We start from the raw sequence: 113995 nt of genomic DNA on the forward strand, positions 1-113995 counted from the left end.
TGCACGCCCACATCACCGCGGGTTCCGCGCTGCGGCTGCGCGGCCCGCTCAACCACTTCGCACTGGTGCCGCCCACGCCCTCGTCGCGCTACCGGTTCATCGCCGGCGGGATCGGGATCACGCCCATCCTGCCGATGATCCGGGCCGCGGAGGCCGCCGGAGCATCCTGGACGCTCGACTACGCGGGGCGTTCCCTCGAGCGGATGCCGTTCGCCGACGAGCTCGTGCGCGAGTACGGCGACCGGGTGTCGGTGCACACTCCGGATGCCGGGCGCCGGCTCGATCTGTCGGTCCTGGACGCCGACGACGCTCTCGTCTACTGCTGCGGGCCGGCGCGGATGCTGATCGCTCTCGAAGCCCGCGCCGCCGAGGCCGGTTGGCCCTCCGGCACGCTGCACCTGGAGCGCTTCGAAGCGCGCGAGGTCACCGAGCCCGTGCGGCACGAGTCGTTCGAGGTGGAGCTCGAGCTCACCGGCGTGACGCTGGAGGTGCCGCCGGACCGCTCGATCCTCGACGTGGTCGAGGAGGCCGGCGTGCTCGTGCTCTCCTCGTGCCGCGAGGGCACCTGCGGCACCTGCGAGACCCCCGTCGTCTCCGGCGAGGTCGACCACCGCGACTCGGTGCTCACCCCCGACGAGCACGAGTCGAACGAGGTCATGATGATCTGCGTGTCGCGTGCGGCCTGCCCGCGGCTGGTGCTGGAGCTGTAGCTGTAGGGGATAGCCGAAGCGGAAGCTCGGCTTGCGAGGCACGTCGGCGGTTGCGCGTCAGGGAGGTCCCGGTTGTGGTTGCGCGTGGGTGTCCTGTCCTGCTGTGCTGGCTGCCGATCGCGCCGGGCTTCGCTCGGCGTGACCGGGCTGCGCCGGTCCTTGCCCGGCGCAGCGCGACATGTGAGCGCGCGGTCGACGGGCGCGGGCTTCGCTCGCACCTGTCGGCCACACGCTCACCTTGGGTCGGCGAGTACGGCCTGTCGCCTTGGGGTCACGGTGGGGGTGATCGGCGTTACGCGCGTCGCGCTGTCAGGAGACTTGTGAGCGCCGCTGCCAGCACGTGCTCGTCGTGGGCGACGAGCCGGTAGTCGCGGACTACGAGCTTTCCCGCTACCACGACGTGCTTGGGGCGGCGGCCGGGGGAGGCCCAGAGGAGGCCGGCGACGGGGTCGGCCACGCCGGCGTCGGCCACGCCCGACACGTCCCAGACGCAGAGGTCGGCGGCGGCGCCGGGGCGCAGGGTGCCCAGCTCGGGGCGGCCGAGGCCGAGCGCCGAGCCCTCGGTGGCCATCGAGAGGATGCGGCGGGCCGGGACGGGAGGACCGACCAGGGGAGCGACCTGCATCGCGAGGCGCGCATCCGCGAGGAGGTGGCCGGCGTCGTTGCTGCCGCCGCCGCTCGTGCCGAGACCCACGGGGATGCCGGCATCCTGGAGCGCCGCGACCGGGGCGATTCCCCAGCCCATCGGCAGGTCGCAGCCGGGCGCGTGGGTGGCCGAGACGCCTCGAGCCGCGAGCAGCGCGATCTCCTCGGGGGTGACGGCGCACAGGTGCGCGAGAGTGACGTCGTCGGCCAGCCAGCCCCACTCCTCGAGCAGCTCGATCGGCCGGCGGCCGTACTTCTCCAGGGCGATTGCCACGTCGACCTGCTCGTTCGCCTGGGTGCGGCGGCGGAGTCCGCGCGCGCGGGCGACCTCGCCCAGCAGCCGGAAGGTCTCTTCGCTGTCGCTGTGCACGCCGGCGGGACCGACGGCGAGCTGCAGCATCCCGTCGGCGGTCACTCCTCCGGCAGCACCGGGTACCAGGGCCTCGGCGATCGCGTCGGCCGACGCAGCAGCCTCCTGGGGATCGTCACGGGCCGAACCGCGCACGAAGACGAGCCGTCCGCCGAGCTCTCGTGCCGCCGACGCGGTGGCCCGGGCGATCCCCACCGAGTCGGCTCCGGCCGGCCAGGTGAGGTGGTGGTCGGCGACCGTCGTGACGCCGTTCAGCAGCCCCTCGGCCACCCCCACGAGGGCTGAGGCACGGGCCAGTTCGGGATCGATGCCGATTGCGGCATATTCGGCCGCCATCCGCGGGAGCCACTCGTGCATCGCCACGCCGCGGGTGCCCGGCAGCGTGCGGAACGCGCTCTGCAGCAGGTGATGGTGGGCGTTAACGAGGCCGGGGGTGACGACGCAGCCCGAGGCGTCGAGGTGCTCGACCTGCTCGCCGGGAGCCGGGAGAGCATCCGTGGGCTCGACCGTCGAGGCCAGCCGCAGCTCGGAACCGTCATCGGATTCGGTCTCGGCGTCGACGAAGATGCGGTGGGCGTCGTGGATGATGAGCATGAGCATTTTCTAACACGCTCATGTGTCAGGCTCATGACGGACCCGACCGCAGAAAGGGGCCCCGGATGCTCGAGCTCGCCGCAGACCTGCTCGCCGCGCGCGACCAGGGCCGTCGTCTTGCCGTGGCCACCGTCATCGCGGTCGACGGAAGTGCCCCCCGTGCCCTCGGCACGTCGATGGCGGTGGACGACACCGGCCGGGTGATCGGCAGCATCTCGGGCGGCTGCGTGGAGGGGGCGGTGTACGACACCTGCAGCCGGGTGCTCGAGACCGGTGAGGCGGAGGTCTGCGAGTTCGGTTTCAGCGACGACGACGCCTTCGCGGTCGGCCTGTCGTGCGGAGGCCGATTGACCGTGTTCGTGCACGAGCTGGAGGCCGGCGTTCTCGAGGAGCTGCGCCGGGCGCGCGACGGGCAGGAGGCGGGGATCGCAGTCCTGCTGCGGCAGACGGGTACGACGCTGACGACTGCTCGCCGGGCATTCGGATCCCGGCTCTCGGATGCCCCGGCCGATCCGCTCGACGATCCGCTCGCGGACCGGATCGCCGACGAGTTGGCCGGTGCGATCCACGCGGGCCGGACCGTGCGCCGCCGGGTCGACTGCGAGGGCGAGGTGCTCGAGGCGGTGCTGATCGTCAGTGCTCCGCCGCCGCGCCTGATCGTCTTCGGTGCGGTCGACTTCTCGGTGGCCCTCTCGAACGCCGCGCAGCTGCTGGGCTTCCGGGTGACGGTGTGCGATGCGCGCCCGGTGTTCGCCACGCCCGACCGGTTCCCCGGTGCGGAGGTGGTCACCCGCTGGCCGGTCGACTACCTGAACGCGACGGTCGTCGACGAGCGCACCGTGATCTGCGTGCTCACGCACGACGACAAGTTCGACGTGCCGCTGATCGAGGCGGCGCTGGCGCTGCCGGTCGCCTACGTGGGGGCGATGGGCTCGCGGATCACGCACGACCGCCGTGTCGCGAAGCTGCGCGAGCGGGGCCTCGGCGATCACGAGCTCGCCGCGTTGCACTCGCCGATCGGCCTCGATCTCGGCGCCTCCTCGCCGGAGGAGACGGCGGTGTCGATCCTGGCCGAGGTGCTGGCGGCGCGCCACGGCGGATCGGGCCGCTCGCTCCGCCGCACCGAGGGCGCCATCCATCTGCGAGCGGCCGCGGAGGCGGCGGTCACAGCCCGATCAGGAGCGACGCCGCGATAGCCACCATCACCACCGCGATGACGCCGTCGAGCACGCGCCACGCGAGCGGTCTCGCGAAGACCGGTCTCAGCAGTCGCGCCCCGAAGCCCAGCGCGGTGAACCAGACGACACTGGCGGTCGCGGCACCGATCCCGAACAGCCACCGCGAATCGCCGTGGGTCGTGGCGACCGAACCGAGCAGCACCACCGTGTCGAGGTACACGTGCGGGTTCAGCCAGGTGAGCGCGAGACAGGTGAGCACGGTCGACAGCAGGCCGGCGGATGCTCGGCTCCGGCCGCCCGCATCCGCCTCCGGGTCGAGCACGGCCGGCCGGAGGGCCCGCCGGGCCGCGAGCAGGCCGTAGACCAGCAGGAACGCGGCCCCGCCGATGCGGGCGACGACCATCAGCACGGGGATCTGCTCGAACACGAGGCCGACGCCGCTGATGCCGAGTGCGATCAGCGCGATGTCGGACAGGGCGCAGACGGCCACGACCGCGAGCACCCAGCGCCGCAACAGACCTTGGCGCAGTACGAAGGCGTTCTGGGCGCCGATCGCGACGATCAGCGAGAGACCGAAGCCGAAGCCGGCGAACAGGGCGAACGGATCGAGGGGTGAGGGCACATCTCCGACGGTAGGCGGCGAGCCAATGTCGGTCCAGCTAATGTTTCTGATGAAGCATTAGAGTGGCTGATGATGGATCTGGACATCTCCCAACTCTCCGCCCTGAAGGCGGCCGTCACCGAGGGCACGTTCGACGCGGCCGCTCGTGCGCTGCGCATCACCCCGTCGGCGGTGAGCCAGCGGATCAAGGCGCTGGAGAACTCGGTCGGGCGGGTGCTGCTGCAGCGCAGCAAGCCGATCGCCCCCACCGAATCCGGACGGGCACTGCTGCGGCTCGCCCGTCAGTTCGAGGCGCTCACCGACGACGTCGCCCGCGAACTGGACGATCCCGCAGGCGACCACGGCGCATCCACCGACGCGGTGCCGGCTCCGATCCGGATGCCGATCGCCGTCAACGCGGACTCGCTCGCGACCTGGATCCTGCCGGCCCTGGCACCCCTGGCCGGCGAGATCGCGTTCGATCTGTGGCGGGAGGACCAGAGCCGCACCACCGGACTCCTTCGCGAGGGAACCGTGATGGCGGCGATCACCTCGGTGGCGGAACCGGTGCAAGGGTGTTCGTCGCGAGCCCTCGGGGTGATGCGGTACCGCGCGGTGGCCGCGCCCTCGTTCGCGGAACGGTGGTTTTCGCACGGCCTCACGGACGGGCTGCGCCGGGCGCCGATCGTGGTGTTCGACCGCTCGGATGTCCTGCAGGACGACTTCCTGCGGGATCGAGACTTGGAGCCCTCCGCCCCGCCGCGGCACTTCGTGCCCGCCTCCGCTGACTTCGCCGAAGCTGTGCGCCTCGGGTACGGCTGGGGGATGCTGCCCGATCTGCAGAGCGCGGGTCTCGGCCTAGTCGAGATCGATCCGGGATCATTCGGTGACGTGCCGCTGCACTGGCAGCAGTGGCACCTGCGCACCGCGGCCCTCGACCGCGTCGCTAGCACGATCGCGACGGCCGCCGCCGCTGCCCTGCGCCCCCTGCGCTGAGGCTGCGCCCCTGCCCCTGCCCCAGCCCCTGCGCCGAAGCTGCGAGCCTGAGCCGACGCCGCGCCCGCGGGCTTAGGCTGCGTCACCACGCCGAGTGCTTCTGTCCAGCGTCGAGGCCGCGCCTTTCGCGCTGCGGGCGCGCGATCAGGGATTGAGCATGCGCCACACCCTGTCCCGCGACATCGGCAGCTCGTAGGGCCGCACACCGGTCGCGTCGACGATCGCATTCGCCAGCGCCGCCGCGACGGCGTTGTACGGCGCCTCGCTCATCGACTTGGCGCCGAACGGACCCACCTCGTCGTCGGTCTCGGCGAAGTACACCTCCGACTCCGGCACGTCGGCCATCTGCGGCAGGTGGTAACTGCGGAAGACCTGCGTCTTCACCAGCCCCTCGTCGAGGATCATCTCCTCGTACAGCGCCGATCCGATGGCCTGGGCGACCCCGCCCTCGATCTGCCCCCGGAGCTGTTCGGGGTTCAGCACGAAACCGGCATCGGCCGCGTGTACCGACTGCAGGATGCGCACCTCGCCGGTGGCCGAGTTCACGCCCACCCGGAAGGCGTGCACGTTGAAGGCGAGAGAACGCAGCGCGCCGTCTTCGCTGCCGGTGGCCCTGAGGGAGCCACCGGCCGCCGCGGCGATGTCGACGAGCGGCACGAAGCGCTCTCCGAGACGCACGCCGTCGGGTTCGAGCACCCCTTCTGATTCGACGACCCCTTCTGACGGGCTACCGGCTTCTGACGGGCTACCGGCGATCTCCGAGGCCGACGCGAGGATGGCGGCCTTCAGCTGCAGCGACGCGGAGTAGAGCGCCTTCCCGGCCACGGTGGTGCCGGCCGAGCCGAACGCGCCCGTGTCGAACTCGGCGGCATCCGTGTCGGACTGGCGGATACGCACCCGGTCGGTGGTGGTACCGAGCACGCTGGAGGCGATCTGCGTGTGCACCGTCGTGGTGCCGTTGCCGAACTCCGAGGTTCCGACGCCCGCCAGGTACGTGCCGTCGGCCTCGAGGGTGACCGACACCGTGGAGAAGTGCCCGCGTGGCGGCATCGTGGCGATCATCGAGGCCGCCATCCCGATTCCCGTCGACCACACCGGTTCGTCGGGGACGGAGACCCCGTTGCCGCGTCGCAGCGCGTCTTGCGTGAGGTCGAGGCACTGGTCGAGCCCGTAGCTGCCGAAGATCAGGTCATCGCCCTCGACGTGCGCGGCCACGAGCGGTTCGCCCGGGCGCACGACGTTGATCCGTCGCAGCTCGAAGGGGTCGATCCCGAGCTCGATGGCGAGCTGGTCCATCGCCGCCTCGACCGCGAACACCACCTGCCCGAGACCGTAGCCGCGGAAGGCGCCCGAGGGGATGTTGTTCGTGTAGACGACCTCGGCATCCACCTTCTTGTTGGGCGCGGAGTAGAGGCTGACGGTCTCGCCGACGCTGTGGAACATCACGCCCGGCCCGTGGTTGCCGTAGGCGCCGGTGTCGCTCAGCACGTCGACCGCGAGCGAGGTGAGCGTGCCATCGGCCCGGGCGGCGACGTCGACCGACACCCTCATGGGGTGGCGGCAGGGCGCGATGGTGAAATCGTCCACTCGGGTGAATTCGAACTGCACGGGCCGCCCGGTGCGCAGCACACCGAGCGCCACCACGTCTTCGGTGAGGATCTCCTGCTTGCCGCCGAACCCTCCCCCGACCCGGGCGGTGAACACGCGGACGTTCTCGGGGTCCAGACCGAAGATGTGACTGATCTCGTCGCGCACGAGGAACGGCACCTGCGTGCTGGTGCGCAGCACGAGCCGGTCGTCGTCGTCGATCCAGCCGATGCTGCCGTGGGTCTCCAGGGCGGCATGCGACACCCGGTGCGTCTGCCAGGTGCCGGAGACCCGGGCGGCGGCCTCGTCGAACCCGGCCTGCACCGAACCGATCTCGCTGTGCACGGAGGCGATGACGTTGCGCTCGGGCTCGGCGATCCGCGACTCGGCAGGCGACTTGTCGGCGTGCAGCAACGGGGCGCCGGGCTGCCGGGCCGCCTCGGGATCGAACACGGCCGGCAGGATCTCGTACTCCACGTCGATCAACCGGCAGGCCGCCTCGGCGATCGCGATGGTCTCGGCCACCACCGCGGCGATCCGCTGGCCTCGATAGCGCACGACCGTGTCGAAGAGGCGGGTGTCGTCGGGATCGTCGGTGCGGAACTGGTGGCGCGCCGTGGAATAGAGGGTGTCGGGCGAATCGGCCGCGGTGAGCACGGCGAGCACGCCGGGCAGCTGCTCGGCCGCTCGGGTGTCCATCGAGAGGATACGCGCGTGGGCGTGCGGGCTCTGCAGCAGTTTCAGGTGCGTGACCCCCGGCACCTCCACGTCGAACGTGTACGCCTCGCGGCCGCTCACGATCCGCGGACCGGCCGGTGCTCCCACCGACCGCCCGACGCTGCGCACCGCCGTGGAGACGGGGGCCGATGGCGTGGCCGCCTCGGCGGTCGCCGACGTCGTCTCGTCGGCCTGGCCGTGCGCGGCGGCGCCGCAGATGCCGGCACAGGCGGGCGCGGCTCGGCCGTCGCCGTCGGTACTGCCAGTGCTGCCGGCGATGCCGGCGGAGGCGCACACGCCCTGCCGGATCGATGCCCGGATGGCCCGGTACCCGGTGCAGCGGCAGAGATTGCCCTTCATCAGGCGGGGAAGGTCGTCGAGCTGCTCGGGCTTCAACGTGGTGGCCGTCACGACCATGCCGGCCGTGCAGAAGCCGCACTGGAACCCGGCGTTGTCGACGAAGCTCTGCTGCACCGCGCTGAGGTCTCCCGGCTCGCCGAGCCCGGCCGCGGTGGTGATGATCGCGTCTTCGGCGCGGTACGCCGGGTAGATGCAGGAGTGCACGGGCGTGCCGTCGACGATCACCGAGCAGGCGCCGCAGTCACCGGCGTCACAGCCCTTCTTGACCTCGAAGTGCCCCTGGTTGCGGATGAAGGTACGCAGGCACTGCCCCGGAGCCGGTTCGGCCTCGAGCTGTTCGCCGTTCATGATGAACTTCACGACCGCACCTCCGGGTTGATCGCCGAGTCGCCGGCGGAGGCGGGGGAGGCCAATTCGTCGCGGATCTCGACCGCGAGCAGCCCTGACACGGCTCTCCGCCAGTCCGCCGCCCCGTGCGGATCGGTGAACCAACTCGGGATGACGGCGACATCGCGCTCGAGGGCTTCGGCCGACGGAAGCGACGCGTATCGAAGCTGCTCCGGATGCAGCGTGGCGCCGGAGACCGTCAGCGTGAACGATTCGTCGGGATCGAGCCGCCCGACCACGACCGTGCCCGACCGGCCGAGCGGCGAGAGTGCGATCTTGCGGTACGCCGTGCGGGCCTGCAGCGACGACAGCGGCACGTGCAGCGACCGCAGCACGTCGCCCGGTCGCAGGACGGTGGTGCCGTTCCCGGTCACGAGTTCCGCCACCGGCATGCGCTCGTCGATCCCGCCCGCCCGCCAGATCAGCGCTTCGGCGTCGAGCGAGGAGAACAGCGAGGTCATCGGCCCGGCCGGCAGGGCCGCGCAGATGTTGCCGCCGACCGTGGCCACGTTCCACACCTTGAACGAGCCGAGCAGGGCGGTGCAGCACTGGTAGAACAACGGATGCACCGGCCAGCCGTGTTCATCCGGCATCGCGGCCAGCTCGGCGAGCGTGCAGGTCGACGCGACCTCGAGCCCGTCGTCGGTGACGGTGAGGGACGGCCAGCCGAACGCCATGAGATCGACGAGCGAGGTGAGGTGGTCTTGCGGCTCGGAGAACAGCCACGAACCCCCGGCGAGCGGCGCGACCTGCTCGTTCAGCGCGCTCAGATCGTCTCGATGGCGGGCCGGGACGATCCCGGTGATGGTGTTCAGATCCACGGTGACTCCGTTCGTGAGCAGGTGCACGACTCAGTAGACCGTAGCAATGTGTCTGCGGTGTAACGCAGACCCCTTCTGGGGACAAATCGCCCCGAGGGCCGGCCTGTGGAGAACTCGTCGCCGCCGGGACGTCAGCCGATCGAGGCGACCCACTCGCTCGTGCCGTCCACGAAGGCCTGCTCCTTCCAGATCGGCACCGTCGCCTTCACCTCGTCGACGAGGGCGGCGCACGCCGCGAACGCCTCCGCGCGATGGGCCGAGGCCACCGCGCAGGCCAGGGCCACGTCGCCGATGCCCAGGTCGCCGATCCGGTGGGCGACCGCGACGGTGACGGCCGGGTAGGCCGCAGCAATGCTCTCGGCGGCCGCGCGGATGCGGTCGGCCGCCGTCGGGTGCGCGGTGTACGACAACCCGGTCACGCCTTTGCCGTCGTCGTGGTCGCGCACCACGCCCTCGAAGGTCACGACCGCGCCGTCGGCCGCTCCGGCGACGGCCGCGGAGCACTCCGCAACGGTGATCGATGCCGCCGCGACGCGGGCGAAACGCACGCGCCCCTTGTCGTCGGACGGGCTCGCCGGAGCGCTCGACGACCCGATGTCAGTCGGTCCTGGCATGGTCTCCTCCATGGATCTGATCGACCAGATGGTCAAGCACCGAGCCGAGCACGGCGAGTCCGTCGCGCACGCCGCCCGTCGAGCCCGGGAGGTTCACCACGAGGGTGCCGCCGGCCACTCCGGCGAGCCCCCGGGAGAGCAGGGCCGTCGGTGTGTGAGCGGTGCCCGCTCGGCGGATCTCCTCCGCGACGCCCGGGATCTCGAAGTCGAGCACGGCGCGGGTGTGCTCGGGAGTGCGATCCGTCGGCGAGACCCCGGTGCCGCCGGTGGTCACCGCCAGCTGTGCGCGGTCGGCGACGGCACGGCGCAGCGCCTCGCCCACGGGCTCGCCATCCGGAACGACCTCGACCTCGACCGACCACCCCCGGTCTTGGAGCCAGTCGCGGATCAGTGGCCCGGTGGTGTCGTCGTACACCCCGGCGGAGGCGCGGTTGGAGGCCACCACCACGCGCGCCGTGCGAACGGCCGGGCCCGTCACGAGCGGCTCCACTCGCCGCTGGCGCCGCCGCTCTTGCTCAGCACCTCGATGTCGGTCACGCGCGCGGCACGGTCCACCGCCTTGATCATGTCGTACACCGTCAGCGCGGCGACGGATGCCGCTGTCAGCGCCTCCATCTCGACCCCGGTGACCCCGGTGGTCGACACCGTGGCGATCACCCGCACGCTGTCGTCCGCGGTCTCGAAGTCGACGGTCACGCCGGTGATCGGGAGCGGATGGCAGAGCGGGATGAGGGTCGACGTCTGCTTGGCGGCCATGATGCCCGCCACCCGGGCCACGGCGAGGGCTTCGCCCTTCGGCAGCTCGCCCGCCACGAGCAGGGCCAGCACGTCGGCCCGGGTGTGCAGCACAGCCTGGGCCGACGCGATCCGTTTGGTCACGGCCTTGTCCGAGACGTCCACCATGTGCGCGGCGCCGCCGGGTGTGACGTGGGTGAGCGCGGTTCCCTCAGCCATCGATCCTCCAGAAGTCGAGTTCGTCGCCCGCGGCGACGTCGGTGACGCCGACCGGCACGTGCACGAGCACGGTGGAGGCGGCGTAGGAGTGCAGCAGGTGGCTCGAAGGCCCGCCGACGAGTTCGAGGGCGCCGTCCGGGCGCAAGATGCCCCGGCGCAGCTGATGGTGAGCCGGCGGCGAGTCGAAGCCGTGCGCCACAGGTGCCCGGCGCCGTTCGGGCAGGGCCGGGTCGGCAGCCGAGTCGGGGCCTGCGCGCAGAATGCCGCGCAGCGCAGGTCCCACGAACGCCTCGAACGACACCAGGGCGCTCACGGGGTTGCCGGGAAGGCAGACGACGGCCAGCGGATGCTCGCCCGTCCCGATCGCGATCCGGCCCAGTCCCTGGGGTCCGCCGGGCTGCATCGCGACCTTCACGAACTCCACCCCGAGCGGCCCGAGAGCGTCGCGCACGACCTCCCGGGCCCCGGCGCTGACGCCGCCCACGGTCACGACGAGATCCGCGTCGGCTGCCGCGCCCTCGAGCAGCGCGAGGAGGTCGTCGGCGTCGTCGGAGCGGCACGGGCGGGCGGTCACGGTGCACCCGGCCTGCTGCAGCGCCACCGTGAGTGCGATCGAGTTGGAGTCGAAGATCTGGCCGGGCTCGAGCGCGGTCCCGGCGTCCCGGATCTCGTGCCCGGTCGACACGAGCAGCACGCGTGGTCGCCGGCGCACCGGCACCTCGGTGAGCCCGGTGCCGGCGATCACGCCGTAGTGGGCCGCGCCGAGCGGGGTGCCGGCGGCGAGCAGCACGTCGCCGCGCGCCACATCGCTGCCGGCGGCGCGCACGAACGTCCCCACGGTCACCGGAGCGGAGAACATCACGGTGGCGTCGCGGAGGGTGTCGGCGGGGAAGACCGGCGGATCGGCGCGTTCGATCTGCACCACGGCATCCGCGCCCGCCGGGATCGGCGCGCCGGTCATCACCGGGGTGGCCGTGCCGGGGCGGTGTTCCCGGAAGGGATCGCCCGCGGCGACCCGCTCGGCCACGGGGAGCCTCACCGGCTGACCGGGGGCGGCTTCTGCGAGATCGGCGGCGCGCACGGCGTACCCGTCCATCTGCGAGTTGTCGAAGGAGGGGAGGCTGCTCGGCGCGATCAGGTCGACGGCGAGCACGCGGTGGGCGTACCGGGCCGGATCCGCGGTGACGTGATCGGCCGACACGGGGAGCGTCTCGCTCCCGAGCGCTCGAGCGACCGGGGCGAGGAGAGCGAGCACGGCGTGGCGGTGATCCTCGATCGTTCGCATCGCTCCAGTCTGCCGCATCCGCTCGTAGACCCGGGCTTCCGCGCCGCCGGCCGAGCGTCCACGCTCCCGATCGGACTGTCGCGTCGACTGCCGGCCCGCCGACCGGACTGCCAGGGCGAGCGCGTAGGCTTTCGGCATGAGCGTCGTCCTCGGCATGCCCCGGCCGCGCCCCGGTTCCGACCGCGGTGCCGCATCCGGTGCGGGCGGCCGTCGCCCCGTCGTGTCTCTGCCGGGCGAACGCCCGCAGGTCTCCGGGCTGATCGACCGCTTCGCCCGCCAGGCGACCGACCTGCGCATCTCGCTCACTGATCGCTGCAACCTGCGCTGCACCTACTGCATGCCGGCCGAGGGACTGCCCTTCCTGCCCCCGCCCGCTCTGATGTCGAAGGAGGAGATCACCCGGCTGGCCCGGATCGCGGTCACCGAATTCGGCGTCCGGCAGGTGCGGTTCACCGGCGGAGAGCCGTTGCTGCGCAAAGACCTGGTGGAGATCGTCCGGTCGGTCGCGCAGCTCGATCCCCGCCCGGAGATCTCGCTCACCACCAACGCGATCGGGCTCTCCAGCCGAGCGCAGGCGCTCGCCGAGGCAGGGCTCGACCGCATCAACGTCTCGCTCGACTCGATCCACCCCGAGACGTTCGCGGCCATCACCCGGCGCCCTTTCCTCGACCGCGTTCTGGCTGGGATCGACGCGGTCGGCGCCGCCGGTCTGGTGCACACGAAGATCAACGCGGTGTTGATGCCCGGCATCAACGACCACCAGGCGGTCGAGCTGCTCGAATGGGCACTGGCGGGCGGTCACGAGCTGCGCTTCATCGAGCAGATGGCGCTGGACGCCGACCACAGCTGGGATCGCGCCACCATGATCACGGCCGACGGCATCCGGGCCCTGCTAGCCGAGCGCTACCTCCTGACGCCGGACGACGCTCCGCGCGACGGTGCCCCGGCCGAGCTCTACCAGGTGCGCGAGCGCCCGGGTGCCGCGGGCGCCGCGGCCATCACGGGCACCGGAGACCCGGCAGGCGTGCCGGGTGAGGCGAGCGGCCCGGTGCTGGGTCTCGTCGGCATCATCGCCTCGGTCAGCGAGCCCTTCTGCAGCGACTGCCGGCGCACCCGCCTCACGGCCGAGGGCGCCGTGCGCAGCTGCCTGTTCTCGCACGCCGAGACCGATCTGCTCGGTCCGATGCGCGCGGGCGCCGGCGACGCCGACGTGGCCGATCTCTGGCGGGGAGCGATGTGGGCCAAGCCCGCCGGTCACCTCATGAACGAAGCGGGTTTCGAGCAGCCCGACCGCCCGATGAGTGCGATCGGGGGCTGAGACCGGCATGGCAGTGACACTGCGCTATTTCGCGGCCGCGAAAGCCGCGCTCGGTCGGGGTGGCGAGACCCGCGAGGCCGCCGGCATCCGGATCGGCGAACTCCTGCGCACCCTGGCGTCGGAGACGCCCGATCCGTCGGCCGTGTCGACCGTGCTCGAGCGCTGCTCGTTCCTGCTCAACGCCGAGGCGACGACCGACCTTCGAGCCGTGCTCGCCGAAGGCGACACCCTCGACGTCCTCCCACCCTTCGCCGGCGGCTGACCCGTCCCAGCCGCGCACCCTCCCCGCGGCACCGCCGAGCCCCACACACCTCCGCCGCGCCAAACCGCCCTGCCCCGCGCGGTGCCCAGTCACGCCAGACGCCGTGCCGAGGCGCGTCGACTTGCCACAAGTTGTGCCAAGTGGCGCCGAAAAGCGGCGACTTGCGCCAAGTCGCGCCGAGTGGGGGCGGACCGGCTCAGTAGCGCGGCAGGTCGGTCTCGATCTCGGCGGCCCAGGCGTCGACGCCGCCGCGCACGAACTGCACGTCGTCCCAGCCGTTGGCCCGCAGCTGGGCGGCGGCGTGCGCCGACCGCGGTTCGTGGTGGCAGTAGAGCACGATCTTCTCCTGCGGCGGAAGGATCTCGCGGGCGGCATCGCTCAGGATGCGACCCAGCGGCACGAGTTCCGAGCCCTCGATCGACACGATCTCGTACTCGTACGGCTCCCGCACGTCGACGAGCACGAAATCCGCTTCGTCGCGCGAGCGGGCCGCCAGCAGCTCGGCCAGTTCCGACACGGAGATCGATTCCGGCTGGGCGGCGGGCTGGGAAGAGGATGCGTCGGTCACGACAGGCCTTTCGAAGAGTCTGGTGGCGGGGCCGGTGGAGTCCGACCCCTGTCGGGTGATGCTGTACGGCTCGCCGATGTTGGCGGCGCCGGACCGGGAGCGGGAGGCGCCTGGCTGCCCGCGCTTCGGGGCGGGCCCGAACGCGACCTCCCGCCAGCTGGCGTCGAGCGCGTCGTGCACGAGCAGACGGCCGAGCAGGGGTTCCCCGTAGCCGCCGAGCAGTTTGAGCGTCTCGGTGGCCATGACCGCACCGACGGCCGCGCAGACGGGGCCCAGGACGCCCGCGACCGCGCAGGACTCGCCAGGATCCGCGCCCGGCTGCTCGGGGTAGAGATCGTCGAGCGTGCGGTCCAGCCCCGACGGCGCCGTGGCCCAGAACACCGTCACCTGGCCGTCGAAGCGCAGCACCGATCCCCACACGAGCGGCTTGCCCACCAGCGCGCAGGCGGCGTCGACCACGTACTGCACCTCGAAGTTGTCGGTGCCGTCGACCACCACGTCGTACTCGGAGACGAGCTCCAGAACGTTCGAAGGCGTGACCTCCGCGTCGTGCTCGACGACCTCGACCAGCGGGTTCATCGCCCGGATCGCCGCGGCCGCGGAGGCCGTCTTGCGCTGCCCGACGGCGGCATCCGGATGGATGGTCTGCCGCTGCAGGTTCGACACCTCGACCGTGTCGTGGTCGGCGATGCCGATGGTGCCCACCCCGGCGGCGGCGAGGTACTGCAGCACCGGCGACCCGAGGCCTCCCGCGCCCAGGACGAGCACGCGTGAGTTCGTGAGGCGCCGCTGCCCCTCCACTCCCACGTGCGGCAGCGCGATCTGCCGGGCGTAGCGCAGCAGCTCGGCGCGGCTCAGCTCGGCGCCGGGGGAGACGAGGGCCTGAAGCGGCATCCGGAGGTCCTTTCGTGCTCGTTCGGCCTGTCGGGCTCTGTCGGCCATTCGTGCCCTTCCAGCGTAGGCCGCCCGGGCATAGGGTCGTCGCATGTCACTGCGCTGGGAGCAAGTCGTCGTCGATTCTCAGGATCCTGCCCGCCTCGCGAGGTGGTGGAGCGATGCCCTGGACTGGCCGATCGTCTATCAGGGCGACGAGGAGGACGATCCGGAGATCGAGGTGGGCCCCGCAGACGGCGCGCACCCCACCCTCCTGTTCCTGCGCGTGCCCGAGTCGAAGACGGTCAAGAACCGCCTGCACTTCGACTTCGTGCCCGACGATCAGGATGCCGAGGTCGAGCGCCTGCTCGCCCTCGGGGCCACGCGGGCCGACATCGGGCAGGACGAGGTGACCTGGGTGGTGCTCGCCGACCCGGAGGGGAACGAGTTCTGCGTGCTCAGCGCGCGCTGATCCGCCTGATCACGCCGGATTGGGTACCGTAGGGGCACACCGACACGAGAGGTCACCCCTGTGTATCTGAAGAGCTTGACCCTCAAGGGATTCAAGTCCTTCGCCAATCCCACCACCTTCGCCTTCGAGACCGGCGTCACCTGCGTCGTCGGCCCGAACGGATCGGGCAAGTCGAACGTGGTCGACGCCCTCGCCTGGGTGATGGGGGAGCAGGGAGCCAAGACGTTGCGCGGCGGCAAGATGGAAGACGTCATCTTCGCCGGCACCTCCACCAAGGGGCCGCTCGGCCGGGCCGAGGTCACGCTCACCATCGACAACGCGGATGGCGCGCTGCCGATCGAGTACTCCGAGGTGACGATCAGCCGCACGCTGTTCCGGAACGGCGGCAGCGAGTACGCCATCAACGGCGAGAGCTGCCGGCTGCTCGACGTGCAGGAACTGCTCTCCGACTCCGGTCTCGGCCGCGAGATGCACGTCATCGTGGGCCAGGGGCAGCTGGATGCGGTGCTGCACGCCACCCCCGAGGGCCGTCGCGGCTTCATCGAAGAGGCGGCGGGCATCCTGAAGCACCGTCGCCGCAAAGAGAAGACGCAGCGCAAGCTCGAGGCCATGCAGGCCAACCTCACCCGGCTGAGCGATCTGGCCGGGGAGATCCGGCGTCAGCTCAAGCCCTTGGGGCGTCAGGCCGAGGTCGCCAAGGAGGCCCAGTCGATCGCCGCCGTGGTGCGCGACGCCAAGGCGCGCCTGCTGGCGGACGAGATCGTGGGCCTGCGCACCGCGCTCGACCAGCACTCCCGCAGCGAGAGCGAGCGGCACACCGAACGGCTCGTGCTGCAGGAACGCCTCGAGCAGAACCGGCTGCGCATCGCCCGGCTGGAACAGGCGCAGGTCGGCGACGCCGTCGATCTCGCCCGCCGCACCAGCTTCGGCCTCGAATCGGTGCAGGAGCGCCTGCGCAACCTGTTCAACCTCGCCAACCAGCGGCTCGCCCTGCTGGGCGGCGAGGAGGGGATCCCGGATGCGGCGCCGAGCGTGAGCCCCGCGATGGTGGACGAGTCCCGGGTCGAGGCGGAGCGCCTGGCCGGCCAGGTCGGAGCGGCGCAGGGTGCGTGGGAGGCGGCGCAGGTGGTGACCGTCAAGGCGCGCGGATCGCTCGACGCGCTCGACGAGCAGATCGCCTACCAGAGCTCCCTCGTCTCCAAGCACGACCTCGAACTGTCCAAGCTCACCGGCCAGCTCGAGTCGGCGAACGCCCGGCTGGCCGCGGTGCGGGGCGAGGTGCTGCGGCAGCAGAACGCTCTCGACGCCGCGACGGGCCGCCGCGAGAGCGCCCAGGCCGACTTCGCGCGGGCCGAGGCCGAGGCCGGCGACGTGGTGGTCGATCAGACCGACCTCGACGAGGGCTACGAGTTCGCCCAATCCCAGGTGTTCGAGGCCGAGGCCGAGATCGAGCGACTGCGCGAAGAACTGCACACGCACGAGCGGGAACGCGACGGCCTCGCGGCCCGCACGAGCGCGCTCACCATGGCCCTGGACCAGAAAGACGGATCGGCCGACCTCGTGGCGGCTCGCCTGGCGGGCATCCGGGGCCTCGTCGCCGAGCACGTGAAGGTGAAGCCGGGGTTCGAGGCGGCCGTGGCGGCCGCGCTCGGTACGCTCGCGGATGCGGTGCTGGCCGACGACGCCGACGCGGCGATCGAGGCGGCGGAAGCGGCGTCGGCGGGGGACATGGGGCGTGTGGAGCTGGTGATCGCCGACGCGGATGCCGGTGCGGATGCGGGCTCGCCCGACGGCGACTCCGGCGGTCCGCGTGCGAACACCGCATGGTCGGCGCGATCCCTGGCGGAGACCCTGGTGGCCGGCATCGACGGCCTGGTGCCGGCGGTCTCGGTGGTCGAGGCCCCCGACGGTGTGCTCGGCATCCTCGGCTCGGTCGCCATCGCCGACGACCTCGGCTCCGCCCGGCGGGCCTGGGTGGCGGTGGAGTCGGGCGAAGGCGATTCGCGGGCGGCGGCCTCCGCGCTCACCGTCGTCACGCGGCAGGGCGAGGTGCTCACGCGCTACGTGTTGCGCGGCGGGTCGGGCGCGACCCGCTCGCGGATCGAGCTCGTCGCCGAACGCGACTCGGCCGCGGTCTCGCTCGACGAGCTCGATTCGGTGATCGAGCGCGCCCGCTTCGCACTCGCCGAGCAGCGCGGGATCGTGCAGGTGGCCAAGGAGCAGTCGCAGGCCGCCCTCTCCGCCCTGCGCGAGTACGACGCCAAGCTCGCGGCCCGCACCGAGCTGCTGAGCCGTCTGCGGGCGCAGGTCGACGCCAGTGCCGGGGAGCTCGATCGCCTGGGCACGGGCTTGAAGCTGGCTCAGGATGCCGTGGTGCAGGCCGAACAGGCGGCCGAGAAGGCGAGGGGCGAGCTCGACGTCGTGCGGGAGCGGCCGCGGCCGATCCTCGACGTGAGCTCGCGGGATGCCCTGCTCGGCGAGCTCGAGGCGGCGCGCGACCGCGAGGTCGAGGCACGGCTCGGGGTCGAGACCGCTCGCGAGCGGGTGCGGGCCGAGCAGGCGCGCACCGCGGCTCTGGAGCGGCAGCTCGAGGCCGATCGGGCCGCCGCGGAGGCGGCTGCCCGGCGCGCCGTCATCCGTCGCCGGCAGATCCGCTCGGCCACCGAGGTCGCGGAGGCCCTGCCACCGGTTCTGGCGTCGATCGACCGCTCCGTCGGCGAGGCGCGGCTGGAACTGGCTCAGCGTGAGGCCGAGCGCGCGGAGCAGAACGAGGAACTCGTCGCCCTGCGGCGGGACGAGTCGGCGCTGCGCGAACGGCTGCAGGCGATCACCGAGAACGTGCACGGGCTCGAACTGCAGATCTACGAGAAGAAGCTGCACCTCTCGGGGCTGCTCGAGCGCGCGGCGTCGGAGCTCGGGCTGATCGAGGAGGTGCTGGTGGCCGAGTACGGGCCCGACCAGCTGATCCCCGACGACAGCGAGGTCGTGCTGATCGACACCAGCGCCGAGGCGATCGAGGCCGCCGCCGCACAGCTCGCCGAGGCCGCGGAAGCAGAGGCGGCGGACGAGAGCGACGAAACAAATGATCTCGACGATCTCGACGATCTCGACGACCTCGCCGACCCGGCCGCCTCCGCCTCCGCATCCGTCCCCACCGGGCGCCCCTTCGTGCGCGCCGAGCAGCAGCAGCGCCTGGCGCGCGCCGAGCGCAAGCTGGGCGAACTCGGCCGGGTGAACCCGCTCGCCCTGGAGGAGTTCGACGCGCTCGAGCAGCGGCACACCTTCCTCACCGAGCAGCTCACCGACCTCACCAACACCCGCAAAGATCTGCTCACGATCATCGAGGAGATCGACGAGCGGATGCAGGTCATCTTCGAGAGCGCGTTCGCCGACACCGAGGAGGCGTTCGCGCAGGTGTTCCCGGTGCTCTTCCCGGGGGGTACCGGCTCCATCCGGCTCACCGATCCCGAGAACCTGCTCACCACCGGCATCGAGGTCTCGGTCAAGCCGGCCGGCAAGAAGATCGAGCGCCTCTCGCTGCTCTCCGGAGGTGAGCGCTCGCTCGCGGCCGTGGCTCTGCTGATCGCAATCTTCAAGGCCCGCCCCAGCCCGTTCTACATCATGGACGAGGTGGAGGCGGCGCTCGACGACGCCAACCTCGGCCGCCTGCTGACCATCTTCGAAGACCTCCGCCAGACCTCGCAGCTGATCGTCATCACCCACCAGAAGCGCACCATGGAGATCGCCGACGCCCTCTACGGCGTCTCGATGCGCCAGGACGGCGTCTCCGCCGTCGTCGGCCAGCGCGTGAAGCAGGAGTCGGCCGAATCCGCGGAGTCCGCCGCCTCCTGAGCCTGCGCTCACCGACGATCCGGTTAGCGGATGCCGAAATGTTGCCGACCGGGTCCCTATATCGGGTCGGTCGGCGAAATTTCGGCATCCGCTGACAAGACCCTGACGTGGAACGGACGTGAGTGGTGGCTGTGCGAGAGGGTCGTGGCGGCCCCAGTTGATGACGGTGGCCCGAGCGGCCGGGTGGCGTCAGCGCGAGCGGGCGGGTGGCGTCGGCGCGGGTGGGTGGCGGCGTGAGCGGGTGGGTGGCGGCGCGGGCGGGCGGGTGGCGTCGGCGCAGGCGGGCGGGTGGCGTCAGCGCGGGCGGACGGGCGGGTGGCGTCGGCGCGGGCGGGCGGGTGGCGTCAGCGCGGGTGGGTGGCGGCGCGAGCGGGCGGATGGCGTCGGCGCGGGTGGGTGGCGGCGCGGGCGGGCGGGCGGGCGGCGTCGGCGCGCATGGGTGGCGGCGCGCTCGGGTTGGTGTGGCGCGCGGGGGTGGTGCTGAGGTGGCCGAGGGCGCACAGTGTTCGCATGACGGAATTCGACGAGGTCTGGCGTTCGCTCGAGCAGACGGTGGCCAGCGGCTACGCGCCGGGCGTGGTGGCCGGCATCCGGCATCGAGGCCGTACCGAGTTCTTCGCGACCGGCCGCTACGCCTTCGACCCGGATGCGCCGCCGATGCGCGCCGACACCCCGTTCCGCGTCGCCTCGCTCGGCAAGCTCGTCGCCGGCGCGCTGTCCACCCTTCTGCTCCACGAGGGCGCGTTCGCGCTCGATGACCCCATCGAGCGCTGGCTCCCCGAGTTCGCCGACCCGAGGGTGCTGGTAGCTCCGGATGCGCCGCTCACCGAGACGGTCGCCGCCGATCGCTCCGTCACCGTCCGCGACCTGCTCACGATGACCGCCGGCTTCGCCTTCCCGTTCCCGGAGACGCCGCTCACCCGAGCCATGACCGAGCACGGCGTCGCCACCGGGGTGGTGCCCGCGCAGGTCACCGCCGACGAGTTCGCGCAGTGCCTCGGCGCGCTGCCGCTCGCCCGTCAGCCCGGCGGCCGTTTCGCCTACGACACGGCCGCCGACGTGCTGTCGATCCTCCTCGCCCGAGCCACCGGCGGAACCCTCGGCGACCTCGTCGAGGCGCGGATCGCCCGGCCCCTCGGCCTGGAGACGATGGGTTTCGCCGCCAAGGAGCCCCTGCCCACCCCTTACCGCCTGCGCGAGGGCGCCGACTCCGCCGACGGGGAGGCGGGCCTCGAGATCGCGCTCGACGTCGTCACGGCCTTCGAGCATCCGCCCCGGTTGGAATCCCTCCGAGGCGGCCTCGTCTGTTCGCTGCCCGACTTCCTGCGCTTCCTCACCGCGGTCGCCGACGACGACCTGCTCACCTTCGAACAGCGACTCAGCATGACCGGCGACCACCTCAGCGACGCCCAGCGCCTGGGCCTCGACGACCTGGGCGGCCCCGGCTACGGCTGGGGCTGGCAGACCGGCGTAGACCTCCTCCCGCCGAGAGGCGCGAGCCCCGAGGGCGAAGCCTTCCGAGCGGTAGCCCTCGCCTCCGAACCCTGGCGTTCCCCGGGCCGCTGGGGCTGGGCCGGAGGCACCGGCACGAGCGCCTACGTCGACCCCGCCCGCGACCTCACCGCCGCAGTCTTCACCCAGCACGAACTAGGAGCCCCCACCGACGACTTCGCCTTCTTCTGGGGCCCGCTGACGAACAGCATGCGCTAACAACCACCGAGCAAGACCCGAAGTCTCAGGCCGTACTCGACGACCCAAGGTGAGCGTGTGGCCGACGGGAGCGAGCGAAGCCCGCGCCCGTCGACCGCGCGCTCACATGTCGCGCGGCGCCGGGCAAGGACCGGCGCCGCCTGAGGCGGCCGAGCGACGCCCGGCCGCCTCAGCAGCTAACAGCGAAGCCCGGCGCGACCGGCAACAAGTCAGTGCGTAGAGGGTTCGCTCTCGATCTCGCTCCGGTCGCCCGACCACAGCGTGTGGAACGTCCCCTCGCGATCCACCCGCTTGTACGTGTGCGCCCCGAAGAAGTCGCGCTGACCCTGCACGAGCGCAGCCGGCAGCCGCACCGAGGCGAGCGAGTCGTAGTACGACAGCGCCGCACCGAAGCCGGGAACTGGCACGCCGGAGAGAGCGGCGGTCGACACCACGCGGCGCCAGGCGGCCTCGCCGTCGGCGACGGCCTTGGCGAAGTACGGGTCTTCCAAAAGCGTGGCGAGCGAGGGGTTGTTCTCGTACGCCTCGACGATGCGGTTCAGGAACTGCGCACGGATGATGCATCCGGCCCGCCAGATCTTCGCCACCGCACCCTTGTCGATCTCCCAGCCGTACTGCTCGGCGCCGGCGATGATCTCGTCGAAGCCCTGGGCGTAGGCGACCACCTTCGAGGCGTAGAGGGCGGCGCGGATGTCGTCGGCGAACGAGTCCACATCCACCTCCACGACGTCGGGTCGCGAGGTGATCGTCGACTGCACCGCAGCGCGCTGGGCGGGCTTGGACGACAGCGAGCGGGCGAACACGGCCTCCGCGATGCCGCCGACCGGCACCCCGAGGTCGAGGGCGTTCTGCACGGTCCACGAACCGGTGCCCTTCGCGCCGGCCTGGTCGAGCACGACGTCGACGAAGGGCTTGCCGGTCGCCGCATCCACCTGCTTCAGGATCTCGGCCGTGATCTCGATCAGGTACGACTCGAGGTCGCCCGAGTTCCACGCGGTGAACACCTCGGCCAGCTCGGCCGGCTCGCGCTTGGTCACGGTGCGCAGCAGGTCGTAGGCCTCGGCGATCAGCTGCATGTCCGCGTACTCGATGCCGTTGTGCACCATCTTCACGAAGTGCCCGGCGCCGTCGGTGCCGATGTGGGTCACGCAGGGCTCGCCCTCGGCCACGGCGGCGATCGAGGAGAGGATCGGGCCGAGGGTCTTGTACGCTTCGACGGTGCCGCCGGGCATGATCGAGGGGCCGTTCAGCGCGCCCTCCTCCCCGCCGGAGATGCCGGTGCCGACGAAGTGGATGCCGGTGGCCGACACGTCCTTCTCGCGGCGGATGGTGTCGTGGAAGTTCGCGTTACCGCCGTCGACGATGATGTCGCCCGGCTCGAAGCGGGCCGCGAGCTCGGAGATGACCGCATCCGTGCCGGCGCCGGCCTGCACCATGATGATCGCCGTGCGGGGCTTACTGAGCGAGGCCACGAAGTCGTCGACCGACTCGGAGGCCACGAAACCGGCTTCCGGATGCTCGGACACGAGCTTGCGGGTGCGCTCGGGCGAGCGGTTGTAGACGGCGACGGTGTTGCCCTCACGGCTGGCCAGGTTGCGGGCGAGGTTGGAGCCCATCACCGCCATCCCGACGACTCCGATGTTGGCGGTTCCTTCTGGCGTAGACATGCGTGCTGCTCCTCGTAGATGGCGAACCCTTCCAGCGTAGTAGAGCGGGTATGCGCACGAGCGGATGCGCTAGGCTTGGTGACTGAACTTCGGCGAGGGATGCACACGCAACCGCGAGCATCCGTTATCGACGCGGTGGACTGGGCCTTAACACGTCTTTCCTCTCGCTTCACGCGGTCGAGTTGAAAACCACACATCAGGCGGGCCCAGCGCTCGTCGACTACAGCGGGCCCAGCGGCTCGCACGAGGAGTAGAACCATGAGCGACGACACCAAGATCACCGCGGAGACCCGCACCCAGTTCGGCAAGGGCTTCGCCCGTCGCACGCGCGCCGCCGGCAAGATCCCCGCCGTCATCTACGGCCACGGCACCGAGCCGCAGCACATCAGCCTGCCCGGCCACCAGACCGCGCTCATCCTGCGCAAGTCGAACCAGGTGCTCGAGCTCACCATCGACGGCGTCGAGTCGCTCGCCCTGGTGAAGGACGTGCAGAAAGACCCCGTGCTCCAGATCATCGAGCACATCGACCTCGTCGTCATCCGCAAGGGTGAGAAGGTGCAGGTCGAGGTCAACGTGCACCTCGAGGGCGAGTCGGCTCCCGGCACCATCGCCACGCAGGACGCCAACACCGTGCTCCTCGAGGTCGAGGCCACCCACATCCCCGAGAGCGTCACGGTCTCGATCGAGGGACTGGAAGACGGCTCGCTGGTGCACGCCTCCGACATCACGCTGCCCGCCGGCGCGACCCTCATCAGCGACGAGGAGACCGTCATCGTCGGTATCTCCATCCCCGCCGAGGAGACCGACGAAGAGCCCGCCGAGGGCGAGGGTGCGGCCGAGTCGGTCAGCCCGGCCCCCGACGCCGAGTAAGCGCGCTGCGCCTTCTCGCACTGCTGCGACGAACCTCTTCGAACGTGAGCGACACCGACGCGTGGCTCGTGGTCGGCCTCGGCAACCCCGGGCCCGGCTACGCGGCCAACCGGCACAACGTGGGCCAGATGGTCACCGCCGAGCTGGCCGAGCGGATGCGCGCCGCGTTCAAGTCGCACAAGACGAACGCGCGGGTCGCCGAGGGACGCACCGTCCCCGGCGGCCCGCGTCTCGTCGTGGCGAACCCGAACACGTACATGAACGTCTCCGGGGGCCCGGTCAACGGCCTCCTGAAGTTCTACGGCATCCCGCCCGAGCGCCTGATCGTGGTGCACGACGAGCTCGACATCCCGTTCGACACCCTCAAGCTCAAGCAGGGTGGCGGGCACGGCGGCCACAACGGCCTCCGCGACATCATCCAGGCCACCGGATCGGCCGACTTCATCCGGGTGCGCGTCGGCATCGGCCGCCCGCCCGGCCGCATGCAGGCCGCCGACTTCGTGCTGCAGAACTTCTCGTCGGTGGAGCGCGACACCCTGCCGAACCTCGTCGTCGACGCGGCCGACGCGGTCGAGCTGATCGCCGCTTCGGGCCTCACGGCCGCCCAGCTGAAGGTGCACACGGCCTGAGCCGCATCCGTCCGCCCGGGAATCGCACGCGCGACCGGATGTCGGAGGGTCCGCGTAAACTCAGGGGGTGACTCTCCAAGGGATTATCGACGTACTCGCGCGCGCCTCCACGTTCGATAAGGCCCTGGCGAACGCCGGTCGCGACAGCGACTTCTCGCTGCCGGAGGGCATCCGCGCGCCGTTCCTCGCGGCGCTGCTCGCGCGGCGGGCCGAGCGCGACCTGCCCGCGGTGATGATGGTCGTCACGGCCACCGGGCGCGAGTCGGAGAAGCTGCGCGAGGCCCTCGGATGCTTCGCCCCTGACACCGACATCGTCGAGTTCCCGGCGTGGGAGACCCTGCCGCACGAGCGCCTGAGCCCGAGCGCCGAGATCGTCGGCAAGCGCATCGAGGCGCTGCGCCGGCTCGTGCTGTGGCAGCGCGCCCGCGATGCCGGCGAGAACCCGGCGCCGATGGTGGTCGTGGCCTCGGTGCGCGCGGCCCTGCAGCCGCTGGCCGCGAACCTCGCCGATCTCGAGCCGATCGTGCTGCAGAAGGGCGCCCGCGGCTTCGACCTCTCGGCGCTGTCGCTGCAGCTGGTCGAACTCGCGTACTCGCGCGTCGACATGGTCACCCGGCGAGGCGAGTACGCCGTGCGCGGCGGCATCCTCGACGTGTTCCCGCCCGTCGCCGAGCATCCGTACCGCGTCGACTTCTTCGGCGACGAGGTCGACGAGATCCGCGCGTTCTCGGTGGCCGACCAGCGCTCGCTGCCGGATGCGGTGGGCAGCGTGAGCCTGCCGCCGAGCCGCGAGCTGCTGCTCGACGATGCGGTGCGCCAGCGCGCCCGCGAGATGCAGCACGAGTTCCCGAGCCTCTCGGGGATGCTCGAGAAGATCGCGGAGGGCATTCCGGTCGAGGGTATGGAGTCGCTGGCACCCGCCCTGCTCGACGAGCTCGTGACCGTGGCGCACTACCTGCCGAAGGGCGCGGCGGTCGCCGTCGTCGGCCCCGAGCGCGTCGCCACCCGGGCGCTGAACCTCTCCGAGACGAACCGCGAGTTCCTCGCCGCCGCCTGGACGGCCGCCACCGCCGGGGCCGAGGCGCCGATCGACCTGGCCTCGGGCGAGTTCATCACGCTCAACGCGCTCCGCGACGCCGCCGGCACCGGTCGGGCGTGGTGGACGCTGAGCGAGTTCCAGCAGGGTCCCTCCGAGGAGGAGATCCTGCCGGAGCACCGCGAGCTCGAAGAGCACCTCACGCTGCGCATCGCCGCCGACGCGGTGCCGAGCTTCCAGGGCAACGCCGAGGGCGCCATCCAGCACGTCGCCGCGCGCCTCGCCGACGGCTGGGTCGTCGCCGTGGCCGCCAAGGGCCAGGGCCTGGTCGAGCGCGCCGCCGACGTGCTCGCCGAGCGGAACGTGCCGGGCCGGATGGTCGACGACTTCCCTGAGTCTCCCGACACCGGCGTCGCCTACCTGCTGAAGGCCGCGGTCGAGCACGGCTTCGAGCTGCCCGAGCTGAAGCTCGCGCTGATCGGTGAGACCGAGTTCTACGGCCGCACCGTCGGCTACGACACCCGCCAGGTGAAGAAGCTGGCGAGCCGTCGCAAGAACGTGGTCGACCCGCTTCAGCTGAAGACCGGCGACTTCGTGGTGCATCAGACCCACGGCATCGGCAAGTTCCTCGAGCTGACGCAGCGGGAGGTGTCGTCCGGCGGCCGCAACGCGGTGAAGACCACCCGTGAGTACCTCGTCATCGAGTACGCGCCGAGCAAGCGCGGCTACCCGGGCGACAAGCTCTACGTGCCCACCGACCAGCTCGACCTGCTCAGCCGCTACGTCGGCGGCGAGGCTCCGGGCCTCAGCAAGATGGGCGGCAGCGACTGGGCCGGCGCCAAGAGCAAGGCGCGCAAGGCCGTTCGCGACATCGCGGTCGAGCTCGTGAAGCTCTACTCGGCGCGGATGGCGTCGAAGGGGCACGCCTTCGGCCCCGACACCCCGTGGCAGCACGAGCTGGAGGAGTCGTTCCCGTTCCAGGAGACGCCCGACCAGCTCACCGTCATCGACGAGGTGAAGGCCGACATGGAGCGGCCGATCCCGATGGACCGCCTGCTCTCGGGCGACGTGGGCTTCGGCAAGACCGAGATCGCCATCCGGGCCGCGTTCAAGGCGGTTCAAGACGGCAAACAGGTCGCGATGCTCGTTCCCACCACGCTTCTGGTGCGTCAGCACATGGAGACCTTCGCCGAGCGCTTCGCCGGCTTCCCGGTGCACCTCAAGGCGCTCAGCCGCTTCCAGACCGACAAAGAGATGAAGGAGACCATCGCGGGGCTGGCCGACGGCACGGTCGACATCGTGATCGCGACCCATCGCATCCTGAGCGACAACATCGCCTTCAAAGACCTGGGCCTGCTCATCATCGACGAGGAGCAGCGCTTCGGGGTGGAGCACAAAGACCAGCTGAAGAAGCTCAAGACCAACGTCGACATCCTCGCCATGAGTGCGACGCCGATCCCGCGCACGCTGGAGATGGCGGTCACCGGCATCCGCGAGATGTCGACGCTCGCGACGCCGCCGGAAGACCGGCATCCGATCCTCACCTTCGTCGGGCCCTATTCCGACAAGCAGGTCTCGGCCGCCATCCGGCGCGAGCTGCTGCGCGAGGGCCAGGTGTTCTTCGTGCACAACCGGGTGTCGTCGATCAACAAGATCGCGGCGCAGCTGGCCGAGCTGGTGCCCGAGGCGCGGATCGCGGTGGCGCACGGTCAGATGAACGAGCACGTGCTCGAACAGGTGATCGTCGACTTCTGGGAGCGCAAGTTCGACGTGCTCGTGTCGACCACGATCATCGAGACCGGCATCGACATCGCGAACGCGAACACGCTGATCGTCGACCGGGCCGACAAGTACGGCCTGTCGCAGCTGCACCAGCTGCGTGGGCGGGTGGGCCGTGGGCGCGAGCGGGCGTATGCGTACCTGCTGTTCGACGAGCACAAGCCGCTGTCCGAGACGGCGAACGACCGCCTGTCGACGCTGGCGGCCAACAACGAGCTCGGCTCGGGCATCCAGGTGGCGCTGAAAGACCTCGAGATCCGCGGTGCCGGCAATCTGCTCGGCGGCGAGCAGGCCGGCCACATCGCAGGTGTCGGCTTCGACCTCTACCTGCGGATGATCGGCGAGGCCGTCTCCACCTTCCGCGGCGACGTGGCGGAGGGCCAGACCGAGCTGCGGCTCGAGCTGCCGGTGGACGCGCACATCCCCGAGGACTACGTCGACAGCGAGCGCCTGCGCCTCGAGGCCTACCAGAAGCTCTCGACCGCGTCGGCGCCCACGGCCTCCGACGACTCGATCGACCGCGTGATCGAAGAGCTGACCGACCGCTACGGCGAGCCGCCGGCCGAGGTGTCGAACCTGATCGCGGTGTCGCGCCTGCGCCGTCAGGCCCAGAAGGCCTCGCTGAGCGAGGTCGTCACGATGGGATCGAACCTCCGTGTCGCGCCGGCCGACCTGGCCGACTCGATCCAGGTGCGCCTGCAGCGCATGTACCCCGGCTCGAAGTACTTCGCCCAGACGAACGCAGTCTCCATCCCGCTCCCCGTGGTCGACGGCGCCCCGCTCGCCGATGCCGCCCTCATCAACTGGACCTCGGCCCTCCTCGACGCGATCTTCGCCCCGGCGAAGACCCCCGCCACCACCTGATGGTGGCCGGGTAGCGGGGGGGGGNTTCGCCCAGACGAACGCAGTCTCCATCCCGCTCCCCGTGGTCGACGGCGCCCCGCTCGCCGATGCCGCCCTCATCAACTGGACCTCGGCCCTCCTCGACGCGATCTTCGCCCCGGCGAAGACCCCCGCCACCACCTGATGGTGGCCGGGTAGCGCGATCACGTCCAAACCCCGCGGGTTGGACGTGATCGCGCGACCAGAGTGCGGCGTGGGAGGCTGGGCACATGGCTGAGATCCCGGATGCCCCGACCGAACTCGAGCGGCTCGTGAAGGTGACCGCGCTGCTGCGGGCGCCCGGCGGATGCCCGTGGGACGCCGAGCAGACGCACGCGTCGCTCGTGCAGTACCTCACCGAGGAGACACACGAGCTGATCGACGCGATCGAGACGGGGTCGCGTGAGGAGATGATCGAGGAGCTCGGCGACGTGCTCTACCAGGTGGTGTTCCACACCGACATCGCGGCGAACACCCCGGGCGAGGACTTCACGATCGAGGACGTGGCCGCGCACATGACCGCGAAGATGGTGGGCCGGCATCCGCACGTCTTCGGCGACCTCGACCTCGAGACCGCAGGCGACGTCGAGAACGCCTGGGACTCGTTCAAGGCGCGCGAGAAGCCCAGCCGCACCAGCGTGCTCGACGGCATCCCGCTCGGCATGCCCTCGCTCGCCCTCGCCGACAAGCTCATCGGCAAAGCCCACAAGGTGGGCGTGCTCGAGAAGGATGCGCCGGCGATCGTGCCGGTCGCCTCCGAAGACGAGCTCGGCCCCCTGCTGCTGGCGATCGTGGCCTCGGCGAAAGCGCAGGGTCTCGACGCCGAGCGAGCCCTCCGCAGCACGCTCCGCGGCCTCCGCGAGGAGATCGCCGCCGCGGAGTCCACCCCCGCTACTTGACCACCCCCGAAGACGCTACGATCGTGCAACTGGTGTCGATCTACGGGGGAGTGACGGATGCGCTGGAGCCTGCGAGCGGGTGTGGCGGTGGCGGTCGCGTCGCTGCTGGTGGGCGGGCTCGTCTCGCCGGCGAATGCGGTGGTCGAGACCACCGCACCCGCAGCGGAGGCCTCGACCACCGAGGTGGCCGTGGCGTCGGCGCCGTACCTGAGGAATCTCAGCGCCTCCTATGACCTGTCGGCGACGCCCTTCTCCGTTTCTGCCACGACGTTCACGATCACCCTGCCGCCGGAGCTGGCCGATTTCGACCTCACGGAGCTCTCGTCGCGCATCCGCGGCTCTCATGCGCCCATGAGTGCGACCGTGACGGTCGACCCGTCGACGAATTCGGTCACCATTCCCATCAAGGAGGGATTCTTCACGTCCCCGGACACCCCTCCCACGCCGGACGGCTTCTACAACCTCAGCCTCACACTCGCTGCGTCGGCCTCGATGGCCACGGAGTCCTATCCGCCATCGCTCTACGAAGGTGAGACGGGGTCGTACGGCCTTTACAGCGGAATCTCGATCAGTGTGAAGCTGGCACCGGCCCCCGCCGCCGAGCCCGCGGATTATCGAGTCGACCTGTCCGCCGCGACGCCGAGTGACTTCGCGTACCGCACGATGTACTGGGCTGCTCCGGCCGACGCGTCCGCTCCTCCGGCGTTGTCGGAGACCCGGACGATCGACCTGACGGGTATGCCCTTCGGTCCGGACGCGACGGGCACCGTGCTCTCGACCACCGACGCGGCGACGACCGCAGAGGCGGAACTCTCCCAGCCGGCCGAGGGAACCACGCGCGTCGCGCTCTCCGACCTGAACGCGGAACCCTTCCTGACGGGTAACGGTCGCACCGTAGTGCGTGTACAGCAGACGATCGGGCGCGAACAGGTGAGCGTCGCGACGTCGGCGACGGTGGTGCATTCCGCGGTATCCCGCGACATCCTCACCACGCGCATCTCAGGGGCCGACCGCTACCTGGGTGCCATCGCTTATTCGCAGGCGCAGTTCCCCGGCGGAACACGGTCTGACTCCTTCCCCGATTTCAGTGTTCCGGTGGTCTACGCCGCCGACGGCGGGGCCTTCGCCGATGCCCTCAGCGCCGCGGCCGATGCCGCTGTGCACCACGGCGCTTTGCTGCTGCTCCCCGCCGGACGTCCGCCGTATCAGGCTCCGATGGAGTCCGTCAGCGAGATCGGGCGGTTGTACCCGGGCGATATCGTGATCTCAGGAGGCGAGGCCACGGTCTCGCGCGAGTGGTCCCTCCTTCTCGCCGACCAGGCGTCCACGAACAACCAGGCCGAGCGAATCCGGGGCGCCGACCGGTATGCGGTGTCGCGCGGACTCGCGCTGAGCGACGCCTACCCGTTCCCCGGCGCGGCCACGACCGTGTTCATCGCGACGGGAACGACCTTCCCCGACGCACTGGCCGCGGTGCCTGCTGCGGCCTCGAAGCAGGCGCCGGTGCTCCTCGTGAACGGCGGCGCCGACTCCCTGGACGCTCCGACCCTCGACGCCCTGAAGCGCCTCGGTGCGGCTTCGGTGGTGATCGTCGGTGGGCCGGCGTCCGTGTCGCCCGGCATCCAGTCGCAGTTGCAGTCGCTGCGCCCGGGAGCTGTGACACGTATCGGAGGAGCCGACCGGTACGAGGTCGCCGCCGCGGTCGCAGACCGCTACTTCCCCGATTCGAGTGAGGTCTTCCTGGCGACCGGCGCGACGTATTCCGACGCCCTGACCGGCGGTGTCCTCGCCGCCTCCCGAGACGCCCCGCTGCTGCTCAGTCGTCCAGACTGCGTGCCTGCTGCCACCCTCGATCTGATCGACTCGCCATCCGTGACCGCGGCGACCCTGCTCGGGGGCCCGGCGAGCCTGGGAAGGCCAGTGCTCGACCTCACGCGGTGCCGCTGACGAACGAGGGGCGCAATTCGACGTGAACGTTGAGGGGGAGAGCGGCATCTTCGTGAGAGCCGAGCTGCTCAGGCCACGGCGAGCCAGGCCGTGACCGCGGCGATTCGGCGCCAGGTGGCGGGGTCTCCGAAGTCGGCCGGGTCGGCGAAGACGGCCAGGCGCACCTGGTCCGTGGCCTCGTAGCGGATGTGCACCTCGTCGTCGGCCGGACCGATGGCGAACGTGGCGGGCTCGCTCGCCGGGAGCGGGACGGCGGAGGCCACCGCGTCGAAGCGCGCGGCCCGCAGCACGTACACGGTGAGCACGGTCGCGGTGGCCGAGGTGGCGTGCGGCATCACCTCTTCGTGCGCGTGCAGGCCGATCTCCAGGCACGGGAACGCCCGGTCGACGGTCGACGACGGCACGTCGGAGGCAGCGAGGGAGCCCGTCGAGCGCAGCCGGATCAGTGTGATGGGCTCGGTGCCGGGCGTGCCAGGCGTGCCAGGCGTGCCAGGCGTGCCAGGTGTGCCGGGCGTGCCGAGCGCCGCCAGCCGGGCGGGCATCTCGTCGCGGCGATCGAACTCGATCGTGAAGCCGTTCGCCGCCGCGAGACGGCTGAGCCTATAGCGCAGACGGATGCGCCGGCGGGCCGCGCGCTGGGTCAGCACCCAGGCGATCACCCACAGCACCGCGATGCCGAGGGTGATCCAGGGCACGAGTTCAAGCTCCCAGCCGCTGAGGGAGAGACCGAGGAACAGGATGATCACCGCGCCGCCGAGAAAGCTCAGCACGCGAGCGAGCGGATGCTTTCGCGGCGGGGCGACCCGACGGCGGAACTCCCGCAGGGCGTGCCCGTCCAGACGCTCGTTCAGGGCAGTCAGGTCGAACTCGTCGGCGCGTTGCTGCTGGACCATGGGGGCACCTCGCGATCTCGTGGGAGACAGTCTGGCATTAAGTGAGCATCGATCACTAGTGCGGACCGGGGATTTGGCCCGCCGCCGCACTCGCTACCCTTGAACCCATGGCTTCTCCCGTCTCACCCCCGCGCGGCATGCGCGATTTCCTGCCGGCCGACAAGGCGAAGAGGGAGCGGGTGCTCGGCCTCATCCGCGCCACCTACGCGGTGCACGGCTTCGACGAGATCGAGACGCCCGTGGTGGAGGACTACGCGCGCCTGCACGCCGGCCTCGGCGGCGACAACGAGAAGCTCGCCTTCAACGTGCTGAAGCGCGGTCTCGATGCCGACGCACTGGCCGCCGCCGCGGCATCCGGTGACGCCGACGAGCTCGCCGACCTCGGCCTCCGTTTCGACCTCACCGTGCCGCTCGCGCGCTTCTACGCCACCCACCGCGCGAACCTGCCGCAGGTGTTCCGCTCGGTGCAGATCGCCCCGGTCTGGCGGGCCGAGCGCCCGCAGAAGGGTCGCTACCGCCAGTTCGTGCAGTGCGACATCGACATCATCGGCGAGGCCGGCATCCTGGCCGAGGTCGAACTGCTCACGGCCACCCTGGCCACGCTCGACGCCCTGGGCCTGAAGGGCTGCCGCATCCGCATCAACGACCGCCGCATCCTGTTCGGGATGCTCGACGCCTTCGGCTTCGCCCCCGCCGAGCACTCCTCGGTGCTGATCACGGTCGACAAGCTCGACAAGGTCGGCACCTCCGGCGTCATCGACGAACTGCGCGGCAAGGGGGCGACGGATGCGGCCGTCGACGCCCTCGAGGCCTACTTCGCCGCCTCGCCACCCGCGGCGGCGGCAGATGGCGCCGGTGCCGGGGCCGGCGACATGGCCGAGGGCGACGTGCTCCCGGTCGAGTCGACTCCGCTGACGGCCGAAGCCGTCGCGTCGGCGCTGCCGGCCGGCGTCGCCCCCGAGGCGGTCACCGCGCTGGCCGAGATCGGCCTTGCGCTGCGCGCCGCCGACGTGGCGGGCGAGCTCGTGTTCGATCCCTTCCTCGTGCGCGGGATGGGCTACTACACCGGCACCATCTTCGAGATCGAGCACCCCGACTTCTCGTTCTCGCTCGGCGGCGGTGGCCGCTACGACGGCATGATCGGCCGCTTCCTCGGCGAAGACGTGCCGGCCTGCGGCTTCTCGATCGGCTTCGAGCGCATCATCGACCTGATCGAGGATCCCGCATCCGGCGACCTCGAGTCGATCGTGCTCGTGCACGACAAGGCCGCCGATCCGGCCCGCCTGCTCTCGCTCAAGACGCAGCTCGTGTCCCGGGGCACCCGCGTGCGCCTCGAGCGCCGCACGAAGAACCTCGCCCCGCTGCTCGACCGCTCCGCATCCGCCGGCTTCGCCTCCTTCGCCCTCGTTGGCCGCGAGACCACGGATGCCGCCACCCTCGACGTGAAGCCTCTCGCCTGACCGAACCCCCGCCGACCCGTCATCTGATGCCGTTATCGCTCCGGGATAACGGGATTATGTGACGGATCGGCGAAAGAGTGACACATAGATAGTTTGGCTATGTAAACTAGTTGACTGTGAACACAGTCATCGAACCCCAACAGGATCTCTCCGAACTGCTCTCCGACCTCGTGTCGGTCACGCACCGCCTCACCCGCATCGCCGCTCAGGCCACGGGCGAGTCCACGTCTCCCGCCACCTGGCGCACCCTCAGCGTGCTCAGCACCTTCGGGCCCATGCGGCTCGGCGAGCTCGCCAAGCAGAGCCGGGTCTCGCAGCCCACCATGACCAAGATCGTGGCGAACCTCAACGAGCTCGAGTGGATCCGCCGGATCGCCGACGTCGACGACGCCCGCGCCTGGCAGATCGCCCTCGCCCCCAAGGGGATGCGCGCCCTCGCCGAGTGGCGCGACCGCCTCGGCCAGGCTCTCGCCCCGATGTTCGACCACCTCGACCACGCCGAGCTCGACACCATCGGCCGCGCCCTCGACCTGCTGCACGAGTGCACGGATGTGCGGGCCGAGTCGACCGTGAAGGCGGCCTGAGCATGAGCGCCCCCGCCGACACCGCGAAGGGCGCCGGAACCCCGACGCCGAACACGCCCGCCACCAGCGGCCACGAGCCCACCGCCCACAAGACCGCCGCCCCCAAGAACTCGATCCTGCATCAGCCCAAGGCCGTCTGGGCCGTGGCCTTCGCCTGCGTCATCGCCTTCATGGGCATCGGCCTGGTCGACCCGATCCTCCCCGCCATCGCCGACAGCCTCGACGCCACGCAGACGCAGACCAGCCTGCTGTTCACCAGCTACCTGCTGATCACCGGCTTCGCGATGCTCTTCACGAGCTGGATCTCGACCCGCATCGGCGCCCGCACCACGCTGCTGATCGGCCTCGCCCTGATCGTGGCCTTCGCCCTCGCAGCAGGCCTCTCCGGCAGCGTCGAGCAGGTCATCGGCTTCCGCGCCGGCTGGGGCCTCGGCAACGCCCTGTTCATCTCCACCGCCCTCGCCACGATCGTGGGCGCGGCCAGCGGGGGAGCGAGCTCGGCGATCATCCTGTACGAGGCCGCACTCGGTCTCGGCATCGCGATCGGCCCGCTGCTCGGCGGACTGCTCGGCTCGATCAGCTGGCGCGGACCGTTCTTCGGCACCAGCGTGCTGATGGCGATCGGCTTCATCGCCATCGCCACCCTGATGAAGAAGTCGCCGCAGAAGCCGGTGCCCACGCCGCTGAGCGCCCCGTTCAAGGCCCTCACCCGCCCGGCACTGGCCATCCTCGCCATCGCGGCGCTGTTCTACAACATCGGCTTCTTCATCCTGCTCGCCTACACGCCGTTCCCGCTGGGGCTGGACGAGATCGGCCTCGGCCTCACCTTCTTCGGCTGGGGTCTGGCGGTGGCCATCACCTCGGTGTGGGTGGCCCCGTGGCTGACCCGCCGCATCCCGCGCACCCGCGTGCTCTGGACGGTGCTCATCCTCCTCGGCCTGGACCTCGTGGCCGCCGGCCTGCTCGTGTCGAGCACGGCGGGCCTGATCACCTGCGTGGTCGTGGGCGGTGCGCTGCTCGGCGTGATGAACACCGTGCTCACCGAATCGGTGATGGCGGCGACGGATCTGCCCCGCCCGGTCGCCTCCTCCGCCTACTCGGCCGTGCGCTTCCTGGGTGGCGCGGTCGCGCCGCCCGCCGCCTCCATCATCGCCGGAGCGTTCACGGCCGCGACCCCGTTCTACGTGGCCGCCGGATCCGTCGTCGTCGCCTCGCTCGTCATCATCCTGGGTCACCATGCCATCGCGCACGTCGACCACGAGGAGGAGGGCGAGCTCGAAGAGGCCGAGGCGATCACCGCGGGGGAGTAGCTCTGACGCGTGCACAACGAGAAATCTTGCACGATCTGCAGTAATTAGTTGATCGGCATCAACGATCTGAGTATTGTTGATGCCGATCAACTTTCTACGTCCTGGAGAACCGTGTCCCTCACCACTTCGAAAGCCGCCGCCGGCACCCCCGCGGCACCCCAGAAGATGCGGCGGGAGGTGCTCGCCCCGCTGTCCGGCCTCCTGCTCGGCATGTTCGTGGCGATGCTCGCCTCGACCGTCGTCTCGAGCTCGCTGCCCAAGATCATCGGTGACCTGGGCGGCACCCAGTCCGGATACACCTGGGTCGTCACCGCGACCCTGCTCGCCACGACGGTGTCGACGCCCATCTGGGGCAAGCTCGCCGACCTCACCAACCGCAAGCTGCTCATCCAGCTCTCCCTGGTGATCTTCGTGGTCGGATCGGGACTCGCCGGGCTCGCGCAGAGCACCGAGATGCTGATCTTCTTCCGGGTGCTGCAGGGTCTCGGCGCCGGCGGCCTCACCGCCCTCGTGCAGGTCGTGATGGCCGACATCATCCCGCCCCGCGAGCGTGGCCGGTACATGGGCCTGCTGGGCGCCGTGATGGCCGTGGCCACGGTCGGCGGCCCGCTGCTCGGCGGCGTGATCACCGACTCGGCCGGCTGGCGCTGGAACTTCTACATCTCGGTGCCCTTCGCGGTGGCCGCCATCATCCTGCTGCAGCGCACGCTGCACATCCCCACGCACAAGCGCACGGTCAAGATCGACTACCTGGGCGCCGCGCTGATCGCCGCGGGCGTCTCCCTGCTGCTGGTGTGGGTCACCCTGGCCGGCAACCAGTTCGAGTGGGGCTCGGCCACGAGCATCCTGATGGTCGCCGGTGCCGTGGTGCTGCTCGGCCTCGCCGTCTTCACCGAGTTCAAGGTCAAAGAGCCCATCATCCCGATGACGCTGTTCAAGAACCGCACCTTCTGGCTGGCCGTCATCGCCAGCATCTCGGTGGGCGTGGCCATGTTCGGCACGAGCGTCTTCCTCAGCCAGTACATGCAGCTCGCCCGGGGCAAGACCCCCACCGAGTCGGGCCTGCTGACCATCCCGATGATCGGCGGCGTGCTCATCTCCTCGATGGTCACCGGCCAGTTGATCAGCCGCTTCGGCAAGTGGAAGCGCTACATGGTCACCGGATCGGTGCTGCTCACCGTCGGCCTCCTGCTGATGGGCACCATCCGCTACGACACCAGCTTCTCCCTCGTGTTCGTCTACATGTTCGTGATGGGCGCCGGCGTCGGCATGGTGATGCAGAACCTCGTGCTGATCGTGCAGAACGCGGTGGATCCGCGCCAGATCGGCACGGCCAGCGCCTCGGTCGCGTTCTTCCGCAGCCTCGGCGGCACCATCGGCGTGAGCGTGATGGGCGCCGTGCTCGGCAGCCGCATCACCACCCTGGTCACCGACGGACTGGTGACGATGGGGGTCGACCCCTCGCAGACCGGTTCGCTCGAGGGCGGCGGCATCCCCGATCTCAGCACCCTGCCCGCACCCATCCGCACCCTGGTCGAATCGGCCTACGGCGAGGCGGTCGCCGACGTGTTCCTGATCGCCGTCCCGCTGGCCGTCATCTCGATCATCGCCATCGCGTTCCTGCCGAACCGCCCGCTCGGCACGAAGACCTCGGTGGAGCAGATCGCCGAGTCCGAGGCCGCCACGCTGGTGGCCGTGTCGGCCGCCGAGATCGCCGGTGACACGCAGAGCGAGGAGCGCATCGAGGCCGACCACCGGCAGGACGAGGCTCCGGATGATGCGGCCACCGCCTCGACGCCGCCGGGGCCGCCGAGCTCCCGGTGATCGGGCCCGACGCCCCCGGGGCCGATACCCTTGGGGCTGTGACCTCAGACGAACGGGCCGATGCCACTCTCGCCGTGGAGGACGAGATGGCTCGGCTCGTCCGGGCGGTGCGGGCCACCATCCACGAGAACGCGGCCCGGTTCTCGCCCGAGCTGCAGCCCTCGGGCTACTCGGTGCTGCGCACGATCGTGGCCCAGCATCCGGTCACCCCGGCCGCCGTCATCGCCGCCGTCGGCATGGACAAGAGCGCCGTGAGCCGGCAGCTGCGCATCCTGAAAGACCTGGGTTTCGTCACGAGCGAGCCCGACCCCGACGACCGTCGGGCGAGCCTGTTCTCGCCCACGGCCGACACGCTCGAACGGATGGCGATCATCCGGCAGCAGAACAAGGCCGCCTACGCCGGCACCTTCGACGACTGGGACACGGCCGACGTGACCACCTTCGCGCGCCTGCTGGGCGCCTTCATCGACAGGATCGAGAGACGATGACGTCTGTTGACACCCCCACCGCACCCTCCTCGGCACCTCCCGCTGCGCTCCCGTTGCGGGAACGCAAGAAGGCCGAGACCCGCACCGCCATCCACGAGGCCGCCCTGCGCCTGGTGGCGGCGAACGGCGTCGAGCACGCCTCCGTCGACGCCATCTGCTCGGAGGCCGGCGTCTCCAGCCGCACCTTCTTCAACTACTTCCCGTCGAAGGTCTCGGCCCTGGTGGGCCTGACCTCGTTCGAGATCACGGATGCCCAGCGCGAGCGCTTCCTCGAACACGAGGGCGAGCGGTGGCTGGTGCGCGATCTCTGCACCCTGATCGGCTCGATCATGGACTCCACCAGCCGCGACGGCCTCGACCGCGAGGCGATCCGCGACGTGCTGATGCGCCATCCGGAGATCGCGCCCGACGTCATCAAGTTCGCGGCCGAGCTGCGCCGCGACGTGCTCGCCCTCGCCGAGCGGCGCACCACGCCCCCACGGGCCCAGCTGGCCGTGGCGATGGTGATGTCGGCGGTGGACTGCGCCCTGCACCGCCCGGCCGACGCCCCCGACGAGGGAGAGTTCACCCGCTGGTTGTTCGCCGCCGTGATGGACATGCAGGCCATCGCGCGCGAATCGTTAGACTAGAGCCGCCCAGATCAGGGCTCTGATGCACAAGGAGAAAACCACCCGTGGCACTTATCGAAGCCGTTGGCGCTCGCGAAATTCTTGACTCCCGAGGAAACCCGACCGTCGAGGTCGAGGTCCTCCTCGAAGACGGCGTCGTCTCGCGCGCCGCCGTTCCCTCCGGCGCCTCCACCGGCGCCTTCGAGGCCTACGAGCTCCGCGACGGCGACAAGGGCCGCTACCTCGGCAAGGGCGTGCAGAAGGCCGTCGACGCCGTGATCGACGAGATCGGCCCCGCACTGGAGGGCTTCGACGCCACCGACCAGCGCCTGGTCGATGCCGCGATGATCGCCCTCGACGGCACCGAGAACAAGAAGCGCCTCGGCGCGAACGCCATCCTCGGCGTCTCGCTCGCCGTGGCCCGCGCGGCGGCCGACTCGGCCGACCTGCCCCTGTTCCGCTACGTCGGCGGCCCGAACGCGCACACCCTCCCCGTGCCGCTGATGAACATCGTCAACGGTGGCGCGCACGCCGACACCGGCGTCGACATCCAGGAGTTCATGGCCGTGCCGCTCGGCGCCGAGTCGTTCTCCGAGGCGCTCCGCTGGGGCGTCGAGACCTACCACTCGCTGAAGTCGCTGCTGAAGTCGAAGGGCCTGTCCACCGGCCTCGGTGACGAGGGCGGCTTCGCCCCGGAGCTGCCGAACAACCGCGAGGCGCTCGACTTCATCCTCGAGGCGATCACCCAGGCCGGCTTCACCCCCGGCAAGGACATCGCTCTCGCGCTGGACTGCGCCGCGAGCGAGTTCTTCGACGGCGGTGTCTACACCTTCGAAGGCCAGAAGCGCTCCGCGCAGGAGATGTCGGCCTACTACGCCGACCTCGTGGCGAACTACCCCCTCGTCTCGATCGAAGACCCGCTGAACGAAGACGACTGGGAGGGCTGGGCCCACCTGACCGCCGAGGTCGGCTCCAAGGTGCAGCTGGTGGGCGACGACCTCTACGTCACGAACCCCGCGCGTCTCGCGCAGGGCATCGCCGAGAAGGCCGGCAACTCGATCCTGGTCAAGGTCAACCAGATCGGCACGCTCACCGAGACGCTCGACGCGGTGGCTCTGGCGCAGCGCTCCGGCATGACGGCGATCCTCTCGCACCGCTCCGGCGAGACCGAGGACACCACCATCGCCGACCTGGCCGTGGCCGTCGACGCCGGCCAGATCAAGACCGGTGCGCCTGCCCGCAGCGAGCGGGTCGCCAAGTACAATCAGTTGCTGAGGATCGAAGAGGAGCTCGCCGAGGCCGCCGTGTACGCCGGCCGCAGCGCGTTCCCCCGCTTCTCCGCCTGACCAGGCGGCCGAGCACCCCGCTCCACGGCCGCCGATCCGGGCCGAGCAGCCCGAACAGAGGTAGTTTCATGCGGCAGCGCACACCGTCATCCCGCCCCGCGCGGGTGCCGGTCGCGCTGCCGCAGAACTCCCAGGCGGCGCCGTCGCAGTGGTTGCGCAGCATCCGCTTCTCCGGCTTCACGGCGCTGATGTTCGTGGTCATCGTGATGTTCGTGGTCATCATCGCGCCCGGGCTGCGGGTCTACGTCGAGCAGCGTGCCCAGCTCGCGGCGCTGCACGCCGACGTCGACGCGAAGACGGATCAGAACGCGCAGCTGACCGACGAGATCGCGCGCTGGAGCGACCCGGCCTACATCAAGGCCGAGGCCCGCGACCGGCTCTACTACGTGATGCCGGGCGAGACCAGCTTCCTCATCATCGACGACGTGCCCGCCGCATCCGAGGGCTCCGGCGCGGTCAGCGACACCATCAGCACCACGAACGTCGACTGGCTCTCGTCGGTGTTCGCCTCGGGCATGACCGCCGGGCTCTCCACGCAGACGCCCGGGCAACTGGAATCGGACGGATCCCTGCAGTGACCACCCCGCCCTTCGAGCCCGCCTCCGAGCGCGACCTCGCGGTCGCCTCCGCCCAGCTCGGCCGCCCGGTGCGCAACGTGCTGGGCATCGCGGCACGCTGCGTGTGCGGCAACCCGACGGTCGTGGCCACCGCTCCGCGGCTGGCCGACGGCACCCCGTTCCCCACCATCTACTACCTCTCGCACCCGGCGGCGACCGCCGCCATGAGCGATCTCGAGGCCGAGCACGTGATGGTCGAGTTCCAGGATGCGCTGGCCGAGGAGTCGCTCGCCGAGTCGTACGCCGCGGCCCACGCCGCCTACCTGGCCGACCGGGCGCAGTTCGGCGAGGTGCCCGAGATTGCCGGCATCTCCGCCGGGGGGATGCCCACGCGCGTGAAGTGCCTGCACGCCCTGGCCGCGCACTCGCTCGCCGCCGGCCCCGGCGTGAACCCGATCGGCGACCTCGCCCTGGCGCGCGGCGACTGGTCGCCCGCCGTGTGCGAGTGCGTCGCCTATCCGATCGAGGTCTGATGGGCTCCCGCCGCCCCGTCGCCGCCGGTCGTGCCGTTCGCACGCTCGTGGTCGTCGCGGTGGCCGGTGCCGTGGTGCTCGCGCCCTCCGCCCTCCCGGCGGCGCAGGCCGACAGCATCCGCTCGATGGAGTACTGGCTCGCCGACTACGGCTTCACCTCGGCGTGGGACACCACGCAGGGCAAGGGGGCGACGGTCGCGGTGATCGACACCGGCGTCGACGGCAGCGTCGCCGAGCTGCGCGGCGCCGTGGTGGACGGCACCGACGTGTCGGGCATCGGCACCCCCGACGGCCAGTTGCCGATCGGCGAGAGCTCGGAGCACGGCACGATGGTGGCCTCCCTCATCGCGGGCCGCGGCACCGGTTACGGCAACGGTGTCATCGGCGTGGCGCCCGAGGCCTCGCTGCTCGCGATCTCGGTGGCGCTGGGTGAGGGCGCCGTGGGCTCGGACGAGCAGATCGCGCACGCGGTGCGCTGGGCCGTCGATCACGGCGCCGACGTGATCAACATGTCGCTCACCCGCAACAGCCTGGACTGGCCCGAGAGCTGGGACGACGCCTTCTCCTACGCCTTCGACCACGACGTGGTGGTGGTCGCGGCCGCGGGCAACCGGGGGAGCGGCACCACCGAGGTGGGGGCTCCCGCCACCATCCCGGGCGTCGTGGCGGTGGCTGGCGTCGACAAGGCGGGGGACGCCAGCTTCGACGCCTCCTCGCAGGGCATCACGATCGCGGTGGCGGCGCCGAGCGAGCAGCTGGTCGGCGTGGTGCCGGGCGGCGGCTACGTGCTGTGGGACGGCACCTCAGGAGCCGCGCCGCTGGTCAGCGGCCTTGCCGCTCTGGTGAAGTCGGCGCATCCGGAGCTCTCGGCGGCCGACGTGATCCACCGCATCATCGCCACCGCGGTGCCGAAGGGCGATCCGGTGCCCGGCCCCATCTACGGCTACGGCTTGATCGACGCCGAGGCGGCGGTCGACGCCGAAGTGGCGCCGCTGCCCCCCGGGTCGGCCAACCCGATCGGCGACCTGGCCGCCTGGATCGCGACCTACCGGCCGAGCTCCGGCACGGTCTCGGTCGACACGCTGGTCATCCCGGCGCCCGCCGATCCCGAGGTCGGGGCCGCCGCCCCTGACCCGACGACCCCCGCACCGGGGGTGTACGATGTACTGCATTGGGCGGTGCCGCTGGGGCTCCTGCTCGGGTTCCTCATCCTGATGGCGACATTCGCCTTAGGAGCGGTCACGCATTTCAAAGGGCTGCGCCGCAAGTAGTAGCCTGTACGCAGGCCCCTGTACTGAGGAGATCGTTTCACTGTGCCCAAGATCCTGATTGTCGGCGGCGGCTACGCCGGTTTCTACACCGCGTGGAAGCTCGAGAAGTGGCTCCGTTCCGGCGAGGCCGAGGTCACGGTGGTCGACCCGCTGCCGTACATGACCTACCAGCCGTTCCTTCCCGAGGTGGCCGCCGGCTCGATCGAGCCCCGTCACGCGGTGGTCGGCATCCGTCGCCATCTCAAGAAGACCCGCGTCATCGCCGCGAAGGTCACCCACATCTCGCACGCCACGAAGACCGCGACCATCACGCCGGTCGAGGGTGCGGGCGAGCCGTGGGAGGAGCAGTACGACATCATCGTCGTCACCGCCGGCGCCGTGTCGCGCACCTTCCCGATCCCGGGCGTGGCCGACGAGGCCATCGGCCTCAAGACCATCGAGGAGGCGACCGCGATCCGCGACCGCATCCTCACCAACTTCGACAAGGCGGCCCAGCTGCCCGCCGGTCCCGAGCGCGCCCGCCTGCTCACCGTCGTGGTGGTCGGTGGCGGCTTCGCCGGCATCGAGGTGTTCGCCGAACTGCGCTCGTTCGTCTCGGCCCTCGTCGAGTCGTACCCCGAGATCGGCTTCGAAGACACCCACTTCCACCTGATCGAGGCCATGGGCCGGATCATGCCGGAGGTCAGCCTGCCCACCTCGCTCTGGGTCATCAAGAACCTGGCCGAGCGCGGTGCGCAGATCCACCTCGACACCCAGCTCAAGTCGGCCGTGGGCGGCGTCATCGAGCTCTCGACCGGTGAGTCGTTCGAGTCGGACACCATCATCTGGACGGCGGGCGTCATGGCCACGCCCGACATCAAGAACTCCGACCTCCCGATCGAGGAGCGCGGGCGCCTGCGCGTGCGCGCCGACCTGCGGGTCGAGGGCGACGACGGCATCGTCGAGGGTGCCTGGGGCGCCGGCGACGTGTCGGCCGTACCCGACCTGACGGGTGCGGGCGTCGGCGGCTTCTGCGTGCCGAACGCGCAGCACGCGGTTCGCCAGGGCAAGCTGCTCGCCAAGAACATCGTCGCCGACCTGCGCGGCGAGGGCGTCAAGGAGTACTACCACAAGAACCTCGGTGCGGTCGCGGGCCTCGGCCTGGGTATCGGCGTGTTCCAGTCGGGCAAGATCGCGCTCAAGGGCCTGCCGGCCTGGTTCGCGCACCGCGGCTACCACGGTCTGGCGATGCCTTCGTGGGAGCGCAAGTTCCGCGTCATCTGGGGCTGGGTGAACAACTTCTTCCTCGGCCGCGACAACGTCTCGCTCGAGGCCCGCGTGCACCCGCGCGCCGCCTTCGAGCAGTTCGCGGCTCGTCCGCGTGTCGCCCCGGCCACCGCCTCGACGCCGGCCCAGGCTCCCGCCGCCCCGGCGCCGGCCGAGAAGAAGACGCTCCAGCCCGCCGGTGCGGCCCCCGCCAACCCCGAGCTGCCCGGTTCGCACAGCTCGGAGCCCGCGGCCACCGCCGAGGTCAACGGGATCGCCGCCACCGACTCCGCTCCCGACGCGCCCAAGGCCAAGGCCACCAAGCCCCGCACGAAGGCCCCCACCGCCAAGGCCGCCACGGCCAAGGCTGCGGAGTAGTCTTCCTCCTCTCGCACCGCATCCGGATCCGCCCCTGAACTTGCGTCAGGGGCGGATCCGCGTTTCGGGCGGGATCGCGCCCACGGCCCCGCGATACCATGAGGCTCCCGCCCCCATAGCCCAATCGGCAGAGGCAGACGACTTAAAATCGTTTCAGTCTGGGTTCGAGTCCCAGTGGGGGTACCGGTTGCCCGCCCGTCAGATCCGCTTAGTTCCGCGGAAGTGAGGCCACTTCAGCCCCACCTGGCCCGCTCTGTGGACGCGGAGTGGACACAACCGACAGCGCGCGAGCGTCGTCGAGGGCCTCTGCAACGGCGTCGAGGTCGTCCTCGAACAGGTCGGCGTAGGTGTCGAGTGTCATCGCTGCGGAGGCGTGACCGAGCATGCGCTGCACGGCCTTCACATTGGCGCCAGCGGACACTGCGAGGCTGGCCGCGGTGTGGCGGAGGTCGTGGATGGTGATGCGGGGGAGTGTCGGGTCGAGCTGCTGAGCGCGGACGATCGCGGCCTCGTACCAGCCGTCACGGTTCGACGGTCGCAGCATGTGGTTGTGGCCGTCTCCGAAGACCAGCTGATCGCGGCGCCGGCCCTCGCACAGTGCCGCGAGTTCGGGCGCCAGGAACGCGGGGAACGGCACGCTGCGCGCCTCGTGGCTCTTCGGGGTGCCGAGGTGGATGCGGCCGCTGACCAGCACGGCGTTCTCACGCACATTCGCGCGGCGGCGCAGCATCTCGAGGTCGCTGACGCGGAGTGCGGTCGCTTCGCCCCACCGGAGGCCCGTGTAGGCCAGGAAGCGGACGAGGGTGCCGTGCTGTCGCGCTGAGGCTGCAAGGCCTTCCACCTGGCCGTGGGTGAGGTACGGGTGCGCTCTGCGGGTCTTCCGGGGCAGGTCGACGCCGCGTGCTGTGTTCGTGGCGATCCTGCGGTCCTTCACGGCGACGTCGAGGATGGCGGCCAGGATGCCGTAGGTGCGGATGACTGTCGACGCCGAGCGGGGCCCGGGCTTCGTGTGCGTGGTGGTCGCGGTGCCGGCCGACAGCTGGGTAACCCACTTCTGCACTTCGGAGTGCCGGATGGACGAGACGGCGCGGGCGCCCCATTGTGGTTCGACGTACAGCCGCCAGTTGATGCGGAGAGGCTCGAGCGCGGACGGCTTGAGGTTCGCCTTCGATGCCAGCCAGTCGACGCCGAGAGCGCCCACCGTGACGCGCGCTGAGGCGGTGTCGATGAACTCGCCGCGAGCCTTCGAGATCTCCTTCTCGGCGAGGTAGAGCTCGGCGTCACGCTTCGTTCTGAAGCCACGCTTCGAGGCCTGCGAGTGATCGGGCTTCCGGTACCGGACCCTGTAGCGGCGGCCGGCCGCGGTGTCGTACGACTCGACGCTACCCACGCCAGTCGATCCCGTGACTCTCGAGGGAGGCCTGCGTGCTCCGCATGTAGTCCAGAATCGCCTCTTCCCGCTCGAGCAGATCTGCGATCTCTCGCTCGTTTCCGTCGAGCTGGCGCGCTTCCCGGATCTGGTCTTTCACACGCTGCAGGTCACGCGTGTGGCGCTCCATCGTTCGGATCGCGAGCATCATCTGGCCAGAGTCGAGGGTTGCCGGCGTCTGATTCATCAACGGGAGGCCTTGATCGATCCAGCCGCTCATCCACTGGATCGCGTATCGCACTTGGCCATCGCCGTCGGAGGTCTGGATCCGCTCGCGTGGCTTGTCCAGAGGGAACAGCAACGCTGTCGGTGAGACGCGCAGAGCCCAAGCTATCGCGAGGAGTTGCTGCACTCCGATGTCTGTCCGGCGGCCGGTCTCGATGTTGGCCACGATCGATCGGGTTAGGCCGGCGCCGGCCCTCTCGGCCAGCTGCTCGGCGGACAGTCCGTTCATCTTGCGGTAGTTGGCGATGCGTCGGCCGATGGCCTCGAAGTCTAGATCGATCACGGAAACTCACATTATCGGAGATTATGTGTTGTCATCACGCAATGGCTGCTAATGTGATGTCACGACACAAGAAGGGAGTGTTTGTGACATGACAGACACCAGTGAGACGGGCTATCTGAAGCCCGAAGAGGTCAGCAAGATGGCACGCGTCTCGGTCGCGCACCTGGCGCAGCTGCGATTCCGCGGCACGGGACCGAAGTTCCTGAAGCCCACCCCGCGCACGGTGCTCTATCGGGAGGCCGATGTTCGCGCATGGCTCGAGGCGAGCGAGCAGACGATGACCGGCGCCGGTGCGGCGTGAACGCGCAGACGACAGAAGCCCCGGCGGCAACCGGGGCTTCGACGGACCAGCACACAGCACTGACCAGGGGGTATGAACTCATGAACACCGTAACACCCAGCGCCACCGAGGACGAGAACTTCACGTTCTCCACCAGCGAGCCGACGCTGCTCGAAATCGACGCCTGCGAGAAGTACCTGCGTGACGGATGCCGTGTGGACACAGAATGGACACACTCGCTCGCAAACTGAGTGATTCAGGCTTCGCGCCGTAATCGAAGATCGCCGGAATCTCGGGGGAGTAGGCACGAAGGCGCGTCGTTTCAGGGGACGGCTTAGCTTTCGAGTCCCAGTGGGGGTACATCTCTCGTCGCGCTTGACCCGCTATGTGACATCCCGGCAAGCAGAGACGTACTTCACTGCGACCAACCCGACGGATCTGCCCATCGATGTCGTCTTCCAGGCGCCACGGTTTCAAGGTGCGGTCGAGCTCTACGGATACGGGTTCGGGGCGTGGGACATCTCGTTGAATGCCACGACGCTCACCTGCACAGCAACGGTGCCCGCGCAGAGTTCCCTGACCACGCCATTCCTCGGCTACTTCACGCGGACACCTCCGACGTCAGCGGTTCTGCAAGGCGTGCTCAGCCCGGCGGCGAATCCGCCCGCCCCGTTTGTGAGTATCACTTTCAGCTAGGCGGAAGACCGGTTGCCGCCGCCGGTGGGGTGGAGGCGGTGTTCGGATGCGCCCGACGAGATGGGGGAGTTAGCTGGGTGACATGACCAGTTCTGCCGACAAGCGCGAAGACCAGCTCACCGCCGCCCCGAAGTCCACCGAGGCGGATGCCGCGCCGCGCATCGACGTGACCGAGACCTCGGACGGCGTCACGCGCATCGACGTGCGCGACGACGCCGAAGTGCGGCCCGGCAAGCCCGACGTCCCCGGAGCCTGATCACGCGGCGCGGGGTGGGGAATCCGCAGGAAGTGGGTACATTCGGTAGTGCGGGCATCTTCCGCGCACCGTAGCGTGAGAGATCCGCCGGCACATCGCCGGAACCGCAGAGCACCAAGGCGATTCCCTGCCGCCGGTCGGGGATCGGCCCGTCCGGGAGACGCCGATGTCGCAGGGGAGCGTGAGGACCGTCGGGCTGTTCGACGCCGATGCCGACGTGCTGGCGGCCAAGGCCGCGACGCTGAACGCGCTGCCCGAGTTCGAGCTGCAGATCGCGGCGGCCTCGCTCGGCCAGATGCTGACCAGCCCGGCCTTCCCCACCGACGTGGTGATCATCCAGCAGCGCGCGGGCGAGCGGGTGTCGATCAACTACAAGATCCGTGTGTGCCGGCTGGCGGATGCCGCCGTGATCGTGATCGCCGACGGGCCCGACAGCGACCTGGCCGACGACGTGGGGCTGCTGATGACGCCGGTGCAGAGCTTCGACGAAGCCGTCGCGCTCATCCGTGGCTGAGCGCCGCTTGAGCCCGGCCTGGGCCCCACCTGGGCTTCACCTTGACCTCGCCCGATCCGACCGCAAATAGACTGGGGTCATCGATATTCCGAGAGACTCGAGGATCACGTGAACGCAGCCCAGCCCATCCGTTTCGGCTACAAGGCCTCGGCCGAGCAGTTCGCCCCGAGCGAGCTGCTCGAGTACGGCGTGCTGGCGGAGAAGAACGGTTTCGACTCGCTCTTCGTCTCCGACCATCTCCAGCCGTGGAACCACGAGGGCGGCCACGCTCCAGCGGCGATGCCGTGGCTCGGCGCCCTCGGCGCCAGCACCGAGCGCATCATCATGGGCACCTCGGTGCTCACCCCCTCGTTCCGCTACCACCCGGGCGTGGTGGCCCAGGCCTTCGGCACGCTCGGGGCGATGTTCCCGGGGCGCGTCATCCTGGGCGTCGGATCGGGTGAAGCGCTGAACGAGGTCGCGCTCGGCTTCGAGTGGCCCGACATGAAGGAGCGGTTCGCCCGCCTCAAGGAGGCCATCCAGCTGATCGAGAAGCTCTGGAGCGAAGACGAGGTCACCTTCGACGGCCAGTTCTTCCGCACCCAGGGCGCCACCATCTACGACCGGCCCGAGACCCCGGTGCCCATCTACATCGGCGCCTCCGGTCCGGCCGCCACGCGCTTGGCGGGACGGATCGCCTCCGGCTTCATCACCACCTCGGGCAAGGCCCGCGAGCTCTACACCGACACGCTGTTGCCGGCGCTGGCGGAGGGGATAGAGAAGGGCGGCCGCGCCGAGGGCGAGGTCGACACCCTGATGGAGATGAAGGTCTCGTTCGACCACGACCACGAACGCGCCCTGCAGGACACCCGGTACTGGGCGCCGCTCGCCCTCACGCCCGAGGAGAAGATGACCGTGCACAGCCCGGTCGAGATGCAGCGCCTCGCCGACGAACTGCCGATCGAGCGGGCGGCCTCGCGCTGGATCGTGTCGACCGACCCCGACGAGCACGTCGCGCGCATCAAGGAGTACCTCGACCTGGGCTTCCGGCACCTGGTGTTCCACGGGCCGGGCGCCGACCAGAAGCGCTTCATCGAGCTCTACGGGAGCGAGATCCTGCCGCGGTTGCGGGCTGAGCTCTAGGGGGATGTGCTAGCTGCCGGGGGCGCCGGGCTTAGCTCGGCGCTCCCGGGGCTCGCCGGTCCCTGCTCGGCGAGCCCCGACATGTGAGCGCGCGGTCGACGGACGCGGCCTGCGGTCGCATCCGTCGGCCACACGCTCACCTTGGGTCGTCGGGTACGGCCCGTCACGCGGTGACTTCGCTGGTGGTTGACCCAGGTATCAGGCCGTTGTCGACGACCGGCAGCTAGCTAATCTTCGAGTGCGCTCCGAGGCGGTGCCAGGTGCGGTTGTGGTACACCAGGGGCTCGGCCTCGACGGCGTCTGCCGCGTGGTCGCCTGCGGCGGGCGCCATCGTCTCGAGGGCCTGCACGGCTACGACGGTGGAGCCGCCGGCCTCCATCTTGTTGACGACCCGGCCGCGGATCCAGGCGTGCGCCGCCGGGAAGTACGGCTCGCCCGTGGGCAGGCGGGCCCAGATCGAGGTGTCGGCGAAGCGGTCGATGCCGCTGGTGGCGCCGAGCTTCGCGATGTCGAGTTGCGCCGCCCCGAGCAGGTGCACGACGACGGTGTCGGCCTTGCGGATGGTGGGGGTGCTGGAGGAGAGCTCCGAGACGGAGAAGACCAGAAGCGGCGGGGCGACGCTCACCGAGAAGACCGAGGTGGCCGTGAGGGCGACGGGGCCGTCGCCGGCATCCGCGGTGATGACGGCCACACCGGCGGGGTGGTTGCGGAACGCCGCCTTGAACTCGTCGGGGGTGACGCCCGGTTCGGCACTCGGATGCGGGATCAGCTGATGGTCGGCCGCCGCCTCGGCCTCGTGCTCGGCCGGGAGCCGCACGATGCCGGTGTTCTGCTCGTCGTCGGATGCGGCCGTGGCCGGGTTCTGTGCGTCATTCACCCTTCGATCCTACGACCGGCCCGGGGAGGGCCTACCGGTCGGACCGAGGCGCACCGGCCTCCACCACCGGTTCGTCGTCGTCGGCGACGAACCGCATCCAGGCCCAGGCCGAGAGGCAGACGGCCGCGAAACCGACGGCCAGCACTATCGGCAGCACGAGGGCACCCGAGGCCGCCACCGTGATGAGCGAGGGCACGAAGAGCATCGCCAGCGCGGTGTACGAGGCGAGGGCGAGCAGCGTCCAGGTGGCCGGCGAGAAGGCCAGGATGCGGCGGCCGGCGGAGCCCGCCACCGGCAGCAGCAGCACACTGGCGCTGCCGAAGGAGGCGAGCGTCACCACGTTGGTGAACTCGGCGATCGCCGTGCTCCAGAGCTCGGGGGAGAGTGTGGCACCGGATGCCCCGGCGGAGGCCGCGGCCGCAGTCGCCGCTGCGCCTCCCGCGAGCCAGGCGAAGGCCCCGAGCACGAGCAGGCCGAGCACCTGCACGGTGGCGAGCGTTCCGCGGGCGACCCGCGCCGTGCTCGCCGTGACCGTCGCGCCGACGCCCGCCACCAGCCCGAACACCAGCACCGGGTCGAGCTCCGCCAGGCGCGACACCAGAGCCAGCGCGGCGGCCAGCAGCAGGTAACCCGCCCGCAGCCGGGGCCGCGCCTCGACACCGAAGACCTTCCGGGCGAGGGCGGCGGGCACCAGTGTGCCGACCACGTTCACCACGAACAGGGCGGCGAGCACCGCCAGGAACAGCCGCAGATAGGCCGGCTGGCCGAGCACGGGGCTGGAGAGCGTCACGATCGCGGCGGCGGCCGTCAGGGTCACCGCGGTGCGCACCACAGGGCCGACCCGCACCTCGGGAGCCCGCTCGTACTCGACCCGGCCGCGATTGCGCCCGAGCACGCGGCCGATCGCGGCCAGCGGGGCACGCACCGCGGACCCGGCACGAGCCGATCCCGGGCGCCCGGAGGCGGCCACGCTCGCGCCGACGGTGGCGCTGAGCAGCCGGCTCGGCAGGGCGATGAGCACGAGCGCGATCACCCCGGCCACCAGGGCGATCCACCAGACGGACTGGGCTTGGGCGCCGAGCGCCGGCTGCAGCGCGGCCGAAAAGCGCGTGGCGTCGGTCCAGGTGCCCGATCCGGGGCCGGAGCCGGGCGGGACGGCTGCGCCGCCGTCGCCGGGAGCAGCGGGCGAGTCGGCGCCGCCCTCCGGAGAGCCGGGCACGGAGCCCGGAGGGGCTGCGGCCGATCCGTCCGTTCCCTCGGGGCTCTGAGGCGAGGCCGGGCTGCTGCCGGGCGCGGTCGGTGAGGCCGCACCGGGGGTGCCGGTGGCCGAGGGCGGCGGTGTCGCCGAGCCTGCGCCCTGGAAGGCGAGCGAGAGCGGGCCGCTCTGCACGCTCACGTTGCCCGCGGCATCCTGCTGCAGCACGGCGAGGCTGTAGGTGCCGGCGGGCACCGGCGAGGCCGCGCACGACCACGCGTTTCCGGCGACCACCGCTTCGCAGAGCACCTGCGGCCCGGCGAACACCGAGACGGTGGCGCCGTCTTCGCCGGTTCCGCTGAAGACGGCACCCGCAAGCGGCAGCACGGTGCCGGCCGTGGGGGAGAGCAGCACGGGAGCGGCCGGAACGGTGGCGTCGATCCGGATGGCGACCGAGGCGGCGGCGGGAGAGGCGGTGCCGTCGCTCCACGATGTCGTCTGGCTGGCCGACACGCGGTAGTCGCCGTCGCGGAGGCCGGACGGGCCGGCGAGCGGGCACGACCAGGCCCCCGATCCGTCGGCCGTTCCGGTGCAGCTCAGGTCGCCCGTGCTGGCCGTGACGGCGGCCCCCGGATACGCCGAGCCCTGCACGACCGCGTTGGTGAGGGCACCGCGCGGCCCGCCGGTCACCACCGGTGCGGTCAGCACGCGCACCGTGACGGCGCTCGACACGTTTCCGGAGTCGGCCAGCTCGATCACGCGGAGGCTCGTCGAGGGTGAGCTCGTGAGCCCGCTCGCCTCGCAGGAGAAGTCGCCCGAGGCGTCTGCGGTCACGATGCACAGCGGTTCGGAGGAGCCGCCGGTCAGGATCTGCACGGTGCTGCCCGCGGTGGCGGACCCGGCGACCAGCACGCTGCCGTCGATCAGGGCGCCGTCGCTCGGGGAGGAGATGACGGGGGGATCGGGCGCGGGCGTGGGGTCGGGCGTCTCGGTCGGCGTCGCGCTCGGCGGAGCAGGGCTCGGTGACTCCTCGATGGGCGCGCCCTCCGGAGGCGGGGCTTCGGTGGGTGCGGCCTCTGTGGGTGCTGCTTCGGTCGGTTCGGCCTCTGTGGGCGCGGCCACCGGAGGGGCGACCTCGGCGGGCGCAGCCGTCTCGGTCGGCTCGGCCCAAGCGCTCGCACCGGCCCCGGCGACCAGGAATCCGCCCGTGAGAACGAGCGCGAGGACCGTCGAGATCAGCACCCGGAATCGCCGGTCCGCGCCGTCACGAGGTCGCGACGACGCCTGCTCCCACTCGTTACGCGAACCCGACACCTCCGTCTATTCAGCCTGACCGCTCGCGATCCGCACCACCCTGCTCCCGGCGTTTCGCATGAAATTCGGAGGTGGGGATGTACAGCCGGGCGCAGCGTGCGGCATACTGACGCAACTGGGTCAACTGACCCACTTCCGTCGGTGCGGGGCCGATGGATCCCCGGCGGGGCGGAGGTGCAGCATGGCGCGGATGCCCGTGACCGAGCGCCGCAGCCGCCTGCTCGCCGCCGCCTTCGACGTGATCGCCGTGCACGGCGTCGCCGGTGCCACCACCCGCGCGGTGGTCGAGGCGGCCGGGATGAAGCTCGCCAGCTTCCACTACGCCTTCGCCTCCCGCGAGGAGCTGCTGGCCGAACTGGTCGCCGAGGTGGTCGACGGTCAGCAGGTGGTGCTCGAGGTGACCAGCGGATCGGGCAGCAGCCTCGAGGCCGTGCTCGAACTCGGCCTCCGCAGCTACTTCGCTCAGGTGCGTGCCGATCCGCTGCGCGAGCGCGCGATGTTCGAACTCACCCAGTACTCCATCCGCACCCCTGGCATGCGCGAGCTCGCGGCCCGGCAGTACGAGCGGTACCGCAGCCTGGCGGAGGAATCGCTCGCCGAGGCCGCCCAGCGCACGGGCGCCGAGTGGCGGAGGCCGCTGCCCGATCTCGCCGCCGACCTCGTCGTGCTCACCGACGGCATCACGCTCGCCTGGCTGGCCGACGGCGACGACGAGCGCGCCGACCGCAGCATCCGCTTCGCCGCCCGCGCGCTCGCCGCGGAGGCCGAACCCCGTGCCGAGGCCGAGACCGAGACCGAGACCGTCCCGGGCATCCGCCCCGCCGGCCACCACGAGCCCCACCGACCACCACGAGAGGGATCGCATGACCGCCGAGCGTGACGAAGCCGCCCCGCAGGCCCTCGCCGAACCGGTGCGCCGGGTCGGCGGCGCCTGGATCGCCCTGTTCGCGGCCGGCTGGCTCGGGGTGTGGATGGCCCAGCTCACGCCGGTGCAGCTTCTGCTGCCCCTGCAGGTGGAGGAGCACGTCACCAGCGGCGAGTGGACCGACAGCGTGGTGGCGTTCGGCGTCGTCTCGGCCATCGCCGGCGTCTTCGCGCTGGTGACCTTCCCCGTGACGGGAGCGCTCTCCGACCGCACGACCTCCCGCTTCGGCCGTCGCCGCCCCTGGATCGCCGCCGGCGCGGGCCTCTTCGCGGTGGCCCTGTTCCTGCTGGGCCTGCAGTCCACGCTGGTGGGCGTCGGCCTCTGGTGGACCGTCGCCATCATCGGCTTCTGCGTGCTCTCGGCCGCCCTCACCGCGGCGATCTCCGACCAGGTGCCGGTCGACCAGCGCGGCCTCGTCTCGAGTTTCATCTCCGCTCCGCAGGCGGTGGGCCTCATCCTCGGCGTGTTGCTGGCCACCACCCTCTTCACCGGCCAGTTCCTCGGCTACACCGCCATGGCCGTGCTGCTGCTCGTGCTGGTGGCGCCGTTCTGCCTCTGGATGCCGGATGCCCGGCTCGCGCGCTCGGATCGCCCCCCGCTCAGCGTGCGGGCGATCGTGGAGGGCATGTGGGTGAGCCCGCGCGCGCATCCGGATTTCGGCTGGACGCTCGCCAGCCGCATCCTCGTCAACATCGGCAACGCCCTCGGCACCACGCTGCTGCTCTACTTCTTGATGTTCGGGCTGCGCGATCCGAACGCCGAAGACGACCTGCTGCTGCTGATCGTCGTGTACACGGTCTTCGTGGTGGTGGCCTCGATCGTGGCCGGCGCCCTCTCCGACCGCCTGCGCCGCCGCCGCATCTTCGTGCTCGTGGCGGCCGTGCTGCAGGGAGTGGCCGCCCTGCTGCTCGCCTTCGTGCCCGAGCTCACCGTCACCCTGGTGGCGGCCGCGCTGCTCGGGCTCGGCTACGGCTCGTTCCTCTCGGTCGATCAGGCGCTCGCCACGCAGGTGCTGCCCGATCCGGCCTCGCGAGGCAAAGACCTCGGCATCATGAACATCGCCACGGCCGTGCCGCAGGCGATCGCCCCGCTGCTCGGCGCCGCCGTGGTCAGCTGGCTGGGCGGTTTTCCCGGCCTGTTCCTCCTCTCGGCCCTGTTCGGCTTCGCCGGCGCGGTCGCCGTCTCCCGCGTCAGGAGCGTTCGATGACCCCTCTGCTCGACCTCACCTCCGACCCCGCGAACCCGCGTGCCTGGCGCGATGAGCAGCGCTACTGGCGCGGCCTCACCGCGGCGACGGCCGAGCTCGACCCGCCGGTCGCCGTGATCGGCCTCGAGGCGCTCGTGCACAACGCGCGCTCGATGCTGCACCGGGCGGGCGGGGTGCCGATCCGGGTGGCCAGCAAGTCGATCCGGGTGCGGGCGGTTCAGGATGCGGTGCTCGCGCTGCCCGGGTACGCCGGCGTGCTCGCCTACACGCTCGCCGAGGCGCTGTGGCTCGCCGAGACCGTCGACGACGTGGTCGTCGGCTACCCGAGCGCCGATCGGGCCGCCATCCGTGCCCTGGCCGCCGACGAGCATCTGGCGTCCCGGGTGACGCTGATGATCGACTCGGTCGAGCACCTCGATCTGGTCGACGCGGTCGTGCCGCCCTCGCGACGGGCGGTCATCCGGGTGGCCCTCGAGCTGGACGCGGCCTACACGGCGCCGGGCCTCGGGCGCCTCGGCGTGTTCCGCTCGCCGATCCACACCGTCGAGGAGGCCACCGCGCTCGCCCGGGCCGTCGTCGCGCGGCCGGGCTTCGCATTGGTCGGGATGATGGCCTACGAGTCGCAGATCGCCGGGGTGGGCAATCGGCCGCGCGGCAACCTCGTCACCGGGTTCGGGCAGGGCCGGGTGATCGACTGGATGCAGTCGCGCTCCGCCGCGGAGTTGCGCGAGCGGCGCGGGGCGGTGGTGGCGGCGGTGCGGAAGATCGCCGATCTCGAGTTCGTGAACGGCGGAGGCACCGGCTCGCTCGAGTCGACCGGCGCCGATCCCTCGGTCACCGAGATCGCCGCCGGCAGCGGCCTGTTCGGCGGACACCTCTTCGACACCTACTCCCGTTTCCACCCCGCACCGGCCGCCGCCTTCGCGCTGCCGGTGGTGCGCAAGCCCCGGCCCGACATGGCGACCCTGCTCGGCGGTGGCTGGATCGCCTCCGGCCCGCCGGCGCCCGACCGGCTGCCGGAGGTGGTGTGGCCGCGGGGCACCCGGATGCAGGCCCGCGAGATGGCCGGCGAGGTGCAGACCCCCCTCTCCGGGCGGGCGGCTGCAGCGCTCGCCGTGGGCGACCGGGTGTGGCTGCGGCACACGAAGTCGGGCGAGCTGGCCGAGCACGTGAACGAGTTCCAGGTCGTCTCCGACGAGCAGGTGGTGGCGGTCGTGCCGAGCTACCGCGGCGAGGGGAAGGCGTTCCTGTGACGGCGATGAACGGCACCTGGCGCAACTGGGCGCGAACCGAGTCGGTGAAGCCGGTGCGGGTCGAGAGGCCCGTGAGCGTGCCCGCGGTTCAGCGAGCCGTGCGCGGGGCCGCGCGCACCGGCCTCCGGGTGAAGGCGGTCGGCGCCGGCCACAGCTTCACCGGCATCGCCGTGGCCACGGGGGTGCTGCTCGAGCTCGACGACCTCACCGGTATCGCCGGCGTCGATCGGGAGCGGGGCCGGGTCACCCTCTTCGCGGGCACGCGCCTGTTCGACCTGCCGCGCCTGCTGCGCCCGCACGGCCTCGCGCTGGCGAACATGGGCGACATCGACCAGCAGTCGATCAGCGGCGCGATCTCCACCGGCACCCACGGCACCGGTCGCGAGCTCGGCGGCATCGCCACGCAGGTCGTGGGCCTCACGCTCGTCACGGCCGACGGCGAGCTGCTGCACATCTCCGAGACCTCGAACCCCGAGCTGCTGCCCGCCGCCGCCGTGGGGCTCGGCGCGCTCGGCATCATCGTGGAGGTCACACTGCAGTGCGTGCCCGCCTTCGTGCTCGCGGCCGTGGAACGCCCGTATCCGCTCGACGAGGTCATCGACGGCCTCGAGGCCCACGTCGGCGCCACCGATCACTTCGAGTTCTACTGGTTCCCGGGCACGCGCACGGCCGTCACCAAGGCGAACACCCGGCAGCCGGCATCCGTCGCCACCCGTCCGCTCTCGCCGTGGAGCTCGTTCGTCGACGACACGCTGCTGGCCAACGGGGTGTTCCGCGTCACCTGCGCGGCCGGCCGGATGGTGCCCGCCATCGTGCCGGGCGTGAACGCGCTCGCCGAACGGCTCTGGGGCGACCGCTCGTTCTCGGACGCCTCGCACCGCGTGTTCGCCACCAAGCGCACGGTACGCTTCCGGGAGATGGAGTACGCGGTGCCCGCCGCCGACGTGCCCGAGGTGCTGCGGGCGATCGACGAGCTGATCCGCTCGCGCGGCTGGAAGATCTCGTTCCCGATCGAGGTGCGGTTCGCCCCGGCCGACGACCTCTGGCTCTCGACCGCCTCCGGGCGCGACAGCGGCTACGTGGCCGTGCACCGGTACTTCCGCGAGAACCACACCGAGTATTTCGAAGCTGTCGAGGAGATCATGATCGAGCACGCCGGCCGGCCGCACTGGGGCAAGCTGCACACCCGCGACGCGGCGGCGCTGGCGGAGCTGTATCCGCAGCACGGATCGTTCGTGCAGCTGCGCGACCGGCTCGACCCCACGCGGATGTTCTCCAACGCCTACCTCGACCGCGTGCTGGGAGCCTGATGGCCGGCCGCCTGTCCACCGCCGGCGCCTCCTCGCCCGAGGAGCGGCGCGAGCGCGCCCGTGACCTGGCCGGCCGGCTGCCCGAGGGCTTCGTGCTGGGGGTGTCGACCAGCGCCTTCCAGATCGAGGGCGGCACGCACGAGGGCGGTCGGGGCGAGTCGGTGTGGGATGCGTTCACCGCGCAACCGGGCCGCATCCTCGACGGATCGACGGCCGATCGCGCCACGGATCACCTGCACCGGATGCCCGACGACGTGGCGCTGATGCGGGAGCTCGGCATCGACTCCTACCGGTTCTCGTTCTCCTGGCCACGCCTCCAGCCGGAGGGCAAGGGATCGCTCCGCACGGCGGGCGTCGACTTCTACGAGCGGCTGCTCGACCAGCTGGAGGCGGCGGGCATCTCGTCGATGGCCACGATCTTCCACTGGGACACGCCCAGCGAGCTCGCCGGTGGCTGGTTCAACCGCGACACCGCGCTGCGCTTCGGCGACCTGGCGTTCCAGCTGGGGGAGCGGTTCGGCCCGCGCATCGACCGCTGGGTCACCGTCAACGAGCCCGCCACCGTCACCCTCGAGGGCTACGCGCTCGGCGTGCACGCCCCCGGATCCGCCCGCTTGTTCAACGCCCTCCCGACCGCCCACCACCAGCTGCTGGGCCACGGACTCGCCGTGCAGGCCCTTCGCGCCGCCGACGTCACCGGCGAGATCGGCATCGTCAACGTGCACACCCCCGTGTTGCCGGCGACGGATGCCGAGCCCGACGTGGTGTTCGCCGAGCTGTTCGACGTGCTGCACAACCGCGTCTTCGCCGACCCGGTGCTGCTCGGGCACTACCCGACGCCGCCGGAGGGCTTCGAGGCGCTCTTCACGGCGCTCGCCGAGGTCGACCCCGCCGACCTCGCGCTCATCGCGGCGCCGCTGGACTTCTACGGCCTCAACTACTACATGCCCACCCGCATCGCGGCCGGTTCCGGCCCGTCCGAGACTCCGGATGGCGCCTCCTCCGCGATGTCGTCGCTCCCGTTCCACCTGGCGCCCTGGCCGGAGTTCCCCACCACCGGCTTCGGCTGGCCGATCGCCCCGGAGTTCCTCGCGGCCGCCCTCGACGAGCTGGCGACCCGCTACGGAACCCTCCTGCCGCCGGTGTACATCACGGAGAACGGTGCGTCGTTCCCGGATGCCGTCGAGCTCGACCCCGAGAACGGCACCCCCCGAATCCACGACGGCTCCCGCATCGACTACCTGGCCGCCCACCTCGATGCGGCGCTGAACGCCACCACCGGCGGGGGCGCCGCATCCGGAATCGACCTCCGCGGCTACTACGTCTGGTCCCTCCTCGACAACTTCGAGTGGGCCGCCGGCTACACCCAGCGCTTCGGCCTCATCCACGTCGACTTCGACGACTTCACCCGAACCCCCAAAGACAGCTACCACTGGCTCCGCCACCTGACCCAGCAGCGCTAGACAAGACACCCCCCACCGGCACCCGAAGTCTCAGGCCGTACTCGCCGACCCAAGGTGAGCGTGCGGCCGAGGGATGCGACCGTCAGGCCGCGTCCCTCGACCGCGCGCTCACATGTCGCGTCGCGCCGGGCTAGGACCGGCGCGACCCGGTGACGCCGAGCGAAGCCCGGCGCCACCGGCAACCAACACAGCCGGACCCATCCGTGACACCACCGACGCGCAACGCCACCTGTGAGACTGCCTCACCACCCCTGACCGCGGCCTGCACCCCCGGTATACTTCCCCCATGGAATGGCTGATCCCGGTAATCATCGTCGTCGTGATCGTTGCGATCATCGGCATCTACCTCTGGGCGACCTACAACTCGCTCGTCTCGCTGAAGGTGCGGGTGGATGAAGCCTGGAGCGACATCACCGTGCAGCTCAAGCGCCGAGCGGATCTGCTGCCCAACCTGATCGAGTCGGTCAAGGGCTATGCGGCGCACGAGAAGGCGGTCTTCGAGAACGTCACCCAGGCCCGTGCCGAGACGCTCTCCGCGCAGGGGCCGGCCGAAGCATCCGTGGCCGAGAACCACATGCAGACCGCTCTGAAGAGCATCTTCGCCGTGGCCGAGGCCTACCCGCAGCTCCAGGCGAGCCAGAACTTCCTGCAGCTGCAGGCCGAGATCGTCGACACCGAAGACAAGGTGCAGGCTTCGCGCCGCTTCTACAACGGCGGTGTGCGCGAGCTGAACACGAAGATCCAGCAGTTCCCGAACAACGTCTTCGCGCGCCGTCTCGGCTTCACCGAGCGCGAGTTCTTCGAGGTCTCCGACCTCGCGGCGATCGCCGAGCCGCCGCGCGTGCAGTTCTAGCCTGACAGCGGTACATGTACTCAGCGATAGCGAAGAACAAGCGCAACACCGTCGTCATCATCCTGCTGTTCCTGCTGATCATCGGCGGGCTCGGCTGGCTGGCGAGCTACATCTACGGCAACCTGTCGATCGTGATCATCACGGTCGTGGTGTCGCTCGGCTACGCCCTGATCCAGTACTTCGCCGCCAGCGGGCAGGCGCTCGCCATGAGCGGGGCCCATGAGATCCAGAAACGCGACAACCCGCGGCTCTGGCGGGTGGTGGAGAACCTGTCGATCACGACGGGCACGCCGATGCCCAAGGTGTACGTCATCGACGACCCGGCGCCGAACGCGTTCGCCACGGGGCGCGATCCGCAGCACGCCGTGGTCGCGGCCACGACCGGCCTGCTCGACATCATGGACGACGCCGAGCTCGAGGGCGTGATGGCCCACGAGATCGGCCACGTGCGCAACTACGACATCCGCGTCTCGATGATCGTCTTCGGTCTCGTGGTGGCGGTGGGCTTCATCGCCGACATGTTCCTGCGCATGGCCTTCTTCGGCCGGAACAACAACAACGGCAACCCGATCGTGATGGTCTTCGGCCTGGTCGCCATCATCATCGCGCCATTGATCGCCACCGTCGTGCAGCTCGCCGTCTCACGCCAGCGTGAATACCTCGCGGATGCGACGGGTGCGCTCACCACGCGGCATCCGGATGCGCTCGCCAGCGCCCTGGAGAAGCTCGCCGCCTACGGCCGCCCCATGCAGCGCCAGTCCACCTCGATGGCGCACATGTGGATCGCCGACCCGTCGAAGCCCGGGGTCATGGCTCGCCTGTTCGCCACCCACCCCCCCATCCCCGACCGTGTGGCCCGCCTCCACCAGATGGGCGGCCAGTTCTAGCGGTGCCGGCTGTTGCTGGCCGGGAAGTGGGTGAGGGGGACCCAGAGGTTGACTCCGATCGTCATAGCTAGATAGTATGTGCGCATACTATCTGATTGGAGTTCGACATGTGGGTACGAGAGATCACCGGTGAATGCGACGCGACGCCGGCGGAGGTGTTCGCGGTTCTGGCCGACCCGGGTAAGTGGTCCGAGTGGAACGACGGCGTTGCGGACGTCCGCATCGACGGCCCGTTCGAGGCTGGGACGACTGCGACGATGGTGTTCCCAGACGGAAGCGAGCTGCCCTTCGAGTTGACGTGGGTCGAGGCTGGGCGCGGATACGAAGACGTCACGCCGGTGCCGGATGCCGGAGTGTCGGTCCGAGTCCGCCACGAGGTCGAAGCCTCGGGAACCGGGAGCCGGGTGACCTACCGGTGCACCGTGGAGGGGCCTGATGAGGTGGCGGCCGAGGTCGGAGCTGGGGTGAGCGAGGACTTCGCCGACGTCATCGCGGCTCTCGGAGCGCGCGCTGAGCAGACGCATGGCTGAATCGCTCGAGCCTGGACAGAGCCCGGGATTGCTGCTGTGGCGTGCGACGTTGAGCTGGCAGCGGAACATCACGGCCACGCTGAAGCCGCTGGGCCTGACGCACGTGCAGTTCGTCCTTCTCGTCAGCGCCTGGTGGCTGACTCGGGTGGCTGGTGAACGGCCGAGTCAGCGACGGATCGCGGAGCACGCGAATACCGACGCCATGATGACGTCCCAGGTGATTCGCGCGCTCGCAGACAAAGGGCTTCTGCTGCGCTCGCCCAACCCGGATGACGCCCGTGCGCACGTCATCGAAGTCACCGGCGAAGGCGTGGAGCTGGCGGTTCGGGCGGTTCGGGTGGTGGAGGACGCCGATCGTCTGTTCTTCGAGGCGGCTGGTGATCAATCTGCGCTGATGGCGGTCCTGCAAGCGCTCAACCGGTGACGCACAAGACCGCTCCGGCCACACCCCCACCTTGGGTCGTGGAGGAGGGCCTGAGACTTCGGTTCCGCCCCTCCGTCGGGGCGCGTCAGCGGATGTGCGCTGTCAGGCGCGGGCCAGCTCGGCTCGGAGGGCCGGGGCGAGGGTGCCCCGGTCGGCGACGATGACGTCGCCGGGGAGGCCTTGCCACGCGGCGGCTCGGCGGATGAGGGCCGCGATGCGGGGGACGTCGTCGGGGACGAGCCCGGGCTCGGCCCAGGCCGACTGCACACGGAGGACTCCGGACTGGCGGTCGCTCTTGAGGTCGATGCGAGCCGGGAGGCGGTCGTCGATGAGCACGGGGAGCACGTAGTAGCCGTAGACGCGCTTCGGAGCGGGGGTGTAGATCTCGATGCGGTAGTGGAAGTCGAACAGCCGCAGGGCCCGCTCGCGCTCCCACACCACGGGGTCGAAGGGCGACAGCAGAGCGGACGCCTCGACGCGGCGGGGGAGCCGGGCGTCGCGGTGCAGCCAGGCCTTCTTCGTCCAGCCCGGGACCGCGACCGGCAGCAGCTCGCCGGCGTCGACCAGCGACCGGATGGCGGGGAGAGCATCCGTCTGCTTCAACCGGAAGTAGTCGGCCAGGTCGCTCGCCGTACCGATGCCGTGGGCGCGCGCCGAGATCGACATCAGCTCGCGCACCGCCTCGGCACGGGGCACCGAGCGCTCGAGCACCGCGGACGGCAGCACCTGCGCGGGCAGCGCGTAGACGCGCTCGAAGCGCACCCGACCGGCCGACACCACGTCGCCCTGCCGGAACAGCGTCTCGAGCCCGCGCTTCACGTCGGACCAGCCCCACCACGGGCCCTGCCGCTTGTTCGACTCGTGCTCGATCTCGCTCGCGCGCATCGGCCCCTTCGCCGCCAGCTCGTCGAGCAGCCAGGCCAGCGTGGTGGCGTTCGAGGCGCCCCAGGAATCCGGATGCGCCGCGTAGTACGCGCGGTAGTCGTCTTTGCGCCACTGCATCAGCGGCAGCGTCTCGATCGGGAGGAAGGATGCCTCGTGCGCCCAGTACTCGGCGACCCCGGAGCCGTAGGTGAGCTTGTCGAGCAGCGCCTTGTCGAAGTGCCCGAGCCGCGCGAACACCGGCTGGTAGTGGCTGCGCTCGTAGACGTTCACCGAGTCGATCTGCAGCAGGCCCAGACGCCGCAGCAGCAGGTTGAACTGCCGGGTGCCGGGCTCGGCACCGGGCCGCGCTCCGAAGCCCTGCGCGGCCAGGGAGATCCGTCGCGCCAGTGCGGGTGAAATCGTGTCGACCATCGGGTTCGACCTTACCGAGGGCCGCCGACATCGGGGACGGCCGGGCCGCGCACCCCGCATCCGGGGGATACGCCGGAGGTTCACCATCCGGTAACCCCGGCGACCCCGACGGGTCGTCTGGCCGACCTACCGTGCGGGGTGTCGGCACCCGCGGCGCCGAACTGCCCGCTCACAGCGCGGGCGGCCGCGAGCCGGCCCACCCTGGAGGAATCACCGTGCTCACCAAGCGCATCGCCGTGGCCGGCATCGCCGTCGCCGCAGCCCTCGCCCTCGGCCTCACCGGCTGCTCGGCCGACGCCACCGCCGCCGGACCATCCGGAACCGACGTCGACGCGGCCACCGCCACCAGCCTCGACGCGTTCGGCGGACTCGCCGGGCTCGAGGAGGCCGCCAAGGCCGAAGGCTCGCTCAACGTCATCGCGCTGCCGCGCGACTGGGCCAACTACGGCGCCGTGCTCGACGCCTTCGCCGAGAAGTACCCCGAGATCAGCATCAACGAGGCCAGCCCCGACGCCTCCAGCGCCGAGGAGATCCAGGCCGCCGACAACCTGGCCGGCCAGGACACCGCCCCCGACGTCTTCGACCTCGGCGCCGCCGTCGCCCTCGCCAACACCGACAAGTTCGCCCCCTACCAGGTGGCCACCTGGGCCGACATCCCGGATGCGCTGAAGGAGCAGAGCGGGCTCTGGGTGGGCGACTACGGCGGCTACATGGCCGTGGGCTACGACCCCGACGCGGTGCCCGAGCCGAAGAGCCTCGACGACCTGCTGGGCGCCGAGTACAAGGGCAAGGTCGCCATCAACGGCGACCCGACCCAGGCCGGTGCGGCCTTCGCCGCCGTGGGCCTCGCCGCGGTGCAGAACGGCGGCGGCGTCGACGACTTCCAGCCCGGCATCGACTTCTTCTCCGAGCTGAACAAGGCCGGGAACTTCGTGAAGATCGACCCGACCCCCGCCACGATCGCGAGCGGCGAGACCCCCGTGGTCTTCGACTGGGACTACCTCAACGTCGGCTACGGCGCCGGGCTCGAGGGTCAGCGCAACTGGGAGGTCACCATCCTCCCCGGCACCGGATACGCCGGCTACTACAACCAGGCCGTGAACGCGGATGCGCCGCACCCGGCCGCCGCGCGCCTGTGGCAGGAGTTCCTCTACAGCGACGACGCCCAGAACCTGTGGCTCGCCGGCGGGGCCCGCCCCGTGCGCGCCGAGGCGATGGCCGAGGCCGGCACCATCGACCAGGAACTGTTCGACGCCCTGCCGACCGTGCCGGGCGAGACCGTCGTTCCCGACGCCGACCAGGCTGCGGCCGCATCCGCTCTGCTGGGTGAGAAGTGGGCGGCGGCGGTCCAGTAGGGCTCGCCGCACCGCATCCGACGATCATGGCCGACACGCTCACGCCGACGACCTCAGCGCGAGCGGTCGCGCCTGCGGCCGGTGCCGCCGCGCCGCCGCGCTCCGGGACAGCGACCCTGTCCCGGAGCGCGCGGCTGCGGGCGGGCATCCGCTCGCTCGGCTCCACCGGCGCACTGGGCCTCGTGCCCTTCGCCGCCTACATCCTGCTCTTCCTCGCCCTGCCCACCGCGATCGCCCTGCTCACCGGCCTCGTGGACGGCGACGGGGCGTTCACCTGGTCGAACCTGGCCGCGCTCGGTGACCCGGTGGTGCTGAACACCTTCGGCAACTCGCTCTGGATCTCGGCGTTGACCGCTGTTATCGGCGCCATCGTCGGCGCCCTGTTCTGCTACGCCCTGATCGGCGCCAAGCCCACGGGCGCCCTGCGCTCGGTGGTGGATGCCGCGAGCGGCGTGCTCGCCCAGTTCGGCGGCGTGATGCTGGCCTTCGCCTTCGTGGCCACCATCGGCATCCAGGGCATGGTCACCGTGTCCCTGCGCGACACGTTCGGCGTCGACATCTTCGCCGACGGCGTGTGGCTCTACGAGGCGCCCGGCCTCATCCTGCCCTACATCTACTTCCAGGTGCCGCTGATGATCATCACCTTCTCGCCCGCGCTGGAGAGCCTCAAGCCGCAGTGGGCCGAGGCCACCGCGATGCTCGGCGGCAGCCGCCTGAGCTACTGGCGGCACGTCGGCCTGCCGGTGCTTGCCCCCTCGTTCGCGGGCTGCCTGCTGCTGCTGTTCGCGAACGCCTTCTCCTCGTTCGCCACGGCCGCCGCGCTCACCAGTCAGGGCTCGCAGATCGTGCCGCTGCAGATCCGCGCCGCGCTCACGAGCGAGACCGTGCTCGGCCGGGAGAACCTCGCCGGAGCACTCGCGCTCGGGATGATCGTGGTGATGTCGCTCGTGATGGCGCTGTACTCGGTGCTCATGCGCCGGGCGGCGAGGTGGCAGCGATGAACAGACGCCTGCACGACATCCACCCCGGCCCCACCCGCACCACCCGCTGGGTGATCGTGGGGGTGATCGGCGCACTCTTCCTCGTCCCGATCGTCGCGATGATCGAGTTCACATTGCGCAAGGGTCTCGACGGCGGCTATGACTTCTCCCGCTGGGCGGCCGTGTTCGGCGGCCAGCTGACGGGGGAGTACAAGCCGATCTTCACCGGCCTCGGCAACTCCCTCATCCTCGCCGTGGCGACCGTGGCCGTCATGCTCGTGCTGCTGGTGCCCACGATGGTGCTCGTGCGCATCCGGTTCCCGCAGCTGCAGCGGGTGCTGGAGTTCGTCTGCCTGCTGCCCATCACCATCCCGGCGATCGTGATCGTGGTGGGGCTCGCGCCGGTCTACTCGGTGATCGCGCGGATGTTCGGCAGCGGCGTCTGGACCCTCGCCTTCGCGTACGGCGTGATCGTGCTGCCGTACGCCTACCGCTCCATCCAGACCAACCTCGCCGCCGTCGACGTCGTGACCCTCAGCGAAGCGGCCCGCTCGCTCGGGGCGGGCTGGCCCACCGTCCTGCTGCGGATCGTGGTGCCCAACATCCGGCGGGGCCTGCTCGCCGCCTCGTTCATCTCGGTGGCCGTGGTGCTCGGCGAGTACACGATCGCCGCGCTGCTGAACCGGGTGAATTTGCAGACCTCGCTGGTGATCGTGAGCAAGGCCGATCCGTTCGTCTCCATCATCTTCGCCCTGCTCGCGCTCGTGTTCGCCTTCGTGCTGCTGCTCGCCATCGGCCGGATCGGCCGCAGCCCCCGACCGCGCAGCCCCCGACAGCGCATCTCCCGACAGCGCATCTCTCAACAGAACGGCTCCGCATGACGACCACCACACTCACCGGGGCCCAGGTCGAACTCCGCGGCATCGTCAAGGAGTTCCCGGGCGGCCACCGCGCGCTCGACGCCATCGACCTCACCATCCGCCCGGGCGAGTTCCTGGCCCTGCTCGGCCCGAGCGGCTGCGGCAAGACCACGGCCCTGCGCGTGCTGGCGGGCCTGGAAGCCGCCACGAGCGGCACGGTGCTGATCGGCGACGCCGACGTGTCGACCACCCCCGCGCGCTCGCGCGACATCGGCATGGTCTTCCAGTCGTACTCGCTCTTCCCGCACATGACCGCCCTCGCCAACGTCGAGTTCGGGCTCCGGATGCGCCGGGTCGGCGCCGACGAGCGGCGGCGGCGGGCGGGTGACGCCCTCGAGATGGTGGGCCTCGGCGGCTTCGGCGGCCGCTACGCCCACGAGCTCTCCGGCGGGCAGCAGCAGCGCGTGGCGCTCGCCCGCGCGCTCGTCACCGAACCGCGGCTGCTGCTGCTGGACGAGCCGCTCTCGGCGCTGGACGCCCGGGTGCGCGTTCAGCTGCGCGAGGAGATCCGGCGCATCCAGCTCGACTTCGGCATCACCACGGTGTTCGTGACGCACGACCAGGAGGAGGCCCTCGCGGTCGCCGACCGGGTGGCCGTGATGCGCGCGGGCCGGATCGAGCAGATCGCCTCGCCCGAAGAGCTCTACTCGCGGGCCGCGACGCCGTTCGTGGCCGAGTTCGTGGGGTCGAGCAACCGCATCCGCGGGGTGGTGCGCGACGGGTTCGCCGAGCTCTGCGGCGCCCGGCTCCCGCTGGTCGACCCCTCGTTCGAGGAGGGCGACGCGATCGTCTTCGTGCGCCCGGAAGACCTGCGGTTCGGCGACACCGGCATCCCGGTGGAGGTCGTCTCGACCAGCTTCCTGGGCTCCTACCGGCGCACCACGGTGGCCCTGGAGGACGGCACCGTCGTGCGGGTGCAGCACGCCGCCACGACCGTGCCGGCACCCGACCAGAGGCTGTTCCTGCAGTTCGCCGGTGCGCCCGTCGCCGTGAGCGCCTGGGAGTCCTGAGCGCATGCGAGCGGATGCATACGTCCGCTCCTAGACTTGGCTCATGTCTGAGACGGAGCCGCCCCGCCGGCGCGGATTCCTGCGCCGTTCGCCCCGCCCCGGCGCGCAGCCCTCGGCGGCCGCGCAGGCCGCGTCCGCCGCCGCGGGTCCCCGATCCGCCACGGGGGAGGACTCCGTCCCGCTCGGCATGAAGATCGCCGGCGCCTGGTCGTGGCGCATCCTCGTGGTGATGGCCGTGCTGGCCGTCATCGGCTTCCTGATCATCCAGTTGCGCCTGCTCATCATCCCGGTGCTGGTCGCGGTCGTGCTCTCGGCGCTGCTGGTGCCGTTCAAGAACTTCCTGGTGCGGCACAAGTGGCCCAAGGGGCTCGCCATCGCGGCCGCCGAGCTCGGCACCATCGTGGTGGTCGCCGCCCTGATCTTCCTCGTCGTCACGCAGGTCACCTCCGGCTTCGACGACCTCAAGCAGCAGTCCATCACCTCCTACAACGACCTCAAGGCGTTCCTGGCCGACTCGCCGTTGCAGGTCTCCGAGTCCGACTTCAACGCGTACGTGTCGCAGTTCTGGACGGCGGTGCAGCAAGACAGCCAGGCGCTCATCACGGGTGCCGCGGCCGTCGGCTCGAGCGTGGGCCACGTGCTCACGGGCGTGCTGCTGACCCTGTTCTCGACGCTGTTCATCCTGATCGACGGCGAGCGGATCTGGGCCTGGCTCGTTCGTCTGTTCCCCCGCAAGGCCCGCGCGGCCACCGACGGGGCCGGCAAGACCGGCTGGCGCACGCTGCAGAACTTCGTGAAGGTGCAGATCCTGGTCGCGTCCATCGACGCGGTCGGCATCGGCGTGGGCGCCGCCATCCTGGGCGTGCCGCTGGCGATCCCGATCGGCGTGCTGGTCTTCCTGGGCTCGTTCATCCCGATCATCGGTGCCGTCGTCACCGGGGCCGTCGCCGTGTTCATCGCCCTCATCTACAACGGCTGGGTGATCGCGCTCATCATGCTCGGCATCGTGCTGCTCGTGCAGCAGATCGAGGGCCACGTACTGCAGCCGCTCGTGATGGGAACCGCGGTGAAGGTGCATCCGCTCGCCGTCGTCCTCGCCGTGGCCGGTGGCTCGATGGTCGCGGGCATCGCCGGAGCCTTCTTCGCGGTGCCGCTCGTGGCCACCCTCAACGTCATGATCAACTACATCGCCGGCGGCACGTGGCGCACACCCGCGCCCGACCCGGCTCTGACCTCCCCGAAGGATGCGCTTCCGCATGACTGACTCCGAGACCACGTTCGCTGGCCCCGCCCTGGCCGACATCGAGCTCGCGCGCCTGCGTGTGGCGAAGGCCGCCAAGGTGACGCCGATGGAGAGCTCGCGCTTCCTCACCGAGATCATCGGCTCGCCCGTGTTCCTCAAGTGCGAGAACGTGCAGCGCACGGGCTCGTACAAGATCCGGGGCGCCTACAACCGCATCTCGGCGCTCAGCGAGGCCGAGAAGGCGGCCGGCGTCGTGGCGGCCTCGGCCGGCAACCACGCGCAGGGCGTCGCCTTCGCGGCCGCCGAGCTCGGCATCAAGGCCACCATCTTCATGCCGATCGGCGTGCCCCTGCCCAAGCTCCAGGCCACCCGGCACTACGGGGCCGACGTCATCCTGCGCGGCCACTCGGTCGAGGAGGCCCTGCGCGCGGCCGCCGAGTTCGCGGCGGCGACCGGCGCCACCGTCATCCCCCCGTTCGACCACATCGACGTGGTGATGGGGCAGGCGACGCTCGGCCTCGAGATCCTCGACCAGGTTCCGGATGCCGACACGGTCGTCGTCCCCATCGGCGGCGGCGGGCTCATCTCCGGCATCGCCAGCGCGGTCAAGCAGCGCGCGGCCCTGGAGGGCCGCACGGTGCGCGTGATCGGCGTGCAGGCCGCGAACGCGGCCGCCTACCCGCCCTCCCTGGCGGCGGGGGAGCCGCTGAACATCACGACCTCGCCCACCATCGCCGACGGCATCCAGGTCTCCAAGCCGGGCATCCTGAACTTCTCGATCATCCGCGACCTGGTCGACGAGGTGGTGACGGTCTCCGAGGCCGACACCGCCCGCGCCTTGCTGCTGCTGCTCGAGCGCGCGAAGCAGGTCGTCGAGCCGGCCGGCGCGGTCGGGGTCGCCGCGATCCTCGCCGGACTGGTCGAAGACGCCGGCAAGACCGTCGTGGTGCTCTCCGGCGGCAACATCGACCCGCTGCTGATGCAGCGCGTGATCAGCCACGGTCTGGCGGCATCCGACCGCTACCTCAAACTGCGCATCATGCTGCCCGACCGTCCCGGCCAGCTCGCGCGCACCGCCGAACTCGTTGCCGAGGCGAACGCCAACGTGGTCGAGGTGCAGCACACCCGCCACGGCAAGGGCCTGCAGATCAGCCAGGTCGAACTCGAGCTGCACATCGAGACCCGGGGCCCCGACCACCGCGACCAGGTCATCGCCAAGCTCCGCGACGCCGGCTACGAGATCCGCATCGAGCAGTAGCCTCGGCGACCTCCTCGGGTGGCCACGAGGGGATCAGCCCTGGAAGGTCTCCACGTTCGTGACCTCGACCGTGATGTCGCGCCCGTTGGGGGCCGTGTAGGTGGTCTTCTCGCCCACCTTGAGGCCGAGGATGGCGGTGCCGAGGGGGCTCTGCTCGCTGTAGACGTCGAGGTCGGCGTTGCCCGCGATCTCACGGCTGCCGAGCAGGAAGCGCTCCTCACCGCCGGCCACCAGGGCGGTCACCACGACGCCGGGCTCCACGACTCCGTGGCTCTCGGGGGTGGCACCGACCTGGGCGGTGCGCAGCAGCTGCGTGAGCTGACGGATGCGCGCCTCGATCTTGCCCTGCTCGTCCTTGGCGGCGTGATAGCCGCCGTTCTCCTTGAGGTCGCCCTCTTCGCGGGCCATCTCGATGCGCTTGGCGATCTCGATCCGCGCGGGGCCGCTGAGCTCCTCGAGCTCGTTCGAGAGGCGGTCAAAGGCCTCCTGCGTGAGCCAGGTGAGCTGGGTGTCGTCAGCCATCGCAAACACTCCTCTAAGCATGCTGACGTCCGAGCCGTGCCGGCCCGGACGATCAGGAAAGACTATGTGAGCCAGCAGTTGTAAATCAAACCCGTCGAGGCGAGTTCGCTGGTGCGCACGGTCTCGCTGAACGAGCGGGTGGCGCTGTCGGAGGCGGGGATGTCGACGACCTTCCAGCCCACCACGGCGAACTTCTCGCTGAGCGCCTGAACGACGCAGCTGGCGGTGTCGCCGCGGGGGATGGTGAGGTCGAAGTCGACCTGCACGCTGCGGGAGTCGACCACCAGGTGCGCGGTGTCCTGCGTCTTCAGGGTGGCGGCGCTGCCGCTCAGTCCGCCCCAGACCACCCAGGCGGTGATGACCACGGCGACGCCGATGCCGCCGAGCCAGGCGATCAGCTTGCCCCGCGCCCGGCTGCCGGGCGTGCGGCCGTAGCGCTGATCGAGCGCAGCGTTCTCGGGTGCACCCGCCGACGTCGCACCGGTCTCCTGTGCGCCTGCCTCGTCCTGGCCCTTCACGCGGCACTCTCCCGGGGTAGATCACTTAGTCTGGTATCGGTCTGTATTCAGGCTAACCGCAATCCCTGAGGAGTTGAGACCGCTGACGCTGCGCCTCCTGGCCGTGCACGCCCACCCCGACGACGAGTCGAGCAAGGGCGCGGCCACGTATGCCTACTACCTCGACCGCGGAGTCGAGGTGATGGTCGTCAGCTGCACCGGCGGTGAGCGCGGCTCGGTGCTGAACGAGGCGCTCGAGCCGAAGGTCTGGGCCGAGCGCGACATGGCCGGTCTCCGCCGGGTCGAGATGGCCGCCGCCCAGGCCGCCGTCGGCTTCCAGCACCGCTGGCTCGGCTACCACGACTCGGGCTGGATCGAGCCCGGATCGGGCGACCCGCTGCCCGCCAACAGCTTCGGCGCCATTCCGGTCGCCATCTCGGCCGCCCCGCTGGTGAAGCTCATCCGCGAGTTCAAGCCGCAGGTGCTCGTCACCTACGACGAGAACGGCGGCTACCCGCATCCGGATCACATCCGCACCCACGAGATCTCGGTCGCCGCGTTCGAGGCGGCCGCCGACCCGGAGGCGTATCCGGATGCCGGCCCCGCCTGGTCGATCGGCAAGCTCTACTACGACCGCACGATGAACCCCGAGATGTTCGACGCCGCCTACACGCTCATCAAGGAGGAAGACCCGGAGAACCCGATCGTCGCCACCTTCGAGGAGATGCGCGAGCGGTGGAAGGATCGGCCGCCCGTGCCCTCGCCCCTCGTGCGCGTGCCCGCCGGCGACTTCTTCGAGGTGCGGTACTCGGCGCTGCGCGCCCATGCCAGCCAGGTGGCTCCGGAGCATCCGTTCTTCTTCTGGCCGAACGGCCTGCAGAAGCGCGCCTGGCCCACCGAGGACTACCAGCTCGTCACCTCGCGGGTGTCGGTTCCGGATGCCGGCACCGACCTCTTCGACGGCATCGAGGACTCCGAATGAGCGTGCTCCTCGCCTCCGCGTCGGCGGTGCTGGCTGCTGTGGTCGCCGAAGACACGACGACGCCCGATCCCGACACCGTCACCCCCGGCATCATCGGCTTCATCGTCACCTTCATGGTGATGGCGGTCACGCTGCTGCTGGTGATCGACATGGTGCGCCGCGTGCGCCGGGTGAACTACCGCGCCCAGGTGCAGGAGGAGCTGCAGGCCGAGCTGGCCGAGCGCGACGCGGCGGCTGCAGCTGCGGCATCCGGAGCACCGGTCAAACCCGCCTCGGCACCCGCCTCGGGCGACGAACCGTCGGTCGGCCCGAGCCGCTAGCTCCGCCGGATCGTCAGCCGTTGAACGGCGGGTCGATCGCGAGCAGCAGGATGGCGGTCCAGTGGCACAGGAAGGCCACGACCGTCAGCGTGTGGAAGATCTCGTGGAAGCCGAAGCGGCCCGGGAACGGGTTCGGGCGCTTGAAGCCATAGGCCACGGCGCCGAGCGTGTAGGCCAGCCCGCCCACGATCACGAGCACCATGGCGGCGGCGTTGGCGGTGAAGATATCCCCGAGGTACAGCACGGCCGCCCAACCGAGCGCCAGGTACAGCACCACGTAGAGCCAGCGCGGGGCGCCGATCCAGAACACCCGGAAGCCGACGCCGAGCAGCGCGCCCGCCCACACGACCGTGAGCAGCAGCGCCCCCTTGTCCCAGGGGAGCGCGAGCACGGCGATCGGCGTGTAGGTGCCGGCGATCAGCAGGAAGATGTTGGCGTGGTCGATGCGCTTGAGCAGCAGCTTCATCTTCGGCTGCCAGTTGAAGCGGTGGTACAACGCGGAGTTGCCGAACAGCACCATCGAGGTGACCATGAACACGGCGCTCGCCCACTTGGCCGGGGCGCCCTGCGCCAGGCAGATCAGCACGATGCCCATGGCGATGGTGAAGGGGAAGGTGGCGGCGTGGATCCAGCCGCGCCAGGTGGGCTTGACCTCCGCGGGCGGGTGGTCGATCGCATCCTCGAGCAGCGGGATGTTGGGGAGCTCGGGTGCCGGCATGTGACCAGACTACGCGCCCCGCACGTTTCGCTCGCTGGGAGCGAGTAGCGTATCGGTGTGCCAGAACACGAGCCGTCAGATCACGAGCCGAAGGTCGGCAAGGGCCTGCTCTACCGTCTCTACCAGAGGCGTATCCGCAAGCACCTGAACGAGGCCGTGCTGCCCAAGCACGTAGCGATGATCCTCGACGGGAACCGCCGCTGGGCCCGTCAGCGCTCGCTCGAGACGGTGGCACACGGGCATCGGGCCGGCGCCGCGAAGTTCCTCGAGTTCCTGGTGTGGTGCGACGATCTGGGCATCGAGGTGGTGACGCTCTACCTGCTCTCCACCGACAACCTCAAGAACCGTTCCTCGGAAGAGCTCGACGAGCTGATCGAGATCATCGCCGAGCTGGCCGACGACATCTCGCACTACCGCGACTGGCGGGTCAAGCACGTCGGCACGAACGTGGGACTGCCCGAGCCGCTCATCGCGGCGCTGGACGGCGCCGAGGCCCGCACGGCCTCGCACAAGGGTCTACACGTCAACCTCGCGATCGGCTACGGAGGCCGCTCGGAGATCGAGGACGCGGTGCGCAGCATCATCCAGAAGCACCGATCCCTGGGTCACGGTCTCGACGAGCTCGAGGCGGCCATCGACCAGGAGCTCATCGCCGAGCACCTGTACACGGGCGGGCAGCCGGACCCGGACCTGGTCATCCGCACCTCGGGCGAGCAGCGCCTCTCCGACTTCATGCTCTGGCAGAGCGCCCACAGCGAGTTCTACTTCATGGAGGCCCTCGGCCCCGACGTGCGCGAGGTCGACTTCCTGCGCGCCCTCCGCGACTACTCCCGGAGGCAGCGCCGCTTCGGGAGCTAGCCGCCGAAGCGAAGGCACGACGCACCGGCAGCAAGTGCAGCTCGAATTACACGCGTGTAACACAGAGTTAATCTTCCGAGTTGCGTGTCGTAACCCACTCATCCGCGAACGGGCGTAGCTTCGTCTGCATCAGGCATGGCGCCTGATCGAGACGGCCACATAAGTACGTTTCGACTGACCTCCACTGTGGCCCGATCGCCTACTGATCCGAGCGCCGAGCGCTCGGGGTTGGAGTGGATGTGGCCGAGCCCATGACTCACAAGACCAGCGGGACGAACAGCGGAGAGGATGCACGAAGCACTACCCACAGCAACGGATCGACGCACACGGCCGAGGTGACCTACGTACTGGACACCTCGGTTTTACTGTCTGACCCGAAGGCGATCTTCCGGTTCGCCGAGCACTCCGTCGTCCTTCCGGTGATCGTGATCACCGAGCTCGAGAGCAAACGCAACGACCCCGAGATCGGCTACTTCGCCCGGCAGGCGCTGCGCAACCTCGACGAGCTGCGGGTGCAGCACGAGCGCCTCGACTTCCCGATCGCGGTGGGCACCGAAGGCGGCTCGCTGCGGGTGGAGCTGAACCATTCCAACACCTCGGTGCTGCCATCCGGTCTCCAGCTGGGCGACAACGACACGCGCATCCTGGCCGTGGCGCAGAACCTCGCCAATGACGGTCTCAACGTGACCGTCGTGTCGAAAGACCTGCCGCTGCGCGTCAAGGCCGCTTCGATCGGCCTGGCCGCCGAGGAGTACCGGGCCGAGCTCGCCGTCGATTCCGGCTGGACCGGGCTGGACGACATCACGCTCGGCTCCGACGCGATGTCGAAGCTCTACGACGACGAGCGCCTGACCACGCCGCTGGTGCGGGACATGCCGCTGAACACCGGGCTCGTCATCCACTCGGATCGCGGATCGGCTCTCGGCCGGGTCACGGGCCGCGACTCCTTCGAGCTGGTGCGCGGGGATCGCGACGTCTTCGGCCTGCACGGGCGGTCGGCCGAGCAACGCATCGCGATCGACATGCTGCTGGACCCCGAGGTCGGGATCGTGTCGCTGGGGGGTCGAGCTGGTACGGGGAAGTCCGCTCTGGCCCTGTGCGCCGGTCTCGAGGCGGTGCTCGAGAAGCAGCAGCACAAGAAGATCATGGTGTTCCGGCCGCTGTACGCGGTCGGCGGGCAGGAGCTCGGCTTCCTGCCGGGCGACGCAGCCGAGAAGATGAACCCGTGGGCACAGGCGGTGTTCGACACGCTCGGATCGCTGGTGTCGCAGAACGTGCTCGACGAGGTGATCGACCGGGGCATCCTCGAGGTGCTGCCGCTGACGCACATCCGGGGCCGTTCGCTGCACGACGCCTTCGTGATCGTGGATGAGGCGCAGTCGCTCGAGCGCAACGTGCTGCTCACCGTGCTCTCGCGCATCGGGCAGAACTCGCGGGTGGTGCTGACGCACGACGTGGCGCAGCGCGACAACCTGCGCGTCGGCCGGCACGACGGCGTGGCCTCGGTGATCGAGACACTCAAGAACCACGCGCTCTTCGGGCACATCACTCTGACCCGCTCCGAGCGCTCGGCGATCGCCGCACTGGTCACCGAGATGCTGGAGTCGAACGAGCTGGCGTAGGCGGCGTCGGCCTCCTTCGTCGGGGCCTTTTCTCCGTCGGGCCTGTTCTCCACAGAACGCCTTCGGGCCGCGGTTGTCCCCATCCCGGGCGGCCGCGGCCCGTCCGCGTCTCTGCACGCCTAGCGTGGCGGCATGCATCTTCTCGACGTGTTCCATCCGTCCCACCCGCCCTGACTGCTCGTGCAGCTGGCGTACCTCGCCGCGGTGACCGTGCCGCTGGTGGCGACGGATGTGCGCACACTGCGCCTGCCCAACGCGCTGGTGCTGCCCGGCCTCGTACTGCTCGCGTGGGGCATCCTCTGGGCGGCGCTGGCGGGCCTGGTGGGTGTGCCGGGTGTGGTGTCCGCGGAGTCGAGCGCGCCGGCCGGCCTGATGGGCGCCTTCCTGGCAGGCGGCCTGCTGCTGGGCGGACGGATGCTCGGAGCAGTCGGCATGGGCGACGTCAAGCTGGGCACGTGGCTGGGTGGCCTGGCAGGGATGACGGGCGTGGCTGAACGGCCTGAGGCTCTCGGCCAGGGCGCGGCCGCAGGGGGAATCGTGGTCGCCGTTCTGTTCGGCGCCGAGCTGGCCGGTCGAGCGCCTCCCGCGCTTCTCCGGATCCCGTTCGGCCCCGCGCTTCTGGCCGCCTTCTGGGCGTCATCGGTGAAGGCGCCGTCGTGACACGCCCGCCTTCGGAACGACGGACTCTCGGCCGGAAGAACGACAACGACGGAGTCTCCGTCCGTCGGAACGGGGAGACTCCGTCGTTGCGGAGGCGAGAAACGGCCGGAGGCTACTTCGCGGCCGGGGGGCGCGTCATCGAGAGCACGTCGAGGGCGGCGTCCAGCTGCTCGAGGGTGACCTCGCCGCGCTCGACGAAGCCGAGGTCGATGACGGCCTCGCGCACCGTGATGCTCTTGGCCACCGAGTGCTTGGCGATCTTCGCCGCGGCCTCGTAGCCGATCACGCGGTTCAGTGGGGTGACGATCGACGGCGACGACTCGGCCAGTGCGCGGGCGCGCTCGAGGTTCGCCTCGAGACCGGCCACGGTCTTGTCGGCCAGCAGCACGGCCGAGTTCGACAGCAGGCGGATCGACTCCAGCAGCGCCGTGCCCATCACCGGGATGGCCACGTTCAGCTCGAAGGCTCCGGATGCTCCGGACCAGGCGATCGACGCGTCGTTGCCGATCACGCGCGAGCACACCATCAGCACGGCTTCGGGGATGACCGGGTTCACCTTGCCGGGCATGATGGAGGAGCCGGGCTGCAGGTCGGGGATGTGCAGTTCGCCGATGCCCGTGTTCGGGCCCGAGCCCATCCAGCGCAGGTCGTTGCAGATCTTGGTGAGCGACACGGCCAGAACGCGCAGCGCTCCGGATGCCTCCACCAGCGAGTCGCGGGCGCCCTGCGCCTCGAAGTGGTCGCGGGCCTCGGTGATCGGCAGGCCGGTCTCCTCGGCGAGCAGCTGGATCACGAGCTGCGGGAAGCCGGCCGGGGTGTTGATACCGGTGCCGACCGCGGTACCGCCGAGCGGAACCTCGGCCACGCGGGGGAGCGCCGACTGGATGCGCTCGATGCCCAGGCGGATCTGCATGGCGTAGCCGCCGAACTCCTGGCCGAGGGTCACCGGGGTGGCGTCCATCAGGTGGGTGCGGCCCGACTTCACGGCCGTGGCCCACAGGGTGGCCTTCTCCTCCAACGCCTGCGCGAGGTGCTCGAGCGACGGGATGAGGTCGTGGATCAGCGCACCGGTCACGGCGACGTGCACCGAGGTGGGGAACACGTCGTTCGAGGACTGCGAGGCGTTCACGTGGTCGTTCGGGTGCACCTTCGAGCCGAGCGCCGTGGAGGCGAGCGAGGCCAGCACCTCGTTCATGTTCATGTTCGAGGAGGTGCCGCTGCCGGTCTGGTACACGTCGATGGGGAAGTCGGCGTCGAGCTCGCCCGTGACCACGCGGTCGGCGGCCGCGGCGATGGCGTCGGCGATGCCGGAATCCAGTACACCCAGCTTTGCGTTCGCCAGGGCGGCGGCCTTCTTGATGCGGGCGAGGGCGGCGATCTGCGCACTCTCGAGCCCGTCACCCGACACCGGGAAGTTCTCGACCGCCCGCTGGGTCTGCGCACCGTAGAGAGCGGATGCGGGCACCCGCACCTCGCCCATGGTGTCGTGCTCGATGCGGTAGTCGGTCTCGGGAGCGTTCTCCACCACTGTGTGGTCGTCCTTTCGTTCTGCCCGCGGCGCACGGCCGCGACGGCGTTCTTCTCGTGAGGGTGTTCGGAAAGTGTTCGGGGTGCGGCTGGTTCGACGCCCGAGGACGGTCAGATCTCGCCGATGACGACATCGGCCACGGCGCGGCCCTCGGCCAGACGGTAGTTCGCGCCGACAACAGCCAATCTACCGTCCGCGACCGCCGCGGTGATGATCTCCGACGTGCGCAGCAGCTCGCCGACCGTGTCGCGCAGGTGGGTGCGACCGACCTCGCCGGCATCCGGAGCGCTCAGCAGGGCACCCGCATCGTCGCGCTCGGCGGGGACCTTGGCGATGGCCGGCACGATCTGCTCCACAAGGGTGCGGATGTGGCCGGGCAGCGGGGCCGCATCCGGCAGCTGCGAGTCGATGGCCGCGCGCACGGCACCGCACTCGTCGTGGCCGAGCACGACGATCAGCGCGACGCCGAGAACCTCGACCGCGTACTCGAGACTGCCGATGACCGAATCGGAGATGACCTGCCCGGCGTTGCGCACCACGAACAGGTCGCCGAGGCCGAGGTCGAAGATGATCTCGGCGGCCAGCCGGGAGTCGCTGCAGCCGAACAGCGCCGCGCGCGGTGTCTGCAGGTGCGCGAGCTCGGCGCGGGTCTCCGCGTCCTGCCGCGGATGCTTGGGGGCTCCGGCGATGAAACGCTCGTTGCCGCGCTGCATGGTGGCCCACACCCGCTCCGGCGTCGTGACCTCGGTGCTCACTGCACTCCTTCTTCCGAATCCGATCCTGATTCCGTACCCATACCCATGTCCGAGCCCGTCTCGTCGGCCGAGGGCTGCGCGAGCACGTCCCGGCTCACCGCGGAGGCCACGGTGCTGATCTCGTCGACGTCGGCGGTGCCGAACACGACGAAGGTGGAGCGGCCCGCCTCGGTCACCAGCGCGTAGGCCACGTTGCCCACGTCGGTGCCGGTGCTGCGGTTGTCGTAGGCGGTCCACTCGACGCCGTCGAGCATCACGGTACCGACGGAGTCGCCGCGGGCGACCTGCTCGGCGAGCCAGGTGGGGTTGGCGTCGACGGCCTGGGTCACGCCCACGTACTGGTTCTTCGGCGAGATCAACCCGATGTACCAGGAGCGGATGTCGTCGGCGCCGCCGGAGCGCAGCTCGGCCGCGTTGGAGGACCACCCCTCGGGCAGCGCGGGCACGGTCAGCGGCACCGGCATCGACGACTGCGCCTGCACGGCGACCTGCTGGTAGTCGACCGGCTGCAGGAGCGAGGTCTGGGTGCGCGGCACCAGGAACACGATCGCGATCACCAGCCCCACCGAGACGAGCACGGCGTAGATGAGGTTGCGCAGCGTCTTGCGGTCGCGGTACAGCCGCGACTGCTCCGCCTTGCGGGCGGCGGTCTCCTCCGGAGTCTCGGGCCGGCCGAGTTCGGCGACGACCGCGGGCTGCGCGTTCTTGGCCATCGGCGCGCTACTCCGCCGCTGCCGTGGACTGGCGGGCCGCGTCGAGGCGCTCCCGGGCGCCGAGAAGCCACTGCTCGCAGCGGGCCGCGAGGGCCTCGCCGCGCTCCCAGAGGCCGAGCGACTGCTCGAGCGTGGCGGAACCCTGCTCGAGCTCGCTCACCACGCGGATCAGTTCGTCGCGCGCCTGTTCGTAGCTCAGCGCCTGGACGTCGGAGGGCCGGACGTCGGCGGGCTGCGCGTCGGATGCGGGCGAGGAGGCCATGGTGTCAATCCTATCGATCATCGCAAGGGGGTTGATCCGGCTGCGCGGCCCGGTCTGCCGTCGGCATGCGGCCCCTCCGACACCGCATCCAGAGCGCCCTCCGCCACGGTGACGGTGAGGCGCACCCCGGCCGGCGCTTCCGTCGCATCCCGCACGATGTGGCCGGCGCCCGGGCCGGAGGCGGCCTGCACGATGGCGTACCCGCGGTCGAGCGTGCGCTGGGGCGACAGTGCGCGGAGGTGCCCGGCGAGCTCGCGCACCGAGTTGCCCTCGCGCTCGATCACCCGGGAGACCAGTTCCGAGCCGCGGGCCACGAAACGGGTCAGCTCCTCCGACCGCGAGTCGATGATCCAGCCCGGCGAGGCCAGTGCCGGGCGGCTCCGGATCTGCCCGAGCCGGTCGATCTCGACCGACACGATCGACCCCATCCGGCCCCGGATGCGCGTGCGCGCCTGGTCGACGCGGGCCAGCTCCTCCGTGACGTCGGGAACGACGCGCTTGGCGGCATCCGTCGGCGTCGAGGCGCGCAGGTCGGCGACCGAATCCAGCAGCGGCCGGTCGGCCTCGTGCCCGATCGCGCTCACCACCGGGGTGCGGGCGGCGGCCACGGCGCGCACGACCGCCTCGTCGCTGAAGCCGAGCAGGTTCTGGAAGTCGCCGCCGCCGCGGGCGATGATGATGACGTCGATCTCGGGATCGGCGTCGAGCGTCTCGAGCGCCGCCACGACCTCGCGCGGTGTGCGGTCGCCCTGAACGGCGGCGTGGACGACCCGGAACCGCACCGAGGGCCAGCGCAGCTGGGCGTTGCGCAGCACGTCTTTCTCGGCGTCGCTGTCTTTGCCGGTGATGAGGCCGACACCGCCCGGCAGGAAGGGCAGCGGCTTCTTGCGCGAGGCGTCGAACAGCCCCTCGGCGGCGAGCTGTGCCCGTAGCCGCTCGAGGCGCTCGAGCAGATCGCCGAGCCCGACGTGCCGCATCTCGTACACCTGCATGGTGAGCGTGCCGCCGCGTACCCAGTAATTGGGCTTGATCAGCGCGATCACCCGGTCGCCCTGCTTGAGGTCGGCCGGGATGCGCGCCTTCACCGACGACCAGATGGTGAAACTGATGGTGGCCTGGCCGTTCAGGTCTTTCAGCTTGCCGTACACGTTGCCGCCCGAGACGCCCCACTGGGTGATCTCGCCCTCCACCCACGCGGTGCCGAGGCGCTCGATGTAGCCGCGGATCTTCTCGGCGAGCTCGCCGACGGGCCACGGATTCTCGGCGGTCGGCGGCCCCGCGGGCGCGGCGGGACCGGTGGAGGCGGGGGAGGGGGATGCGTCGGTCACGCGGTCCACCTTTCCACACGCCGCCGTCACTCAGGCTGGGCGACGTAGAATCTGTGGGTGAGCAACGCGACGACCATCAGCCTGCCGATGCCGAGGATCCCCGGCATCCGCAACCGTCTGAAAGACAACCCGGTGGCCGGGCACAAGCGAGTGCTGCTCGCCGCCCCCCGCGGCTATTGCGCCGGCGTCGACCGTGCGGTCGTGGCCGTCGAGAAGGCGCTCGAGAACTACGGCGCCCCCGTCTACGTGCGCAAGCAGATCGTGCACAACGTGCACGTGGTCTCCACGCTCGAGAAGCGCGGAGCCATCTTCGTCGAGGAGGTCGACGAGGTGCCCGAGGGTTCCCACGTCGTCTTCTCCGCCCACGGTGTCTCGCCGGCGGTCGTGCAGGGCGCGGCTGATCGTGGCCTCCAGGCCATCGACGCCACCTGCCCGCTGGTCACCAAGGTGCACCGCGAGGCCGTGCGCTTCGCGCGCGACGACTTCGAGATCCTGCTGATCGGCCACGAGGGCCACGAAGAGGTCGAGGGCACGGCGGGCGAGGCCCCCGAGCACATCACCCTGGTCGGCAGCCCGGATGCTGTGGACGACATCGAGGTGAAAGACCCCGACAAGGTGGTGTGGCTCTCGCAGACCACGCTCTCCGTCGACGAGACGATGGAGACGGTGCGGCGCCTGCGGGAGAAGTTCCCGAACCTGCAGGATCCGCCGTCGGACGACATCTGCTACGCCACCCAGAACCGCCAGGTGGCCATCAAGAAGGTGGCGCAGGGCGCCGACCTGGTGATCGTCGTCGGTTCGGCGAACTCCTCGAACTCGGTGCGCCTGGTCGAGGTCGCGCTCGAATACGGCGCCAAGGCGGCCTACCGGGTCGACTACGCGCACGAGGTGAAGCAGGAGTGGCTCGACGGTGTCGAGACGGTCGGCGTCACCTCCGGGGCATCCGTTCCCGAGGTGCTCGTGCAGGAGCTGCTCGACGACCTCGCGGGCGCCGGCTACGGCGACATCGAGACCGTGCAGACGGCCGAGGAAGACCTCGTCTTCTCGCTGCCGAAAGAGCTGCGCCGCGACACCTCCGGCAAGAAGGACACCCGCGCCCTCGGCGGCCGCCACCGCTCTTGAGGCGGCCAGCACTCCTCGACTCGCCACGGCTCGTCGCGGCAGCTCAATGCAGCCAGGTCCAGAGGAAGATTGCGGCGACCGCGAGGGTGCAGGCGAGCCCGACGATCTCGGTCGATCTGTTGGAGCGTCCGATCGAGAGGGAGAGTCTGCTCGAGCGCTCCTTCGCTGGAGCGTCAGCCAACCGCCGCACGTCGCCTGATGCGTCCACGCGATTCAGCCGGCGTGCCCGCATGAGACTGTGGGTTCCGATAGAAGATGACAACCGCAGGCATTTCTCCCAGTGCTCCGGGTCGTCGGGATCGAACCGGCCGGGAGTGAGGATCGTGACGTAATTGTCTCCGAACTCCACGCTCGAGTACCCGGCGTCGTCGGCCAGACGTGCCATCAGATCCGGGGTAAGGAGATACAGCGCGTCGAGTCGGTCCTCCTTTCCGCAGTAGACGTCGAAGGACCGCCAAAAGTCTCCCTCCAGCGTGAGTATCTGATTGCGGTCGAGGGCGGCGGGCAGGCTCCGCCCTCGCGGGTCGCGTGAGACGAGGACGACGTGCGGCAGTTCGTCGCCAGGCACCGAGAGGGAGATGTAGCCCCAGTTCTCGGTCACCAGCGTGCTGGCACGCTCGGTCTCGAACGTCAGTGTTCCGATCCGGGTGACCGACCCGGCGGCGGTGCTCCGGAACTCGTCTGAGACCCGGCAGTTCGCCGCGCGTTCGATCAGGGCGCTCGGCGTGCTCCACAAGGCCTGAGAGGTGTAGGAAAGCCCGTTCGATGCGGCGAACCGGCGCAGACGACGGCCTCGGCGACGCTGAGCGAGCTGTCTTGCTACCTCGAGCGCCAGAATGCCTGCGATGCCGACAGCGAGCGCCAGGTACGCCCGTGAGGCTGACGGCGGGAGCGTGGTGGCGAGCATGATCGCCCCCAGGGCGACGACGGCTCGAAGGCACCAGACCGTGAGGGGGCTGCGGAACGCCTGCTCCCAGAGGCGACGGCGATGCCGGAGCTCCGACAGATCGACGATGTTCACCGATGCCACCTCACGACGGCCATGGCTGTGTCACCTCGCGGTACCGCGGAGCGTGCCGGTCGTCTGCGCGCTCGAATCACCGACCATGCACGAGATCAGTCGATCACCCGTTGCCCAGGACGTGGCGGTGGGCTTGTAGCTCGTCACGTCGAGCGACGATTGTTCGTAGGGGAGCCCGATGAAGTCCGCGAACCGTTGCGTGCATCCGTCATCGGCTTCGTTGCCGAGCGCGACCGGATCCCAGCTCGCATCCGTCACGGAGAACTCGTCGAACACCTCGAGGTCGTGGGGTGCGGCGCAGCCGACGATTGGAACCTCAGACACCATCAGGGAGTCGAGATCGTTGAGACAGTCGCCGATCTTCACCTGGAATACGTCCGTCGATGTGGGATCGGCGGCGGGCGTCGTGGCCGGGATTGAATCGGGAACGGGCGTGGCCGTATCCGGCACGCCGGCGGGTGACGAAATGGTCGCGGTCTGGCCGACGGTGCAGGCAGACAGCGAGATGGCCACTGCGACCAGAAGACACGCGGAGTAAAGTCGGGAAGGCATTTACCGAGCATAACTCATTAATGCCGACGCCGACGCCGCTCCGATGTCTGGCTGAACCATGGCCCGCTACGGCTGCATCGCCGCCAGGATGCTTGGGTCGGCCAGCAGGGCGACCACGACGACCACGATGTTGATCAGGAGGCCGAGGACGGCGCCGATGATCGGCACGAAGAACGTGAGTTTGCCAGCGCGCAGACGTTGCACCGACACGAGCGCGGTGAGGGCGTAGACGGCGAGCAGCACGGCCGCTCCCACGGCCCCCGCCGAAGACGCGGTGGCGTCGCCGGAGTAGACGCCCGCGATGCCCTGCAGATCCATGAACTGTTGCATCACCGAGGGCAGGGTGAGGAAGCTGGTCACCATGTTGACGGTGGCCAGCAGGCCCGCGGCGAGCAGGATGAGGGTGGCGATGCGGTCGCCGCGGCGGGCGGGCACCGCGCCCGGGGCGACGTTCGCCGATCCGGGAACGCCGGCATCGACCGGACGCGTGCTCGGAACCACCGGGGCGGCGGGCGGCGTCTGAGCTGCGGGGGCCGCAGGCGTCCCGACCTCGGGAACGGCATCTTTCGGCGGTTGCCAGACCCATCCCTCGGGCGCGAGTTCTCCGTACTTGGGCTTCGGTCGTTCGTCGCTCACGCGGGGTGACGCATCCTCTTCATCGGGTGGCCGCCGGACTCGTGGTGCAATCCGGCGGCCGGTGTTCGGGTGGCCGCGCCCTGCGGATCGAGGGCGCGGCCGGGAGCCTCTCGGCTCGGTGCAGCGTGGTGCGTGCTGCCCGGGACTACTTGCCGGAGTGGCCGGCCGATCCGAGCTGCTGGGTGGCTTCGACCACGCGGGCGGCCATCGCCGTCTCGGCGACCTTGCCCCAGGCGCGGGGGTCGTACTGCTTCTTGTTGCCGACCTCGCCGTCGACCTTCAGCACACCCTCGTAGTTGGTGAACATCGTGCCGGCGATCGAGCGGGTGAACGCGTACTGGGTGTCGGTGTCGATGTTCATCTTGATGACGCCGTTGGCGACCGCCTCGGCGATCTCGGCGTCGGACGAACCCGATCCGCCGTGGAAGACGAGGTCGAGCGGCTTCGGGCCGTGGCCGTACTTGGCGCTCAGGCCGTCCTGGATCTCCTTCAGCAGCTCGGGCTTCAGCTTCACGTTGCCGGGCTTGTAGACGCCGTGCACGTTGCCGAAGGTGAGTGCGGCCATGTAGCGGCCGTTCTCGCCGAGGCCGAGCGCCTCGACGGTCGCGATCGCGTCGTCGAGCGTGGTGTACAGGTGCTCGTTGATGTCGTGGCTGACGCCGTCTTCCTCGCCGCCGACGACGCCGATCTCGACCTCGAGGATGGCGTTGATGGCCTTGGTGCGCTTCAGCATGTCTTCCGCGATGCGCAGGTTGTCGGTGAGCGGGATGGCCGAGCCGTCCCACATGTGCGACTGGAAGATCGGGTTGCGGCCGGCCTTGACCTCGGCCTCGGAGGCCTCGATCAGCGGCATCACGAAGTCGGCGAGAGCCGGCTCGGGGCAGTGGTCGGTGTGCAGCGCGACGGTGATCGGGTAGTTCTTGGCCACCTCGTGGGCGAACGCGGCGAACGCGAGTGCGCCGGTGGCGCGGGCCTTGACGGTCTGGCCGGCGAAATAGTCGGCGCCGCCGGTGGTGACCTGGATGATCCCGTCGGATCCGGCCTCGGCCAGACCCTGCAGCACCGCGTTCAGCGTCTGCGACGACGACACGTTGACGGCGGGGTACGCGAAGCCGCCGGCCTTGGCCTTGTCGAGCATCTCTGCGTACTGATCGGGGGTTGCAATGGGCATGTCATCTCCTTTGGTGGGCGCGATCCTGGCGCGCCGGCCGGTGCCGTTCACGAGAAGTCTAGCCAGCGGCGTCGTCGGGGGAGTGAAGGATGCCCGGCGGCGCCCTGTGCATCCGCCCGATAGGCTGGCAAGCGCAGCGGGAGGCGTCTCCGCCCCCACTCGGGGCAGGACTGTGTCGTCGTGCTCCGGTCGTCCCCGGAAGGAACTCACCTCGCCATGAACGCCGACAGCGCTCACCTGTACGAACACCCCGACCGCAACCTCGCCCTGGAGTTGGTGCGTGCCACCGAGGCGGCGGCCATCCGGGCGCAGCCGTTCATCGGCAAGGGCGACAAGAACGCCGCCGACGGTGCGGCCGTCGACGCGATGCGCGCCTTCCTCGGCACCGTCGACTTCGCCGGCGTGATCGTCATCGGCGAGGGCGAGAAGGATGAGGCGCCCATGCTCTTCAACGGCGAAGAGGTCGGCACGGGCCGCGGCCCCGCCTGCGACATCGCGGTCGACCCGATCGACGGAACCTCGCTCACCGCCGCCGGCCGTCAGAACGCCATCTCCATGCTCGCGGCCTCCGACCGCGGCACGATGCTCGACGCCTCCTCGGTGTTCTACATGAACAAGATCGTGACGGATGCCGACGGCATCGGCGTGATCGACATCGACCGGCCGATCGGCGACAACATCCGGGCCCTCGCCAAGGCCAAGGGCAAGAACGTCGGCGACATTCGCGTGGCCGTGCTCGACCGCCCGCGCCACCAGCAGCTGATCGACGAGATCCGGGCCGCGGGTGCCGGTACCCGCCTGATGCTCGACGGCGACGTGGCCGGCGGCATCAACGCCGCCCGCTACGGCACCCGCATCGACATGTGCGTGGGCATCGGCGGCAGCCCCGAGGGCGTGGCCACGGCCTGCGCCATCAAGGCGCTCGGCGGCTTCATCCAGACCCGCCTCGCCCCGAAGGACGACGATGAGCGCCAGAAGGGCATCGACGCAGGGCTCGACATCGACAAGCTCTACGAGGCCGACGACCTGGTCTCGGGCGACAACACCTTCTTCGTCGCGACCGGCGTGACCGACGGCGGCCTCGTGGCCGGCGTCAAGCGCCTCGGCCCCATCATCCGCACCGAGTCGATCGTGCTGCGCTCGCACTCGGGCACGATCCGTCGCATCGAGGCGGATCACCTGGCGGAGAAGTGGCTGTAGGGGGCTGAAGCGGGCCGGCGGGAGTCGGTTGTCGCTCTCCGCCTAGGGGTTGGGCTGCGCCCAAAGGCGGCGGCGAGCGACAACCGACTCCCGCCGGCCCTTTCTCGGTGGGGGAGGTGGGGTGGAGGTGTTCTCACCCCTTGCCCCAGGCACGCCGAGCCGTCACTTGGTGCCGTTATCGGGATGCCGAAGCGGGACTAGGTGACGGGTCGGCGCCGGTGGCGGGGGGATTGCGGTCAGCGGGGGGTGGTGCCGGTGGGCTCGTCGTCGTCGAGGTTGAGTTCCAATTCGATGGTGCGGGCCTGCTCCGACTCGAGGTAGCGGGCGTCTCGGCGGGCTGCGCCACCCAGCGCGTCGAGTTCGGCTACGGCGCGCTCGACGGCGGCCTCGCGCTCGGCGTCGGTCTCCTCGTCGTCGTCGTGCTCGAGCGGGGGAGCCAACGAGATCAGAATCGGCGCGGATGGCTGCTCGGGCTTCGCTGCGTCTCCCTCGCGACCTGCGGAGGCGGGGGTCTCGCTCTCGGCTCGACCGCGTTCGGCCGTGGCAGCCCTCTGGGCGGCATCGTCGGAGTCGCCCTCGGCAGTGCTCTGCGCGGCATCTTCGGAGTCGGCGGAGGCCGGGGCCGGGGCCGGGGCCGAGTCGGACTCCAGCTGGGCCAGGAGCTCGTGGGCCGCGATCTCGCGCGGGGTCTCCTCCAGGGTGCCGAGTTCGGGGAACAGGCTCTCGCTGGAGAGGGCGCCGAGCTTGCGGGCCGTGGGGAACACCTGGCGCTCGAACGAGCCGATGAAGGAGTTGTAGTCCTTCACCGTGCGGTCGATCGTGCGGCCCAGCTTGTCGATGTGCGTGGCCGTCTTGCCGAGGCGTGTGTACAGCTGTTGGCTCAGGTCGAACAGCTGGCGCGCCTCCTGCGTGAGCACGTCTTGCTGCCAGCTGAACGCCACCGTCTTCAGCACCGACCACAGGGTGACCGGCGAGGCCAGTGCCACGCGCTTGCCGAAGGCGAACTCCATGATCGAGGGATCGGCCTCGAGCGCGCTCGACACCAGCGACTCGCTCGGGATGAACGCGATCACGAGCTCGGGGGAGGCTTCGAGCCCGTTCCAGTAGCCCTTCGTGCCGAGCGCGGTGATGTGGTCGCGCAGCGCCTTCACGTGCTTCTTCATCAGCTGCGTGCGGTGCTCGCCCTCGACGCCGGTGGCCGAGGCCTGGATGGCGGAGGCCTCGAGGTAGGCGTCGAACGGCACCTTCGCGTCGACCGCGATGTTCTTGCCGCCGGGCAGGTGCACCACCATGTCGGGGCGGCCCGCGCCGGAGTCGCTCACGATCGAGGTCTGCACGTCGAAGTCGACGCGCTCGATCAGCCCGGCCGCTTCGACCACACTGCGCAGCTGGGTCTCGCCCCAGACGCCGCGCGTGCTGTTCGAGCGCAGCGCCGAGGCCAGTGACTCCGCCGTGGAGCGCAGTCGCTCCTCCGACTCGGTGGCCGACCTCAGCTGCTCCGAGAGCTCCCCGTACTGCTGCTGGCGCTGCGTCTCGAGCTCGACCACCTTCGCCTGCACCGCCTTGAGGCTCTCCTGCACGGGGCTCAGGGCGACCAGCACCTGGCTGTCTTCGGCCTTCCGCGCCTTCTCGGCCTCGGCGATCGACGTCAGCTGACCCTGCAGGTCGGCGATGCGCTCCTGCAGGGTGGCGATCTGGGCGCGGTAGGTCTCGTCGAGCTGGGCGAGCTGCTCGCGGGACTGCTCCCTGGCCACGGCGAACTGCTTGTCGAACTGCTCGCGCGCCGTGATGCTCTGATCCCGGTGCGACGCCGCGGCGGCCTCGGCCTGCTCCCGGGCCAGGGCGGCCTGCTCGCGGTGCACCACCGCGGCGGCGGCCGCCTGCTCGCGGAGCCCGGCGGCCGTGGCCTCGACGGCGGCGAGCTGCGACTGCAACGAGGCCCGCTCGTCGACCAGGGTTTCGACCCGGGAGCGCACCACGCCGAGATCGGCCGTGCGTTCGGCCAGCGCCGCCTCCAGTGCGGAAGCGGTGGTGCCGGCATCCGCACCGCCTGCCCCGCCGGACGAGCCGTGCCGGGCGCGGACCAGCAGCACACCCCCGGCCACGCCGAGGGCGAGGCCGAGCACGAGACCGATCAGAAGAGGGAGCAGAGCATCCATGCGAACAGTGTGTCATCCGCCACCGACACCGGCTCCAAGTCGCTCGGCGCGCCCGGCCCGGACGATCTAGGCTGGCTGCACAACTGCATCCCGTACGAAGAGGTCAGGAACCATGTCAGAAACCCTTCCCGTCGTGAACCACTGGATCGCCGGAGCCGAATCCGTCAGCACCAGCGGCCGCACCGCCCCCGTGTTCGACCCCGCGCTCGGCACGCAGTCCAAGAGCGTGGCGCTCGCGAACGGCGCCGAGATCGATGCCGCCGTCGCGGCCGCGAAGGCCGCCTTCCCCGCGTGGCGCGACACCAGCATCACGAAGCGGCAGCAGGTGCTGTTCGCCTTCCGCGAGCTGCTGAACTCGCGCAAGGGCGAGCTGGCCGAGATCCTCACCAGCGAGCACGGCAAGGTGCTGTCGGATGCGGCGGGCGAGATCACCCGCGGCCTCGAGGTCGTCGAGCTGGCCACCGGGTTCCCGCACCTGCTGAAGGGCGAGTACTCCGAGAACGTCTCCACCGGTGTCGACGTCTACTCGCTCAAGCAGCCGCTCGGCGTGGTGGGCATCATCAGCCCCTTCAACTTCCCGGCCATGGTGCCGATGTGGTTCTTCCCGATCGCCATCGCCGCGGGCAACACGGTCGTGCTGAAGCCCAGCGAGAAAGACCCGAGCGCCGCCAACTGGCTGGCCGCCCTGTTCAAGGAGGCGGGTCTGCCCGACGGCGTGTTCAACGTGCTGCACGGCGACAAGGAGGCCGTCGACGGCCTGCTGAACCACCGCGACGTGAAGAGCATCTCCTTCGTCGGCTCGACCCCGATCGCCCAGTACATCTACGAGACCGCGGCCCGCAACGGCAAGCGCGTGCAGGCCCTCGGCGGCGCGAAGAACCACATGCTGGTGCTTCCGGATGCCGACCTCGACCTGGCCGCCGACGCCGCCATCAACGCGGGCTTCGGATCGGCCGGCGAACGCTGCATGGCCATCTCGGTGCTCGTGGCGGTGGAGCCGATCGCCGACGAGCTGGTGGCGAAGATCCAGGAGCGGATGGCGGGCCTGAAGACCGGCGACGGCCGCCGCAGCTGCGACATGGGCCCGCTCATCACCGAGGTGCACCGCGACAAGGTGGCGTCGTACATCGACGTCGCCGCATCCGACGGCGCGACCGTGGTGGTCGACGGGCGCGGCATCGAGGTGGATGGTGCGGCCGAGGGCTTCTGGCTCGGCCCGACCCTGCTCGACCAGGTGCCCATCACCTCCAAGGCCTACCTCGACGAGATCTTCGGCCCGGTGCTCTCGGTGGTGCGCGTGCAGTCCTACGAAGAGGGCGTCGACCTCATCAACAACGGCGCCTACGGCAACGGCACGGCGATCTTCACGAACGACGGGGGAGCGGCCCGCCGCTTCCAGAACGAGGTCGAGGTCGGGATGATCGGCATCAACGTGCCCATCCCGGTGCCGGTCGCGTACCACTCGTTCGGTGGCGTGAAGGACTCGATCTTCGGCGACTCGAAGGCGTACGGCCTCGCCGGCTTCCGCTTCTTCACGCAGGAGAAGGCCGTCACCTCGCGCTGGCTCGACCCCTCGCACGGTGGCATCAACCTCGGCTTCCCGCAGAACTGACCGGCACCCCGTGAAGAACGTCACCCTGCACGGCACCGGTCTGTCCGCATCCTCCGTGGTGCTCGGCCTGATGCGCATCACCCCGCTCTCGGACGAGGAGATCCGCACCCTGGTCGGCACGGCCCGGGATGCGGGTGTCACCGTGTTCGACCACGCCGACATCTACGGCGAGGGCCGGCACGGCTGCGAGCAGCGGTTCGGCGACGCGGTGCGGTTCAGCGCGGCCGAGCGGGAGCAGGTGATCATCCAGAGCAAGGTCGGCATCCGCGAGGGCTACTTCGACTTCTCGAAGGAGCACATCCTGCGCACCGTCGACGAATCGCTCGCGGCGCTGCGCTCGGAGTACCTCGACCTGCTCCTCCTGCACCGGCCCGACACCCTCGTCGAGCCCGAGGAGGTGGCCGCGGCCTTCGACCAGCTGCAGGCATCCGGAAAAGTGCGGCACTTCGGGGTGTCGAACCACACGCCGGGCCAGATCGAGCTGCTGAAGAAGAACGTGCAGCAGCCCCTCGTGGTGAACCAGGTGCAGCTGAGCATCACGCACGCGCCGCTGATCGCGCAGGGCGTGGCGGCCAACATGGTGGGGCTCGACCAGTCGATCGACCGCGACAACGGCATCCTCGACCACGCCCGCCTGAACGACATCACGCTGCAGACCTGGTCGCCGTTCCAGAAGGGCTTCTTCGACGGCGTATTCCTGGGCGACCGGGAGCACTACGCCGAGCTGAACGACGCGATCGACGCGCTGGCGGAGCAGTACGGCGTGACCCCGACCGGGATCGCGGTGGCGTGGATCACGCGGCACCCGGCCCGCATGCAGGTCGTGCTGGGCACCACGACGCCCGGCCGGGTCGCCGACGCCGCGGCCGGTTCCGACGTCGAGCTCACGCGCGAGCAGTGGTACCGGCTGTTCACCGCCGCCGGCCACACACTGCCCTGACTCGGGGCGGCGCGGTCGCGGCATCCGGGGCCCGGCGCTCCGGAAGCTAGGATGGACGACCGTGGCTCTTACTATCGCGATCGTCGGACTCCCCAACGTGGGCAAGTCCACCCTGTTCAACGCCCTCACCAAGAACCAGGTTCTGGCGGCGAACTACCCGTTCGCCACCATCGAGCCCAACGTGGGTGTGGTGAACCTGCCCGACCCGCGGCTCACTAAGCTCGCCGAGATCTTCGGCAGTGAGAAGATCCTGGCGGCGCCGGTCTCCTTCGTCGACATCGCGGGCATCGTGCGCGGCGCGAGCGAGGGCGAGGGGCTCGGCAACAAGTTCCTCGCGAACATCCGGGAGGCGGATGCGATCGCGCAGGTCATCCGTGGCTTCACCGACTCGGATGTCGTGCACGTCGACGGCAAGGTCGACGCCGCCAGCGACATGGAGACCATCAACACCGAGCTCGTGCTCGCCGACCTGCAGACCCTCGAGAAGGCGGAAGCCCGCTACGAGAAGGAGGTCAAGGGCAAGAAGCTCGAGCCGATCGTGCTGGCCACCGCCAAGGAGGCCCGCGAGTACCTCGACACCGGCAAGCCGCTGTCGACCTCGTCGATCGACCTCGAGCCCATCCGCGAGCTGGGTCTGCTCACCTCGAAGCCGTTCATCTACGTGTTCAACGTCGACGAGGAGATCCTGAACGACGCCGCCCGCAAGGATGCTCTGGCCGCGTTGGTAGCGCCCGCCCAGGCGATCTTCCTCGACGCCAAGCTCGAGTCGGAACTGATCGACCTCGAGCCCGACGACGCTGCCGAGCTGCTGGCGTCGACCGGCCAGGAGGAGAGCGGTCTCGACCAGCTCGCCCGCATCGGCTTCGACACCCTCGGCCTGCAGACCTACCTCACCGCGGGCCCCAAGGAGTCGCGCGCCTGGACGATCGGCAAGGGCTGGACCGCCCCGCAGGCGGCCGGCGTGATCCACACCGACTTCCAGAAGGGCTTCATCAAGGCCGAGATCATCTCGTTCGACGACCTGGTGGAGACCGGCTCGATCGCCGAGGCCCGCGCCAAGGGCAAGGCCCGCATCGAGGGCAAGGACTACGTCATGCAAGACGGCGACGTGGTCGAGTTCCGCTTCAACAACTAGCCCACCGCCGGGGCGATCACCAGCCCTGTGAGCCGGGTATGCCCTTGAAGGGCCCGACGATGGCCCTCGTGATCCAGCCCCCGTAGAAACCTCCGGGCTGCGGCGTGACGACCTCGCCGTCGACGGTGCACTCGTCCATCTGCTGCGCGTAGACGGCGACGCGGTCTCGGAGCGGTTCGAACCCCGGCGACGGATGCGGGTAGTTCCACGCGCACGCAGACCGTACCTCGCCTCCGCCGCGCACGTCGAGATAGCGTGCGGAGCCCTTGAACTCGCAGAACGACGAACCATCGGCGTCGACCAGCGAGCCGGTCGCGAAGTCGGCTATCGGGAGGTAGTAGACCGGCGGATGGCTGGTCTCGAGCACCCGAACGGCGTCTCGGGTCTCGACGATGAGCTGCCCGCCCAGGCGGATCGTGATCGGCGCGGTGACGCGCTCGACGCGCGGCGGCCTCGGGTAGTCCCACACAGACTCCTGTCCTGGTCCTGGGGTCTCCGGGCGCGGTCGGGGCACCTGTTCACCTTATGTCGGCGGTGCTTCACTGGGGTATGCCCATCTCGCCGATGTTCCCGCTCGGATCGGTTCTGTTCCCCCACGCGCCCATCCCGCTGCGGGTCTTCGAGCCTCGGTATCTCACGATGGTCGGGCGACTGCTCGACGAGGACGAACCGGGGTTCGAGTTCGGCGTCGTCCTCATCGAGCGCGGACCCGAAGCCGGGGGTGGCGACCAGCGCGCCTCGCTCGGGACGATGGCGCGTCTCGTGAGCGCCGCCGCGGGCGCCGAAGACCTGCTGATCGTCGGCGTGGGGACCCGGCGGTTCACGGTCGAACGCTGGGTCGACGAGGACCCGTATCCCCGGGCCGAGATCTCGATACTGCCGGATCTGGAGTGGTCTGAACCGCTCGCACCCCTGCTGGCCGAGGCCGAAGCGGTTGTCCGCCGCTTGATGGCCCGCGGGGCGGAGCCGGACTCGGACGCCGGCATCGAGTTGTCGGAGGATCCCGTCGCAGCCGCGTGGCAACTGGCGGCGATCGCCCCGCTGGGCGAGTACGACAGGTACACACTGTTGAGGTCGACATCGCTGGGGGGTCTCCTGCGCCAGACGATCGATCTGACCCTCGAGGCCGAGGAGCTCTGGTAGCCCAGCCTCGAGTCGTAACGCCTGAGGCTGACGTAATCTGGTCGAGTTCCGCTTCCACAACTGACCCGACCGGGTAGGTCTCCCGCGGGGCCGAAAGGATCTTCCATGTCGACATCATCCAGTGCCTCCGCTCTGCGGACCGTCGGCGGCCTTTCGATCGCCGCGGGGTCGCTGTTCGTGGCCGCGGGGGCCGGGGCGTGGTTCACGGTGACGAAGCAGTTGCAGGCGGAGAAGATCGAGGTTCCCGGGAACGCTCCGGCGTTCGGCGGCAAGACCGTCCAGGGTCCGGCGACCGCGTACGTGGAAGCGCTCGTGATCAAGAGCAACGCGGAGCGCGGCGCGGGCGGGCGCACCTTCGCCGACATCAGCACGGCTCTCCGCGGCGTCGACGCGAAGAGCGACGAGGCGGCCGAGCTGCGCAAGCAGAGCGCCGCCCTCTCGACCGCGGCCTCCCTGCGCACCTCCCTCATGACCTCCGTGCTCGCCTACGGCGTGAGCGCCTTCGCCGCCGGCCTCGGCGCCTTCCTCCTGCTCGTCGGCACCGTGCTGCGCCGCTCCGAAGCCGACTGACCCACACTCGCTGCTGCTCCTGCGGGGCAGTCGCCGACCGCTCGAGATGCGTCACCCGATCGAGTAGTACATGCCCCACCCCCGGTCTGCCACTTCGCGGGTGAACGCGCGGGCGCGGGCGAGCATCTCGTCGAGGTGACGGTCGCCTGAACCCGACTCCGCAGATCCGCCTCCGAGCCCGTGCGGGAAGTCGGCGCTGTCGAGATCGTCGGCGATCGCCCGGACGGTCTCCGGGTCGAGCACTTGGCGGTGCGCCTCCCACCCGCAACAGGCATTCTTCACGTCGCCCTCTACCAGGGAGGCAGCGGGTCGAGGGGGCTGATCCGGTGGCGACCAGAAGAGCGCCTGCAGGTCGCGCCAGCACTTGTCGAGATCGAGGATCGGCGGTCGAGGCTCCTGGTGGCAGACGAACTGATGCGAGCGGTCGCTGCGGAAGTAGGCATCGAGATCTGTTCTGGCGAGCTCGATGTCGTCGGCGTGGATCGGACGTGCGAAGTAACGGATTCCCATGAGGCGATCCTGCGGGTCTCGCCCGACGTCTTCCGCACCGTCTCCGGATCTGTGAAGAAATGGTGGTCGCGCGCGATTGTGCAGAAGTCTCCATCGACGACGCCGACGGTGTTCTCGGCCCCGAAAGGGGTCGAGGCGGTGACGGTGGCCGCCCCTAGGCTGGCGCCATGTCGACACGCCAGAGCGCCCCGCACACCACCAGCCGCCACGACGCGGACTTCGAGGCAGCCGTGCTCGAGGGCGCCTTCAACGCCGTCGACCCCGGGGTGCGACCGGATGCCGTGGTGCGGCCGCGCACCGAGGCCGAGGTCGTCGAGGCGGTGCGGCAGGCCGCCGCGGCCGGACAGCGGATCGCCGTGCGCTCCGGCGGCCACAGCTGGGTGGCCAGCAGCGTGCGCGACGGTGGCATCCTAATCGATCTGGGTGGGCTCGACGGCATCGAGCTGCACCCTGAGAGCATGACCGCGGTGGTCGGCCCGGCCGCTCGCGGCGCGCAGATCTCGCCGCTGCTGGAGGCGGCGGGCTTCGCGTTCCCGGTCGGCCACTGCGGCGATCCGGGCATCGGCGGGTTTCTGCTCGGCGGTGGGCTGGGCGTCGACTGGGGTCACTGGAAGCCCTCCGCCTTCTCCGTCAAGAGCATGCGGATCGTGACCGCCGACGGCGAGGTGTGCACCGCATCCGTCACCGAGAACCCCGACCTGTTCTGGCTCGCACGGGGGAGCGGTCCCGGCTTCCCCGGCATCGTCACGAGCATCGAACTCGAGCTCCGACCGTTGCCGGGTGCCATCCGGGTGACCACGTGGCAATTCCCGCTCGACGACCTCGCCGCGGTCACCCGCTGGATCACCGACGCCTCGCCCGACCTCCCGGCGAACGTCGAAGTGTCGCTGGTGACGGCGGGCTCGCAGCGGCCGGGCGGGCTGGGCGCCGACGACCCGCATCCGCTCGTGGTGGGCGTGGCCGCCACCGTGTTCGCCGCCGACGACGAGGAGGCGCGGGCAGCCCTCGCGCCGCTCGGCGACGGCCCGACGGTGGTGTCGGACGGGGTCGACGGCGCGGTTCCGTCATCCGCAGCCGTCACCGTGCTCGACCACCTCCCGCCCACCCCCGCGCGCCTCAGCGAACTGCACGTGCCCGTCGACGCCACCTACCCCCGCGGCGCCCGCTACCTCGCCGACACCTTCTGGTTCGCCGGCGACCTCGCCGAGGCGACGAAGCCCCTCACCGCCGTGATGCGGTCAGCCCCGTGCGGCCGCAGCTACGTGCTCGCCGGCATGCCCGCCAACGGCGCCGGCGCCCGGCTGCTCACCCCCGGGGAGGCCGCGTACGGCCTGCACGACACCACCCTCTTCATCGTCTACGTCGTCTGGGACGATCCGGCCGACGACGGCGTCAACCGCGCCTGGCTCGACGAGGTCGCGGCCGCGCTGCTGCCCACCGCCACCGGCCACTTCCTCAGCGAGGCCGACATCCGCACGCATCCGGAGCGCATCGAAGGGTGCTTCCGTCCCGACGACTGGGCGCGCATCAGGGAACTCATCCGCCGGTTCGACCCGGCCGGGCTCTTCCACGGCTTCCCTACGACCTGACCGCGGGAACGGTACCCTCGAACCACCGGCCGCCGGGTGGGCGGCCGGCACAGCGAGAACGAGGACCCGCTTTGAACATGATCACGGTCGTCAAGAACGGGCGCCTGAATCCCGACGTGCGTCTCTGGACCGGCGTCTCCGCCATCGCCGTGGGTCTGCTGATGGGGGCGGAGTTCCTGGTGCAGGTGTTCCTCGTCGGCGCCCGCCCGGCCCTGGACGACAGCGAGGCCCTCAAGGAGTTCATGGCGGCCACCGCCAATCAGACGCTGTTCACCATCCTGATCGACACCTTCCTGATGGGCGCGCTGATCGTGTTCATCTCGGGTTTCCGGCAGCTCATCACGCACACCCGCCCCGATCTGCAGTGGGTGGCGAACATCATGTACGGATCGGGCCTGCTGTTCATCGCGGTCACCCTCGTCGGCGACGCCATGGAGGGCGGCACCGCGCTGGACACGATGGGCCTGACCCCGGATGCCTCGTCCCTGCGGGCGCTCACCGTGGGGCACACCCTGATGTTCGGCTCGATCGGCTGCACCTTGAACGCGCTGGTGGCCGGATCGGCCGCGTACCTGACCTTGGCCTCGGATGCTCTGCCGCGCTGGACCGGCTACATCGCCTACGCGGTCGCCGGCTTGAACCTGCTCTCGGTGCCGACCATGTTCGGCGGCACCAGCCCCGACTCGTTCTTCGCCGCCGGGGGAGCGGCCACCGCTATGCTGGCCACGTTCCCGTGGCTGGTCTGGGTGATCTGCGTGGGGTTCGTCGCCATCCGCGACCGCCGCCGGCTCGAGCACCTCCCGAAGGAAGTGCGCGAGCTGGTGGCCTGACTAGGACTTGACGGGCGCCTCGACCTCGGCGTCGGTCTCGGCCGGAGCCGGCTTCGACAGCTCGTCGTCGCTCCACCGGGAGTCGGCCTCGGCGGCCTCCTCCTCGGACGTGACCTCGGGCTTCGGACCACGGCCCGGCAGGTAGATCGAGGGCTCGAGGCCCGGGTGTCGGCGGGACTGCACGAGGAACAGCACGATGCCCAGGGCGATCGCGAGGAACGAGGTCCACACGTTGGCCGGGATGCCGAGGAAGGTGTCGCTCGTGGGGTCGATGCGGATCGCCTCGAGCCAGCTGCGGCCCAGGCCGTACCAGACGAGGTAGAGCGCGAACATCTTGCCCCAGCGCAGCTGGAAACGGCGTTCGATCAGCAGCAGGAGGGCCACGCCCACGAGGTTCCAGATGATCTCGTAGAGGAACAGCGGGTGGAACAGCGTGCCCTCGGCGAGGCCGGCGGGGAACGCCGCGTTGGTCGACTCGATCTCCAGACCCCAGGGGAGCGTGGTCGGCAGGCCGAACAGCTCGTGGTTGAAGTAGTTGCCCAGGCGACCGATGGCCTGGGCCACGAGCATCGCCGGAGCGAGCGCATCCGCGAACGACCAGAGGCGGATGCCGGCGAACCGGCAGCCGATGTAGGCGCCGATCGCGCCGCCGATCAGCGAGCCGTAGAGGGCGTTGCCGCCGTCCCAGATCTGCACGACCCGCCAGAGGTCGGCGCCGGGGTAGAAGTAGTCGCCGACGTGGGTGAGCACGTGGTAGATGCGGGCTCCGACGATGCCGAGCGGCACCGCCCAGAGCACGACGTCGATCACGACGCCCGACTCGCCGCCGCGCTTGGTGAGGCGGTGGTTCACCATGAACATCGCCGCGATGATGCCCGCGAGGATGAACAGGGCGTAGATGTGGATCGTGAGAGGTCCGATCGGGAACGACTGCAAGGCCGGATCGGGGCTCGGAATGCTCAGCGGGGCGATGATCGGCACCTTTCAGGCGACGGGGACAGGATGCTCCGCAGTGCGGACCAGCTTGAATTCTAAAGCTTCCGGCGCGAACTTGTAGCCCTCGGCCGTTCTCCCGGCTAAGCTGGACCCAGTTGTTGTGTTACCCATGAATCTTGAATAGGGCCTGTGCCCATTGATTTCTGCACCAAGCCGGCGCAGAAATCGAGGGGACTGGCTTGTTTTTCTGAGGAGCGGAACAAAGTACACCGCGACGGTAGGCCCCGACAAGCGGGGCCGCTTACCTCGAAAAGAGAAAACAATGCCTCAAGGCACCGTGAAATGGTTCAACTCCGAAAAGGGCTTCGGCTTCATCTCCCCCGATGACGGTGGAGAAGACGTGTTCGCCCACCACTCCGGCATCACCGGCAACGGCTACAAGAACCTCGAAGAGAACCAGCGCGTCGAGTTCGACGTGACCCAGGGCCGCAAGGGCCTGCAGGCCGAGAACATCACGCCCATCGCGTAATTCTCCCCTTCGAAGAACCCGCGTCCGCTTCGGCGGCGCGGGTTTTTTCGTGCCCCGATCACCCCGCTCCCAACCGGATTCACCCTGTCTGTTCATCGTGTCCCGGGGCAATCCGCAGGTTCACCCCGTAGGTTGAAAACATCTGAAAAGGGCAATTGCTCGCACCGCGGCTGTGAAGTCGAACACGACTCCAGTGAGCAGGCCACGTGAGCATCACGAACAGCAGCACCCCTCGCGCCACCTCCCCTCGAAAGACCGGCGCCGCGCATCCGACGGCCGCCTATTCCGAGCTGTTGGCCACCGTGAAAGACATGGGGCTGCTCCGCAAACGTCGCACCTTCTACGTGGTGATGTTCTCGGTGCTCGTGCTCGCCCTTGTGGGCGCCGGAGTCGGCTTCGTGCTGCTGGGCGACACCTGGTACCAGCTGCTGATCGCCGGTGCGCTCGGCATCATCTTCACCCAGTTCGCCTTCTTGGCGCACGAGGCCTCGCACCGTCAGGTGTTCGAGTCCGGCAAGGCCAACGACCGGGCGGGCCGCACGCTCGCCACCGCGTTCGTGGGCATGAGCTACACCTGGTGGATGACCAAGCACACCCGCCACCACGGCAACCCGAACACGGTGGGCAAAGACCCCGACATCGACCCCGACACCGTCGTCTTCCTCGAGGAGGATGCCGCCAAGACCCGTGGAATCGCCGCCTGGCTGGTGCGCCGCCAGGGTTGGGCGCTCTACCCGCTGCTGCTGCTCGAGGGCATCAACCTGCACTACCTGTCCTTCAAGACGCTGCTCGCTCCCGGGCCGGTCCAGGGCCGCAAGTTCGAACTCTGGTTCATCGGTGTGCGCCTGATCGCCTACGTCGGGATCATCTTCTACTTCCTGCCCCTCGGAATGGCCTTCGCCTTCCTCGGCGTGCAGCTGGCCGTGTTCGGGCTCTACATGGGCGCATCCTTCGCCCCCAACCACGTGGGCATGACGATCTTCCCCGCCGGTTCGCGCGTCGACTTCCTCTCGAAGCAGGTGCTCTCCTCCCGCAACATCAAGGGCGGCTGGGGCATGACCATCTTCATGGGCGGCCTCGACCTGCAGACCGAGCACCACCTCTTCCCGTCGATGCCGCGGCCGCACCTGGTGAAGGTGCGCCCGATCGTCGAGGAGTACTGCGCCACCCACAAGATCCCCTACACGCAGACCTCGCTTCTGGAAGCGCACAAGCAGGTCATCGCGTACATGAACAAGGTCGGGCTGGCCGCTCCGGACCCCTTCGACTGCCCGCTGGTGAACCAGTACCGCGTCCGCCGCGGCTGAGCATCCCCTTCGCGACACGGCTCCCGGCTTCCCTGAGGCCGGGAGCCGTTATCGTGGGCAGGGTGAGATTCCCTGACCTCCGCATCGCGCTCGGCACCCTGATCGCCGCGGGAGCGCTGGCCCTCGCGGGCCCGGCCGCCTCCGCCTCGGCGCACGACGGGCTGGAGAGCTCCGATCCGGCCGCGGACTCCTCGATCACCACCGATCCCGGCGCGATCACCCTCGGCTACAGCGACGACCTGCTCGCACTGGGCTCCTCCACCGGCGGCTTCGCCCTCCAGGTGATCGACTCCGAGGGCCTGCACTACGAATCCGGATGCGTGGGCCTCGCGGGTGCGCAACTCTCGGCCCCGATCGCCCTGGGCGACGCCGGCGGCTACGTCGTGCTCTGGCAGGTCGTCTCCTCCGACGGGCATCCGACCTCGGGTCAGTACGATTTCGACTACGAACCGGTCTCGGCCGACGGCGCCGCCGAGGGGCTCACCGACGCCCCGGTGTGCGGTGAGGCCTGGGCCGGCGCCCCCGACGGCACCACGCCGGCGCCCACGCCCGTGGCCAGCCCGTCGGCCTCTGCCGGGCTCCCCACCGCGACGGCCGACGCCTCCGCGGGCGCGGATGCCCCCGTCTCGGCCACCCAGACGGCCGTCCCGGTGACCGACGACGCCTCGTCGCTGCCCTGGCCGGTCGTGGTGCTGATCGTGATCGCCGGGCTCGGTGCCCTCGCCGCGATCGTGCTGCTCGTCATCCGTCGTGGCCGGAGCGGCGGCTACGGTCAGGGCTGAGCCGCGCTACACTCGGTGCGAACAGCTTGACTCCAACTGAATACCACCGGCCACTAGGTCGATGCGGGAGAGCCGAGCGGATGCGCGCATCCGGCCGGCACCGAAGGAGCAATCCTCCCCGATAATCTCTCAGGTCCTCGTACCGCATCGAACTGGCCACTCTGGAAAGCAGCCGCGGCTTCGACAGCGGCTCGCCCATGGTGAAAGCACCGCCCGTCCGGCGGCGCGAAACTCTCAGGCACGATGACAGAGGGGGAGTTCTCTCGAGCGCGACCGCGCTCGGCGACCATCGCAGCGCTTCGGCACCTGCGGCGAACGGAGAACTCATGACCTCTGACCCTCGCTTCTCCCCTCTGCACGACGTCCACGTCGCCGCCGGGGCGAGCTTCACCGACTTCGCCGGCTGGCAGATGCCGGTGCGCTACTCCAGCGATCTCGCCGAGCATCATGCCGTGCGCTCTGCGGCGGGATTGTTCGATCTCTCGCACATGGCCGAGTTCCGCGTGAGCGGATCCGGAGCCGGCGCCTTTCTCGACCACGCCTTCGCCGGCGCGCTGTCGGCCATCGAGCTCGGCCAGGCCAAGTACTCGCTGCTGCTGACGCCCGAGGGCGGGATCATCGACGACGTGGTGGTCTACCGCACCGGCGACGAGGCGTTCCTGGTGGTGGCCAACGCGTCGAACCGCGAGCCCGTCGCCGCGGCCCTCACCGAGCGGGCCTCGGCTGCCCGGGACGCCGACTCGGAGTTCGAGCTGCGCGACGTCAGCGACGAGACCGCACTGGTGGCCGTGCAGGGGCCGCGATCGCGTGCCATCCTCGAGGCGACGGCCGGACTGTCGGCTCCGGAGCTGGCAGAGCTGCGGTACTACCGCTCGATCCCCGCCGAGTTCCGGGGCGCCTCCGTGCTGCTCGCGCGCACGGGCTACACCGGGGAAGACGGCTTCGAGCTCTACATCGACCCCGTGCGGGCGACCGAGCTGTGGGAGGCCCTGGCCGAGGCGGGTGCCGCGCACGAGCTGGTGCCCGCCGGTCTGGCGAGCCGCGACACCCTTCGGCTCGAGGCCGGGATGCCGCTCTACGGCCACGAACTGGGGAGGGACACCCTGCCGCAGCAGGCCGGTCTCGGCCGTGTCCCCGCCCTGACCAAGCCCGCTTTCGTGGGCCGGGACGCCGTCGCCGAGGGTCCGGCGCCGGATGCCCCGGTGCTCGTCGGTCTCGTCGGCGAAGGCCGGCGCGCCGCCCGGGCCGGCTACCCGGTGTTCGCCGAGGCCGCCGACACCGCCGACACGGCCGACACCACGGCCGTGACGGCCGACGACGCCCCCATCGGCGCCATCACCAGTGGTGCCCTCTCGCCCACGCTCGGGCATCCGATCGCCCTCGCCTACGTCGACCCCCGCTTCGCCGAGCCGGGCACCCCGGTGAGCGTCGACATCCGGGGCACCCGCCTCACCTACCGCACCACCCCGCTGCCGTTCTACCGCCGGAAGAAGGACTGACATGACCGAAGAGATCCGCTACACCGCCGAACACGAGTGGGTGCTGGTCGACGGATCGGTGGCCACCATCGGTATCACCGCCTACGCCGCCGCCGCCCTCGGCGACATCGTGTACCTCGACCTGCCGGCCGCCGGCACCGAGATCTCCGGCGGCACCGTCGTCGGCGAGATCGAGTCGACCAAGTCGGTCGGCGAACTGTTCGCCCCCGTCGACGGCACCGTCGTGGAGGCCAACCAGGCCGTTCAGGATGCGCCCGAGCTCGTGAACAGCGATCCGCTGGGCGAGGGCTGGCTGATCAAGGTCGAGTTCAGCGCCCTGCCGGCGCTGCTCACGGCCGACGAGTACCGCGCGCTGACGGGGGAGTGACGCACTCGATGACCGACCTCTTCTCAGCCCGGCACATCGGTACCGATGCCGCGGCGCAGTTCCGCATGCTCGAGGCGGTGGGCTACGGCTCGCTCGACGAGCTCATGAAGGCCGCCGTGCCCGAGGCGATCCAGTTCGACCGTTCGCTCGCCGACTCGCTCGTGCCGCCCGCCGCCACCGAGCGGGAGGCGCTCGACGAGCTGCGCGCGCTCGCCTCGGCCAACCGCGTCTCCACCTCGTACATCGGGCTCGGCTACTACGGCACGCTCACTCCCGCGGTGATCAAGCGGAACGTGCTCGAGAACCCGAGCTGGTACACCGCCTACACCCCGTATCAGCCCGAGATCTCGCAGGGCCGGCTCGAGGCGCTGATCAACTTCCAGACCATGGTGGCCGACCTGACCGGCCTCGCCACGGCGAACGCCTCGATGCTCGACGAGTCGACGGCGGCCGTCGAGGGGATGCTGCTGGCCCGGCGGGCCTCGAAGTCGGCGTCCCCGCGCTTCCTGGTGGATGCGGACGCCTTCCCGCAGACCAAGGCGCTGCTGCGCGACCGCGCCGAGGCGGTCGGGATCGAGATCGTGGAGGTCGTGCTCGACGCGGTCGACCATCCGGCCGCGCACACGCATCCGCTGCTCGGGGCCGACGGGGCCGACGGCGCGTTCGGCGTCTTCGTGCAGTACCCCGGCGCCTCGGGACGGGTCTGGGACCCGTCGTCCGTGATCGACGAGGTGCATGCCGCGGGAGGCATAGCCGTGGTGGCGGCCGACCTGCTGGCGCTCGCGCTGATCACCTCGCCCGGCGAGCTCGGGGCCGACGTGGCCGTGGGAACGTCGCAGCGCTTCGGTGTGCCGATGGGGTTCGGCGGACCGCACGCGGGCTACCTCGCCGTGCGCGCCGGCCTGGAACGGCAGCTTCCCGGCCGTCTCGTCGGCGTGAGCGTGGATGCCGCGGGGCACCCCGCCTACCGACTCAGCCTTCAGGCGCGCGAACAGCACATCCGGCGCGAGAAGGCCACCTCGAACATCTGCACGGCGCAGGTGCTGCTGGCCGTGATGGCCGGCATGTACGCGGTGTACCACGGTCCGGAGGGGCTGCGGCGGATCGCCGGCGAGGTGAACCGCCGCGCCCGCTCGCTCGCGGCCCAGCTGCGCGCCTCGGGTCTCTCGATCGTGCACCCGACCTTCTTCGACACCCTGCAGGTGCGGGTGCCGGGCCGCGCCCGCGGGCTGGTCGAGCACGCGCACGGCCGCGGCATCCTGCTGCACCTGGTCGACGACGACACCGTGGGCATCGCGGTCGACGAGACGACGACGGATGCCGCCCTGCTCGATCTCGCGCGGGTCTTCGGTGCGGAGTCGCGGCCCGAGTCGGCCCCGCAGGAGTCGGGCCCCGACGCCGAGCGCGAGCCCAGCATCCCCGACTCGCTCGTGCGCACGAGCGAGTTCCTCACGCATCCGGTGTTCAACACCCACCGCTCGGAGACGAGCATGATGCGCTACCTCAAGCGCCTCGCCGACGCCGACTACGCGCTGGACCGCGGGATGATCCCGCTCGGGTCGTGCACCATGAAGCTCAACGCGGCCTCGGAGATGGAGGCGGTGACCTGGCGGGAGTTCGCCGGCATCCACCCCTTCGCGCCCAAGGAGGACGTGGGCGGTTACCTCGAGCTGATCGCGCAGCTGGAGCGCTGGCTGGCCGATGTCACCGGGTACGACTCGGTGTCGCTGCAGCCGAACGCGGGCAGTCAGGGGGAGCTCGCGGGGCTGCTCGCCATCCGCGGGTACCACCGGTCCCGTGGGGACGAGGCGCGCACCGTGTGCCTCATCCCCTCGAGCGCGCACGGCACCAACGCGGCATCCGCGGTGCTGGCCGGCATGAAGGTGGTCGTGGTGGCCTGCGACGAGCTGGGCAACGTCGACCTCGACGACCTGCGGGCGAAGATCGCGCAGCACGCCGAGTCGCTCGCGGCGCTGATGATCACCTACCCCTCGACGCACGGCGTGTACGAGCACGAGGTGGCGTCGATCTGCGCGGCCGTCCACGAGGCCGGCGGGCAGGTGTACGTCGACGGCGCCAACCTGAACGCTCTACTGGGCTTCGCCCGCTTCGGCGACTTCGGTGGAGACGTCTCGCACCTCAACCTGCACAAGACGTTCTGCATCCCGCACGGCGGCGGCGGTCCGGGGGTGGGGCCGGTGGCCGCCAAGGCGCACCTGGCTCCATTCCTTCCCAGGCATGCGTTCGCGCAGGAGCCCACGCACCTGCTGCGGGACGGCTCGTCGGTCGTGCACGCCGGGCCTCAGATCTCGGCCGCGCCCTACGGCAGCCCGAGCATCCTGCCCATCAGCTGGGCTTACGTGCGCATGATGGGTCTCGCCGGGCTCGCGGATGCCACGGCGGCGGCCGTGCTCGCGGCGAACTACGTCGCCGCGCGGCTGGCGCCGCACTACCCCGTGCTGTACACCGGTGAGAACGGCCTCGTGGCGCACGAGTGCATCCTCGACCTGCGCGGCATCACGCAGGCCTCGGGCGTGTCGGTCGACGACGTCGCGAAGCGGCTGGTGGACTACGGGTTCCACGCCCCGACGATGAGCTTCCCGGTCGCCGGCACGCTGATGGTCGAACCGACCGAGAGCGAGGACCTCGCCGAGATCGACCGGTTCATCGAGGCGATGATCGGCATCAAGGCCGAGATCGACGCCGTGGCGGCGGGGGAGTGGCCGGCCGGCGACAACCCCCTGCGGAACGCTCCGCACACCGCCCAGGCCGTGGTCTCGGGCGAGTGGTCGCATCCGTACGACCGCGAGCGGGCCGTCTACCCGGTGCCCTCGCTCGTCCGCGGCAAGTACTGGCCGCCGGTGCGCCGCATCGACCAGGCCTACGGCGACCGCAACCTGGTCTGCGCCTGCCCGCCCCCCGAGGCCTTCGAATAGGGCGGGCGGCGCGGGCGCGACAGCGGTTTGGTAGGGTTCGGGGCATGCCCGCTGCCGTCGCCCGCATCCGTGTCCGCCGCTTCCGGATGGGGGCGGGGGTTCTCCTCGGCGCGCTGCTGGCGGTCGTCGTGGCGGCGCCGGCATCCGCGGCCGACCCGGTGTTCGCCGAGGGCGACTGCGTCGTGTACCGCACGACGGATGCCGGCCCCGGCGGCTCGCAGTGCGCGGGTGTCGACCTCAGCGGAACGCGATTCGGGGAGGGCGACTTCCGCGGTGCCAACCTCCAGGGCGCGTCGTTCGTCGACGGGGACGTGCAGGGCGCCGTGTTCGACGGAGCCGATCTCACCGGGGCCGATTTCACCGGCACGCGCATCGTCAGTGCCGACTTCACGAACTCCAGCATCCTGCCCGGGCAGCTGACCGTGGAGGCGGACGCCTCCGGATCGGCCCCGGTCGCCTTCACGCCCGCGCCCCCCACCGGCATCACCGTGGACGGCTGCTCCATCGTCGACACGCCGGTGGAGTCGGGGCAGGTCTTCCCGATCGGCACCTCGAACATGCTCTGCACGCTCTCCACCTCGTTCGACGGAGCCGGCACCAGCACGGCGACCGCACGGGTGACGATCACGGTCGCCGCGTCGGCCACCGCGACCCCCACGGCCGAGGCCCCGCTCTTCACCGACGAGCCCACGATCGCGGCCGACGCCACCTCCCAGACCCCCAACTACCTCATGATCGGCGGCTTCGCCGTCGGCATCCTCGTCGTCGGCGCCGGCATCGCCGCCCTCGTCATCTCGAACCGCCGCTCCCGCAGCTAGCTAGCCGAACAGCGCGGGGAAGGTGGCAAGCGCCCAGGCGTAGCCGACGAAGCTGGCGATGTCGATGATCCAGTGCGCGACCACGAGCGGCATGACCCGGCCCCAGCGCCAGTAGCACCAGCCGAAGACGACGCCCATCACCACGTTGCCGACGAACGGGCCGATGCCCTGGTACAGGTGGTAGCTGCCGCGCAGCACAGCCGCCGAGAGGATGATCTGCCATTTGTGCCAGCCGAGCTGGCGCAACCGGGTGAACAGGTAGCCGATCACGATCAGCTCCTCCTGCAGGGCCGCACGCAGCGCCGAGAGGATGAGGATCGGTGTGGTCCACCAGTAGGTGTCCAGGGGCGCGGGCTGTACGTCCACGGTGATGCCGAGCGCCCGCCCCACGACGTACAGCGCGATGCCGGGCACGCCGATCACGAGCACCAGCAGCCAGCCGCGCCCGACGTCCGAGGCGGGGCGTCGCAGGTCGAATCCCATCCGGCGGAACGGGTTGCCGCCCGAGATCGCCAGCAGGTAGAACACCAGGGCCACGGGCACCAGGTCGAAGAACAGGGCGAGCAGCTGATACGTCAGGTCGAGCCACTCGCGCGAGCTCAGCGATCCGTTGATCGTCGCCGTCTGGTCGGCCAGCGCGGTCTCGGCGGTGAGCCGCGAGATGATGCTGACGACCGAATAGACGGCGGATGCGCCGAGCGAGACCCCGAGCACGATCGCGATCTCCGACCACAGCCGGCGACGCCGGATCCGGGTCCATTCGAGGGCTTGGGGCATCGCTTCACTTTCTTGCGTCGAGCGCTACTTTTTCACACCTTCTGTGGGAAACGCACAAGGAATCCTTGGAGATAGTTTCGTGTCTGTAACTTTTTTTCCCAGAGTTTTGCGACATCCCTGGCCCCCACTTAGGGTACTTCCTTAGGTCTGCGCCCCTCACAAAGGGGATCGGCAGACCGCATCTCACCCCTTGCACAGGAGGAAAATTGAAGATCAACAGATACGGCATCGGCGCCATCGCGCTGCTCGCCGCCAGCGCTCTCGCGCTGACCGGATGCGCCAGTGGCGGCGGCTCCACCGACTCCACAGCCAGCACCGCCTCGATCATCACGGCGAACGGCTCCGAGCCCCAGAACCCGCTGATCCCCACCAACACCAACGAGACCGGTGGCGGAAAGATCCTCGACTCGATCTTCGCGGGTCTGGAGTACTACGACGCCGAGGGTGCGCCGCAGCTCGACGTCGCCGAGTCGATCGAGACCGACGACTCCAAGACCTTCACCATCAAGATCAAGCCCGACCTGACGTTCACCAACGGTGACCCGGTCGACGCGAACAGCTTCGTGGACGCCTGGCAGTACGGCGCCCTGTTCTCCAACAAGCAGCTGAACAGCTACTTCTTCGAAGACATCGAGGGCTTCAGCTACGAAGCCGACAGCCCCCTGACGGGCCTCAACGTCGTCGACGACCTGACCTTCACCGTCACGCTCAACGAGGCCCGTTCGGACTTCCCGCTGCGCCTCGGCTACTCGGCGTTCTACCCGCTGCCGAAGACCGCGTTCGACGACATGGAGGCCTACGGCCAGAACCCGATCGGCAACGGCCCGTACAAGCTCGCCAGCGACACCGCCTGGCAGCACAACGAGAAGATCGACCTCGTCGTGAACGACGAGTACGACGGCGGTCGCAAGGCTCAGAACGGCGGTCTCACGATCGTCTTCTACGCCAGCGAAGACGCCGCGTACGCCGACCTGCTCGGTGGCAACCTCGATGTCCTCGACAACATCCCGGCCAGCGCCTACAGCACCTACGAGTCCGACCTGGGCGACCGTGCGGTCAACCAGCCGGCCGCCATCTTCCAGTCGTTCACCATCCCGGAGCGCCTCGCGCACTTCGGCAACGACGAAGAGGGCAAGCTGCGCCGTGCCGCACTGTCGATGGCGATCAACCGCGACGAGATCACCGACGTGATCTTCACCGGCACCCGCACCCCCGCCTCCGACTTCACCTCCCCGGTGATCGACGGCTGGAGCGACTCGCTCGAGGGCGCCGACGTGCTGAAGTTCAACCCCGACGAGGCGAAGAAGCTGTGGGCCCAGGCCGACGCCATCTCGCCGTGGTCCGGTACCTTCCAGATCGCCTACAACGCCGACGGCGGCCACGCCGAGTGGGTCGACGCGACCGCGAACAGCATCAAGAACACGCTGAACATCGACGCGTCGGGCGCTCCGTACCCGACCTTCGCCGAGTCGCGCACCGCGATCACCGACCGCACCATCCAGACCGCGTTCCGTACCGGATGGCAGGCCGACTACCCGGGTCTGTTCAACTTCCTCGGCCCGCTGTACGCGACCAACGCATCCTCGAACGACGGTGACTACTCGAACCCCGAGTTCGACGCACTGCTGAACGACGGTTCGTCGACCGCCGACTCGGCCGAGGCGAACGAGGACTTCCAGAAGGCCCAGGAGATCCTGCTGAAGGACCTCCCGGCCATCCCGCTGTGGTACGCCAACGTCACCGGTGGCTACAGCGAGACCGCGTCGAACGTCGAGTTCGGCTGGAACTCGGTGCCGCTCTACTACGAGATCACCAAGAGCTAGTTCCCGCTCGATCGGGGGCGGCAGCCACGCGCTGCCGCCCCCGATTCATGTTCTCGACCCGCACCGGCGCTTCCCGCCCCCTAGTTCGATTGGTACGGTCTGATTCGTGGCCGGATACATCCTCAGGCGTCTGCTCCAAGCGATCCCCGTATTGCTCGGAACGACGTTCCTCATTTACTTCATGGTCTTCGCGATGCCCGGAGACCCGCTTCTCGCCCTCTTCGGCGACAAGACCCCCAACCCGGCTCTGCTCGAGCAGCTGCGTCAGCAGTACCACCTCGACCAGCCGTTCATCGTGCAGTACTTCCTGTACCTCGGCGGGATCTTCCGCGGCGACTTCGGCACCTCCTTCTCCGGAGAGCCCGTCGCCGACATCCTCGCCCGCACCTTCCCGGTCACCATCCGACTGGCCATCATGGCGCTCATCATCGAGTTCGTCGGCGGCGTGCTGATCGGTCTCGTGTCCGGTCTGCGCAAGGGCAAGCTGTTCGACGCCTCGGCCCTCGTGGTCAGCCTGATCTTCATCTCGCTGCCCATCTTCGTGATCGCGTTCGTGGCGCAGTTCATCTTCGGGATCCAACTCGGCTGGGCCAGGACGACGGTGTCCACCGGTGCCCCGATCCAAGACCTGATCCTGCCCGCGTTCGTCTTGGCGTCGATCACCTTCGCCCAGTTGATCAGGCTCACCCGGGCATCCGTGATCGAGACCCAGAGCCTCGACTTCGTGCGCACCGCCTACAGCAAGGGGCTCAGCCGGCGCCGGATCATCCCGGTGCACATCCTGCGCAACTCGCTGATCCCGGTGGTCACCTACGCGGCCACCGACTTCGGCGTGCTGCTGGTCGGCGCGACGGTCACAGAGGGCATCTTCAACGTGCCCGGTGTCGGCCGCACGCTCTATCAGGCCATCATCCGCGGGGAGGGGCCGACCGTCGTCTCCTTCGTGACCGTGATGGTGCTCATCTACCTGGTGGTCAACCTCGTCGTCGACCTCCTGTACGGCCTTCTCGACCCGAGGATCCGCTATGTCAAGTAATCAGCCCACCCCGACGCACTTCGTCGCGCCGCTGGAGGAGACCCCTCTCGTCGCCGTCGACGCCGTGAACGTCGGCGAACGCAAGAGCAACCTCTGGATCGACGCCTGGCGCGACATGCGCCGCCGGCCGATGTTCTGGATCTCGGCCGTCATCATCGTGCTGGTGATCATCGTCGCCCTGTTCCCGACCCTGTTCACCTCGGTTCCGCCGAACGACGACTGCCAGCTCTCCAACAGCAACGGCGGCCCGAGCGGCGAGCACCTGCTCGGTTTCACCAAGCAGGGCTGCGACGTGTTCTCGCGTCTCATCCACGGCACGTCGACCTCGCTCACGGTGGGCATCATCGTGACGATCCTCACCACCGTGCTGGGTATCCTGTTCGGCGCCTTCGCCGGGTTCTACGGCGGCTGGCTCGACGCGATCCTGTCCCGCGCGGGCGACATCTTCTTCTCGATCCCCTACATCCTGGCCGCCGTGGTCATCATGTCGGTGTTCTCGGCCTACCGGAACGTGTTCGTGATCTCGCTGGCCATCGGCATCTTCGCCTGGCCGGCGACCGCGCGCGTGCTGAGAGCCGAGATCCTGAGGGTGAAGAACGCCGACTACGTGATGGCGGCGCGGGCGACCGGTGTGTCGAACTTCCGCATCCTGGTGCGGCACGTGCTGCCCAACTCGATCGCCCCCGTGATCGTGGTCACCACGATCTCGCTCGGTGCGGCGATCGTGGCCGAGGCCACGCTGTCGTTCCTCGGCGTCGGCCTGCCCAACTCCACCATGTCGTGGGGAAATGACATCTCGGCGGCGCAGGTCGACCTGCGCACCGCGCCGCAGACGCTCATCTACCCCTCACTCGCGCTCTCGATCACCGTCCTCGCCTTCATCATGATGGGTGAGGTCATCCGAGACGCGCTCGACCCGAAGGCGAGGGCCCAGCGATGAGCGACCCCACCACCACCGCAGGGGCCATCCGTCCGCTGCTGGAGATCAAGAACCTCGAGGTCGGCTTCCAGACCACCGACGGCATCGTGCCGGCCGTCCGCGGCGTCGACCTCACTCTGATGCCCGGCCAGACCCTCGCCATCGTGGGGGAGTCCGGATCGGGCAAGTCGACCACCGCGCACGCGATCATCAACCTGCTGCCCGGCCCCGGCCGGATCACGGGCGGATCGATCCTGTTCGACGGCGAAGACCTGACGAAGTACTCCCCGAAGAAAATGGAGGAGGTGCGCGGCCGCCAGATCGGCTTCGTGCCCCAAGACCCGATGTCCAACCTCAACCCGGTGTGGTCGGTCGGGTTCCAGGTGGAGGAGACGATCCGTGCGAACGGGATCGCCTCCGGCCGCAAAGAGGTGCGCGCCCACGCCATCCAGGTGCTGAAGGAGGCGGGCCTCGGGGACGCCGACAAGCGGCTGAAGCAGTTCCCGCACCAGTTCTCCGGCGGCATGCGCCAGCGGGTGCTGATCGGCATCGGACTCTCCAGCCGGCCGAAGCTGCTCATCGCCGACGAGCCCACCTCGGCGCTGGACGTGACCGTGCAGCGTCGCATCCTGGACCACCTCGAGACACTCACCCGCGACATCGGCACCGCCGTGCTCTTCATCACGCACGACCTCGGCCTCGCCGCCGAGCGCGCCGAGCAGCTCGTGGTGATGTACAAGGGCAAGATCGTCGAGGCCGGTCCCTCGAAGGACATCCTGCAGAACCCGGTGCACCCCTACACCCAGCGTCTCGTGGCCGCGGCCCCGAGCCTCGCGTCGCGCCGCATCAGCAGTGCCACGCAGGAGTCGGCGACGCACGCGCTCGGCGACCTCGCCTACGCGCCCACGACGGTGACCGAGGGTCTGGACCTGATCGCCGCCGCCGAAGAACGCATCGAACACCAGCCGACCGTCAAGCGGCCCGACGCGATCGTGGTGAAAGACCTCACGAAGGTCTACAAGATCCGCGGTCAGGGCAAGGGCTCCTCGGGCGAGCTGACCGCCTCCGACAAGGTGTCGTTCGCGGTCGAGAAGGGCACCACCACGGCGCTCGTCGGCGAATCCGGATCCGGCAAGTCGACCGTGGCGAAGATGATCCTGCGCCTGGAGGACCCGACCAGCGGCTCCATCCTGATCGACGGCGAGGATGTCGCCCCCCTCAAGGGGAAGGCGCTGCTCAGCCTGCGCCGGCGCATGCAGCCGGTCTTCCAAGACCCGTACGGCTCGCTCGACCCGCTGCGCAACATCGGCAACACCATCGCCGAGCCGCTGCAGGTGCACAAGGTCGGCGACCGCATCGCGCGCCGCGACCGGGTGCTGGAGCTGCTCGACCAGGTGGCGCTGCCGCAGTCGCTGATCACCCGCTACCCGAACGAGCTCTCCGGCGGTCAGCGCCAGCGCGTGGCCATCGCGCGGGCGCTGGCCCTGAAGCCCGACATCGTGGTGCTGGACGAGGCCGTCTCGGCGCTGGACGTGCTCGTGCAGGCCCAGATCCTGAAACTGCTGGCCGATCTGCAGAGCGAGCTCGAGCTCACGTACCTCTTCATCACGCACGACCTGGCGGTGGTCCGCGTGATCGCCGACAACGTCTGCGTGATGCAGAAGGGGCGCATCGTGGAGGCCGCCACGACCGATCAGGTCTTCGACAGCCCGCAGGAGCAATATACTAAGGAGTTGCTGAACGCCATTCCGGGCGCTGGAATCACCCTGGGCGTTTAGCGATTCCGGGCCTCGTCGCCCATCAATTCGCTATTTCGAGCCCGCGTGGGTGGCTGCGCCACCAGTTCCGGGTTCACGAACCTGAGGACTCTCCCCATGGCACAAGCCACCCGCGATGACCTGCGCAACGTCGCTATCGTCGCCCACGTCGACCACGGCAAGACCACCCTGGTCGACGCCATGCTCACGCAGACCAACTCCTTCGACGCGCACTTCGATGCCGACGACCGGATGATGGACTCGAACGACCTCGAGCGTGAGAAGGGCATCACGATCCTCGCCAAGAACACGGCGATCTCGTACACCGGCAAGCACGCCGGCGACAAGCCGATCACCATCAACGTGATCGACACCCCCGGGCACGCCGACTTCGGCGGTGAGGTCGAGCGCGGCCTGTCGATGGTCGACGGCGTGGTGCTGCTGGTCGACGCCTCCGAGGGCCCGCTGCCGCAGACTCGCTTCGTGCTGCGCAAGGCCCTCGAGGCCAAGCTCCCCGTCATCCTGCTGGTCAACAAGACCGACCGTCCGGATGCGCGCATCGACGAGGTCGTGGGCGAGTCGCAGGACCTGCTGCTCGGTCTCGCCTCCGACATGGCCGACGACGTCCCGGATCTCGACCTCGACGCCATCCTCGACGTGCCGGTCGTGTACGCCTCCGGCCGTAACGGCGCCGCCTCGCTCAACAAGCCCGAGAACGGCACGCTGCCCGACAACGACGATCTCGAGCCGCTGTTCGGCGCCATCCTGGAGCACGTTCCGGCCCCCACCTACGACGACGAGGCGCCCCTGCAGGCCCACGTCACCAACCTCGACTCCTCGCCGTTCCTCGGCCGCCTCGCCCTGCTGCGTGTCTTCAACGGCACCATCAAGAAGGGCCAGCAGGTCGCCTGGGTCAAGCACGACGGCACCGTGACCACCCAGCGCATCAGCGAGCTGCTGAAGACGGTGGCGCTCACCCGCTTCCCGACCGAGTCGGCCGGCCCCGGAGACATCGTCGCCATCGCCGGCATCGAGGACATCACCATCGGCGAGACCATCGCCGACCCCGAAGACGTGCGCCCGCTGCCCGCCATCACGGTCGACGACCCCGCCATCTCGATGACCATCGGCACCAACACCTCGCCCCTGGTCGGCAAGGTCAAGGGCCACAAGCTCACCGCCCGCATGGTGAAGGACCGCCTCGACCGCGAGCTGATCGGTAACGTCTCGCTCCGCGTCGTCGACATCGGGAACCCCGCCGCCTGGGAGGTTCAGGGCCGTGGAGAGCTCGCGCTCGCCATCCTGGTCGAGAACATGCGCCGCGAGGGCTACGAGCTCACCGTGGGCAAGCCCCAGGTGGTCACCAAGCAGGTCGACGGCAAGACGCACGAGCCCTACGAGCACCTCACGATCGATGCGCCGGAGGAGTACCTCGGCGCGATCACGCAGCTGCTCGCCGCCCGCAAGGGCCGGATGGACGGCATGTCCAACCACGGCACCGGCTGGGTGCGCATGGAGTTCATCGTGCCCTCGCGCGGCCTGATCGGCTTCCGTACCGAGTTCCTCACCATCACGCGCGGCACCGGTATCGCGAACGCGATCTCGCACGGCTACGACGAGTGGGCGGGCGCGATCGTCACCCGCAACAACGGCTCGATCGTGGCCGACCGCTCCGGTGTGGTGACGCCGTTCGCCATCATCGCCCTGCAGGAGCGCATGACCTTCTTCGTGAACCCCACCGAGGAGGTCTACGAGGGCATGGTGATCGGCGAGAACGCCCGCGCCGACGACATGGACGTGAACATCACCAAGGAGAAGAAGCTGACCAACATGCGTCAGTCCACCTCCGACACCTTCGAGTCGATGACGCCCTCGCGTCAGCTCTCGCTCGAGGAGTGCCTCGAGTTCGCCCGCGAGGACGAGTGCGTCGAGGTCACCCCCGAGATCGTGCGCATCCGCAAGGTCGAGCTCGACGCCAACGCGCGTGCCCGCCGCACCGCGAACCTCAAGCGCGCCAACCAGTAGCATCGCGCCGCTGTCGGCTCGGTGACGAGTCGATGACGCGAAGGCCCCGCATCTGTCACCGGATGCGGGGCCTTTGCCATACTCGACGTATGACGACGAAGAAGCTGTCCCTCGTTCTCGCGGTCTCCCTCGCGGCGCTCCTCGGGCCGGCACTCACCGGATGCGTCGGGAACCCCGTCGAGTCGGTCGTCGAAGGCGCTGTCGAGCAGGCGGGCGGCGGAGACGTCGACCTCAACTCCGACGGCGGGCTGCCGGACGGCTTCCCGGCAGAGGTGCCGCTCTACGACGGCGAGGTGGTCAGTGGCCTCAGCGCCGGCACTGTGGCCGACGGCGGCGGCTGGACGGTGACGGTGAAGGTGAACGACGTCGAGGCCGACTTCAAGGCGATCAACGACCAGCTGGTCGCCGCGGGCTTCGAGTCGAGCTTCTCCGGCTTCGCCGACGGAGCGGGATCGGGCGCGTACAGCAACGCGAACTTCTCGGTCTTGGTGGCCGTGACCGACGACGGATCGGGCCAGAAGACGGCCACCTACATCGTCGGCGGCACCACCGCGCAGTAGGCGTTCGGTCAGCGGATGCAGGAATTTCGAGGAGCGAGGACCTATAGGGCGTCGGTGTCGTTCGAATCCGCATCCGCTGACCGAAGGGGGTGTCTCAGCCGCGCGGCAGCCGTGCGCTGAGCAGCTCCGAGGCCACGGCGAGCACGACGCTCAGCACGAACACCGCCGCGAACGCGCCGGCGGTCGCCGCGCCCTGGCCGATGCCCTGGAACAGGATGCCGGCGATCGCGAGCGACATCGCCGGGCCTCCGGCATCCGCGATGTTGAGGGCGGCGCTGTTGAAGCCCTGTTGCTCGGGGCGCGATTCGCCGAGCACCAGTACCGAGAGCCGCGGATAGGCGAAGCCCATGCCGGTGCCCGAGATCGCCCAGCCGGCGATCGACACCCAGGCGGGCAGGTCGAGGGCGGTGGCCAGCAAAACGATCGCGATGGCCAGCACCACGCCCGCGATGCCGATCCGCACGCTCGCGCGACTGGTCAGCCGCTCGCCGAGCCGGCCCTGCACGAGCGAGGCGGCACCCCAGAACACGCCGCTCGCCGTGAGGGCGAGGCCCGCGGCGGCCGGGCTGAGTCCGTGCTCGCTGGTGAGCAGGTAGGGCAGGTACACCTCGGCCGAGAAGTAGCCGCCGGCCAGGGCGATCTTCGTGAGCAGCGTGCTCGGCAGGCCTCGCACGGCCCGCAGGGTGCCGGCCGGCATCAGCGGGCGCAACGCCACGATCGCCACGACGAAGGCAGCGGCCGCGACGACGAGCGCGAGTGCTCCCGGCAACTCGGCCGAGACGCT

The 113995-nt window shown here is 70.0% G+C and carries 107 protein-coding genes, 1 tRNA gene and 2 riboswitches (2 of these 110 only partly in view); of the genes, 73 read left to right on the forward strand and 35 right to left on the reverse strand.

The window, feature by feature from the left end; translation table 11 throughout:
- Window positions 1-710: the 3' portion of a PDR/VanB family oxidoreductase gene (locus ACN4JJ_RS17185; protein ID WP_440711122.1), read on the forward strand. Its footprint begins 277 nt before the window's first position; the window shows 710 of its 987 coding nt (coding positions 278-987); the start codon falls outside the window, past its left edge; it ends in the stop codon at window positions 708-710.
- Between the two features lie 292 nt (window positions 711-1002).
- Here ACN4JJ_RS17185 and ACN4JJ_RS17190 read toward each other — a convergent pair whose 3' ends face one another.
- Window positions 1003-2319, reverse strand: coding sequence for an amidohydrolase family protein (locus tag ACN4JJ_RS17190; protein ID WP_440711123.1), 1317 nt, complete (start codon window positions 2317-2319; stop codon window positions 1003-1005).
- 65 nt (window positions 2320-2384) lie between these two features.
- Between ACN4JJ_RS17190 and ACN4JJ_RS17195 the strand changes: the two genes are divergently transcribed.
- Window positions 2385-3515, forward strand: a complete 1131-nt coding sequence (locus tag ACN4JJ_RS17195) for an XdhC family protein (RefSeq protein ID WP_440711124.1) — start codon at window positions 2385-2387, stop codon at window positions 3513-3515.
- Here ACN4JJ_RS17195 and ACN4JJ_RS17200 read toward each other — a convergent pair.
- Window positions 3484-4119 carry a LysE/ArgO family amino acid transporter gene (locus tag ACN4JJ_RS17200; RefSeq protein WP_440711125.1) on the reverse strand — a complete coding sequence of 212 codons (636 nt, stop codon included), beginning with the start codon at window positions 4117-4119 and terminating at the stop codon, window positions 3484-3486. The two genes, ACN4JJ_RS17195 and ACN4JJ_RS17200, sit on opposite strands and share 32 nt — an antisense overlap.
- Before the next feature lie 72 nt (window positions 4120-4191).
- Between ACN4JJ_RS17200 and ACN4JJ_RS17205 the strand changes: the two genes are divergently transcribed.
- Window positions 4192-5094, forward strand: coding sequence for a LysR family transcriptional regulator ArgP (locus tag ACN4JJ_RS17205; RefSeq protein ID WP_440711126.1), 903 nt, complete (start codon window positions 4192-4194; stop codon window positions 5092-5094).
- 144 nt (window positions 5095-5238) lie between these two features.
- Here the strand turns inward: ACN4JJ_RS17205 and ACN4JJ_RS17210 are convergent, their stop codons facing one another.
- The 6 genes from ACN4JJ_RS17210 to ACN4JJ_RS17235 all read right to left on the reverse strand — a co-directional run bounded on the left by ACN4JJ_RS17210 (window position 5239) and on the right by ACN4JJ_RS17235 (window position 11819).
- The gene (locus ACN4JJ_RS17210; protein WP_440711127.1) at window positions 5239-8118 is read right to left on the reverse strand and encodes a molybdopterin-dependent oxidoreductase; all 2880 of its coding nucleotides are present in this window, start codon (window positions 8116-8118) and stop codon (window positions 5239-5241) included.
- Window positions 8115-8966, reverse strand: coding sequence for an FAD binding domain-containing protein (locus tag ACN4JJ_RS17215; protein WP_440711128.1), 852 nt, complete (start codon window positions 8964-8966; stop codon window positions 8115-8117). Before ACN4JJ_RS17215 ends, ACN4JJ_RS17210 begins: the two co-directional genes overlap by 4 nt.
- Before the next feature lie 131 nt (window positions 8967-9097).
- Window positions 9098-9580 carry a molybdenum cofactor biosynthesis protein MoaE gene (locus ACN4JJ_RS17220; protein WP_440711129.1) on the reverse strand — a complete coding sequence of 161 codons (483 nt, stop codon included), beginning with the start codon at window positions 9578-9580 and terminating at the stop codon, window positions 9098-9100.
- The gene (locus ACN4JJ_RS17225) at window positions 9564-10058 is read right to left on the reverse strand and encodes a MogA/MoaB family molybdenum cofactor biosynthesis protein (RefSeq protein WP_440711130.1); all 495 of its coding nucleotides are present in this window, start codon (window positions 10056-10058) and stop codon (window positions 9564-9566) included. The genes ACN4JJ_RS17220 and ACN4JJ_RS17225 overlap by 17 nt, the downstream gene beginning before the upstream one ends.
- A complete protein-coding gene (gene moaC / locus ACN4JJ_RS17230) occupies window positions 10055-10534 on the reverse strand; it encodes a cyclic pyranopterin monophosphate synthase MoaC (protein ID WP_440711131.1) in 480 nt (159 codons plus the stop codon). Before moaC ends, ACN4JJ_RS17225 begins: the two co-directional genes overlap by 4 nt.
- Window positions 10527-11819 carry a molybdopterin molybdotransferase MoeA gene (locus tag ACN4JJ_RS17235; protein ID WP_440711132.1) on the reverse strand — a complete coding sequence of 431 codons (1293 nt, stop codon included), beginning with the start codon at window positions 11817-11819 and terminating at the stop codon, window positions 10527-10529. Before ACN4JJ_RS17235 ends, moaC begins: the two co-directional genes overlap by 8 nt.
- 136 nt (window positions 11820-11955) lie before the next feature.
- On the opposite strand from ACN4JJ_RS17235, the gene ACN4JJ_RS17240 reads away from it, so the two are divergent.
- Window positions 11956-13137 (forward strand): GTP 3',8-cyclase MoaA, encoded by a 1182-nt coding sequence (locus ACN4JJ_RS17240; protein WP_440711133.1) that lies wholly within the window; start codon window positions 11956-11958, stop codon window positions 13135-13137.
- 7 nt (window positions 13138-13144) lie between these two features.
- The gene (locus ACN4JJ_RS17245) at window positions 13145-13399 is read left to right on the forward strand and encodes a MoaD/ThiS family protein (RefSeq protein ID WP_440711134.1); all 255 of its coding nucleotides are present in this window, start codon (window positions 13145-13147) and stop codon (window positions 13397-13399) included.
- A gap of 196 nt (window positions 13400-13595) precedes the next feature.
- On the opposite strand, the gene moeB is transcribed toward ACN4JJ_RS17245, so the two are convergent.
- Window positions 13596-14861 carry a molybdopterin-synthase adenylyltransferase MoeB gene (gene moeB / locus ACN4JJ_RS17250; RefSeq protein ID WP_440711135.1) on the reverse strand — a complete coding sequence of 422 codons (1266 nt, stop codon included), beginning with the start codon at window positions 14859-14861 and terminating at the stop codon, window positions 13596-13598.
- 91 nt (window positions 14862-14952) lie between these two features.
- Here moeB and ACN4JJ_RS17255 point away from each other — a divergent pair, with 91 nt between their 5' ends.
- Entirely contained in the window at window positions 14953-15312 is a 360-nt protein-coding gene (locus ACN4JJ_RS17255) for a VOC family protein (protein WP_440711136.1), read from the forward strand.
- A 60-nt stretch (window positions 15313-15372) separates the two neighbouring features.
- Window positions 15373-19164: a chromosome segregation protein SMC gene (gene smc / locus ACN4JJ_RS17260; RefSeq protein WP_440711137.1), complete on the forward strand. Its 3792-nt coding sequence runs from the start codon at window positions 15373-15375 to the stop codon at window positions 19162-19164.
- 344 nt (window positions 19165-19508) lie between these two features.
- On the opposite strand, the gene ACN4JJ_RS17265 is transcribed toward smc, so the two are convergent.
- Entirely contained in the window at window positions 19509-19676 is a 168-nt protein-coding gene (locus tag ACN4JJ_RS17265; protein ID WP_440711138.1) for a hypothetical protein, read from the reverse strand.
- Here ACN4JJ_RS17265 and ACN4JJ_RS17270 point away from each other — a divergent pair.
- Complete coding sequence (locus tag ACN4JJ_RS17270; protein ID WP_440711139.1) at window positions 19675-20874, forward strand: serine hydrolase domain-containing protein; 1200 nt, start codon at window positions 19675-19677, stop codon at window positions 20872-20874. The genes ACN4JJ_RS17265 and ACN4JJ_RS17270 overlap by 2 nt on opposite strands.
- A gap of 209 nt (window positions 20875-21083) precedes the next feature.
- Here ACN4JJ_RS17270 and gnd read toward each other — a convergent pair whose 3' ends face one another.
- Window positions 21084-22541: an NADP-dependent phosphogluconate dehydrogenase gene (gene gnd, locus ACN4JJ_RS17275; RefSeq protein WP_440711140.1), complete on the reverse strand. Its 1458-nt coding sequence runs from the start codon at window positions 22539-22541 to the stop codon at window positions 21084-21086.
- A 258-nt stretch (window positions 22542-22799) separates the two neighbouring features.
- Here gnd and ACN4JJ_RS17280 point away from each other — a divergent pair, with 258 nt between their 5' ends.
- The 5 genes from ACN4JJ_RS17280 (at window position 22800) to ACN4JJ_RS17300 (ending at window position 30583) form a co-directional block, all read left to right on the forward strand.
- Window positions 22800-23411 carry a 50S ribosomal protein L25/general stress protein Ctc gene (locus tag ACN4JJ_RS17280; RefSeq protein WP_440711141.1) on the forward strand — a complete coding sequence of 204 codons (612 nt, stop codon included), beginning with the start codon at window positions 22800-22802 and terminating at the stop codon, window positions 23409-23411.
- A gap of 44 nt (window positions 23412-23455) precedes the next feature.
- Window positions 23456-24040, forward strand: a complete 585-nt coding sequence (gene pth / locus ACN4JJ_RS17285; protein ID WP_440711142.1) for an aminoacyl-tRNA hydrolase — start codon at window positions 23456-23458, stop codon at window positions 24038-24040.
- 67 nt (window positions 24041-24107) lie between these two features.
- Window positions 24108-27719, forward strand: a complete 3612-nt coding sequence (gene mfd, locus ACN4JJ_RS17290; protein ID WP_440711143.1) for a transcription-repair coupling factor — start codon at window positions 24108-24110, stop codon at window positions 27717-27719.
- Between the two features lie 248 nt (window positions 27720-27967).
- A complete protein-coding gene (locus tag ACN4JJ_RS17295; protein WP_440711144.1) occupies window positions 27968-28636 on the forward strand; it encodes a nucleoside triphosphate pyrophosphohydrolase in 669 nt (222 codons plus the stop codon).
- 57 nt (window positions 28637-28693) lie between these two features.
- Entirely contained in the window at window positions 28694-30583 is a 1890-nt protein-coding gene (locus ACN4JJ_RS17300) for a cell wall-binding repeat-containing protein (RefSeq protein ID WP_440711145.1), read from the forward strand.
- Window positions 30584-30651: 68 nt separating this feature from the next.
- On the opposite strand, the gene ACN4JJ_RS17305 is transcribed toward ACN4JJ_RS17300, so the two are convergent.
- Window positions 30652-31476 carry a hypothetical protein gene (locus tag ACN4JJ_RS17305; protein WP_440711146.1) on the reverse strand — a complete coding sequence of 275 codons (825 nt, stop codon included), beginning with the start codon at window positions 31474-31476 and terminating at the stop codon, window positions 30652-30654.
- A 107-nt stretch (window positions 31477-31583) separates the two neighbouring features.
- Here ACN4JJ_RS17305 and hisS point away from each other — a divergent pair, with 107 nt between their 5' ends.
- From hisS to ACN4JJ_RS17365, 12 genes are all read left to right on the forward strand, one after another.
- A complete protein-coding gene (hisS, locus tag ACN4JJ_RS17310; RefSeq protein WP_440711147.1) occupies window positions 31584-32936 on the forward strand; it encodes a histidine--tRNA ligase in 1353 nt (450 codons plus the stop codon).
- A gap of 116 nt (window positions 32937-33052) precedes the next feature.
- Window positions 33053-33520, forward strand: coding sequence for a MarR family winged helix-turn-helix transcriptional regulator (locus ACN4JJ_RS17315; RefSeq protein WP_440711148.1), 468 nt, complete (start codon window positions 33053-33055; stop codon window positions 33518-33520).
- A gap of 2 nt (window positions 33521-33522) precedes the next feature.
- Window positions 33523-34830: an MFS transporter gene (locus ACN4JJ_RS17320; RefSeq protein ID WP_440711149.1), complete on the forward strand. Its 1308-nt coding sequence runs from the start codon at window positions 33523-33525 to the stop codon at window positions 34828-34830.
- 165 nt (window positions 34831-34995) lie between these two features.
- Window positions 34996-36654 (forward strand): MDR family MFS transporter, encoded by a 1659-nt coding sequence (locus ACN4JJ_RS17325; protein WP_440711252.1) that lies wholly within the window; start codon window positions 34996-34998, stop codon window positions 36652-36654.
- Between the two features lie 38 nt (window positions 36655-36692).
- A complete protein-coding gene (locus ACN4JJ_RS17330) occupies window positions 36693-37142 on the forward strand; it encodes a MarR family winged helix-turn-helix transcriptional regulator (RefSeq protein WP_440711150.1) in 450 nt (149 codons plus the stop codon).
- Window positions 37139-37771 carry a TetR/AcrR family transcriptional regulator gene (locus ACN4JJ_RS17335; RefSeq protein ID WP_440711151.1) on the forward strand — a complete coding sequence of 211 codons (633 nt, stop codon included), beginning with the start codon at window positions 37139-37141 and terminating at the stop codon, window positions 37769-37771. The genes ACN4JJ_RS17330 and ACN4JJ_RS17335 overlap by 4 nt, the downstream gene beginning before the upstream one ends.
- A 44-nt stretch (window positions 37772-37815) precedes the next feature.
- Window positions 37816-39096 (forward strand): phosphopyruvate hydratase, encoded by a 1281-nt coding sequence (gene eno / locus ACN4JJ_RS17340; RefSeq protein ID WP_440711152.1) that lies wholly within the window; start codon window positions 37816-37818, stop codon window positions 39094-39096.
- A 68-nt stretch (window positions 39097-39164) separates the two neighbouring features.
- Complete coding sequence (locus ACN4JJ_RS17345; protein ID WP_440711153.1) at window positions 39165-39674, forward strand: FtsB family cell division protein; 510 nt, start codon at window positions 39165-39167, stop codon at window positions 39672-39674.
- Window positions 39671-40186: a DUF501 domain-containing protein gene (locus tag ACN4JJ_RS17350; protein WP_440711154.1), complete on the forward strand. Its 516-nt coding sequence runs from the start codon at window positions 39671-39673 to the stop codon at window positions 40184-40186. The genes ACN4JJ_RS17345 and ACN4JJ_RS17350 overlap by 4 nt, the downstream gene beginning before the upstream one ends.
- On the forward strand, window positions 40186-41457 hold the full coding sequence (locus ACN4JJ_RS17355) for a S8 family peptidase (RefSeq protein WP_440711155.1): 1272 nt from the start codon (window positions 40186-40188) through the stop codon (window positions 41455-41457). The genes ACN4JJ_RS17350 and ACN4JJ_RS17355 overlap by 1 nt, the downstream gene beginning before the upstream one ends.
- A 42-nt stretch (window positions 41458-41499) precedes the next feature.
- Entirely contained in the window at window positions 41500-43080 is a 1581-nt protein-coding gene (locus ACN4JJ_RS17360) for an NAD(P)/FAD-dependent oxidoreductase (RefSeq protein WP_440711156.1), read from the forward strand.
- Between the two features lie 109 nt (window positions 43081-43189).
- Window positions 43190-43263 (forward strand) — tRNA-Leu (locus ACN4JJ_RS17365).
- 25 nt (window positions 43264-43288) lie between these two features.
- On the opposite strand, the gene ACN4JJ_RS17370 is transcribed toward ACN4JJ_RS17365, so the two are convergent.
- Window positions 43289-44470, reverse strand: coding sequence for a site-specific integrase (locus ACN4JJ_RS17370; protein ID WP_440711157.1), 1182 nt, complete (start codon window positions 44468-44470; stop codon window positions 43289-43291).
- Window positions 44463-45017 (reverse strand): helix-turn-helix domain-containing protein, encoded by a 555-nt coding sequence (locus tag ACN4JJ_RS17375; RefSeq protein WP_440711158.1) that lies wholly within the window; start codon window positions 45015-45017, stop codon window positions 44463-44465. The genes ACN4JJ_RS17370 and ACN4JJ_RS17375 overlap by 8 nt, the downstream gene beginning before the upstream one ends.
- Window positions 45018-45105: 88 nt before the next feature.
- Here ACN4JJ_RS17375 and ACN4JJ_RS17380 point away from each other — a divergent pair, with 88 nt between their 5' ends.
- The 6 genes from ACN4JJ_RS17380 (at window position 45106) to fgd (ending at window position 47885) form a co-directional block, all read left to right on the forward strand.
- Complete coding sequence (locus tag ACN4JJ_RS17380; RefSeq protein WP_440711159.1) at window positions 45106-45318, forward strand: helix-turn-helix transcriptional regulator; 213 nt, start codon at window positions 45106-45108, stop codon at window positions 45316-45318.
- Window positions 45319-45398: 80 nt separating this feature from the next.
- Window positions 45399-45548, forward strand: coding sequence for a hypothetical protein (locus ACN4JJ_RS17385; RefSeq protein ID WP_440711160.1), 150 nt, complete (start codon window positions 45399-45401; stop codon window positions 45546-45548).
- Between the two features lie 124 nt (window positions 45549-45672).
- Window positions 45673-45993, forward strand: coding sequence for a hypothetical protein (locus tag ACN4JJ_RS17390; RefSeq protein ID WP_440711161.1), 321 nt, complete (start codon window positions 45673-45675; stop codon window positions 45991-45993).
- Window positions 45994-46075: 82 nt separating this feature from the next.
- A complete protein-coding gene (locus tag ACN4JJ_RS17395; protein ID WP_440711162.1) occupies window positions 46076-46249 on the forward strand; it encodes a multidrug transporter in 174 nt (57 codons plus the stop codon).
- A gap of 181 nt (window positions 46250-46430) precedes the next feature.
- On the forward strand, window positions 46431-46763 hold the full coding sequence (locus ACN4JJ_RS17400; RefSeq protein WP_440711163.1) for a hypothetical protein: 333 nt from the start codon (window positions 46431-46433) through the stop codon (window positions 46761-46763).
- Between the two features lie 108 nt (window positions 46764-46871).
- A complete protein-coding gene (gene fgd / locus ACN4JJ_RS17405) occupies window positions 46872-47885 on the forward strand; it encodes a glucose-6-phosphate dehydrogenase (coenzyme-F420) (RefSeq protein WP_440711164.1) in 1014 nt (337 codons plus the stop codon).
- 223 nt (window positions 47886-48108) lie between these two features.
- Here fgd and ACN4JJ_RS17410 read toward each other — a convergent pair whose 3' ends face one another.
- On the reverse strand, window positions 48109-48702 hold the full coding sequence (locus ACN4JJ_RS17410; protein WP_440711253.1) for a flavin reductase family protein: 594 nt from the start codon (window positions 48700-48702) through the stop codon (window positions 48109-48111).
- 91 nt (window positions 48703-48793) lie between these two features.
- The gene (locus ACN4JJ_RS17415; protein ID WP_440711165.1) at window positions 48794-51271 is read right to left on the reverse strand and encodes a hypothetical protein; all 2478 of its coding nucleotides are present in this window, start codon (window positions 51269-51271) and stop codon (window positions 48794-48796) included.
- A gap of 190 nt (window positions 51272-51461) precedes the next feature.
- Here ACN4JJ_RS17415 and ACN4JJ_RS17420 point away from each other — a divergent pair, with 190 nt between their 5' ends.
- From ACN4JJ_RS17420 to ACN4JJ_RS17460, 9 genes are all read left to right on the forward strand, one after another.
- Window positions 51462-52151: a TetR/AcrR family transcriptional regulator gene (locus ACN4JJ_RS17420; RefSeq protein ID WP_440711166.1), complete on the forward strand. Its 690-nt coding sequence runs from the start codon at window positions 51462-51464 to the stop codon at window positions 52149-52151.
- Window positions 52135-53403, forward strand: coding sequence for an MFS transporter (locus ACN4JJ_RS17425; protein ID WP_440711167.1), 1269 nt, complete (start codon window positions 52135-52137; stop codon window positions 53401-53403). Before ACN4JJ_RS17420 ends, ACN4JJ_RS17425 begins: the two co-directional genes overlap by 17 nt.
- On the forward strand, window positions 53400-54656 hold the full coding sequence (locus tag ACN4JJ_RS17430) for an alanine racemase (RefSeq protein WP_440711168.1): 1257 nt from the start codon (window positions 53400-53402) through the stop codon (window positions 54654-54656). The genes ACN4JJ_RS17425 and ACN4JJ_RS17430 overlap by 4 nt, the downstream gene beginning before the upstream one ends.
- Window positions 54653-55966: a D-arabinono-1,4-lactone oxidase gene (locus ACN4JJ_RS17435; protein WP_440711169.1), complete on the forward strand. Its 1314-nt coding sequence runs from the start codon at window positions 54653-54655 to the stop codon at window positions 55964-55966. Before ACN4JJ_RS17430 ends, ACN4JJ_RS17435 begins: the two co-directional genes overlap by 4 nt.
- Window positions 55966-57429 (forward strand): glycoside hydrolase family 1 protein, encoded by a 1464-nt coding sequence (locus ACN4JJ_RS17440; protein WP_440711170.1) that lies wholly within the window; start codon window positions 55966-55968, stop codon window positions 57427-57429. Before ACN4JJ_RS17435 ends, ACN4JJ_RS17440 begins: the two co-directional genes overlap by 1 nt.
- 286 nt (window positions 57430-57715) lie before the next feature.
- Window positions 57716-58282 carry a LemA family protein gene (locus ACN4JJ_RS17445; RefSeq protein WP_440711171.1) on the forward strand — a complete coding sequence of 189 codons (567 nt, stop codon included), beginning with the start codon at window positions 57716-57718 and terminating at the stop codon, window positions 58280-58282.
- Between the two features lie 14 nt (window positions 58283-58296).
- Entirely contained in the window at window positions 58297-59169 is an 873-nt protein-coding gene (locus tag ACN4JJ_RS17450) for a M48 family metallopeptidase (protein ID WP_440711172.1), read from the forward strand.
- Between the two features lie 95 nt (window positions 59170-59264).
- Window positions 59265-59699, forward strand: coding sequence for an SRPBCC family protein (locus ACN4JJ_RS17455; protein ID WP_440711173.1), 435 nt, complete (start codon window positions 59265-59267; stop codon window positions 59697-59699).
- Window positions 59692-60123 (forward strand): MarR family winged helix-turn-helix transcriptional regulator, encoded by a 432-nt coding sequence (locus tag ACN4JJ_RS17460; protein WP_440711174.1) that lies wholly within the window; start codon window positions 59692-59694, stop codon window positions 60121-60123. Before ACN4JJ_RS17455 ends, ACN4JJ_RS17460 begins: the two co-directional genes overlap by 8 nt.
- 102 nt (window positions 60124-60225) lie before the next feature.
- Here ACN4JJ_RS17460 and ACN4JJ_RS17465 read toward each other — a convergent pair whose 3' ends face one another.
- Complete coding sequence (locus tag ACN4JJ_RS17465) at window positions 60226-61419, reverse strand: winged helix-turn-helix domain-containing protein (RefSeq protein ID WP_440711175.1); 1194 nt, start codon at window positions 61417-61419, stop codon at window positions 60226-60228.
- Between the two features lie 215 nt (window positions 61420-61634).
- Here ACN4JJ_RS17465 and ACN4JJ_RS17470 point away from each other — a divergent pair, with 215 nt between their 5' ends.
- Genes ACN4JJ_RS17470 through ilvA form a run of 6 tightly spaced genes read left to right on the forward strand, consistent with a single transcriptional unit; the run spans window position 61635 to window position 68185 of the window.
- Complete coding sequence (locus tag ACN4JJ_RS17470; protein ID WP_440711176.1) at window positions 61635-62774, forward strand: ABC transporter substrate-binding protein; 1140 nt, start codon at window positions 61635-61637, stop codon at window positions 62772-62774.
- Window positions 62775-62800: 26 nt separating this feature from the next.
- A complete protein-coding gene (locus ACN4JJ_RS17475; RefSeq protein ID WP_440711177.1) occupies window positions 62801-63775 on the forward strand; it encodes an ABC transporter permease in 975 nt (324 codons plus the stop codon).
- The gene (locus ACN4JJ_RS17480) at window positions 63772-64635 is read left to right on the forward strand and encodes an ABC transporter permease (protein WP_440711178.1); all 864 of its coding nucleotides are present in this window, start codon (window positions 63772-63774) and stop codon (window positions 64633-64635) included. The genes ACN4JJ_RS17475 and ACN4JJ_RS17480 overlap by 4 nt, the downstream gene beginning before the upstream one ends.
- Complete coding sequence (locus tag ACN4JJ_RS17485; RefSeq protein WP_440711179.1) at window positions 64632-65684, forward strand: ABC transporter ATP-binding protein; 1053 nt, start codon at window positions 64632-64634, stop codon at window positions 65682-65684. The genes ACN4JJ_RS17480 and ACN4JJ_RS17485 overlap by 4 nt, the downstream gene beginning before the upstream one ends.
- Window positions 65685-65727: 43 nt before the next feature.
- Window positions 65728-66948 carry an AI-2E family transporter gene (locus tag ACN4JJ_RS17490; protein WP_440711180.1) on the forward strand — a complete coding sequence of 407 codons (1221 nt, stop codon included), beginning with the start codon at window positions 65728-65730 and terminating at the stop codon, window positions 66946-66948.
- Window positions 66941-68185, forward strand: coding sequence for a threonine ammonia-lyase (ilvA, locus tag ACN4JJ_RS17495; RefSeq protein ID WP_440711181.1), 1245 nt, complete (start codon window positions 66941-66943; stop codon window positions 68183-68185). The genes ACN4JJ_RS17490 and ilvA overlap by 8 nt, the downstream gene beginning before the upstream one ends.
- Before the next feature lie 33 nt (window positions 68186-68218).
- Here ilvA and greA read toward each other — a convergent pair whose 3' ends face one another.
- Together greA and ACN4JJ_RS17505 are read right to left on the reverse strand one after the other, a co-directional pair.
- Window positions 68219-68707 (reverse strand): transcription elongation factor GreA, encoded by a 489-nt coding sequence (gene greA / locus ACN4JJ_RS17500; protein ID WP_440711182.1) that lies wholly within the window; start codon window positions 68705-68707, stop codon window positions 68219-68221.
- 62 nt (window positions 68708-68769) lie between these two features.
- A complete protein-coding gene (locus tag ACN4JJ_RS17505; RefSeq protein WP_440711183.1) occupies window positions 68770-69225 on the reverse strand; it encodes a DUF4307 domain-containing protein in 456 nt (151 codons plus the stop codon).
- 73 nt (window positions 69226-69298) lie between these two features.
- On the opposite strand from ACN4JJ_RS17505, the gene mca reads away from it, so the two are divergent.
- Window positions 69299-70186: a mycothiol conjugate amidase Mca gene (gene mca / locus ACN4JJ_RS17510; protein ID WP_440711184.1), complete on the forward strand. Its 888-nt coding sequence runs from the start codon at window positions 69299-69301 to the stop codon at window positions 70184-70186.
- A complete protein-coding gene (locus ACN4JJ_RS17515; protein ID WP_440711185.1) occupies window positions 70183-70506 on the forward strand; it encodes a hypothetical protein in 324 nt (107 codons plus the stop codon). The genes mca and ACN4JJ_RS17515 overlap by 4 nt, the downstream gene beginning before the upstream one ends.
- Before the next feature lie 13 nt (window positions 70507-70519).
- Here the strand turns inward: ACN4JJ_RS17515 and trhA are convergent, their stop codons facing one another.
- Entirely contained in the window at window positions 70520-71224 is a 705-nt protein-coding gene (gene trhA / locus ACN4JJ_RS17520; protein WP_440711186.1) for a PAQR family membrane homeostasis protein TrhA, read from the reverse strand.
- A gap of 57 nt (window positions 71225-71281) precedes the next feature.
- Here trhA and ACN4JJ_RS17525 point away from each other — a divergent pair, with 57 nt between their 5' ends.
- The 3 genes from ACN4JJ_RS17525 to ACN4JJ_RS17535 all read left to right on the forward strand — a co-directional run bounded on the left by ACN4JJ_RS17525 (window position 71282) and on the right by ACN4JJ_RS17535 (window position 74364).
- Entirely contained in the window at window positions 71282-72082 is an 801-nt protein-coding gene (locus ACN4JJ_RS17525; RefSeq protein ID WP_440711187.1) for an isoprenyl transferase, read from the forward strand.
- 335 nt (window positions 72083-72417) lie between these two features.
- Complete coding sequence (gene phoH2 / locus ACN4JJ_RS17530; protein WP_440711188.1) at window positions 72418-73704, forward strand: RNA 5'-3' helicase PhoH2; 1287 nt, start codon at window positions 72418-72420, stop codon at window positions 73702-73704.
- A 180-nt stretch (window positions 73705-73884) separates the two neighbouring features.
- Window positions 73885-74364: an A24 family peptidase gene (locus ACN4JJ_RS17535; RefSeq protein ID WP_440711189.1), complete on the forward strand. Its 480-nt coding sequence runs from the start codon at window positions 73885-73887 to the stop codon at window positions 74362-74364.
- 112 nt (window positions 74365-74476) lie between these two features.
- Here the strand turns inward: ACN4JJ_RS17535 and ACN4JJ_RS17540 are convergent, their stop codons facing one another.
- The 5 genes from ACN4JJ_RS17540 to xseA form a co-directional block, all read right to left on the reverse strand.
- Window positions 74477-75889 carry a class II fumarate hydratase gene (locus tag ACN4JJ_RS17540; RefSeq protein WP_440711254.1) on the reverse strand — a complete coding sequence of 471 codons (1413 nt, stop codon included), beginning with the start codon at window positions 75887-75889 and terminating at the stop codon, window positions 74477-74479.
- 113 nt (window positions 75890-76002) lie between these two features.
- A complete protein-coding gene (locus ACN4JJ_RS17545; RefSeq protein WP_440711255.1) occupies window positions 76003-76605 on the reverse strand; it encodes a carbonic anhydrase in 603 nt (200 codons plus the stop codon).
- A gap of 38 nt (window positions 76606-76643) precedes the next feature.
- Window positions 76644-77360, reverse strand: coding sequence for a DUF4245 domain-containing protein (locus tag ACN4JJ_RS17550; protein WP_440711190.1), 717 nt, complete (start codon window positions 77358-77360; stop codon window positions 76644-76646).
- Between the two features lie 7 nt (window positions 77361-77367).
- Window positions 77368-77622 carry an exodeoxyribonuclease VII small subunit gene (locus ACN4JJ_RS17555; protein WP_440711191.1) on the reverse strand — a complete coding sequence of 85 codons (255 nt, stop codon included), beginning with the start codon at window positions 77620-77622 and terminating at the stop codon, window positions 77368-77370.
- 17 nt (window positions 77623-77639) lie between these two features.
- The gene (gene xseA, locus ACN4JJ_RS17560; protein ID WP_440711192.1) at window positions 77640-78950 is read right to left on the reverse strand and encodes an exodeoxyribonuclease VII large subunit; all 1311 of its coding nucleotides are present in this window, start codon (window positions 78948-78950) and stop codon (window positions 77640-77642) included.
- Between the two features lie 87 nt (window positions 78951-79037).
- Between xseA and ACN4JJ_RS17565 the strand changes: the two genes are divergently transcribed.
- Window positions 79038-80072, forward strand: a complete 1035-nt coding sequence (locus ACN4JJ_RS17565) for a 4-hydroxy-3-methylbut-2-enyl diphosphate reductase (protein WP_440711256.1) — start codon at window positions 79038-79040, stop codon at window positions 80070-80072.
- A gap of 43 nt (window positions 80073-80115) precedes the next feature.
- On the opposite strand, the gene ACN4JJ_RS17570 is transcribed toward ACN4JJ_RS17565, so the two are convergent.
- From ACN4JJ_RS17570 to fbaA, 4 genes are all read right to left on the reverse strand, one after another.
- On the reverse strand, window positions 80116-81093 hold the full coding sequence (locus tag ACN4JJ_RS17570) for a hypothetical protein (protein WP_440711193.1): 978 nt from the start codon (window positions 81091-81093) through the stop codon (window positions 80116-80118).
- Between the two features lie 30 nt (window positions 81094-81123).
- Entirely contained in the window at window positions 81124-81606 is a 483-nt protein-coding gene (locus ACN4JJ_RS17575) for a septum formation family protein (RefSeq protein WP_440711194.1), read from the reverse strand.
- Window positions 81607-81711: 105 nt separating this feature from the next.
- Window positions 81712-82281 (reverse strand): DUF6264 family protein, encoded by a 570-nt coding sequence (locus ACN4JJ_RS17580; protein WP_440711195.1) that lies wholly within the window; start codon window positions 82279-82281, stop codon window positions 81712-81714.
- A 145-nt stretch (window positions 82282-82426) separates the two neighbouring features.
- Window positions 82427-83452, reverse strand: a complete 1026-nt coding sequence (fbaA, locus tag ACN4JJ_RS17585) for a class II fructose-bisphosphate aldolase (RefSeq protein ID WP_440711196.1) — start codon at window positions 83450-83452, stop codon at window positions 82427-82429.
- Between the two features lie 216 nt (window positions 83453-83668).
- On the opposite strand from fbaA, the gene glpX reads away from it, so the two are divergent.
- Complete coding sequence (gene glpX, locus ACN4JJ_RS17590; RefSeq protein ID WP_440711197.1) at window positions 83669-84652, forward strand: class II fructose-bisphosphatase; 984 nt, start codon at window positions 83669-83671, stop codon at window positions 84650-84652.
- 236 nt (window positions 84653-84888) lie between these two features.
- Here the strand turns inward: glpX and ACN4JJ_RS17595 are convergent, their stop codons facing one another.
- Window positions 84889-86811, reverse strand: a complete 1923-nt coding sequence (locus tag ACN4JJ_RS17595) for a DNA recombination protein RmuC (RefSeq protein WP_440711198.1) — start codon at window positions 86809-86811, stop codon at window positions 84889-84891.
- Window positions 86812-86923: 112 nt separating this feature from the next.
- Between ACN4JJ_RS17595 and ACN4JJ_RS17600 the strand changes: the two genes are divergently transcribed.
- The 3 genes from ACN4JJ_RS17600 to ychF all read left to right on the forward strand — a co-directional run bounded on the left by ACN4JJ_RS17600 (window position 86924) and on the right by ychF (window position 90498).
- The gene (locus tag ACN4JJ_RS17600) at window positions 86924-88423 is read left to right on the forward strand and encodes a CoA-acylating methylmalonate-semialdehyde dehydrogenase (protein WP_440711199.1); all 1500 of its coding nucleotides are present in this window, start codon (window positions 86924-86926) and stop codon (window positions 88421-88423) included.
- 10 nt (window positions 88424-88433) lie between these two features.
- Window positions 88434-89363: an aldo/keto reductase gene (locus tag ACN4JJ_RS17605; RefSeq protein WP_440711200.1), complete on the forward strand. Its 930-nt coding sequence runs from the start codon at window positions 88434-88436 to the stop codon at window positions 89361-89363.
- 61 nt (window positions 89364-89424) lie between these two features.
- Window positions 89425-90498, forward strand: coding sequence for a redox-regulated ATPase YchF (gene ychF / locus ACN4JJ_RS17610; RefSeq protein ID WP_440711201.1), 1074 nt, complete (start codon window positions 89425-89427; stop codon window positions 90496-90498).
- A 16-nt stretch (window positions 90499-90514) separates the two neighbouring features.
- On the opposite strand, the gene ACN4JJ_RS17615 is transcribed toward ychF, so the two are convergent.
- Window positions 90515-90967: a DUF427 domain-containing protein gene (locus ACN4JJ_RS17615; RefSeq protein ID WP_440711202.1), complete on the reverse strand. Its 453-nt coding sequence runs from the start codon at window positions 90965-90967 to the stop codon at window positions 90515-90517.
- Window positions 90968-91047: 80 nt separating this feature from the next.
- Here ACN4JJ_RS17615 and ACN4JJ_RS17620 point away from each other — a divergent pair, with 80 nt between their 5' ends.
- Window positions 91048-91641, forward strand: coding sequence for an LON peptidase substrate-binding domain-containing protein (locus ACN4JJ_RS17620; RefSeq protein WP_440711203.1), 594 nt, complete (start codon window positions 91048-91050; stop codon window positions 91639-91641).
- Between the two features lie 105 nt (window positions 91642-91746).
- Window positions 91747-92211: an aromatic ring-opening dioxygenase LigA gene (locus ACN4JJ_RS17625; RefSeq protein WP_440711204.1), complete on the forward strand. Its 465-nt coding sequence runs from the start codon at window positions 91747-91749 to the stop codon at window positions 92209-92211.
- Window positions 92212-92262: 51 nt separating this feature from the next.
- Here ACN4JJ_RS17625 and ACN4JJ_RS17630 read toward each other — a convergent pair whose 3' ends face one another.
- Window positions 92263-92721 carry a hypothetical protein gene (locus ACN4JJ_RS17630; protein ID WP_440711205.1) on the reverse strand — a complete coding sequence of 153 codons (459 nt, stop codon included), beginning with the start codon at window positions 92719-92721 and terminating at the stop codon, window positions 92263-92265.
- 167 nt (window positions 92722-92888) lie between these two features.
- On the opposite strand from ACN4JJ_RS17630, the gene ACN4JJ_RS17635 reads away from it, so the two are divergent.
- Both ACN4JJ_RS17635 and ACN4JJ_RS17640 read left to right on the forward strand, forming a co-directional pair.
- Window positions 92889-94310: an FAD-binding oxidoreductase gene (locus ACN4JJ_RS17635; RefSeq protein ID WP_440711206.1), complete on the forward strand. Its 1422-nt coding sequence runs from the start codon at window positions 92889-92891 to the stop codon at window positions 94308-94310.
- A gap of 77 nt (window positions 94311-94387) precedes the next feature.
- Entirely contained in the window at window positions 94388-95140 is a 753-nt protein-coding gene (locus ACN4JJ_RS17640; RefSeq protein WP_440711207.1) for a hypothetical protein, read from the forward strand.
- Here ACN4JJ_RS17640 and lgt read toward each other — a convergent pair whose 3' ends face one another.
- A complete protein-coding gene (lgt, locus tag ACN4JJ_RS17645; RefSeq protein WP_440711257.1) occupies window positions 95141-96115 on the reverse strand; it encodes a prolipoprotein diacylglyceryl transferase in 975 nt (324 codons plus the stop codon). It abuts the gene before it with no gap.
- Window positions 96116-96398: 283 nt separating this feature from the next.
- Here lgt and ACN4JJ_RS17650 point away from each other — a divergent pair, with 283 nt between their 5' ends.
- From ACN4JJ_RS17650 to ACN4JJ_RS17680, 7 genes are all read left to right on the forward strand, one after another.
- Window positions 96399-96605, forward strand: coding sequence for a cold-shock protein (locus tag ACN4JJ_RS17650; RefSeq protein ID WP_137836421.1), 207 nt, complete (start codon window positions 96399-96401; stop codon window positions 96603-96605).
- 212 nt (window positions 96606-96817) lie between these two features.
- Window positions 96818-97912, forward strand: coding sequence for a fatty acid desaturase family protein (locus ACN4JJ_RS17655; protein WP_440711258.1), 1095 nt, complete (start codon window positions 96818-96820; stop codon window positions 97910-97912).
- A gap of 62 nt (window positions 97913-97974) precedes the next feature.
- Window positions 97975-98694, forward strand: a complete 720-nt coding sequence (locus ACN4JJ_RS17660) for a copper resistance CopC family protein (RefSeq protein ID WP_440711208.1) — start codon at window positions 97975-97977, stop codon at window positions 98692-98694.
- Window positions 98695-98748: 54 nt separating this feature from the next.
- Window positions 98749-98849, forward strand: a riboswitch (glycine riboswitch).
- 1 nt (window position 98850) lies between these two features.
- Window positions 98851-98951, forward strand: a riboswitch (glycine riboswitch).
- Between the two features lie 69 nt (window positions 98952-99020).
- On the forward strand, window positions 99021-100193 hold the full coding sequence (gene gcvT, locus ACN4JJ_RS17665) for a glycine cleavage system aminomethyltransferase GcvT (RefSeq protein WP_440711209.1): 1173 nt from the start codon (window positions 99021-99023) through the stop codon (window positions 100191-100193).
- 1 nt (window position 100194) lies between these two features.
- Window positions 100195-100560 (forward strand): glycine cleavage system protein GcvH, encoded by a 366-nt coding sequence (gene gcvH, locus ACN4JJ_RS17670; protein ID WP_440711210.1) that lies wholly within the window; start codon window positions 100195-100197, stop codon window positions 100558-100560.
- Window positions 100561-100568: 8 nt separating this feature from the next.
- Complete coding sequence (gene gcvP / locus ACN4JJ_RS17675; RefSeq protein ID WP_440711211.1) at window positions 100569-103496, forward strand: aminomethyl-transferring glycine dehydrogenase; 2928 nt, start codon at window positions 100569-100571, stop codon at window positions 103494-103496.
- 44 nt (window positions 103497-103540) lie between these two features.
- Window positions 103541-104314, forward strand: coding sequence for a pentapeptide repeat-containing protein (locus tag ACN4JJ_RS17680; protein ID WP_440711212.1), 774 nt, complete (start codon window positions 103541-103543; stop codon window positions 104312-104314).
- On the opposite strand, the gene ACN4JJ_RS17685 is transcribed toward ACN4JJ_RS17680, so the two are convergent.
- Window positions 104315-105091, reverse strand: coding sequence for a CPBP family intramembrane glutamic endopeptidase (locus tag ACN4JJ_RS17685; protein ID WP_440711213.1), 777 nt, complete (start codon window positions 105089-105091; stop codon window positions 104315-104317). It lies immediately after the preceding gene.
- 206 nt (window positions 105092-105297) lie between these two features.
- Between ACN4JJ_RS17685 and ACN4JJ_RS17690 the strand changes: the two genes are divergently transcribed.
- The 6 genes from ACN4JJ_RS17690 to ACN4JJ_RS17715 all read left to right on the forward strand — a co-directional run bounded on the left by ACN4JJ_RS17690 (window position 105298) and on the right by ACN4JJ_RS17715 (window position 113211).
- Window positions 105298-106914, forward strand: coding sequence for a peptide ABC transporter substrate-binding protein (locus ACN4JJ_RS17690; protein ID WP_440711214.1), 1617 nt, complete (start codon window positions 105298-105300; stop codon window positions 106912-106914).
- Window positions 106915-107020: 106 nt separating this feature from the next.
- On the forward strand, window positions 107021-107950 hold the full coding sequence (locus ACN4JJ_RS17695) for an ABC transporter permease (protein ID WP_291049327.1): 930 nt from the start codon (window positions 107021-107023) through the stop codon (window positions 107948-107950).
- On the forward strand, window positions 107940-108890 hold the full coding sequence (locus ACN4JJ_RS17700; RefSeq protein WP_440711215.1) for an ABC transporter permease: 951 nt from the start codon (window positions 107940-107942) through the stop codon (window positions 108888-108890). The genes ACN4JJ_RS17695 and ACN4JJ_RS17700 overlap by 11 nt, the downstream gene beginning before the upstream one ends.
- Window positions 108887-110647 (forward strand): dipeptide ABC transporter ATP-binding protein, encoded by a 1761-nt coding sequence (locus ACN4JJ_RS17705; protein ID WP_440711216.1) that lies wholly within the window; start codon window positions 108887-108889, stop codon window positions 110645-110647. The genes ACN4JJ_RS17700 and ACN4JJ_RS17705 overlap by 4 nt, the downstream gene beginning before the upstream one ends.
- 96 nt (window positions 110648-110743) lie before the next feature.
- The gene (gene typA, locus ACN4JJ_RS17710) at window positions 110744-112651 is read left to right on the forward strand and encodes a translational GTPase TypA (protein ID WP_440711217.1); all 1908 of its coding nucleotides are present in this window, start codon (window positions 110744-110746) and stop codon (window positions 112649-112651) included.
- Window positions 112652-112740: 89 nt separating this feature from the next.
- Window positions 112741-113211: a hypothetical protein gene (locus ACN4JJ_RS17715; protein ID WP_440711218.1), complete on the forward strand. Its 471-nt coding sequence runs from the start codon at window positions 112741-112743 to the stop codon at window positions 113209-113211.
- 94 nt (window positions 113212-113305) lie between these two features.
- Here the strand turns inward: ACN4JJ_RS17715 and ACN4JJ_RS17720 are convergent, their stop codons facing one another.
- Window positions 113306-113995: the final stretch of an MFS transporter gene (locus ACN4JJ_RS17720; protein ID WP_440711219.1), read on the reverse strand. 690 nt of this gene lie beyond the right edge of the window; the window shows 690 of its 1380 coding nt (coding positions 691-1380); the start codon falls outside the window, past its right edge — the gene reads right to left on this strand; it ends in the stop codon at window positions 113306-113308.

The organism is Herbiconiux dendrobii (genome assembly GCF_052048175.1).
Taxonomy (GTDB): Bacteria; Actinomycetota; Actinomycetes; order Actinomycetales; family Microbacteriaceae; genus Herbiconiux.

Bases quoted from the DNA above. Each gene is read 5' to 3' on its own strand.
- ACN4JJ_RS17280 (WP_440711141.1), top strand. From the start codon at position 22,800: ATGAGCGACGACACCAAGATCACCGCGGAGACCCGCACCCAGTTCGGC.
- ACN4JJ_RS17195 (WP_440711124.1), top strand. From the start codon at position 2,385: ATGCTCGAGCTCGCCGCAGACCTGCTCGCCGCGCGCGACCAGGGCCGT.
- ACN4JJ_RS17265 (WP_440711138.1), bottom strand. From the start codon at position 19,676: ATGCGAACACTGTGCGCCCTCGGCCACCTCAGCACCACCCCCGCGCGC.
- moaC (WP_440711131.1), bottom strand. From the start codon at position 10,534: ATGGCTGAGGGAACCGCGCTCACCCACGTCACACCCGGCGGCGCCGCG.
- ACN4JJ_RS17555 (WP_440711191.1), bottom strand. From the start codon at position 77,622: ATGGCCTCCTCGCCCGCATCCGACGCGCAGCCCGCCGACGTCCGGCCC.
- ACN4JJ_RS17325 (WP_440711252.1), top strand. From the start codon at position 34,996: ATGCGGCGGGAGGTGCTCGCCCCGCTGTCCGGCCTCCTGCTCGGCATG.
- ACN4JJ_RS17220 (WP_440711129.1), bottom strand. From the start codon at position 9,580: ATGCCAGGACCGACTGACATCGGGTCGTCGAGCGCTCCGGCGAGCCCG.
- gcvP (WP_440711211.1), top strand. From the start codon at position 100,569: ATGACCGACCTCTTCTCAGCCCGGCACATCGGTACCGATGCCGCGGCG.
- ACN4JJ_RS17545 (WP_440711255.1), bottom strand. From the start codon at position 76,605: ATGCAGCGCGGCAACGAGCGTTTCATCGCCGGAGCCCCCAAGCATCCG.
- ACN4JJ_RS17600 (WP_440711199.1), top strand. From the start codon at position 86,924: ATGTCAGAAACCCTTCCCGTCGTGAACCACTGGATCGCCGGAGCCGAA.
- glpX (WP_440711197.1), top strand. From the start codon at position 83,669: ATGAACGCCGACAGCGCTCACCTGTACGAACACCCCGACCGCAACCTC.
- ACN4JJ_RS17235 (WP_440711132.1), bottom strand. From the start codon at position 11,819: ATGCGAACGATCGAGGATCACCGCCACGCCGTGCTCGCTCTCCTCGCC.
- ACN4JJ_RS17460 (WP_440711174.1), top strand. From the start codon at position 59,692: ATGGCTGAATCGCTCGAGCCTGGACAGAGCCCGGGATTGCTGCTGTGG.
- ACN4JJ_RS17550 (WP_440711190.1), bottom strand. From the start codon at position 77,360: ATGGCCAAGAACGCGCAGCCCGCGGTCGTCGCCGAACTCGGCCGGCCC.
- ACN4JJ_RS17255 (WP_440711136.1), top strand. From the start codon at position 14,953: ATGTCACTGCGCTGGGAGCAAGTCGTCGTCGATTCTCAGGATCCTGCC.
- ACN4JJ_RS17395 (WP_440711162.1), top strand. From the start codon at position 46,076: ATGACCAGTTCTGCCGACAAGCGCGAAGACCAGCTCACCGCCGCCCCG.
- ACN4JJ_RS17565 (WP_440711256.1), top strand. From the start codon at position 79,038: ATGCCGAGGATCCCCGGCATCCGCAACCGTCTGAAAGACAACCCGGTG.
- ACN4JJ_RS17270 (WP_440711139.1), top strand. From the start codon at position 19,675: ATGACGGAATTCGACGAGGTCTGGCGTTCGCTCGAGCAGACGGTGGCC.
- ilvA (WP_440711181.1), top strand. From the start codon at position 66,941: ATGACTGACTCCGAGACCACGTTCGCTGGCCCCGCCCTGGCCGACATC.
- gnd (WP_440711140.1), bottom strand. From the start codon at position 22,541: ATGTCTACGCCAGAAGGAACCGCCAACATCGGAGTCGTCGGGATGGCG.
- greA (WP_440711182.1), bottom strand. From the start codon at position 68,707: ATGGCTGACGACACCCAGCTCACCTGGCTCACGCAGGAGGCCTTTGAC.
- ACN4JJ_RS17705 (WP_440711216.1), top strand. From the start codon at position 108,887: ATGAGCGACCCCACCACCACCGCAGGGGCCATCCGTCCGCTGCTGGAG.
- ACN4JJ_RS17295 (WP_440711144.1), top strand. From the start codon at position 27,968: ATGGCTGAGATCCCGGATGCCCCGACCGAACTCGAGCGGCTCGTGAAG.
- fbaA (WP_440711196.1), bottom strand. From the start codon at position 83,452: ATGCCCATTGCAACCCCCGATCAGTACGCAGAGATGCTCGACAAGGCC.
- ACN4JJ_RS17685 (WP_440711213.1), bottom strand. From the start codon at position 105,091: ATGCCCCAAGCCCTCGAATGGACCCGGATCCGGCGTCGCCGGCTGTGG.
- ACN4JJ_RS17300 (WP_440711145.1), top strand. From the start codon at position 28,694: ATGCGCTGGAGCCTGCGAGCGGGTGTGGCGGTGGCGGTCGCGTCGCTG.
- ACN4JJ_RS17245 (WP_440711134.1), top strand. From the start codon at position 13,145: ATGGCAGTGACACTGCGCTATTTCGCGGCCGCGAAAGCCGCGCTCGGT.
- ACN4JJ_RS17430 (WP_440711168.1), top strand. From the start codon at position 53,400: ATGACCCCTCTGCTCGACCTCACCTCCGACCCCGCGAACCCGCGTGCC.
- ACN4JJ_RS17515 (WP_440711185.1), top strand. From the start codon at position 70,183: ATGAGCGTGCTCCTCGCCTCCGCGTCGGCGGTGCTGGCTGCTGTGGTC.
- ACN4JJ_RS17635 (WP_440711206.1), top strand. From the start codon at position 92,889: ATGTCGACACGCCAGAGCGCCCCGCACACCACCAGCCGCCACGACGCG.
- ACN4JJ_RS17240 (WP_440711133.1), top strand. From the start codon at position 11,956: ATGAGCGTCGTCCTCGGCATGCCCCGGCCGCGCCCCGGTTCCGACCGC.
- ACN4JJ_RS17205 (WP_440711126.1), top strand. From the start codon at position 4,192: ATGGATCTGGACATCTCCCAACTCTCCGCCCTGAAGGCGGCCGTCACC.
- ACN4JJ_RS17490 (WP_440711180.1), top strand. From the start codon at position 65,728: ATGTCTGAGACGGAGCCGCCCCGCCGGCGCGGATTCCTGCGCCGTTCG.
- gcvH (WP_440711210.1), top strand. From the start codon at position 100,195: ATGACCGAAGAGATCCGCTACACCGCCGAACACGAGTGGGTGCTGGTC.
- ACN4JJ_RS17320 (WP_440711149.1), top strand. From the start codon at position 33,523: ATGAGCGCCCCCGCCGACACCGCGAAGGGCGCCGGAACCCCGACGCCG.
- ACN4JJ_RS17425 (WP_440711167.1), top strand. From the start codon at position 52,135: ATGACCGCCGAGCGTGACGAAGCCGCCCCGCAGGCCCTCGCCGAACCG.
- ACN4JJ_RS17650 (WP_137836421.1), top strand. From the start codon at position 96,399: ATGCCTCAAGGCACCGTGAAATGGTTCAACTCCGAAAAGGGCTTCGGC.
- ACN4JJ_RS17345 (WP_440711153.1), top strand. From the start codon at position 39,165: ATGCGGCAGCGCACACCGTCATCCCGCCCCGCGCGGGTGCCGGTCGCG.
- ACN4JJ_RS17445 (WP_440711171.1), top strand. From the start codon at position 57,716: ATGGAATGGCTGATCCCGGTAATCATCGTCGTCGTGATCGTTGCGATC.
- trhA (WP_440711186.1), bottom strand. From the start codon at position 71,224: ATGCCGGCACCCGAGCTCCCCAACATCCCGCTGCTCGAGGATGCGATC.
- ACN4JJ_RS17630 (WP_440711205.1), bottom strand. From the start codon at position 92,721: ATGGGAATCCGTTACTTCGCACGTCCGATCCACGCCGACGACATCGAG.
- ACN4JJ_RS17715 (WP_440711218.1), top strand. From the start codon at position 112,741: ATGACGACGAAGAAGCTGTCCCTCGTTCTCGCGGTCTCCCTCGCGGCG.
- ACN4JJ_RS17190 (WP_440711123.1), bottom strand. From the start codon at position 2,319: ATGCTCATCATCCACGACGCCCACCGCATCTTCGTCGACGCCGAGACC.
- ACN4JJ_RS17620 (WP_440711203.1), top strand. From the start codon at position 91,048: ATGCCCATCTCGCCGATGTTCCCGCTCGGATCGGTTCTGTTCCCCCAC.
- ACN4JJ_RS17485 (WP_440711179.1), top strand. From the start codon at position 64,632: ATGACGACCACCACACTCACCGGGGCCCAGGTCGAACTCCGCGGCATC.
- ACN4JJ_RS17595 (WP_440711198.1), bottom strand. From the start codon at position 86,811: ATGGATGCTCTGCTCCCTCTTCTGATCGGTCTCGTGCTCGGCCTCGCC.
- ACN4JJ_RS17475 (WP_440711177.1), top strand. From the start codon at position 62,801: ATGGCCGACACGCTCACGCCGACGACCTCAGCGCGAGCGGTCGCGCCT.
- ACN4JJ_RS17440 (WP_440711170.1), top strand. From the start codon at position 55,966: ATGGCCGGCCGCCTGTCCACCGCCGGCGCCTCCTCGCCCGAGGAGCGG.
- gcvT (WP_440711209.1), top strand. From the start codon at position 99,021: ATGACCTCTGACCCTCGCTTCTCCCCTCTGCACGACGTCCACGTCGCC.
- ACN4JJ_RS17450 (WP_440711172.1), top strand. From the start codon at position 58,297: ATGTACTCAGCGATAGCGAAGAACAAGCGCAACACCGTCGTCATCATC.
- ACN4JJ_RS17465 (WP_440711175.1), bottom strand. From the start codon at position 61,419: ATGGTCGACACGATTTCACCCGCACTGGCGCGACGGATCTCCCTGGCC.
- ACN4JJ_RS17305 (WP_440711146.1), bottom strand. From the start codon at position 31,476: ATGGTCCAGCAGCAACGCGCCGACGAGTTCGACCTGACTGCCCTGAAC.
- ACN4JJ_RS17640 (WP_440711207.1), top strand. From the start codon at position 94,388: ATGATCACGGTCGTCAAGAACGGGCGCCTGAATCCCGACGTGCGTCTC.
- ACN4JJ_RS17380 (WP_440711159.1), top strand. From the start codon at position 45,106: ATGACAGACACCAGTGAGACGGGCTATCTGAAGCCCGAAGAGGTCAGC.
- moeB (WP_440711135.1), bottom strand. From the start codon at position 14,861: ATGCCGCTTCAGGCCCTCGTCTCCCCCGGCGCCGAGCTGAGCCGCGCC.
- ACN4JJ_RS17480 (WP_440711178.1), top strand. From the start codon at position 63,772: ATGAACAGACGCCTGCACGACATCCACCCCGGCCCCACCCGCACCACC.
- ACN4JJ_RS17335 (WP_440711151.1), top strand. From the start codon at position 37,139: ATGACGTCTGTTGACACCCCCACCGCACCCTCCTCGGCACCTCCCGCT.
- ACN4JJ_RS17680 (WP_440711212.1), top strand. From the start codon at position 103,541: ATGCCCGCTGCCGTCGCCCGCATCCGTGTCCGCCGCTTCCGGATGGGG.
- typA (WP_440711217.1), top strand. From the start codon at position 110,744: ATGGCACAAGCCACCCGCGATGACCTGCGCAACGTCGCTATCGTCGCC.
- ACN4JJ_RS17355 (WP_440711155.1), top strand. From the start codon at position 40,186: ATGGGCTCCCGCCGCCCCGTCGCCGCCGGTCGTGCCGTTCGCACGCTC.
- ACN4JJ_RS17385 (WP_440711160.1), top strand. From the start codon at position 45,399: ATGAACACCGTAACACCCAGCGCCACCGAGGACGAGAACTTCACGTTC.
- ACN4JJ_RS17420 (WP_440711166.1), top strand. From the start codon at position 51,462: ATGCCCGTGACCGAGCGCCGCAGCCGCCTGCTCGCCGCCGCCTTCGAC.
- ACN4JJ_RS17700 (WP_440711215.1), top strand. From the start codon at position 107,940: ATGTCAAGTAATCAGCCCACCCCGACGCACTTCGTCGCGCCGCTGGAG.
- hisS (WP_440711147.1), top strand. From the start codon at position 31,584: ATGGCTTCTCCCGTCTCACCCCCGCGCGGCATGCGCGATTTCCTGCCG.
- ACN4JJ_RS17625 (WP_440711204.1), top strand. From the start codon at position 91,747: ATGTCGACATCATCCAGTGCCTCCGCTCTGCGGACCGTCGGCGGCCTT.